Annotated in this window: 109 protein-coding genes, 1 tRNA gene, 1 other RNA gene and 1 pseudogene (2 of these 112 running past the window's edge); 52 read left to right on the top strand and 60 right to left on the bottom strand. The window is 62.9% G+C overall.

The genetic code is table 11. The features are described from left to right. Nucleotides 1-1,105, bottom strand: the 5' portion of a protein-coding gene (locus C5J26_RS13635) for a TIGR03862 family flavoprotein (RefSeq protein ID WP_105402250.1). Its footprint begins 104 nt before the window's first position; 1,105 of the gene's 1,209 nt are visible here — the first part of the coding sequence; its start codon is at nt 1,103-1,105; its stop codon lies off the left edge, out of view. Nucleotides 1,106-1,124: 19 nt separating this feature from the next. Then, nucleotides 1,125-4,751 (bottom strand): hydantoinase B/oxoprolinase family protein, encoded by a 3,627-nt coding sequence (locus C5J26_RS13640; RefSeq protein WP_105402251.1) that lies wholly within the window; start codon nt 4,749-4,751, stop codon nt 1,125-1,127. Between the two features lie 203 nt (nt 4,752-4,954). On the opposite strand from C5J26_RS13640, the gene C5J26_RS13645 reads away from it, so the two are divergent. Genes C5J26_RS13645 through C5J26_RS13660 form a run of 4 tightly spaced genes read left to right on the top strand, consistent with a single transcriptional unit; the run spans nt 4,955 to nt 8,450 of the window. Continuing rightward, a complete protein-coding gene (locus tag C5J26_RS13645; protein ID WP_105402252.1) occupies nt 4,955-5,539 on the top strand; it encodes a TRAP transporter small permease in 585 nt (194 codons plus the stop codon). A gap of 3 nt (nt 5,540-5,542) precedes the next feature. Beyond that, nucleotides 5,543-6,856 carry a TRAP transporter large permease gene (locus C5J26_RS13650; RefSeq protein WP_046637901.1) on the top strand — a complete coding sequence of 438 codons (1,314 nt, stop codon included), beginning with the start codon at nt 5,543-5,545 and terminating at the stop codon, nt 6,854-6,856. A 35-nt stretch (nt 6,857-6,891) separates the two neighbouring features. Next, nucleotides 6,892-7,872: a TRAP transporter substrate-binding protein gene (locus C5J26_RS13655; protein ID WP_105402474.1), complete on the top strand. Its 981-nt coding sequence runs from the start codon at nt 6,892-6,894 to the stop codon at nt 7,870-7,872. Nucleotides 7,873-7,928: 56 nt separating this feature from the next. Continuing rightward, entirely contained in the window at nt 7,929-8,450 is a 522-nt protein-coding gene (locus C5J26_RS13660) for a winged helix DNA-binding protein (RefSeq protein ID WP_046637899.1), read from the top strand. Here C5J26_RS13660 and C5J26_RS13665 read toward each other — a convergent pair. Beyond that, entirely contained in the window at nt 8,447-9,271 is an 825-nt protein-coding gene (locus C5J26_RS13665) for an alpha/beta hydrolase (RefSeq protein WP_105402253.1), read from the bottom strand. The genes C5J26_RS13660 and C5J26_RS13665 overlap by 4 nt on opposite strands. A gap of 204 nt (nt 9,272-9,475) precedes the next feature. Here C5J26_RS13665 and C5J26_RS13670 point away from each other — a divergent pair, with 204 nt between their 5' ends. The 8 genes from C5J26_RS13670 to C5J26_RS13705 all read left to right on the top strand — a co-directional run bounded on the left by C5J26_RS13670 (nt 9,476) and on the right by C5J26_RS13705 (nt 17,215). Next, nucleotides 9,476-11,101 carry an AMP-binding protein gene (locus C5J26_RS13670; protein ID WP_105402254.1) on the top strand — a complete coding sequence of 542 codons (1,626 nt, stop codon included), beginning with the start codon at nt 9,476-9,478 and terminating at the stop codon, nt 11,099-11,101. Nucleotides 11,102-11,243: 142 nt separating this feature from the next. Continuing rightward, on the top strand, nt 11,244-12,380 hold the full coding sequence (locus C5J26_RS13675) for an ABC transporter substrate-binding protein (RefSeq protein WP_105402255.1): 1,137 nt from the start codon (nt 11,244-11,246) through the stop codon (nt 12,378-12,380). 9 nt (nt 12,381-12,389) lie between these two features. Next, nucleotides 12,390-13,313, top strand: a complete 924-nt coding sequence (locus tag C5J26_RS13680) for a branched-chain amino acid ABC transporter permease (protein ID WP_105402256.1) — start codon at nt 12,390-12,392, stop codon at nt 13,311-13,313. A gap of 15 nt (nt 13,314-13,328) precedes the next feature. Further along, nucleotides 13,329-14,306: a branched-chain amino acid ABC transporter permease gene (locus tag C5J26_RS13685; protein WP_046637946.1), complete on the top strand. Its 978-nt coding sequence runs from the start codon at nt 13,329-13,331 to the stop codon at nt 14,304-14,306. After that, on the top strand, nt 14,299-15,048 hold the full coding sequence (locus C5J26_RS13690) for an ABC transporter ATP-binding protein (RefSeq protein WP_105402257.1): 750 nt from the start codon (nt 14,299-14,301) through the stop codon (nt 15,046-15,048). Before C5J26_RS13685 ends, C5J26_RS13690 begins: the two co-directional genes overlap by 8 nt. Next, entirely contained in the window at nt 15,048-15,731 is a 684-nt protein-coding gene (locus C5J26_RS13695) for an ABC transporter ATP-binding protein (RefSeq protein WP_105402258.1), read from the top strand. Before C5J26_RS13690 ends, C5J26_RS13695 begins: the two co-directional genes overlap by 1 nt. A gap of 2 nt (nt 15,732-15,733) precedes the next feature. Then, entirely contained in the window at nt 15,734-16,246 is a 513-nt protein-coding gene (locus tag C5J26_RS13700; RefSeq protein WP_037080105.1) for a MarR family winged helix-turn-helix transcriptional regulator, read from the top strand. Nucleotides 16,247-16,285: 39 nt separating this feature from the next. Further along, complete coding sequence (locus C5J26_RS13705) at nt 16,286-17,215, top strand: glutaminase (RefSeq protein ID WP_046669038.1); 930 nt, start codon at nt 16,286-16,288, stop codon at nt 17,213-17,215. Nucleotides 17,216-17,262: 47 nt separating this feature from the next. Here the strand turns inward: C5J26_RS13705 and C5J26_RS13710 are convergent, their stop codons facing one another. The 4 genes from C5J26_RS13710 to C5J26_RS13725 form a co-directional block, all read right to left on the bottom strand. Beyond that, nucleotides 17,263-18,780, bottom strand: a complete 1,518-nt coding sequence (locus tag C5J26_RS13710; RefSeq protein ID WP_105402259.1) for a tripartite tricarboxylate transporter permease — start codon at nt 18,778-18,780, stop codon at nt 17,263-17,265. 21 nt (nt 18,781-18,801) lie between these two features. After that, complete coding sequence (locus C5J26_RS13715; protein WP_105402260.1) at nt 18,802-19,296, bottom strand: tripartite tricarboxylate transporter TctB family protein; 495 nt, start codon at nt 19,294-19,296, stop codon at nt 18,802-18,804. Beyond that, nucleotides 19,293-20,237, bottom strand: a complete 945-nt coding sequence (locus C5J26_RS13720; RefSeq protein WP_105402261.1) for a tripartite tricarboxylate transporter substrate binding protein — start codon at nt 20,235-20,237, stop codon at nt 19,293-19,295. Before C5J26_RS13720 ends, C5J26_RS13715 begins: the two co-directional genes overlap by 4 nt. Nucleotides 20,238-20,474: 237 nt before the next feature. After that, nucleotides 20,475-21,545 carry an ABC transporter substrate-binding protein gene (locus C5J26_RS13725; RefSeq protein ID WP_105402262.1) on the bottom strand — a complete coding sequence of 357 codons (1,071 nt, stop codon included), beginning with the start codon at nt 21,543-21,545 and terminating at the stop codon, nt 20,475-20,477. Between the two features lie 184 nt (nt 21,546-21,729). Between C5J26_RS13725 and C5J26_RS13730 the strand changes: the two genes are divergently transcribed. From C5J26_RS13730 to C5J26_RS13740, 3 genes are all read left to right on the top strand, one after another. Next, entirely contained in the window at nt 21,730-22,239 is a 510-nt protein-coding gene (locus C5J26_RS13730) for a DUF1993 family protein (RefSeq protein WP_105402263.1), read from the top strand. An 83-nt stretch (nt 22,240-22,322) separates the two neighbouring features. Next, on the top strand, nt 22,323-23,000 hold the full coding sequence (locus C5J26_RS13735) for a response regulator transcription factor (protein WP_105402264.1): 678 nt from the start codon (nt 22,323-22,325) through the stop codon (nt 22,998-23,000). After that, nucleotides 22,997-24,409 carry a sensor histidine kinase gene (locus C5J26_RS13740; protein WP_105402265.1) on the top strand — a complete coding sequence of 471 codons (1,413 nt, stop codon included), beginning with the start codon at nt 22,997-22,999 and terminating at the stop codon, nt 24,407-24,409. The genes C5J26_RS13735 and C5J26_RS13740 overlap by 4 nt, the downstream gene beginning before the upstream one ends. 3 nt (nt 24,410-24,412) lie before the next feature. Here the strand turns inward: C5J26_RS13740 and nagA are convergent, their stop codons facing one another. From nagA to C5J26_RS13760, 4 genes are read right to left on the bottom strand one after another with little or no spacing between them, the layout of a single operon-like run. Continuing rightward, nucleotides 24,413-25,573 (bottom strand): N-acetylglucosamine-6-phosphate deacetylase, encoded by a 1,161-nt coding sequence (gene nagA / locus C5J26_RS13745; RefSeq protein WP_105402266.1) that lies wholly within the window; start codon nt 25,571-25,573, stop codon nt 24,413-24,415. Next, nucleotides 25,570-26,601, bottom strand: a complete 1,032-nt coding sequence (locus C5J26_RS13750; protein ID WP_172723884.1) for an SIS domain-containing protein — start codon at nt 26,599-26,601, stop codon at nt 25,570-25,572. The genes nagA and C5J26_RS13750 overlap by 4 nt, the downstream gene beginning before the upstream one ends. 17 nt (nt 26,602-26,618) lie before the next feature. Then, nucleotides 26,619-27,383 carry a GntR family transcriptional regulator gene (locus C5J26_RS13755; protein WP_105402267.1) on the bottom strand — a complete coding sequence of 255 codons (765 nt, stop codon included), beginning with the start codon at nt 27,381-27,383 and terminating at the stop codon, nt 26,619-26,621. After that, entirely contained in the window at nt 27,380-28,267 is an 888-nt protein-coding gene (locus C5J26_RS13760) for an N-acetylglucosamine kinase (protein WP_105402268.1), read from the bottom strand. The genes C5J26_RS13755 and C5J26_RS13760 overlap by 4 nt, the downstream gene beginning before the upstream one ends. A 209-nt stretch (nt 28,268-28,476) precedes the next feature. Between C5J26_RS13760 and C5J26_RS13765 the strand changes: the two genes are divergently transcribed. The 6 genes from C5J26_RS13765 (at nt 28,477) to C5J26_RS13795 (ending at nt 34,976) form a co-directional block, all read left to right on the top strand. Further along, nucleotides 28,477-29,391, top strand: coding sequence for an N-acetylmuramic acid 6-phosphate etherase (locus C5J26_RS13765; RefSeq protein WP_105402269.1), 915 nt, complete (start codon nt 28,477-28,479; stop codon nt 29,389-29,391). A gap of 25 nt (nt 29,392-29,416) precedes the next feature. Further along, the gene (locus C5J26_RS13770) at nt 29,417-30,685 is read left to right on the top strand and encodes an ABC transporter substrate-binding protein (RefSeq protein ID WP_105402270.1); all 1,269 of its coding nucleotides are present in this window, start codon (nt 29,417-29,419) and stop codon (nt 30,683-30,685) included. Nucleotides 30,686-30,891: 206 nt separating this feature from the next. Then, nucleotides 30,892-31,842: a carbohydrate ABC transporter permease gene (locus C5J26_RS13775; protein ID WP_105402271.1), complete on the top strand. Its 951-nt coding sequence runs from the start codon at nt 30,892-30,894 to the stop codon at nt 31,840-31,842. 14 nt (nt 31,843-31,856) lie between these two features. After that, a complete protein-coding gene (locus tag C5J26_RS13780) occupies nt 31,857-32,696 on the top strand; it encodes a carbohydrate ABC transporter permease (protein ID WP_105402272.1) in 840 nt (279 codons plus the stop codon). A gap of 190 nt (nt 32,697-32,886) precedes the next feature. Continuing rightward, nucleotides 32,887-33,948, top strand: coding sequence for a Gfo/Idh/MocA family protein (locus tag C5J26_RS13790; protein ID WP_105402274.1), 1,062 nt, complete (start codon nt 32,887-32,889; stop codon nt 33,946-33,948). A gap of 26 nt (nt 33,949-33,974) precedes the next feature. Continuing rightward, entirely contained in the window at nt 33,975-34,976 is a 1,002-nt protein-coding gene (locus tag C5J26_RS13795) for an ABC transporter ATP-binding protein (protein WP_105402275.1), read from the top strand. Nucleotides 34,977-35,037: 61 nt separating this feature from the next. Here the strand turns inward: C5J26_RS13795 and C5J26_RS13800 are convergent, their stop codons facing one another. Genes C5J26_RS13800 through C5J26_RS13825 form a run of 6 tightly spaced genes read right to left on the bottom strand, consistent with a single transcriptional unit; the run spans nt 35,038 to nt 41,577 of the window. Then, entirely contained in the window at nt 35,038-35,937 is a 900-nt protein-coding gene (locus C5J26_RS13800; RefSeq protein WP_105402276.1) for a carbohydrate kinase family protein, read from the bottom strand. Further along, on the bottom strand, nt 35,934-36,974 hold the full coding sequence (locus tag C5J26_RS13805) for an ABC transporter ATP-binding protein (RefSeq protein WP_105402277.1): 1,041 nt from the start codon (nt 36,972-36,974) through the stop codon (nt 35,934-35,936). Before C5J26_RS13805 ends, C5J26_RS13800 begins: the two co-directional genes overlap by 4 nt. Continuing rightward, nucleotides 36,974-38,488 carry an argininosuccinate lyase gene (gene argH, locus C5J26_RS13810; protein WP_105402278.1) on the bottom strand — a complete coding sequence of 505 codons (1,515 nt, stop codon included), beginning with the start codon at nt 38,486-38,488 and terminating at the stop codon, nt 36,974-36,976. The genes C5J26_RS13805 and argH overlap by 1 nt, the downstream gene beginning before the upstream one ends. 15 nt (nt 38,489-38,503) lie before the next feature. Next, a complete protein-coding gene (locus tag C5J26_RS13815) occupies nt 38,504-39,346 on the bottom strand; it encodes a carbohydrate ABC transporter permease (protein ID WP_105402279.1) in 843 nt (280 codons plus the stop codon). After that, nucleotides 39,343-40,296 (bottom strand): carbohydrate ABC transporter permease, encoded by a 954-nt coding sequence (locus tag C5J26_RS13820; protein WP_105402280.1) that lies wholly within the window; start codon nt 40,294-40,296, stop codon nt 39,343-39,345. Before C5J26_RS13820 ends, C5J26_RS13815 begins: the two co-directional genes overlap by 4 nt. Nucleotides 40,297-40,311: 15 nt before the next feature. Continuing rightward, nucleotides 40,312-41,577, bottom strand: coding sequence for an extracellular solute-binding protein (locus tag C5J26_RS13825; RefSeq protein WP_105402281.1), 1,266 nt, complete (start codon nt 41,575-41,577; stop codon nt 40,312-40,314). Nucleotides 41,578-41,826: 249 nt separating this feature from the next. On the opposite strand from C5J26_RS13825, the gene C5J26_RS13830 reads away from it, so the two are divergent. Genes C5J26_RS13830 through C5J26_RS13840 form a run of 3 tightly spaced genes read left to right on the top strand, consistent with a single transcriptional unit; the run spans nt 41,827 to nt 46,374 of the window. Further along, nucleotides 41,827-43,053 carry an ROK family protein gene (locus tag C5J26_RS13830; RefSeq protein WP_105402476.1) on the top strand — a complete coding sequence of 409 codons (1,227 nt, stop codon included), beginning with the start codon at nt 41,827-41,829 and terminating at the stop codon, nt 43,051-43,053. A gap of 19 nt (nt 43,054-43,072) precedes the next feature. Continuing rightward, complete coding sequence (locus C5J26_RS13835) at nt 43,073-45,475, top strand: PIG-L family deacetylase (protein ID WP_105402282.1); 2,403 nt, start codon at nt 43,073-43,075, stop codon at nt 45,473-45,475. Continuing rightward, on the top strand, nt 45,472-46,374 hold the full coding sequence (locus tag C5J26_RS13840; RefSeq protein WP_105402283.1) for a DMT family transporter: 903 nt from the start codon (nt 45,472-45,474) through the stop codon (nt 46,372-46,374). Before C5J26_RS13835 ends, C5J26_RS13840 begins: the two co-directional genes overlap by 4 nt. Before the next feature lie 68 nt (nt 46,375-46,442). On the opposite strand, the gene C5J26_RS13845 is transcribed toward C5J26_RS13840, so the two are convergent. Together C5J26_RS13845 and C5J26_RS13850 are read right to left on the bottom strand one after the other, a co-directional pair. Continuing rightward, nucleotides 46,443-46,518 (bottom strand) — tRNA-Ala (locus C5J26_RS13845). Nucleotides 46,519-46,685: 167 nt separating this feature from the next. Continuing rightward, nucleotides 46,686-47,075, bottom strand: a complete 390-nt coding sequence (locus tag C5J26_RS13850) for a TIGR02300 family protein (RefSeq protein WP_037080075.1) — start codon at nt 47,073-47,075, stop codon at nt 46,686-46,688. A 249-nt stretch (nt 47,076-47,324) separates the two neighbouring features. On the opposite strand from C5J26_RS13850, the pseudogene C5J26_RS33090 reads away from it, so the two are divergent. The 3 genes and pseudogenes from C5J26_RS33090 to rpsA all read left to right on the top strand — a co-directional run. Continuing rightward, a pseudogene (locus C5J26_RS33090) lies at nt 47,325-47,420 on the top strand (FMN-binding negative transcriptional regulator); the annotation flags it as partial. An 11-nt stretch (nt 47,421-47,431) separates the two neighbouring features. After that, nucleotides 47,432-48,091, top strand: a complete 660-nt coding sequence (gene cmk, locus C5J26_RS13855) for a (d)CMP kinase (RefSeq protein ID WP_105402477.1) — start codon at nt 47,432-47,434, stop codon at nt 48,089-48,091. A 152-nt stretch (nt 48,092-48,243) separates the two neighbouring features. Continuing rightward, the gene (gene rpsA / locus C5J26_RS13860; RefSeq protein WP_046602871.1) at nt 48,244-49,950 is read left to right on the top strand and encodes a 30S ribosomal protein S1; all 1,707 of its coding nucleotides are present in this window, start codon (nt 48,244-48,246) and stop codon (nt 49,948-49,950) included. Between the two features lie 77 nt (nt 49,951-50,027). Here rpsA and C5J26_RS13865 read toward each other — a convergent pair whose 3' ends face one another. The 14 genes from C5J26_RS13865 to rimP form a co-directional block, all read right to left on the bottom strand. Then, entirely contained in the window at nt 50,028-51,701 is a 1,674-nt protein-coding gene (locus C5J26_RS13865) for a hypothetical protein (protein ID WP_172724219.1), read from the bottom strand. Nucleotides 51,702-51,938: 237 nt separating this feature from the next. After that, nucleotides 51,939-52,970: a hypothetical protein gene (locus C5J26_RS13870; RefSeq protein WP_105402285.1), complete on the bottom strand. Its 1,032-nt coding sequence runs from the start codon at nt 52,968-52,970 to the stop codon at nt 51,939-51,941. A gap of 79 nt (nt 52,971-53,049) precedes the next feature. After that, the gene (locus tag C5J26_RS13875; protein ID WP_105402286.1) at nt 53,050-53,934 is read right to left on the bottom strand and encodes a DUF817 domain-containing protein; all 885 of its coding nucleotides are present in this window, start codon (nt 53,932-53,934) and stop codon (nt 53,050-53,052) included. A gap of 14 nt (nt 53,935-53,948) precedes the next feature. Then, nucleotides 53,949-54,572 (bottom strand): ribonuclease D, encoded by a 624-nt coding sequence (locus tag C5J26_RS13880; protein WP_046669081.1) that lies wholly within the window; start codon nt 54,570-54,572, stop codon nt 53,949-53,951. A 467-nt stretch (nt 54,573-55,039) separates the two neighbouring features. Continuing rightward, nucleotides 55,040-56,029 carry an Ldh family oxidoreductase gene (locus C5J26_RS13885; RefSeq protein WP_105402478.1) on the bottom strand — a complete coding sequence of 330 codons (990 nt, stop codon included), beginning with the start codon at nt 56,027-56,029 and terminating at the stop codon, nt 55,040-55,042. A 51-nt stretch (nt 56,030-56,080) separates the two neighbouring features. Further along, nucleotides 56,081-57,067, bottom strand: a complete 987-nt coding sequence (locus C5J26_RS13890) for an energy transducer TonB (protein WP_105402287.1) — start codon at nt 57,065-57,067, stop codon at nt 56,081-56,083. Beyond that, complete coding sequence (gene exbD, locus C5J26_RS13895) at nt 57,064-57,579, bottom strand: TonB system transport protein ExbD (RefSeq protein ID WP_105402288.1); 516 nt, start codon at nt 57,577-57,579, stop codon at nt 57,064-57,066. Before exbD ends, C5J26_RS13890 begins: the two co-directional genes overlap by 4 nt. Nucleotide 57,580: 1 nt before the next feature. Further along, nucleotides 57,581-58,747, bottom strand: a complete 1,167-nt coding sequence (gene exbB, locus C5J26_RS13900; RefSeq protein ID WP_371681922.1) for a tonB-system energizer ExbB — start codon at nt 58,745-58,747, stop codon at nt 57,581-57,583. A gap of 294 nt (nt 58,748-59,041) precedes the next feature. Next, entirely contained in the window at nt 59,042-59,800 is a 759-nt protein-coding gene (gene kduD / locus C5J26_RS13905) for a 2-dehydro-3-deoxy-D-gluconate 5-dehydrogenase KduD (protein WP_105402289.1), read from the bottom strand. 116 nt (nt 59,801-59,916) lie between these two features. After that, nucleotides 59,917-60,237 (bottom strand): hypothetical protein, encoded by a 321-nt coding sequence (locus C5J26_RS13910; protein ID WP_172745859.1) that lies wholly within the window; start codon nt 60,235-60,237, stop codon nt 59,917-59,919. Between the two features lie 358 nt (nt 60,238-60,595). Then, complete coding sequence (infB, locus tag C5J26_RS13920; RefSeq protein WP_105402292.1) at nt 60,596-63,397, bottom strand: translation initiation factor IF-2; 2,802 nt, start codon at nt 63,395-63,397, stop codon at nt 60,596-60,598. A 100-nt stretch (nt 63,398-63,497) separates the two neighbouring features. Continuing rightward, nucleotides 63,498-64,202 carry an RNA-binding protein gene (locus C5J26_RS13925; protein WP_046667181.1) on the bottom strand — a complete coding sequence of 235 codons (705 nt, stop codon included), beginning with the start codon at nt 64,200-64,202 and terminating at the stop codon, nt 63,498-63,500. Beyond that, nucleotides 64,199-65,815 carry a transcription termination factor NusA gene (gene nusA, locus C5J26_RS13930; RefSeq protein WP_046667182.1) on the bottom strand — a complete coding sequence of 539 codons (1,617 nt, stop codon included), beginning with the start codon at nt 65,813-65,815 and terminating at the stop codon, nt 64,199-64,201. Before nusA ends, C5J26_RS13925 begins: the two co-directional genes overlap by 4 nt. Nucleotides 65,816-65,882: 67 nt before the next feature. Then, nucleotides 65,883-66,473 carry a ribosome maturation factor RimP gene (gene rimP, locus C5J26_RS13935; RefSeq protein WP_038592094.1) on the bottom strand — a complete coding sequence of 197 codons (591 nt, stop codon included), beginning with the start codon at nt 66,471-66,473 and terminating at the stop codon, nt 65,883-65,885. A 241-nt stretch (nt 66,474-66,714) separates the two neighbouring features. On the opposite strand from rimP, the gene C5J26_RS13940 reads away from it, so the two are divergent. Together C5J26_RS13940 and C5J26_RS13945 are read left to right on the top strand one after the other, a co-directional pair. Next, entirely contained in the window at nt 66,715-68,346 is a 1,632-nt protein-coding gene (locus C5J26_RS13940; RefSeq protein WP_105402293.1) for an MFS transporter, read from the top strand. Between the two features lie 5 nt (nt 68,347-68,351). Next, nucleotides 68,352-68,807 (top strand): GNAT family N-acetyltransferase, encoded by a 456-nt coding sequence (locus C5J26_RS13945; RefSeq protein ID WP_105402294.1) that lies wholly within the window; start codon nt 68,352-68,354, stop codon nt 68,805-68,807. Here C5J26_RS13945 and C5J26_RS13950 read toward each other — a convergent pair whose 3' ends face one another. Together C5J26_RS13950 and recR are read right to left on the bottom strand one after the other, a co-directional pair. Then, the gene (locus C5J26_RS13950) at nt 68,808-70,076 is read right to left on the bottom strand and encodes a lytic murein transglycosylase (protein WP_206051185.1); all 1,269 of its coding nucleotides are present in this window, start codon (nt 70,074-70,076) and stop codon (nt 68,808-68,810) included. It abuts the gene before it with no gap. A gap of 162 nt (nt 70,077-70,238) precedes the next feature. Then, the gene (gene recR / locus C5J26_RS13955) at nt 70,239-70,844 is read right to left on the bottom strand and encodes a recombination mediator RecR (protein ID WP_046609406.1); all 606 of its coding nucleotides are present in this window, start codon (nt 70,842-70,844) and stop codon (nt 70,239-70,241) included. Between the two features lie 52 nt (nt 70,845-70,896). Between recR and C5J26_RS13960 the strand changes: the two genes are divergently transcribed. Continuing rightward, on the top strand, nt 70,897-71,508 hold the full coding sequence (locus C5J26_RS13960; RefSeq protein WP_105402296.1) for an MOSC domain-containing protein: 612 nt from the start codon (nt 70,897-70,899) through the stop codon (nt 71,506-71,508). Here C5J26_RS13960 and C5J26_RS13965 read toward each other — a convergent pair. The 4 genes from C5J26_RS13965 to ffs form a co-directional block, all read right to left on the bottom strand. Then, the gene (locus C5J26_RS13965) at nt 71,505-72,116 is read right to left on the bottom strand and encodes a LysE family translocator (RefSeq protein WP_105402297.1); all 612 of its coding nucleotides are present in this window, start codon (nt 72,114-72,116) and stop codon (nt 71,505-71,507) included. The two genes, C5J26_RS13960 and C5J26_RS13965, sit on opposite strands and share 4 nt — an antisense overlap. A gap of 30 nt (nt 72,117-72,146) precedes the next feature. After that, a complete protein-coding gene (locus C5J26_RS13970; RefSeq protein ID WP_038547916.1) occupies nt 72,147-72,470 on the bottom strand; it encodes a YbaB/EbfC family nucleoid-associated protein in 324 nt (107 codons plus the stop codon). Nucleotides 72,471-72,488: 18 nt separating this feature from the next. Further along, on the bottom strand, nt 72,489-74,375 hold the full coding sequence (locus C5J26_RS13975; RefSeq protein WP_105402298.1) for a DNA polymerase III subunit gamma/tau: 1,887 nt from the start codon (nt 74,373-74,375) through the stop codon (nt 72,489-72,491). 86 nt (nt 74,376-74,461) lie between these two features. Continuing rightward, nucleotides 74,462-74,558: signal recognition particle sRNA small type (gene ffs / locus C5J26_RS13980), an RNA gene on the bottom strand. A gap of 86 nt (nt 74,559-74,644) precedes the next feature. Here ffs and C5J26_RS13985 point away from each other — a divergent pair. From C5J26_RS13985 to C5J26_RS14000, 4 genes are all read left to right on the top strand, one after another. Continuing rightward, nucleotides 74,645-75,052: an HIT family protein gene (locus C5J26_RS13985; RefSeq protein WP_105402299.1), complete on the top strand. Its 408-nt coding sequence runs from the start codon at nt 74,645-74,647 to the stop codon at nt 75,050-75,052. Beyond that, nucleotides 75,049-76,008 carry an NAD(+) diphosphatase gene (gene nudC / locus C5J26_RS13990; protein ID WP_105402300.1) on the top strand — a complete coding sequence of 320 codons (960 nt, stop codon included), beginning with the start codon at nt 75,049-75,051 and terminating at the stop codon, nt 76,006-76,008. The genes C5J26_RS13985 and nudC overlap by 4 nt, the downstream gene beginning before the upstream one ends. A gap of 4 nt (nt 76,009-76,012) precedes the next feature. Next, nucleotides 76,013-76,708, top strand: coding sequence for a YafY family protein (locus C5J26_RS13995; RefSeq protein WP_105402301.1), 696 nt, complete (start codon nt 76,013-76,015; stop codon nt 76,706-76,708). Between the two features lie 101 nt (nt 76,709-76,809). Further along, on the top strand, nt 76,810-77,181 hold the full coding sequence (locus C5J26_RS14000; protein ID WP_105402302.1) for a VOC family protein: 372 nt from the start codon (nt 76,810-76,812) through the stop codon (nt 77,179-77,181). Between the two features lie 187 nt (nt 77,182-77,368). Here the strand turns inward: C5J26_RS14000 and C5J26_RS14005 are convergent, their stop codons facing one another. Together C5J26_RS14005 and C5J26_RS14010 are read right to left on the bottom strand one after the other, a co-directional pair. Then, nucleotides 77,369-78,232: a prephenate dehydratase gene (locus tag C5J26_RS14005; protein ID WP_105402303.1), complete on the bottom strand. Its 864-nt coding sequence runs from the start codon at nt 78,230-78,232 to the stop codon at nt 77,369-77,371. A gap of 11 nt (nt 78,233-78,243) precedes the next feature. Next, nucleotides 78,244-79,002 carry a 3-deoxy-manno-octulosonate cytidylyltransferase gene (locus C5J26_RS14010; RefSeq protein ID WP_046667193.1) on the bottom strand — a complete coding sequence of 253 codons (759 nt, stop codon included), beginning with the start codon at nt 79,000-79,002 and terminating at the stop codon, nt 78,244-78,246. Nucleotides 79,003-79,153: 151 nt separating this feature from the next. Between C5J26_RS14010 and C5J26_RS14015 the strand changes: the two genes are divergently transcribed. Continuing rightward, on the top strand, nt 79,154-79,735 hold the full coding sequence (locus C5J26_RS14015) for a cytochrome c family protein (protein ID WP_105402304.1): 582 nt from the start codon (nt 79,154-79,156) through the stop codon (nt 79,733-79,735). Between the two features lie 86 nt (nt 79,736-79,821). Here the strand turns inward: C5J26_RS14015 and C5J26_RS14020 are convergent, their stop codons facing one another. Further along, nucleotides 79,822-80,766: an AEC family transporter gene (locus tag C5J26_RS14020; protein WP_105402305.1), complete on the bottom strand. Its 945-nt coding sequence runs from the start codon at nt 80,764-80,766 to the stop codon at nt 79,822-79,824. Nucleotides 80,767-81,154: 388 nt separating this feature from the next. On the opposite strand from C5J26_RS14020, the gene C5J26_RS14025 reads away from it, so the two are divergent. After that, nucleotides 81,155-82,147, top strand: coding sequence for an adenosine kinase (locus C5J26_RS14025; protein WP_105402306.1), 993 nt, complete (start codon nt 81,155-81,157; stop codon nt 82,145-82,147). A gap of 18 nt (nt 82,148-82,165) precedes the next feature. Here C5J26_RS14025 and C5J26_RS14030 read toward each other — a convergent pair whose 3' ends face one another. Next, nucleotides 82,166-82,708, bottom strand: a complete 543-nt coding sequence (locus C5J26_RS14030) for an SH3 domain-containing protein (RefSeq protein ID WP_046667197.1) — start codon at nt 82,706-82,708, stop codon at nt 82,166-82,168. A 252-nt stretch (nt 82,709-82,960) separates the two neighbouring features. On the opposite strand from C5J26_RS14030, the gene C5J26_RS14035 reads away from it, so the two are divergent. Beyond that, on the top strand, nt 82,961-83,965 hold the full coding sequence (locus C5J26_RS14035) for a D-glycerate dehydrogenase (protein ID WP_105402307.1): 1,005 nt from the start codon (nt 82,961-82,963) through the stop codon (nt 83,963-83,965). Here the strand turns inward: C5J26_RS14035 and C5J26_RS14040 are convergent, their stop codons facing one another. Genes C5J26_RS14040 through recF form a run of 3 tightly spaced genes read right to left on the bottom strand, consistent with a single transcriptional unit; the run spans nt 83,966 to nt 86,404 of the window. Further along, nucleotides 83,966-84,451: a GNAT family N-acetyltransferase gene (locus tag C5J26_RS14040; RefSeq protein ID WP_105402308.1), complete on the bottom strand. Its 486-nt coding sequence runs from the start codon at nt 84,449-84,451 to the stop codon at nt 83,966-83,968. It lies immediately after the preceding gene. Then, complete coding sequence (locus tag C5J26_RS14045; protein WP_105402309.1) at nt 84,451-85,236, bottom strand: molybdopterin-synthase adenylyltransferase MoeB; 786 nt, start codon at nt 85,234-85,236, stop codon at nt 84,451-84,453. Before C5J26_RS14045 ends, C5J26_RS14040 begins: the two co-directional genes overlap by 1 nt. Before the next feature lie 43 nt (nt 85,237-85,279). Next, entirely contained in the window at nt 85,280-86,404 is a 1,125-nt protein-coding gene (recF, locus tag C5J26_RS14050) for a DNA replication/repair protein RecF (RefSeq protein WP_105402310.1), read from the bottom strand. Nucleotides 86,405-86,701: 297 nt separating this feature from the next. Between recF and C5J26_RS14055 the strand changes: the two genes are divergently transcribed. From C5J26_RS14055 to C5J26_RS14065, 3 genes are all read left to right on the top strand, one after another. Continuing rightward, complete coding sequence (locus tag C5J26_RS14055; protein WP_105402311.1) at nt 86,702-88,201, top strand: globin-coupled sensor protein; 1,500 nt, start codon at nt 86,702-86,704, stop codon at nt 88,199-88,201. 97 nt (nt 88,202-88,298) lie between these two features. Next, the gene (locus tag C5J26_RS14060) at nt 88,299-88,844 is read left to right on the top strand and encodes a cupin domain-containing protein (RefSeq protein ID WP_105402312.1); all 546 of its coding nucleotides are present in this window, start codon (nt 88,299-88,301) and stop codon (nt 88,842-88,844) included. Continuing rightward, on the top strand, nt 88,837-89,043 hold the full coding sequence (locus C5J26_RS14065) for a SlyX family protein (protein WP_105402313.1): 207 nt from the start codon (nt 88,837-88,839) through the stop codon (nt 89,041-89,043). The genes C5J26_RS14060 and C5J26_RS14065 overlap by 8 nt, the downstream gene beginning before the upstream one ends. A gap of 101 nt (nt 89,044-89,144) precedes the next feature. On the opposite strand, the gene C5J26_RS14070 is transcribed toward C5J26_RS14065, so the two are convergent. Then, nucleotides 89,145-89,744, bottom strand: a complete 600-nt coding sequence (locus C5J26_RS14070; protein WP_105402314.1) for a TetR/AcrR family transcriptional regulator — start codon at nt 89,742-89,744, stop codon at nt 89,145-89,147. A 172-nt stretch (nt 89,745-89,916) separates the two neighbouring features. On the opposite strand from C5J26_RS14070, the gene C5J26_RS14075 reads away from it, so the two are divergent. The 3 genes from C5J26_RS14075 (at nt 89,917) to C5J26_RS14085 (ending at nt 92,037) form a co-directional block, all read left to right on the top strand. Then, the gene (locus C5J26_RS14075) at nt 89,917-90,165 is read left to right on the top strand and encodes a hypothetical protein (RefSeq protein WP_105402480.1); all 249 of its coding nucleotides are present in this window, start codon (nt 89,917-89,919) and stop codon (nt 90,163-90,165) included. A gap of 89 nt (nt 90,166-90,254) precedes the next feature. Continuing rightward, nucleotides 90,255-90,836, top strand: coding sequence for a LysE family translocator (locus C5J26_RS14080; protein WP_206051186.1), 582 nt, complete (start codon nt 90,255-90,257; stop codon nt 90,834-90,836). A 217-nt stretch (nt 90,837-91,053) separates the two neighbouring features. Further along, a complete protein-coding gene (locus C5J26_RS14085) occupies nt 91,054-92,037 on the top strand; it encodes a carbon-nitrogen hydrolase family protein (RefSeq protein WP_105402316.1) in 984 nt (327 codons plus the stop codon). 67 nt (nt 92,038-92,104) lie between these two features. On the opposite strand, the gene dnaJ is transcribed toward C5J26_RS14085, so the two are convergent. The 3 genes from dnaJ to C5J26_RS14100 form a co-directional block, all read right to left on the bottom strand. Next, on the bottom strand, nt 92,105-93,235 hold the full coding sequence (dnaJ, locus tag C5J26_RS14090) for a molecular chaperone DnaJ (RefSeq protein WP_105402317.1): 1,131 nt from the start codon (nt 93,233-93,235) through the stop codon (nt 92,105-92,107). Nucleotides 93,236-93,332: 97 nt separating this feature from the next. Further along, nucleotides 93,333-95,234, bottom strand: a complete 1,902-nt coding sequence (dnaK, locus tag C5J26_RS14095) for a molecular chaperone DnaK (protein ID WP_105402318.1) — start codon at nt 95,232-95,234, stop codon at nt 93,333-93,335. Between the two features lie 196 nt (nt 95,235-95,430). After that, a complete protein-coding gene (locus tag C5J26_RS14100; protein ID WP_105402319.1) occupies nt 95,431-97,908 on the bottom strand; it encodes a transglycosylase domain-containing protein in 2,478 nt (825 codons plus the stop codon). A gap of 196 nt (nt 97,909-98,104) precedes the next feature. On the opposite strand from C5J26_RS14100, the gene C5J26_RS32710 reads away from it, so the two are divergent. The 7 genes from C5J26_RS32710 to C5J26_RS14130 all read left to right on the top strand — a co-directional run bounded on the left by C5J26_RS32710 (nt 98,105) and on the right by C5J26_RS14130 (nt 100,540). After that, entirely contained in the window at nt 98,105-98,278 is a 174-nt protein-coding gene (locus tag C5J26_RS32710; RefSeq protein ID WP_172745855.1) for a hypothetical protein, read from the top strand. Nucleotides 98,279-98,415: 137 nt separating this feature from the next. Next, nucleotides 98,416-98,598, top strand: a complete 183-nt coding sequence (locus C5J26_RS14105) for a hypothetical protein (protein WP_046638101.1) — start codon at nt 98,416-98,418, stop codon at nt 98,596-98,598. A 119-nt stretch (nt 98,599-98,717) separates the two neighbouring features. Beyond that, complete coding sequence (locus C5J26_RS14110) at nt 98,718-98,921, top strand: hypothetical protein (RefSeq protein ID WP_105402320.1); 204 nt, start codon at nt 98,718-98,720, stop codon at nt 98,919-98,921. A 132-nt stretch (nt 98,922-99,053) separates the two neighbouring features. After that, nucleotides 99,054-99,296, top strand: a complete 243-nt coding sequence (locus tag C5J26_RS14115) for a hypothetical protein (RefSeq protein WP_105402321.1) — start codon at nt 99,054-99,056, stop codon at nt 99,294-99,296. A 92-nt stretch (nt 99,297-99,388) separates the two neighbouring features. Further along, complete coding sequence (locus tag C5J26_RS14120; protein WP_105402322.1) at nt 99,389-99,583, top strand: hypothetical protein; 195 nt, start codon at nt 99,389-99,391, stop codon at nt 99,581-99,583. A 297-nt stretch (nt 99,584-99,880) separates the two neighbouring features. Then, nucleotides 99,881-100,093, top strand: a complete 213-nt coding sequence (locus C5J26_RS14125) for a hypothetical protein (RefSeq protein WP_172716915.1) — start codon at nt 99,881-99,883, stop codon at nt 100,091-100,093. Nucleotides 100,094-100,168: 75 nt separating this feature from the next. After that, on the top strand, nt 100,169-100,540 hold the full coding sequence (locus C5J26_RS14130) for a hypothetical protein (RefSeq protein ID WP_105402323.1): 372 nt from the start codon (nt 100,169-100,171) through the stop codon (nt 100,538-100,540). Here C5J26_RS14130 and C5J26_RS14135 read toward each other — a convergent pair. After that, entirely contained in the window at nt 100,537-101,004 is a 468-nt protein-coding gene (locus C5J26_RS14135; protein ID WP_105402324.1) for a YbaK/EbsC family protein, read from the bottom strand. The genes C5J26_RS14130 and C5J26_RS14135 overlap by 4 nt on opposite strands. 471 nt (nt 101,005-101,475) lie before the next feature. Here C5J26_RS14135 and C5J26_RS14140 point away from each other — a divergent pair, with 471 nt between their 5' ends. Next, entirely contained in the window at nt 101,476-101,685 is a 210-nt protein-coding gene (locus C5J26_RS14140) for a cold-shock protein (protein ID WP_007754264.1), read from the top strand. Between the two features lie 481 nt (nt 101,686-102,166). Here the strand turns inward: C5J26_RS14140 and C5J26_RS14145 are convergent, their stop codons facing one another. Both C5J26_RS14145 and C5J26_RS14150 read right to left on the bottom strand, forming a co-directional pair. Next, nucleotides 102,167-103,555: a M20/M25/M40 family metallo-hydrolase gene (locus tag C5J26_RS14145; protein ID WP_105402325.1), complete on the bottom strand. Its 1,389-nt coding sequence runs from the start codon at nt 103,553-103,555 to the stop codon at nt 102,167-102,169. Between the two features lie 173 nt (nt 103,556-103,728). Continuing rightward, entirely contained in the window at nt 103,729-104,160 is a 432-nt protein-coding gene (locus C5J26_RS14150) for a MarR family winged helix-turn-helix transcriptional regulator (RefSeq protein ID WP_046602923.1), read from the bottom strand. A 414-nt stretch (nt 104,161-104,574) separates the two neighbouring features. Between C5J26_RS14150 and polA the strand changes: the two genes are divergently transcribed. Continuing rightward, on the top strand, nt 104,575-107,565 hold the full coding sequence (gene polA / locus C5J26_RS14155; RefSeq protein WP_105402326.1) for a DNA polymerase I: 2,991 nt from the start codon (nt 104,575-104,577) through the stop codon (nt 107,563-107,565). Between the two features lie 9 nt (nt 107,566-107,574). Here polA and C5J26_RS14160 read toward each other — a convergent pair whose 3' ends face one another. The 7 genes from C5J26_RS14160 to phnD all read right to left on the bottom strand — a co-directional run. Then, nucleotides 107,575-107,871 carry a hypothetical protein gene (locus C5J26_RS14160; RefSeq protein ID WP_046602925.1) on the bottom strand — a complete coding sequence of 99 codons (297 nt, stop codon included), beginning with the start codon at nt 107,869-107,871 and terminating at the stop codon, nt 107,575-107,577. 78 nt (nt 107,872-107,949) lie between these two features. Next, on the bottom strand, nt 107,950-108,549 hold the full coding sequence (gene phnN / locus C5J26_RS14165) for a phosphonate metabolism protein/1,5-bisphosphokinase (PRPP-forming) PhnN (RefSeq protein ID WP_105402327.1): 600 nt from the start codon (nt 108,547-108,549) through the stop codon (nt 107,950-107,952). Continuing rightward, nucleotides 108,549-109,688: an alpha-D-ribose 1-methylphosphonate 5-triphosphate diphosphatase gene (locus C5J26_RS14170; protein WP_105402328.1), complete on the bottom strand. Its 1,140-nt coding sequence runs from the start codon at nt 109,686-109,688 to the stop codon at nt 108,549-108,551. The genes phnN and C5J26_RS14170 overlap by 1 nt, the downstream gene beginning before the upstream one ends. Then, nucleotides 109,685-110,398, bottom strand: a complete 714-nt coding sequence (locus C5J26_RS14175) for a DUF1045 domain-containing protein (protein ID WP_105402329.1) — start codon at nt 110,396-110,398, stop codon at nt 109,685-109,687. The genes C5J26_RS14170 and C5J26_RS14175 overlap by 4 nt, the downstream gene beginning before the upstream one ends. A 112-nt stretch (nt 110,399-110,510) precedes the next feature. Further along, the gene (gene phnE / locus C5J26_RS14180) at nt 110,511-111,854 is read right to left on the bottom strand and encodes a phosphonate ABC transporter, permease protein PhnE (protein WP_105402330.1); all 1,344 of its coding nucleotides are present in this window, start codon (nt 111,852-111,854) and stop codon (nt 110,511-110,513) included. Next, nucleotides 111,854-112,834 (bottom strand): phosphonate ABC transporter, permease protein PhnE, encoded by a 981-nt coding sequence (gene phnE, locus C5J26_RS14185; RefSeq protein WP_105402331.1) that lies wholly within the window; start codon nt 112,832-112,834, stop codon nt 111,854-111,856. The genes phnE (C5J26_RS14180) and phnE (C5J26_RS14185) overlap by 1 nt, the downstream gene beginning before the upstream one ends. 71 nt (nt 112,835-112,905) lie before the next feature. Further along, nucleotides 112,906-113,131, bottom strand: partial view of a phosphonate ABC transporter substrate-binding protein gene (phnD, locus tag C5J26_RS14190; protein WP_105402332.1) — the 3' end only. It continues 686 nt past the right edge of the window; only the last 226 of its 912 coding nucleotides appear in the window; the start codon falls outside the window, past its right edge; the stop codon is at nt 112,906-112,908.

The raw sequence follows: 113,131 nt of genomic DNA on the forward strand, positions 1-113,131 counted from the left end.
TTTCCCCGGCGGCGAACAGGCCGGGAAGCGGCTTCAGCATGTAGTTTTCACCGAGATCGCTCCAGGCGATGCCGCCGGCGGACGAGATCGCTTCTGAAATCGGCCGGGGACGGAGAACCGGGATCTGCAGAGACTTGATCAGGCGCGCCAGTTTCTCAGGGGACACGCGGTTGGCGTCCGGAACAAGTTCCCGAAGTAGCGCAGCCTTCACGCCCTCCAGCGCTGCTCCCTTGCGCAGGCGGTTGGAGAAACTCGCCTTGGCATCCTGCCGGGCAAGGTCGCGGCCAAGTCGCTCCAGCGTGCGGCCGGGCGCGAGATCGACGGTCAATGCCGCTTGGCCTTGCGAGAAAAGTCGGTCCCGAAGCGCTGCGGAATGGGCATAGACCAGGCTGCCCTCGATCCCCTGTTTCGAGACCACGAATTCGCCCTGGAACGTGCCGGCGTCGGAATTGGTCGAAACAGATTTCAGCGGCTCGCCCGCAAACCGCTCGCGAAACGCCTCGCTCCAGGCGACATTGAAACCGCAATTGGCCGGCTGCAGGCCGGCGACTTCAACGCCCTTGGCGCTCAGCCACGGCACCCAGGCGGCATCCGAGCCAAGCCGCGGCCAGCTGGCGCCGCCCAGTGCCACAAGAGCGGCATCTGGCCGGACGGTGACTGGCCCTTCCGGCGTTTCGAACCGGTAACCGTTTTCGGCAAATCCCACCCAGCGATGCCGTGTCCTGAGTGCCACGCTCTGCGCCTCCAGCCGCCGCAGCCATGCGCGCAAGAGCGGCGAGGCCTTCATGGCTTTCGGAAATACGCGTCCGGACGTTCCGACGAAAGTTTCCGTGCCGAGACCCGCTGCCCAAGCCCGAACGTCGTCCGGTGTGAATGCCTCGAGGGCGGGGCGCAGGCGCGGGGAGGCGCTTCCGAAACGCGCCGCAAACTTTGAAAAATCTTCGGAATGGGTGATATTCAGTCCGGATTTGCCGGCGAGCAGGAATTTTCGCCCGAAGGTCGGCATCGCCTCGTAGACGGTCACGGAATGGCCGGCAGCGGAGAGAACCTCCGCCGCCATCAGGCCCGCCGGGCCGCCGCCGATGATCGCGATCTGCTTTGTCATGCCTCCCGGTTACGGCAGATCACTCCGCTTTGCCATAGCCCCCGGCCGTCGGCGTCTGAACGGTCACAGCCTCGCCCGCCTCTATGATCGTCTGGGCGCAGCCGCCAAGCTCTTCTAGCGTGCCGTCGAGGCGCCGCACCGTGGTCTTGCCAAGTTCGCCGGTTTCGCCGCCGTCAAGCCCGTGCGGTCTGATCGTCCGATGCGAGGAAAGGATGGCGCAATCCATCTTTTCGAGGAAGCGGATGGTGCGCTTCGTGCCGTTGCCGGCAGAGAACCTGCCTCTGCCGCCAGAATTTTCGCGGATGTGGAAGTCCTCGAGCAGCACCGGGTAACGGGTTTCCAGGATTTCCGGATCGGTGAGGCGGGAATTGGTCATGTGCACGTGCACCGCATCCGTGCCTTCGAAACCGGTCCCGTCGTTGAACACGCCGGCAGGCGAGCCGGAGCACAGCGTCTCGTAATACTGATAGGTCGCATTGCCGAAGGTGAGGTTGTTCATCGAACCCTGGCTGGCGGCCATGGCGCCGAGCGCACCGAACAGCGCATTGGTCACATGCTGGCTGGTCTCGACATTGCCGGCGACGACCGCTGCCGGATATTGCGGCTTCAGCATCGATCCTTCCGGAACGATGATGCGGATCGGCCGCAGGCACCCCGCGTTCATCGGAATGGAGCTTTCGACCATGACGCGGAAGACATAGAGCACTGCCGCCCGGGTAACCGGTTCCGGCGCGTTGAAATTGTTCTTCTTTTGCGGGCTCGTTCCGGTGAAATCGACGGTCGCCTCGCGCTTGGCCTTGTCGACGGTGATTTTCACATTGATGACGCTGCCCTGGTCGGTCGGATAGGAGAATTCGGAATTTCCGAGCTTCTCGAGGACCCGGCGGACGCTCTCTTCCGCATTGTCCTGCACATGGCCCATATAGGCCTGGACCACGTCCAGCCCGAACTGCGCGATCATCTTGCGCATCTCGTGCACGCCTTTTTCGTTGGCGGCGATCTGGGCGCGCAGGTCGGCGACGTTCTGGGCGACGTTGCGGGCAGGATAGGGGTGGTTGGAGAGGAGATCGGTGATGCCGGCCTCGTCGAACCGGCCGCGATCGACGAGCAGCACGTTGTCGAACAGCACGCCCTCTTCATCGACGGTGGTCGCAAGCGGCGTCATCGAACCCGGCGCGGTGCCGCCGACATCGGCATGATGGCCGCGCGAGGCGACGTAGAACAGGATGTTCCGGCCCTGTGCATCAAAGACCGGCGTGACGACGGTGATATCCGGCAGATGGGTGCCGCCGTTATAGGGGGCGTTCAGCGCAAACACGTCGCCGGGGCGGATCTTGCCCTGGTTCTGAGCGATGACGCTTTCGACCGACCGGTCCATGGAGCCGAGATGCACCGGCATGTGGGGGGCGTTCGCCACCAGTGCGCCGTCCGCATCGAAGACGGCGCAGGAGAAATCCAGCCGTTCCTTGATATTGACCGAAGACGCGGTGTTCTGCAGCGTCACGCCCATCTGTTCGGCGATCGACATGAAAAGGTTGTTGAACACTTCGAGCAGCACCGGATCGGCCTGCGTGCCGATCGGCTTGGCGCGCGAAAGTTCGGCCACGCGCTTCAGCACGACATGGTTCAGCCTGGTGATCTCGAAGGCCCAGCCGTCCTCGATGACGATCGTCTGGTGCGGCTCGACGATCAGGCACGGGCCGTTGGCGCGCGAGCCCGGCATGATGTCGGCGCGGCGGTAGACCGGCGCCTCCCGCCAAGCTCCGCCGGAGAAGAATTTTGTCTGTTCGGCGGCCTTTGGCGCGCTATTGTCCAATTCGAATTCAGGTTCGTCGGAATCGGCACCGCCCCCGATCGCCTCGACCTCATAGGCCTCGAAAATGATCTCGCGGTTTTCGAAGATGAAGCCGAACTGCTTCTTGTGCGCCGTCTCGAAGGCAAGCGTCATCTCCGCCGCATTGGCGAGAGTTACAGGCAGGGTGGTGTCGGTGCCCTGATAGCGCAGATGAGCGCGGTGCAGCACCTCGGTTCCGGATGCGGTCACGCCCTGCGACGTCATTTCTTCCAGTACGCTGGCAGTCAGGTCGTCACGGATAGGCTGAAGAGTTCCCAGCGCGGCCGCAAGCTCTTGCGATACCGTGCGCTGGCGACTGGCGCGAATATCCGCAAGTCCCATGCCATAGGCGGAAAGGATGCCCGAGAACGGATGGATCATCACGGTCGAGATGCCGAGCGCATCGGCCGTCAGGCAGGCATGCTGGCCGCCGGCGCCGCCGAAGCAGGTCAGCACGTAGTGGGTGACGTCGTAGCCGCGCTGGACGCTGATCTTCTTGACCGCATTCGCCATGTTCTCGACGGCGATCGCCAGGAAACCGTCGGCCACTTCTTCCGGCGAACGGCCGTCGCCGATCACCTTGGCCATGTCCTCGAAGGCGGCGCGCACGGCATCCGCATCGAGCGGCTGGTCGCGGTTGGGTCCGAAGATCGCCGGGAAGAGTTTGGGAGACAGCTTGCCGAGCATGACGTTGGCGTCTGTAACGGTCAGCGGCCCGCCGCGGCGATAGGCCTTCGGACCGGGATTGGCGCCGGCCGAATCTGGGCCGACGCGAAAACGGCCATTCTCGAAATGCAGGATCGAACCGCCGCCGGCGGCAACCGTGTGGATCGACATCATCGGGGCGCGCATGCGAACGCCCGCCACCTCGGTTTCGAACGAGCGCTCCAGCTCGCCGTCATAATGCGAAACGTCGGTCGACGTGCCGCCCATGTCGAAGCCGATCATCCGGTTGAAGCCCGCCAACCGCGAAGTCTCGACCGCCCCGACCACGCCGCCGGCAGGCCCCGAGAGGATCGCGTCCTTGCCCTGGAACAGCCGTGCCGCAGTCAATCCGCCCGAGGACTGCATGAACATCAACTGCGCGCCCTGGCTGTCGGCGACGTCGAGCCCGGTCCCGAGCTCGCCGGCAACCTGCTCCACGTAGCGGCGCAGGATCGGTGACAGATAGGCGTCGACCACAGTCGTGTCGCCGCGACCGACCAGCTTGATCAGCGGCGAGACCTCATGGCTGACGGAAACCTGGGTAAAGCCGATGTCGCGTGCGATATGCGAAATCAGCTGCTCATGCGTCGGGAAACGATAGGCATGCATCAGGACGATCGCGACGGCGCGGAAGCCCGCGTCATACTGCTCCTGCAACTGGCCGCAGATTGTCTTTTCGTCCGGTGCGGCCTCGATCGTGCCGTCGGCGCGGACCCGTTCGTCCACCTCGACGACGTGTTTGTAGAGCAGCTCCGGCTTGATGATCTTCTTGGCAAAGATGTCGGCGCGGGCCTGATAGCCGATCGCCAGCGCGTCCCGGAAGCCGCGGGTCGTCACGAGCAGCGTGCGCTCGCCCTTGCGCTCCAGCAGCGCATTGGTGGCGACCGTCGTACCCATCTTCACAGCGCCGATCGCATCGGCGGGGATGGCGGCGCCGGCCGGCACGCCGAGAAGCTCGCGTATCCCCTGCACGGCGGCGTCGCGATAGGCTTCCGGATTTTCGGACAGGACCTTATGGGCGACGAGCGACCCGTCCGGCTTTCGGCCGACGATGTCGGTGAACGTGCCGCCGCGATCGATCCAGAAATCCCACTTAGCCTCGGTCATGTTCCGCCCCTCAAATCAAATTGCGTGCCTTAACGAAAACATTTCGTCGATAAAACGTCAATGATTAGTTGACAGGAAAATGCACATTGAAGCATCATGCTTGCTGAACGGGCAGGAAGCCGCCAAGAGCTCCACCCGGATAACCGGCAACCGAGGGGAGCCGACCATGCCGTTTTCGAGATCCTGTAACGGGAGGGCCATCCATGTCCTCCGTTGATCCCCGCCACAGCATATTCCCGGATTGGCTCCGGAAGGTGCTGGATGGACTGTATCTGTTTTCCGGCTATCTCGCCGGACTTTTTCTCGTCGCCATTTTCCTGATCATGCTGGGACTCTCGGCCGGGCGCCCGCTCGATATCGACGTGCCGTCCGGTGACGACTTCGCCTCCTGGTGCATGGCCGCAAGCGCTTTCCTCGGGCTCGCACACACGTTCCGCTCAGGCGAGATGATCCGTGTCGGATTGCTGATCGAGCGTTTCAAGGGCCGTCTGCGGCAGGCCATCGAAATTGTTGCCCTGGCCACGGGCACTGCCGCCGCGGTTTATTTCGCCTGGTTCGCCTATGACATGACGAAGACCTCCTGGCAGTTCAATGACCTGTCGCAGGGCGTCATCGCGGTCCCCTTGTGGATCCCGCAGCTCGGATTCTGCGGTGGCCTGATCATCCTCGCGATCGCCTTTGTCGATGAACTCCTCCATGTCCTTTTCGGCGGCTCGCCGCGCTATGAGAAACCGGAGCCGCAAACGGCCGAGGAAGTCATCGAGCGCGCCATGCAGAGCGGGGCGTGATCCATGAGCACGATCGAACTCGTTGAAATCGCCGGCGTCGTTCTTGTCGCCCTTCTGGCGCTGCTGGCCGGTGGGGTGTGGATCGGCATTTCGCTGCTGATCTGCGGCTTTATCGCCATGCTCTTCGTTCCGGGCATCCCCATCGGCGCCGTGCTTGCCACCAATTCCTGGAGCGGCGGCGCCTCCTGGTCGCTCGCGGCCTTGCCTCTGTTCGTCTGGATGGGGGAAATCCTGTTCAGGACGCGGCTTTCGGAAGAGATGTTCCGCGGCTTGGCTCCCTGGCTCGGCTGGCTGCCCGGCCGCCTCATGCATGTCAACGTGCTCGGCTGCGGCCTGTTCGGCTCGATCTCGGGTTCGTCGGCGGCCACCACCGCCATGATTGCCAAGATCGCCCTGCCGGAATTGAAGAAGCGCGGTTACGACGAGATGGTCAGCCTCGGCTCTCTCGCCGGCGCCGGCACGCTCGGCATCCTCATTCCGCCGTCGATCACCATGGTCGTTTATGCTGTGGCGGCGAATGTCTCGATCATCCAGATCTTCCTCGCCGGCTTCCTGCCGAGCATCATCGTCATGGTGCTTTATTCCGGCTACATCATCGTCTGGTCGCTTCTGAACCCGGACAAGCAGCCGCCCGCACCGCCGAAGATGAGCTTCATGGAGAAGCTCAAGGAATCGGCCAACCTCATTCCCGTCACGCTGCTCATCGTGCTCGTCTTCGCGACCCTAATCCTCGGCTGGGCGACGGCGACGGAATGCGCGGCCTGGGGCGTGCTTGGTTCGCTTGCCATCGCCGCCTGGTCGCGGACGTTGACGATGAAGGCCTTCTGGGACAGTGTTATGGGGGCGACCCGGCTCACCTGCATGATCATGCTGATCCTGACCGGCGCCGGCTTCATGTCGATTGCCATGGGCTATACCGGTATTCCGAACGCGCTCGCCGCCTGGGTCGACAGCTTCAATCTCAGCCCCTATGCGCTTATCGCTGTGCTGACGGTGATGTATATCCTGCTCGGGGCAGCGCTCGACGGGCTGTCGATGATCGTGCTGACCACCATCGTGGTGTTGCCGATGGTCCAGCAGGCCGGTTTCGACCTCGTCTGGTTCGGCATCTTCCTGGTGCTGATCGTCGAGATGGCGGAAGTCTCGCCGCCGGTGGGCTTCAATCTCTTCGTGCTGCAGACGATGAGCGGTCGCGACAGCCTGACCGTTGCCCGCGCCTCGCTGCCATTCTTCTTCCTGCTTGTGGCGACTGTCGCCATCATCACGGTCTTCCCGGAAATCGTGATGGTTCTGCCGAAAATGGCATTCCCGGGCTAACCACAGTGACAAAAAAGGGGACTGATATGAAAAGCTTGCTTTCCAATCTCGTGCGCACCGGCCTTGCCGGCGCAGCGCTGCTCGCCGCCAGCGGCGCGGCCTTCGCCCAGACCGCCTGGGTCCTTCCGTCGGCCTATCCGCCGGCCAATTATCATGTCCAGAACCTGAGCCAGTTTGCCTCGGACGTGGATGCCGCCAGCAAGGGCGCTCTCAAGATCACCATCCATCCCAACGCTTCGCTCTTCAAGGCGCCGGACATCAAGCGCGCCGTCCAGACCGGACAAGCACAGGCCGGCGAAGTGCTGATCTCGCTGCACGAAAATGAAAACCCGGTCTTCGGCATCGACGTCGTGCCGTTCCTGGCGACCAGCTTCGACGCATCGAAGAAGCTCTATGCCGCCTCCAAGCCGGCGATCGAAAAGGCGCTCGACGCCCAGGGTCTCAAGCTCCTCTATGCGACTCCGTGGCCGCCGCAGGGCATCTTCACCAAGAAGGACGTCAACAGCACGGCGGATCTCAAGGGCCTGAAATGGCGCGCCTACAACGTCGGCACGTCGCGCATCGCCGATCTCGTCGGTGCCCAGCCGGTCACGGTCCAGGCGGCTGAACTGCCGCAGGCGCTGGCAACCGGCGTCATCGATGGCCTGATGACCTCGAGCGCCACCGGCGTCGACAGCAAGATCTGGGAATCGCTGACCCACTATTACGATACCCAGGCCTGGATCCCGAAGAACGTCATCTTCGTCAACAAGGCCGCCTTCGCAGCGCTCGATCCGGCTGTCCAGAAGGCCGTCACCGATGCGGCGGCTGCCGCAGAGGCCCGCGGCTGGGCGCTCGGTGCCGAAAAGACCGCTGCCTACATGGAAACCCTCAAGAAGAACGGCATGAAGGTTCTCGAACCGAGCGCCGATCTCAAGAAGGGCCTGGCCGATGTCGGCGCGAAGCTGACCGAGGATTGGTCGAAGAAGGCCGGCGCTGATGGCGCCGCCATTCTGGACGCCTACAAGAAGATGTGATTTGAGGGGCGCCGCAGGCATCCGCCTGCGGCGCGCTCGTCCCGGGAGGAAAAATCATGGCATCGGAAAAGAGTGAATTCGGCCCGATCGTATCCTCCGGGCACCTGGCGAGCGGCGCATTGCCGGCGCTCTCCGAGATCGAATTTGGCATGATCATGCTGAACCACGCATTCAGCCGCTGGATGGTCCGATGCATGTCGGCTGCCGGCGTGCCGGATCTCTCGCCGATCGATATCCTCGTGCTGCACAATATTAACAGCCGCAACAAGGCAAAGACGCTCGCCGATATCGCGCTGGTCCTCAACATCGAGGACACGCACGTGGTGACCTATGCGCTGAAGAAGCTCGAGCGTCTGAAGCTGATCAAATCCGGCCGCCGCGGCAAGGAAAAGCTGGTCATGGTGACGGAGGCGGGCGCCGAGGCCTGCAGGCGTTATGCGACGGTGCGCGAGGAGTTGCTGGTCAAGTCGGTGCTGGCCACCGAGGTTTCGGGAGAGACCCTGTCGGCCATGGCGGCCCGCCTGCGCGCCCTGTCCGGCCATTACGACCAGGCCGCCCGTGCGGCGGCTTCGCTTTAGGAAAGCAGCGCGTCCATCAACGGGTGGGCGGGATCCTCCATGCCGTCGAGGATAGTGAAGTGATGCTTGTCCGGCTCCTCGACGGCCTCCGTCTCGGCGCCCAGCCCCTTCCAGATGCTGGCAAGCAGGGCGTTCTGGCGGATGAACTCGGCACGTTCGCCGGCCCCCACCCAGCAGGTCACCCGTGCACCCGGCAACGGCTCCAGCAGGGCAGGGCTTTCCTGGGAGGCTTCCTCGGCGTCGATCCCCTGTTTTTCGTTCATCTTCGTCCTCATGATCGGCCGCAGGTCATGCACGCCGGAAAGCGAGACCGTGTTGACGATGCGGCTGCGCACCGCCTCCGGCAGCGGCGAGGTGGCCGAGATCATCCGCGTCACCAGATGGCCGCCCGCCGAATGGCCGATCAGCCGGATCGGTCCCGCCACGTCCTCTGCAGCAGCCTCGATCGCCTTGCCGATTTCCAACGTGATGCCTGAAATGCGGTTTTCCGGCGCCAGCGTGTACATCGGCATGGCGACGGCATATCCGCGCTCTACCGAACCCTTGGCGAACTGCGACCAGTAGCTGTTGTCTAGACCGATCCAGAAGCCGCCGTGGACGAAAACCACGAGGCCGGCCGGGTCGGTTTCAGGCAGGAAAAGGTCGAAGCGGTTGCGCGGCTTCTCACCGTAGGAAAGGCCGAGCCTGGCGCGGCCGGCTGTGGCGAGCGCCTCGCGATAACGTCGTGCCGGCTCCACCCATGCAGCCGGCCAGCGGTCGCCCTGGGGAATGTTGATGCCGTTGGCATAGGCATTGTCCCAGTCGCTGATCTGATGACGCATCTTCACTTCCCCTTCGATCCGCTTGATTTCGAACGTTATACTGTCACCGCATCAGCCGGCATGGAAGCCCGTCGCAGCTTCAAAAAGCGTCGGAAGAAAAATTATTACAAACTTAAACTTTCTCTCTTGCAACCGAGGGAAAGCAGTGCTTTTCTGGGCGAAAGGCAAAAAGCCGCTATATAAAAAACGCTTGGGAACGAAAATATGCTGGGACCGTCAGGCCATCTGGATACGTTTGCCCGCGACAATCTTCCGCCGCCGGATCAGTGGCCGGAAATCAGGCTTGATGGCTTCGATTATCCGGAATGGATGAATGCGGGCGTCGAACTGACCGACCGCATGGTCGAGCGCGGCTTCGGAGACAACACTGCGCTCATCGGCAATGGCCGCCGCCGCACCTACAAGGAATTGTCCGACTGGACGAACCGCATCGCCCAGGCGCTGACCGAGGACTACGGCCTGAAACCCGGCAACCGGGTGCTGATCCGTTCCGCCAACAACCCGGCCATGGTTGCCTGCTGGCTGGCTGCGACGAAGGCCGGCTCGGTGGTCGTCAACACGATGCCGATGCTGCGCTCCGGCGAGCTTGCCAAGATCATCGACAAGGCGGAAATCTCGATCGCGCTCTGCGATACGCGGCTGATGGACGAACTGGTCGCCTGCGCCAAGGAAAGCCGGTTCCTGAAACAGGTGATCGGCTTCGACGGCACCGCCAACCATGACGCCGAGCTCGATCGGGCGGCGCTCAACAAGCCGGTCCGTTTCGAAGCGGTGAAAACCGGCCGCGACGACGTCGCCCTGCTCGGCTTCACGTCCGGTTCCACCGGCGTGCCGAAGGCGACCATGCATTTCCACCGCGATATCCTGATCATCGCCGATGCCTACGCGAAGGAAGTGCTGGACGTGACGCCGGATGACGTGTTCGTCGGTTCCCCGCCGCTCGCCTTCACCTTCGGCCTCGGCGGCCTTGCGGTCTTCCCGCTGCGTTTCGGCGCTGCCGCGACCCTTCTGGAGCAGGCGACGCCGCCCAAGATGATCGAGATCATCGAGACCTACAAGGCGACGGTCAGCTTCACCGCGCCGACCGCCTATCGCGCCATGCTGGCGGCGATGGATGCCGGTGCCGACCTGTCGTCGCTGCGCATCGCGGTTTCCGCCGGCGAGACGCTGCCGGCGCCTGTCTTCGACGAATGGGTAGCGAAGACCGGCAAGCCGATCCTCGACGGCATCGGCGCCACGGAGATGCTGCATATCTTCATCTCGAACCGGCTCGGCGATTCCAAACCCGCCTGCACCGGCAAGCCGCTTGCCGGTTACGAGGCGATCGTCGTCGACGACGACATGAACGAGGTGCCGCGCGGCACGATCGGCAGGCTCGCGGTCAAGGGACCGATCGGTTGCCGTTACCTCGCCGACGACCGCCAGAAGGATTACGTCAGGGACGGCTGGAACCTGACCGGCGACAGTTTCGTCGAGGACGAGGACGGTTATTTCCACTTCGCCGCCCGCTCCGACGACATGATCGTCTCGGCCGGATACAACATCGCCGGCCCCGAGGTGGAAGCCGCCCTCCTCAAGCACGAGGCGGTACTGGAATGCGCCGTCATCGGCGTGGCCGACGATTCACGTGGCACCATCGTCCAGGCGCATGTGGTTTTGGCGAAGGGCGCCGAGCCAGGCGAACCGATGGTCAAGATCCTGCAGGATCACGTGAAGACTGTCATCGCCCCTTACAAATATCCGCGCTCGATCATCTTCACCGATGCGCTGCCGAAGACCGAGTCGGGCAAGATCCAGCGCTTCCGCCTGAAGCAGAAGCCATCGGCTTAACCAAGGTGATTAGCGGTTGAATTTCGCCGTATAACCAGAGTGGAAGTTTCCACGCAAATGTGGAAGACAAAGAAGACCCGGCGGATCTCCAAGTCCGTCGAAGGCATCGGGAACGACACAACAACAAACGGGAGTTCGTCACATGAAGAAAATGCTTGCTGCAGCCACTTTGGCGCTGAGCATGAGCACCGCCGGCACGGCTTTCGCCGAGCCTTTGAAGATCGGCATGATCACCACGCTTTCGGGCGGTGGCGCCGGCCTCGGCATCGATACGCGCGACGGCTTCATGCTGGCGATCAAGAATTCCGGCAACAAGGACATCACCGTCGTCACCGAGGACGATGCGCAGAAGCCGGAACTGGCCGTTCAGATCGCCGACAAGATGATCCAGAGCAACCAGGTCGACATCCTGACCGGCATCGTCTGGTCGAACCTGCTGATGGCGGTTGCCCCGAGCGCGGTGGCCCAGGGCAAGTTCTACGTCTCGACCAATGCGGCGCCTGCAGCCCTGGCCGGCGCCAATTGCAACAAGCTCTATTTCAACGCTGCCTACCAGAACGACAACCTTCATGAAGCCATGGGCGAATATGCCAACAAGGGCTACAAGAAGATGTTCATCCTCGCCCCGAACTATCCGGCCGGCAAGGATTCGCTGACCGGCTTCAAGCGCTATTACAAGGGCCAGCTCGCCGCCGAAGTCTACACCCAGGTTGGTCAGACCGACTACGCTGCCGAAATCGCCCAGATGCGCGCTTCCGGCGCCGATGGCATCTTCACCTTCCTGCCCGGCGGCATGGGCATCGCCTTCATGAAGCAGTTCGCCCAGTCGGGCGTCAAAATCCCGGTCATGGGCCCGGGCTTCTCCTTCAGCCAGGACGTTCTGCCGGCAATCGGCGATGCGGCGGTCGGCGCCAAGGCGTCCGGCCAGTGGGCCCCGGACTTCGACAATGCCGCAAGCAAGAAGTTCCTGGCGGACTTCCAGAAGGAATATAACCGCCTGCCGTCCATTTATGCCGTCCAGGCCTATGACGCAGCCCAGCTCATCCTGTCGGCCGCTTCCAAGGCAAGCGTCAAGGATGCCAAGGCATTCGGTGCCGAACTCAAGAAGGCCGACATCCAGTCCCCGCGTGGAAAGTTCAAGTTCAACACCAACCAGCATCCGATCCAGGACATCTACCTGACGGAAGTGGTGAAGCAGAACGGCGTCATCACCAACAAGACGGTGGAGAAGATCTTTGCCGATCACGGCGATGCCTACGCCAAAGACTGCAAGATCTAAGGTCCGCCCGTGACTTTGGCACTTGCTCTCGAGCAGTTGCTCAATGGCCTCCAGCTCGGCGTCATGTTGTTTCTCATGGCTGCCGGGCTGACGCTGATCTTCGGCGTCATGGGCCTGATCAACCTCGCTCACGGCTCGCTCTACATGGTCGGCGCATTCGCCTGCGCCACCGTGGCGGCGTGGGCCGGCTCGTTCTGGATCGGATTGATCGCCAGCCTCGTCGCGGCCGCCGCCGCCGGGGCGATCGTCGAACTCGTGGTGATCCGCAGGCTCTACGACCGTGATCACCTCGACCAGGTGCTCGCCACCTTCGCGCTGATCCTGATATTTTCGGAAGGCACGCGCTGGCTGTTCGGCTCCTTCCCGCTCTATCTCGACATCCCGCCGCTTCTGCAGGGCGCCGTCGCGCTACCGGGCGGCACGGAATATCCGGTCTACCGCCTGGCGATCATCCTTGCCGGAGCGATCGTCGCTTTCGGCCTCTATCTGCTGATCTCCCGGACCCGCCTCGGCATGCGCATCCGCGCCGGCGAAAGCGACCGCGAGATGATCGGCGCTTTAGGCGTCGATATCCGCACGCTCTACACCGTCGTCTTCGCGCTCGGCGCAGCCCTGGCAGGCCTTGCCGGCGCCATGGTCGGTGCGCTGCAGTCGGTGCAGGTCGGCATGGGCGAACCGGTGCTGATCCTCGCCTTCGTGGTCATCGTCATCGGCGGTATCGGCTCGATCAAGGGTGCGCTGCTTGGTGCCCTGCTGGTCGGAGTTACCGATACGATGGGGCGTTTCCTGTTGCCGAAGATCCTGGCGCTGTTCGTCGCCCCGGCGCAGGCCGGCATGATCGGCGGCGCTGCGGCCTCGATGCTGATCTATATCGTCATGGCGGTCATTCTTGCGGTCAAACCGCGCGGCCTCTTCCCCGCGGCGCATGCGTGAGGCCCCTGGTTTAAGATGATCCTGACCCGCGAAAACCTCATCAACCTCATTCTGGCGGCAATGCTGCTCGCAGTGCCCTTTGCCGCGAACGCGCTCGGCCAGCCGTTCTACATCACGCTGGCGACCCGCATCGCCATCCTCGCGCTGGCCGCGACCGGCCTCAATCTGGCGCTAGGCCTCGGCGGCCTCGTCTCCTTCGGTCATGCCGCCTTCTTCGGCATCGGCGGGTATGTTGCCGGCATTCTGGCGGCCCATGCCTTTTCCGGCGATCCGCTGCTGTTCGGCCTCTCCGGCTCGAAGCAGATGTGGGTTATCTGGATCGTCGCAGTGATCCTGTCGGCCCTTGTCGGCCTGGCGATCGGCGCGATCAGCCTGCGCACCTCGGGCGTCTACTTCATCATGATCACGCTCGCCTTTGCGCAGATGGTCTATTATTTCGCGATCTCCTGGCCGGCTTATGGCGGCGAGGACGGGTTGTCGATCCTCGTCCGCAATCAGTTTCCGGGCGTCAATACCATGCGGCCGCTGACCTTCTTCCTGATCTGCTACGTTGTCTTGCTGCTGGCGCTTGGCCTTTTTGCGCTGATCCGCGCCTCGCGTTTCGGCACGGCGCTGCAGGCAGCACGACAGAACGAGGTGCGCGTCGCGACCGTCGGCATCCAGCCCTATCGCATCCGGCTCACCGCCTTCGCGATCTCGGCGGCGGTCACCGGCCTTGCCGGTGCCCTGTTTGCCGATCTCAACCGCTTCGTCAGCCCGTCCATGCTCTCCTGGCACATGTCGGGCGAACTGATCGTGCTGATCATTCTCGGCGGCACCGGCCGGCTGTTCGGGCCGCTCGCAGGTGCCGCGCTCTACGTGATCTTCGAATTTGCGCTCGGCGGCCTCACGGAGCGCTGGCAGTTCTTCCTCGGCCTCATCCTGCTCGCCGTCGTGCTGTTTGCGCGCGGCGGTCTTCTGGGCCTGCTTGCCGGAAAGGCCAAACATGGTTGAGCCGGTTCTCCAGATCTCCAATCTCGTCAAGAATTTCGGCGCGCTGCGGGCGACGGATGGCGTGACGCTCGACCTGCGTCCGGGCGAAATTCACGCCCTGATCGGCCCGAACGGCGCCGGCAAGTCGACGCTCATCCACCAGATCTGCGGCACGCTCCGGCAGGATAGCGGCGTGATCCGATTTGCCGGGCAGGATATCGGCAGTCTTGGCGTTGCCCAGCGCGCCCAGTTGGGCCTTGGCCGCACCTTCCAGGTCTCGTCGATCGCGCCGGAATTTTCGGGCCTGCGCAATGTCATGCTGGCGGTCCAGGCAAAGCAGGGCTCAAGCTTCCGTTTCTTCAAACCCGTCATGCGCGACAGGTCGCTGATCGACACCGCCATGGCCATGCTGGAACGCGTCGGTTTAACCGCCCGCGCCCGCATTCCTGCCGCCGAGCTTTCTCATGGCGAACGCCGGCAGCTCGAAATCGCCATGGCGCTGGCGCTGGGCTCGAAAGCCTTCCTGCTCGATGAACCGATGGCCGGCATGGGGCCGGAAGGCTCGAAATCGCTGACCCACTTTCTCGATACCCTGCGGCATGAGGCGCCGATCCTGCTGGTCGAGCACGACATGGATGCGGTCTTTGCGCTCGCCGACCGGATTTCGGTGCTCGTCTACGGCCGCATCATTGCGACCGGCACGGTGGAGGAGATCCGCCGCGACCCGACGGTGCGCACCGCCTATCTCGGAGACCATGCCTGATGCTGCTCGATGTAACGAAGATCGAAGCATTTTATGGCGCCAGCCAGGCACTGTTCGGCGTCGACCTTTCGGTCGCCGAGGGCGAGGCCGTCGCCCTGATGGGCCGCAACGGCATGGGCAAGACCACGACGATCCGTGCCATCTGCAACCTCAATCCCCCGCGTGCCGGTGCGGTGAAGATCGGCGGCACGGATACGAAGGGCAAGCGGCCGCATCATGTCGCCAAGCTCGGCATCGGCCTGGTGCCGGAAGGCCGCCGTTGTTTTCCGAACCTCACGGTCCATGAAAACCTTGTCGCTGCCGCCCGGCCCGGCCCGTGGACGCTGGAGCGCGTCAACGAACTGTTCCCCCGGCTTGAGGAGCGGCATGCGCAAATGGCAAGATCGCTGTCGGGTGGCGAGCAGCAGATGCTGGCGATCGGCCGTGCGCTGATGACCAATCCGCGCCTTCTCATTCTCGACGAGGCGACTGAAGGCCTTGCTCCGGTCATCCGCCAGGATATCTGGAAGGCGATCAGGCGGCTGAAAGCCGAAGGTCTGTCGATCCTCGTGGTGGATAAGACGCTTTCGGAGCTTTTGCCGGTTGCGGACCGCTGCGTCATCCTGGAAAACGGAAGAAGCGCCTGGAGCGGCAGGCCCGCGGACCTGACGACGCAATTGCAGGATCGATATCTCGGGGTATAGGCATGGAAGCGGAAGCGGCAAGCGCCGACCTGGAACTGATCGCCCATGGCCCGCATGGGAAGAACAAGCCTGAGACGCGGCTCTGGCTGCGCATGCTTTCCACCACCAAGCTGATCACCACTGAAATCCGCCGCCGGCTCCGCACCGAGTTCGGCGCGACGCTTCCCCAGTTCGATCTGATGGCGCAGCTCTATCGCGAGGCGGACGGCTTGAGGCTCGGCGAACTCTCCAAGCGTACCATGGTCACCAACGGCAATGTCACGGGTCTGGTGGAGCGGCTGGAGACTGACGGCTTCGTGCAGCGCGTCACGCCGGACGGGGACCGCCGCGTCACCGTCGCCAAGCTGACGCCCGCCGGTACCGAGCTTTTTGTCGCCATGGCAGCCGCCCACGAAGGCTGGCTGCGCGATATCATGGCCGATGTCGACCCGGCGATGATCGCCTCGTTGTGGTCGGAGATCGGCGCGGTGAAAGCTTCTGCCAGCAACCATCTTTCCGGCAGCGCCTTCGAATAGTAAGGCTCGTCTCCGGGCGCAACAATTCGGGGTTAAGAGATGGCAGACCTGCAGGCGATCGTCGACGAGATCCATGACAAGCTGACGCCACGCCTCGGCGAAGGCAAGGTGGCCGACTACATCCCGCAACTCGCCCATGTCGATCCGAAGAAGTTCGGAATGGCGATCATCGGTGTCGACGGCCAGGTCTTCAAGGCCGGCGATTGCGACGAACCCTTCTCGATCCAGAGCGTCTCGAAGGTCTTCACGCTGACGCTGGCGCTCGGCAAGCATGGCGAGACCACCTGGAACCGTGTCGGCCGCGAGCCCTCCGGGTCCGCCTTCAATTCCATCGTCCAGCTCGAGCACGAGGAAGGCAAACCGCGTAATCCCTTCATCAATGCGGGCGCAATTGCCGTCAGCGATCTCGTGCTTTCCGGACACACGCCGCGCGAGGCGATCGGCGAGATCGTCCGTTTTGTGCGTTACCTGGCGGATGACGATTCGATCGCCATCGATCCGGAAGTCGCGAAGTCGGAGCAGGCGACCGGTTTCCGCAATTTCGCGCTCGCCAATTTCATGCGTTCCTTCGGCAAGCTCGACCATCCCGTCGAACATGTCCTCGGCGTCTATTTCCACCACTGCGCGCTGGCGATGACCTGTACCCAACTCGCCAAGTCGGCCCTTTTCCTCGCCGCATCGGGTCGCAATCCGCTGACCGGGCACACCGTGGTATCGAAGCAGCGGGCAAGGCGCATCAATGCGCTGATGCTGACCTGCGGCCATTACGACGGGTCGGGCGATTTCGCCTACCGTGTCGGCCTGCCCGGCAAGAGCGGTGTCGGCGGCGGCATCATGGCGGTAGCCCCTGGCAAGGCCTCCGTCGCCGTCTGGTCGCCAGGCCTCAATCACAACGGCAATTCGCTGCTCGGTTCGCTGGCGCTCGAAATGCTGGCTACCCGAACCGGCTGGTCGGTATTCGGCCAATAAAAAAACCCGGCCGAAGCCGGGCTTTCAGTTTGCTGGCAGCGTTATGATCAGTCTTCGCTGGCTGCCATCTGCGAAAGAGCGTCGCCGCGTCCGCGTGCGCGCAGGACGAGCGGCAGGATGAGGGCAAGCGCTGCCACGCTCAGCAGCACGGCGGCGATCGGTGAGGTGAACAGCACCGTCACGTCACCCTGGCTGATCGCCAGCGCCCGGCGAAGCTGCTGTTCGGCAAGCGGCCCGAGGATGAGGCCGACGATGACAGGCGCGATCGGATAATCGAAGACGCGCATGATATAGGCGACCAGCCCGAAGACCAGCAGCATGCCGAGCTCGAACACCGAGGGGTTGGCGCCGATCGTGCCGAGTGTTGCGAACACCAGGATGCCGGCATAGAGCCACGGCTTCGGAATGGTCAGCAGCTTCACCCACAGGCCGACCAGCGGCAGGTTGAGCACGAGCAGCATCAGGTTGGCGATCAGCAGCGAGGCGATCAGGCCCCAGACGAGCTGCGGGTTGGTCGCAAACAGCAGCGGACCGGGCTGCAGGCCGTATTGCTGGAAGCCGGCGAGCATGATCGCGGCAGTCGCCGAGGTCGGCAGGCCGAGGGTCAGGAGCGGCACCAGCGTGCCCGCGGCGGACGCATTGTTGGCCGCTTCCGGCCCGGCGACGCCTTCAATTGCCCCGTTGCCGAATTCTTCCGGGTGTTTGGAAAGCCGTTTCTCAGTTGCGTAGGAGAGGAAGGTGCCGATCTCGGCGCCGCCGGCCGGCATCGCGCCGATCGGGAAGCCGATCACGGTGCCGCGCAGCCACGCCTTCCAGGAGCGCCCCCAATCCTGCGCCGTCATCCACACCGAGCCCCTGATCGCTTCGATCTTGTCCGGTGCGGCTTCGCCCTGGGCGGCGATATAGAGCGTTTCGCCGATCGCGAACATGGCGACCGCCATGGTGGTCACCTCGATGCCGTCGAGCAGGTCCGGAACCCCGAAGGAGAGACGGTTCTGGCCGGTCAGCTGGTCGATGCCGACGAGCGACAGCGCAAGCCCGATGAACAGCGAGGTGAGGCCGCGCAGCGTCGAATTGCCGAAGGCCGAGGAGACGGTGACGAAGGCCAGAACCATCAGCGCGAAATATTCGCGCGGACCGAAGACCAGCGCCAGCTTGACGATGTAGGGCGCGATGAAGGCAAGCGCCAGCGTGGCGATCAGTCCGGCGACGAACGATCCGATCGCTGCCGTCGCCAATGCCGGGCCGCCGCGTCCCGCCCGGGCCATCTTGTTGCCTTCGAGCGCGGTGACGATCGAGGCGCTTTCGCCCGGCGTGTTCAAGAGGATCGACGTGGTCGAGCCGCCATACATGCCGCCGTAATAGATGCCGGCGAACATGATCAGCGATCCGGTCGCATCCAGCTGGTAGGTCACCGGCAGAAGCAGGGCGACGGTGGTCGCCGGACCGATGCCCGGAAGCACGCCGACCATGGTGCCCAGCGTCACGCCGATCAGCGCATAGAAGAGGTTCATCGGCTCCATTGCCGACACGAGCCCCTGGAGAAGGAATTCGAATGTGCTCATGATCTCACTCTCAGGGTCACGTCACTGGATCAGGTGTTCGAGCGGGCCTGCCGGAAGCGAAAGTTGCAGGACGCCGGCAAAAAGCCACCAGATGCCAAGACAGACGACGATGCCGACCGGAATGCTGATCCACAGCCTGCGGGCGCCGAAACCCGCAGCGGCAAGGCCGAACAGCGTGCCCGTGGCGATCGAGAAACCGGCGATCCGAATGAGGATCATCTGCGCCAGAAGGCCGGCGACAACCCAGGCGACAGGCCCGAATTCCTGTTTTTCGCGGACCGGAAAGTCACGACGAAACGCAGCGAATACGGTCCAGATGGCGAGGCCGATCAGTGCGAAGGCAATCCAGTTGGGAACGGTGGCTGGCCCGACCTGGCTATAGCCGCCCATATCCCGCAGCCGGTCGACATCCAGGAAGATGACGGTAGCGACGGCGACGAGGATGGCGGCAATAACAAGCGCCGCCCAATCGGGGCGGCGCTGTTCGGTGCTCGTTTTGTTGTTGTCGAGGCTCATTTAACCAGTCCGATGTCCTTCAGGATGGTTTCAGTCGCGGCAATGTCCTTGGCAAGCTGCGCTTCGAATTCCGGACCGGAGAGATAGGTGTCGATCCAGCCCTTGGTCTTCAGGGTGTCCTGCCAGGTCTTGGACTTGGCGAGCTTTTCGACGTCGGCAGTCACGGCCTTCTTCTGCTCGGGGGTCAGGCCGGGAGCGGCAGCGACCATGCGCCAGTTCTGGATCACGACATCGAGACCGGATTCCTTCAGCGTCGGGGCATTGATGCCTTCGAGCTTCTTTTCGGAGGAGATGGCGAGCAGACGCAGCGCGCCGGCCTTGATCTGCGATTCGAACTCGCCGTAGGACGAGATGCCGGCCGTGACTTGGCCGCCGAGGATGGCGGCGAGCGCTTCACCGCCGCCGGAAAACGCGATGTAGTTGACCTTTGTCGGATCAACGCCGGCAGCCTTTGCGATCAAGCCCGCCGTGATGTGGTCCGTACCGCCGGCCGAACCGCCACCCCAGGAAACAGCGCCCGGGTTTGCCTTCAGCTTGGCGACGAGGTCGGCAACGGTCTTGATCTCGGAGGCTGCAGGTACGACGATCACTTCGTATTCGCCCGTGAGGCGAGCGATCGGGGTGACGTCCTTCAGGGTGACCGGCGACTTGTTGGTCAGGATGGCGCCGACCATGACGTAACCGCCGACCATGAGGGCGTTTGCATTGCCCTTCTGCTGGCTGGCGAACTGGGCGATGCCGATCGTGCCGCCGGCGCCCGGAACGTTCATGACCTGAACCTTGCCGGAGATCTTCTCGGTCTGCAAAGCGGTCTGCATGGTGCGGGCGGTCTGGTCCCAGCCGCCGCCCGGCGCTGCCGGAGCCATGATCGAGTAGTCGGCCGCAGCGGCCGGAAGTGCGATTGCGCCCGCGAGAAGGGAAGCAAGGAAGAAATGTTTCAAGGGTCGATCCTCCGTTGGCGTCGTGATCCGACGCGATATGTTTGTTGGCGGAACGAGGAAGAGGGTTTGGCAAGCGAGAACCGCCTGGCCGATGTCCTCCCATCGTCAATCGGGTCCCCACCTCCAAATGGGGGCCGAATGCCCTAAGCCAGCATATGAAGCTGACATTAACCTGACATCTTCCCTGGACTTGCGATTTGGCAAGGGGTTTCCACCCGCCGCCGCCGAATTTTGTGACTATTGCAGCCTGAGGACCTCGTTCCAACGGGAAATCAGCCGTGCCCGCTTCACCTGGTCGAGATAGACCATCAGCCCGAGGCTGACCGGCACCGGCTTCAATTGTCCGCCGAGCATCTCCCGCAATGTCGTCGCGGTGTTGTTGCCGGCGACTTCCGGGCTGACGGCCGGGATCTGCAGTTCGCGGGCCATGATCGTCTGGCCTTCCTTCGACATGAAGAATTCGAGATAACGCTTGCCGAGATCCGGAGCGGCGGCGGCCTGCGGCACCAGGCCGATGCGCGACATCACCACGGTATAGTCCTTCGGCAGCACGATCCCGACATCCGGATGACGGGAAGCCCAGTCGGCGGCGTAGGAACCGAGAATATTGTACCCGAGCAGGAACCGTCCGTCGGCGACGCGTTCCAGGATCGCCTGGCTGGTCGAGTAGAGCTTCACGCCGGCCGCACCCATCGCCCGGATCACGGACCAGATATCGCCGAACTGCTCCTGGTCGCGCGCCATGAACAGGAAGCCGACCCCGGAACGCTCGATGTCGTAGGTGCCGATCCGGCCGTACACAGCATCGCCACGCTTCTGCAGGAATTCAACCAGTTCCGCCCTGGTCGAGGGCGGGGAAGAATCCTTGAAACTCGGCTTGTGATAGACGAACACGGCCGGTTCGAAAGTCAGTGCATAGGCCGTATTGCGCCAGTTCGCCCAGCCCGGCCATTGCCCGCTCATCGGCAGGTCGCTGCGCTGGGCGTAGCCGTCGTTGGCGAGCTTCACCTGCAGGTCCATGGCGGAGGAAAAGGCAAAGTCGGCGGTCTTTCCGCCCGCGTCCGTTTCCCTGACGATCCGGTCGTATATCTCGCCGGTCAGCATGTCCTCGTAGCGCACCGCCACATCCGGATTGGCCGTCTGGAAGCCAGCGATCATCGGCTTGGCGAGCGGCTCGTCGAGCGAGGAATAGACCGTCAGCATCGGCGCGTCGTCCCGCCCGGAAAGCGCCTGGAAAAGCTTGGTATCCGCCTCGGCGAAGCCTGGCGAAAGGGCGAGACAGAGGAGCGGGAAAAGCAGCCTTTTCATGAGCCCACAATGCCCCACCGCGGCGGCCGCGACAAGCCGATCGGGTGACCCGTAACATTCCCGCCACAGGGAGCTCGATGCAACCGTCTGCCGGCTTGTTTTCCGATGCCGTGCCATTACCTGTGGGCGGTCTTTTCGCGCCGGAAGCCCCGGCGTCCCCGTCTGTCAACGAAGGTTTCGCACCATGTCGCTTACGCTCTACGATATCACGGTACCGATTTTCATCCGCGCTTTCGGCAACCTCACGGAAATCCTCAAGAAGGGCGAAGCCTTCGCCGACGAGAAGGGCATTGCCCATAAGGAACTGCTGGAAACCCGTCTGGTCCATGACATGTACCCGCTGACCGCCCAGATCCAGCGCGCCAGCGACACGGCGAAATTCGTGCCGGTCCGCGTCGGGCAGATCGAGAGCATCGCGATGGCCGACGACGAAGTCACCCTCGCCGATCTGCATGCCCGCATTGAAAAGACCGTGGCCTTCCTGAACAGCGTCGATCCGGCCAGCATGGCGGACCGTGAGGACGCCGAGGTGATCCTGAAGACCCGCAGCGGCGAGACCAAGTTCACCGGCAAGAGCTACGTCCTCGGCTTCGCGCTGCCGAACTTCTATTTCCACGTCACGACGGCCTACGCCATCCTGCGCCACAAGGGCGTTCCGATCGGCAAGATGGACTACATCGGCCGTTCCCAATAACGGTCGCGGTAACCACCGTATCAGCGCCTCAGTGACATCGCCGCTTCCGCGTTTATAATCGTCTGCGGAAGCGGGGAGATTTCGTGCGTATTCTACTGGTCGAGGACAATCAGACGCTGGCCGACGGGCTGTCGACGATCCTGCGCGGCAGCGGTTATGCGGTCGATGCGGTCACCGACGGCGCTTCGGCGGAAGCTGTCGCCGCCGCCGAAGCCTATGATCTGGTTATCCTCGACCTGAACCTGCCGGAAATGGACGGACTTGACGTGCTGCGCGCGATGCGGGCGCGGGCGAACAAGGCGGCCGTGATGATCCTGACCGCCCGAGGTACGCCTGAGGAGCGGGTGAAGGGGCTCGATCTCGGCGCCGACGACTACATGATCAAGCCGTTCGACATCCCGGAATTTGAGGCGCGCATCCGCGTGCTGCTGCGCCGTCAGGCGGGTCTTCGCAGCTCGATCGTCAACTATGGCGGCATCACCTTCGACCTGAATTCGCGGACCTTTTCGAGCCAGGGCGTGCCCCTGGACCTGCCCGCACGCGAGGTGGCGCTTCTGGAACTGCTCTTTCTGCGCGCCGGCAAGGTGGTCTCCAAGGATGCGATCATGGCGTCGCTGACCGGCTTCGACGACGATCTTTCCGCCAATGCCATCGAGCAATATGTGAGCCGCCTGCGCCGGCGCCTCGCCCCGCACGGGCTCACGGTGAAGACCGCCCGCGGCATCGGCTATTATCTCGAAACCACGGCACCGACGGCATGACATCGGTCTCTCACGGCGCCCAACCCGTCCCGCCGATCGCCGCCTATTCTCTGCGCCGCCGGCTGCTTGCCTGGCTTCTCGTCTCGACGGCGGTGATCGGCACGATCGCAATGGTCGACACCTGGGACGAGGCGGTCGATACCGCAAACGACGTGTCCGACCGCGTGCTGGCCGGCTCCGCGCTGGCGATCGCCGAGCGGGTGATCGTTGCCGAAGACGGTTCTCTCGAAGTGGACATCCCCTACGTGGCCCTGGAGATGCTGACCTCGGCGGCGCAGGACCGGGTCTTCTACCGCGTCGATGGGCCGCCCGGAAAATTCATCACCGGCTATCAGACGCTGCCGTCGATCCCGCGCCGGGAAGGCCAGGCGGCCGCGTTCGAGAACGCCACGTTCCGCGGCGAACCGATCCGCGTCGCCGCCCTTGCCCGCTCTGCATCTACGGGCATCAATTCCGTGCCGTTCACGGTGACCGTGGCGGAAACCACCATCGCCCGTCAGCAGTTGACGCAGACGATCCTGATCCGCTCGGCGCTGCGCCTGCTTTTCATGATCGTCGGCGCCGCGATCATCGTCTGGGTGGCGGTGACGCTGTCGCTCCGCCCGCTCTACCGTTTCAGCGAAGCGATCGCCGAACGCAGCCCGGACGATCTTCACCCGATCAGCGAGCGGGTGCCGAACGAGGTGCAGGGCCTCGTCGACACGGTCAATTCCTTCATGGTTCGGCTCGAAAGCGCGCTTGAGGCGCTACGGCATTTCACCGGCAATGCCAGCCACCAGCTGCGCACGCCGCTCACCATCATCCGCACACAGCTTGCCCTTGCCGACCGCGCGACCGAACTTGCCGAGGTCAAGGAGGCAGCCCGAAAGGCGGACGAGGCGGTGGCGGATGCCGAGCATATCCTCGCCCAGCTTCTGCTGATGGCGAAGATCGATGCGGCCACCCGGTCGGCCTCGATGCAGCGGGTCGACCTGACCGCGTTGGCGCGCGGTGCGACGGCCGACAACGTGCCGCTTGGTGCCGATGCCGGTATCGACCTCGGTTTCGAAGGGGAGGGGGAAATCATGGTTTCCGCCGAACCGCTGCTGATCGGCGAACTGATGAAGAACCTGATCGGCAATGCGCTGCTTTATGCCGGAAACGGCGCCGAGGTAACAGTTCGGGTCAAGTCGGAAGACGGTGCCGCCATGCTGGAGGTCGAGGATGATGGTCCCGGCATTCCGCCGGAAAAACGGGTTTCGGTGCTCAAGCGCTTCGATCGCGGCGATCGTTTGGATAAGCTCGGCACCGGCCTCGGCCTGCCGATCGTCGAGGAGATCGCCCGCCTGCACGGAGCGACGATGATCCTCGCGGACGGCCACGAGGGCAAGGGCATGAAGGTCGAGATACGGTTTCCCGTAGCCGGCTAAGTCTTATTGCTGATGAACCTTCGTGCCGCCGATCCAGGTGCTCTTCATGCCGAGGTCATCAGTCAACAATACAAAATCCGCGTCGAAATGGGGTTTCAGCGCGCCCTTGCGGTCGGCAAGATAAGCGGCTTCCGCCGGATAGGTGGATGCCATGCGCAATGCCTCCTCGACCGGCAGGTCGAGCGCCTCATGCGCAAACCGGACCGATGAGATCATGTCGATGTCGGCGCCGGCGAGTGTGCCGTCGGCGAGCGTCAGGCGCCCGTCCTGGCGCAGGATCTCTCGGCCATTCAGCGTAAAGCTCTTCATGTCGGTGCCGATGGTCGACATCGCGTCGGTGACGATGAAGATCTTGCCGGGTCCGTTCTTGGCCCTGAGCGCGACGTCCATTGCGGCCGGATGCACATGGATGCCGTCGGCAATGATCCCGACATAGAGCGAACCGATATCGAGTGCGGCGCCGACGACGCCCGGCTGGCGGTGGCCGAGCGGGCTCATGGCATTGAAAAGATGGGTAACGGTGCGAACGCCAGCCTCGGCATAGGCCTTGGCGGTCTCGTAGGTCGTGTCGGTATGGCCGAGGCTCACCATGAAGCCGGCCTGCGCCAGCCTCTCGGCCTGTTGCGTCGTGACATTCTCCGGCGCGACGGTGATCATCATCGCATCGAACACGCCGCGGCAGGAGAGCATCAGCTCGACGTCCTTCTCCCCCATCGGCCGGATCAGTTTCGGGTCATGCGCACCCTTGCGCGCGATCGAAAGATGCGGACCTTCGAGATGCAGGCCGAGGAAACCCGGCATGCCTTCGGCCTTCGCCTGCTTGCCGGCCTCGACCGTCCTGGACGTGATGTCGTAGGTGTCGGTGATCAACGTCGGCAGCAGCGCCGTCGTGCCGAACTTGGCATGCGCGGCGCAGATCTGCCTGAGACCCGCGACCGTCGGCTCCTCGTTCAGCAGCACTCCACCGCCGCCATTCACCTGCAGGTCGATGAAGCCCGGCACGATCAGCCCGCCTCCGGCATCGATCCTCTCGATGCCTTCCGGCAGCTTGGATGTCGATTGGATCGCTTCGACTTTGCCGTCCGCAAAAACGAGCGCGGCATCCTCGTGCCAGAAGGTGCCGTCGAAGATGCGGGCGCCGGTAATGGCTTTCGACGTGCTCATAGCGTCTCGGTCACCTTCTTGAGTGCGACAGGCGCATCGGGATTAAAGCCCTTGGCGCGCGACCAGGCTTCGACGAAACCGTAGAAGGGCAGGATGAGCGTCAGCGCATCGGTGATCGGGTGGCCGGTCGCGACGAAGGGCAGCCTGCGGGCGTCTTTGACCTTGTCGGAGGTCGCAAACGCGAGGGCGCCCTTGGCCGCCAGGTTGTCGGCAATCTCGATGGCCGAGGCTTCGGCCGCATCGCGCGCCGCGAAGGTGACGACCGGAAAACGCTTTTCGACCAGCGCCACCGGCCCGTGCAGCACTTCGGCCGCCGAATAGGCTTCCGCATGCATGTTGGAGGTTTCCTTGAATTTCAGCGCCGCCTCGCTGGCGATCGCCAGTGCCGGGCCGCGGCCGAGCATGTAGAGCGATTCCGCATCGCCGAGCTCGTTGGCAAGCGCGCTCCAGTCGAGCTTGACCGCCTTTTCGAAATGCTCCGGCAGGTTGCGAATGGCTGCTTTCAGCGCCTCGTCGCCGACCCACTCCGACAACAGCGCAAGGCCGGCAACGATCGAGTTGACGAAGGACTTCGTCGCCGCAACGGCGAGTTCCGGCCCGGCATTGATATTGATCGCGTGAGCCGAAGCGCTTGCGATCGGCGAGGGGAGCGTATTGGTGAGCGCAATGGTGACGGCGCCGGCCTTGGCCGCGGCTTCAGTCATCGCGACGATATCCGGGCTCTTGCCGGACTGGGAAATGGCAATCGCCGCACCGCCGTCGAGCTTCAGCTTGGCGCCGTAGATCGAAGCAAGCGAAGGTCCGAGCGAGGCGACCGGCCGGCCGGCGGTGAGTTCGACCGCATATTTGATGAAGGTCGCTGCATGGTCAGAGGAGCCGCGTGCAATGGTAATCAGAAAGGCCGGGTCCTTTTCGCGCAGCGCCCGGCCGGCAGCGGCAAGCTCGGCCGCCGAGCCGTCGAGCAGGCGTGCGGCCGCTTCCGGTATCTCGTCGATCTCTTTGCGCATGTTGGTCATATTGGTCAGCATAATATCGTCCTCGAAGATCAGTTTTCGCCGAGCGAAAGCTCGGCCACGAAATCATAGGCATCGCCGCGATAGAGCGAGCGGGTGAGTTCCACCACACGGCCGGATGCCAGGTATGAAACCCGCTCAATCGAAAGCCCGGCGGAACCGATCGGCACGGCCAGCAGCCCGGCATCCGGGTTCTTCATATTGCAGGCCGATATCCGCTGTATGGCGCGTACCGGCCTCGCATCCTTTTTCCCGAGCTCCGCATAGAGCGAATTGGTTACAGCCGAAGGATCCGGCAGGAAATCGGCGGAAATGCTGGCGCGCTCGATCGCAAGCGGCATGTCGTTGCCAAGGCGAAGGCGTCCTAGACGGGCGACCCTGGTGCCGGGCGCAAGGCCGAGCATCATCATTTCCTCGGGCGAGGGGTGGAAAAGCCCGCGTTCCAGCCATTCGGATCGCGTCACCAGCCCACGCCGTGCCATATCCTCGGTAAACGACGTGAGGCGGGTGAGCGGCTGCTCGACGCGCGACATCGGCTTGACCACGAACGTGCCCGAGCCGTGCTTGCGGGTGAGTAGCCCGTCCTTGACGAGATCGTCGACGGCCTTGCGCACCGTGACGCGGCTGACATTGGCGTAGTCGGCGAGATCGCGTTCCGCCGGCAGGGCGTCGCCATGCCCGAGCTTGCCGGTGCGGATCGCCTCTTCGAGGCTCTGGCGCAGCTTTCGGTAAAGCGGCCCGGTGCCGGCCGATTGCAGGCCGTCGAGCGGCAGGATGGCGGCTAGCATCTGGTTCATGCGCGAAGCTCCGCCCGCGCCCCATAGGTCTTGACCGCAAGCGCCACAGCGCCGGTCAGCGCGTCGGCCAGCGGTTCGGACAACCGGGCGCGATGCCGTTCGGCCAGATATTCGGGATAAAGCGGCGCAAGCCCGCCGAGCAGGCAGAGCCGGCCTTTCCCCCTGGTGATACGGTTCACGGCGTCAAGCGCCTCGTCAATGCCCGTTGCCCCAGTCTTGAGAATGCGGATAGCCGCCTCGTCGCCCTGCCGCGCGAAGTCGAACACCTTGGGCGTATGACGCCCGAAATCGCCGGGCTTCGCCAGCCGGGCGAAATCGACCACCTTTTCCGGATTGCCGTCGAATTCGGCGAGTACGGCCTTCGACAGGCCGGACATCGGATGGATGTTGTCATAGGCAAGCAGGCTTTCCTGCAGCGCGAGCTGGCCGAGCCGAGCGCCGCTGCCGAGATCGCTCACCTGAAAGCCCCAGCCGGCGACCGAATGAAGTCTGCCTTCATGCCGGGCGATATAGACCGTGCCGGTGCCGACGATCCCGATCGCCCCATCCTCGTTGCCGATTGCTCCCTGCAGCGCGATCACGCCGTCCGACACGATATCCGACTGCTTGAAAGGCAGCCGTGCCTGCACATAACTCACTGCATCGCCGACATTGTTGCCCGCAAGGCCGAGCACGGCGGATGTGGCGGAAAGGTCCGGCTCAAGCCCGGCTTCGGCAAAAGCGAGTCGGGACGCCTCGGCGATATGCCTGAGGGCCGTGTCGGGGTCGGTCAGGATATTGGAAGCGCCGCTTTTGCCGCGGCCGAGGATCATGCCGTTTCCGTCAGCAAGTGCCGCGCGGCAGCTTGTTCCGCCGCCATCGATTCCGATAAAATAGGCCGCCATGGGTACCTCCGGGCCGAATAATACCAAAAACGTACCAATAACCAAGCATGATTTCGAAAATCTCAGGGTCGCAGGTTTCATCCTATTGATTACATGGGTATATTTTGCCGGACTTTTGTCGAAGTTATCGATCCGTTCATAAAAGTTAATTTTCCTTCTGGACAATTGGTATTTTTTTGGCATCATTTTGGATGAGAGGGAGAAACCGGATGAGCAGAACTGCCACCGAGGCAAGACATGGGAAAGCGGAAGGGCTCGATACGCTCGCGCCCGCCGAAATCCTCGTGCTTCTCGCCTCCGGCCAGCAGGCGGCAGCCAAGGCTGTCGACCATGCCGTCCCGGCGATCGCCAAAGCCGCCGATCTCATGGCCGCCGCTTTGAAATCCGGCGGCAAGGTGGTTTACGCGGGTGCCGGCAGCGCCGGCCTCGTGGCGATGGCCGATGCCATGGAACTGCCTGGCACATACGGCATACCGCCCGAACGGATCGCCATCCTGTTTGCCGGCGGTGTTCCCACCATTGCCGATCTGCCCGGTGGTCCCGAAGACGATGCCTCGCTCGGCGAACGGGATGCCGATATCGTCGATGCGGCCGATTGCATCATCTGCGTGTCCGCGAGCGGTTCGACCCCTTACACGGTTGCCGTCGCCGAAACCGCGAAACGCCGCGGCGCGAAACTCGTGGCGATGGCCAACAATGCCGGCGCAAAGCTGTTCGAGGGCGCCGATGCGGCGATCCTGCTCGAAACGCCGCCGGAAGTCGTCGCGGGCTCCACCCGCATGGGTGCCGCCACGGCCCAGAAGATCGCCTTCAACATGCTGTCGACGCTCACCGCCGTCAAACTCGGCCACGTGCATGACGGCCACATGGTCAATCTGCGTGCCGACAACGGTAAGCTGCGCGTCCGCGCCGCCCGCATCGTGGCCGATATCGCCGGCATCGGGTTTGACGCGGCCCGGATCTGGGTCGAGGCCGCCGAAGGGTCGGTGAAGGTCGCGGTTCTGCTTGCTGCGGGCGCGATCGATGTCGAGGCCGCCAAGAGCTTGCTTGCCCGTTCGGACGATATGCTGCGCGTAGCGCTTGCCGAATTGCAGGCGTCCAAGAGTTCCATGAAACGCGCCTGAAGGCGCATATAAAAGGGAGAACATCATGACACGCATATTGAAAAGCATACTTTTTGCCACGACCGTACTTGCGCCGGCGGGTCTTGTCGCGACCGGCGCGTCCGCGCAGACCGCAACGCTCACCATCGAGAGCTGGCGCAATGACGACCTGCCGATCTGGCAGCAGAAGATCATCCCGGCCTTCGAGGCCAAGAATCCCGGCATCAAGGTGAGCTTCGCGCCGATGGCGCCGACGGAATACAATTCCGCCGTCAACGCCAAGCTCGAAGCCGGCACCGCGGGTGACCTCATCACCTGCCGTCCGTTCGACCTGTCGCTCGCCATGTTCCAGAAGGGCCAGCTTGCCTCGCTGAACGACCTGCCGGGCATTTCCAATTTCTCCGACGTCGGCAAGTCCGCCTGGAGCACTGACGACGGCAAGACCACCTTCTGCGTGCCGATGGCCTCCGTCATCCACGGCTTCATCTACAACAAGAAGGCCTTCACGGATGTGGGCGTCCAGATCCCGAAGACCGAGGACGAATTCTTCGCGGCTCTCGAAAAATTCAAGAAGGACGGCAAATACATCCCGCTCGCCATGGGCACCAAGGACCAGTGGGAAGCGGCGACCATGGGCTATTACAATATCGGCCCGAACTACTGGAAGGGCGAGGACGGCCGCAAGGCACTGATCGCAGGCAAGGAAAAGCTGACCGACGCGGCCTGGGTCGAGCCTTACAAGACGCTCGCCAAGTGGAAGCCCTATCTCGGCGACGGTTTCGAAGCCCAGACCTATCCGGACAGCCAGAACCTCTTCACGCTCGGCCGCGCCGCCATCTATCCGGCCGGTTCCTGGGAAATCGCTCCGTTCAAGGCGCAGGCCGATTTCGAAATGGGCGCCTTCCCGCCGCCGGTGAAGAAGGCAGGCGATACCTGCTACATTTCCGACCATAACGACATCGGCATCGGCCTCAACGCCAAGGGCAAGAACCTCGAAGCCGCCAAGAAATTCCTGTCCTGGGTCGCTTCGCCGGAATTTGCCGATCTTTATGCCAACGCAGCACCGGGCTTCTTCAGCCTGAACTCGACGCCGGTGAAGATGCAGGACGCGCTTGCTCAGGAATTCGTCTCCTGGCGCCAGAACTGCAAGCAGACGATCCGCCCGAGCGCTGCCGTCGTCGGCCGCGGCCAGCCGAATCTCGACCTCGAAATGTGGCGTGTCTCGGCCAACGTCATCAACGGCACCCAGACCCCGGAACAGGCCGCTGCCGAAACCCAGAAGGGCCTCGACAGCTGGTACAAGCCGGCGAAGTGAGCATCTCAAAGACCCTCTCTGGCCTGCCGGCCATCTCCCCCACAAGGGGGGAGAAAACTCGCGGAACCGGCTCGTCCTTGCCGAAACGGCGAGGCAGGTTAGTCCCTCCCCGTTGTGGGGAGGGGGTTGGGGAGGGGTCTTTTTGTCTAAGCAAGACCTCCCGTAAGGGAGCATAATTCCTATACAACCCACCGGAACCCAAACCCATGAGCGATACCGAAATTGCCGATATCGAAACGGTTCCGGTGAAACGCGCCACCCGCTGGCATATCGCCGTTTTCCTGGCGCCGGCTTTCCTCGTCTATACGGCGGTGATGATCCTGCCGCTGATCGAGACGCTGCGTCTGTCGCTCTTCAACATCGTCGAGGGCCAGCTTGCCTTCGTCGGCCTCAACAATTTCAAGACCCTGTTCGGCGATCCGCGCCTTTCCGCCGATTTCTGGAACGCGCTCCGCAACAACGTGATCTTCTTCATCATCCACATGCTGGTGCAGAACCCGGTCGGCATCGCGATTGCCGCCATGCTGTCGCTGCCCGGCCTGCGGTTCGCGGCCTTCTACCGTTCGGCGATCTTCGTGCCGACGCTGCTTTCCTTCGTCATCGTCGGTTTCATCTGGAAGCTGATCCTGTCGCCGATCTGGGGCATCGCCCCGAGCCTGATGGATCTGGTCGGGTTGAAGTGGGCCTTCGCGCCCTGGCTCGGCAAGGCCGAAACCGCGCTCATCGCCGTCTCGCTGATCTCCGTCTGGCAATATGTCGGCATTCCGATGATGCTGATCTATGCGGCGCTGCTCAACATCCCCGACGAGGTGCTGGAAGCGGCCGAATGCGACGGCATTACCGGCTGGAGCCAGTTCTGGAAGATCAAGCTGCCGCTGATCCTGCCTTCGATCGGTATCGTCTCGGTCCTGACCTTCGTCGGCAATTTCAACGCCTTCGACCTGGTCTACACGGTGCAGGGTGCGCTTGCCGGCCCCAACGGCTCGACCGACATTCTCGGCACGCTGCTTTACCGCACCTTCTTCGGCTTCCAGAACCAGATGGGAGACCGTTCCATGGGCGCCACCATCGCTGCCGTGATGTTCCTGATCATCCTCGCCGGCGTCGCGCTTTATCTTTTCGTCATCCAGCGGCGCATGCGCCGCTACCAGTTCTGAAGGGAGCGCCAGATATGTCGAAAGCCCGCTCCGCCCCCGTCCGTGCCGCCTTCATCCACTTGGCGCTGATCGCCTATACGCTGGTGGCGCTGTTTCCGGTGTTCCTGACGCTGGTCAATTCGTTCAAGAGCCGCAGCGCGATCTTCAGCGCGCCGATGGCCCTGCCGACACCCTCGACCTTCAGCCTGATCGGTTACCAGACCGTGCTGAGCCAGGGCAATTTCGTCGGTTATTTCCAGAACAGCCTGATCGTCACCGTCGTCTCGATCGCGCTCGTCCTGCTGTTCGGCGCCATGGCCGCCTTCGCGCTGTCCGAATACCGTTTTCGTGGCAACACGCTGATGGGGCTCTATCTCGCGCTCGGCATCATGATCCCGATAAGGTTGGGCACGGTGGCGATCCTGCAGGGCATGGTCGCGGCCGGTCTCGTCAACACGCTGACCTCGCTGATCCTGGTCTACACGGCGCAGGGCCTGCCGCTGGCGATCTTCATCCTGTCGGAATTCATGCGCACCGTCTCCGACGACCTGAAGAGCGCCGGGCGTATCGACGGCCTGTCCGAATATGCGATCTTCTTCCGCCTCGTTCTTCCCCTCGTCAGGCCGGCCATGGCGACGGTCGCGGTCTTCACCATGATCCCGATCTGGAACGACCTCTGGTTCCCGCTGATCCTTGCCCCCGGCGAGGCCACCAAGACGGTGACCTTGGGCGCCCAGATGTTCATCGGCCAGTTCGTCACCAACTGGAATGCGGTGCTCTCGGCCCTGTCGCTGGCCATCCTGCCGGTCATGGTTCTTTACGTCATCTTCTCGCGGCAGTTGATCCGGGGGATTACATCGGGGGCGGTGAAGTGATGGTGTCCGCATGTGAGGATAGGGCGCGCGCCCTCACCCGGCCTCCGCTCCGCTCGGCCACCCTCTCCCCGAGGGGAGAGGAGGGAATAGCCACGTCGCGGCATATCCTCTTCTCCCCAGCGGGGAGAAGGTGCCGGCAGGCGGATGAGGGGGCGACCCGGCACGCTGTCTCAAACAAGGAGACAAACACATGAATTCCACCCGCCCCGTCCGCGTCCTCGTCGCCGGCCTCGGCAACATGGGCAGGAGCCACGCGCTCGCCTATCACGACAATCCGGGCTTCGAGATCGTCGGCCTCGTCAACCGCTCGCGGCGCGACCTGCCGGCCGGGCTCGAAGCCTATCCGATGTTCTCCGATTTCGAGCAGGCGCTGAGCGAGACCAAGCCGGATCTCTGCTCGATCAACACCTATTCCGATACCCATGCCGACTATGCGGTCATGGCCTTCGAGGCCGGCTGCGACGTGTTCGTGGAAAAGCCGCTGGCGACCACGGTCGCCGATGCCGAGCGGGTCGTCGCGGCAGCGAAGAAGCACGGCCGTAAACTCGTGGTCGGTTATATCCTCCGCCACCATCCCTCCTGGATGCGGCTGATCGCCGAAGCACGAAAGCTTGGGCCGCCCTACGTCTTCCGCATGAACCTCAACCAGCAGTCTTCGGGGCCTAAGTGGGACGTCCACAAGGCCCTGATGCAGACCACACCGCCGATCGTCGATTGCGGCGTGCATTATGTCGATGTCTGGTGCCAGATCACCGACGCGAAAGCCGTCGAAGTCCGTGGCATGGGCCTGCGCATGACAGACGAGGTCGCGCCGGACATGTACAATTACGGCCACATGCAGGTTCTGTTTGAGGACGGCTCGGTCGGCTGGTACGAGGCCGGCTGGGGGCCGATGATGTCGGAAATGGCCTTCTTCGTGAAGGACGTGATGTCGCCGAAGGGGTCGGTGTCTATTCTCGTCGATGCCAAGGCGAAGTCCGACGACATCGATACCCACACCAAGACCTCGGTCATCCGGGTCCATTCGGCAGAGACCGGCCCGGACGGCCAGTTCGTCCGCCGCGACGAGGACCTCGCCATGACCGGCGAGCCGGATCATCAAAAACTCTGCGATCTCGAACAGGCCTATGTGCTGAAAGCGATCCGCGAAGATATCGATCTAACCCGGCACATGGACGATGCCGTCCAGTCGCTGCGCATCTGCCTTGCGGCGGACGAAAGCGTGCGCACCGGCGCACCCGTCCGCCTCTAAAAGTCCGGTTTGTAAGGAAAACGCCCTTGGGTTCGCTTCAACTGAAATCCATCCGCAAGGCCTTCGGTCCTCACGAGGTACTGAAGGGCATCGATCTCGAGGTCCAGGACGGCGAGTTCGTGATCTTCGTCGGTCCCTCCGGCTGCGGCAAGTCCACGCTGCTCAGGGTCATCGCCGGCCTTGAAGATGCGACCAGCGGCAGCGTCAGGATCGATGGTGCGGAAGTCATCAATACACCGCCCGCCAAGCGCGGCATCGCCATGGTGTTCCAGTCCTACGCGCTTTATCCGCACCTGACGGTCAAGGACAATATGGGCCTTGGCCTCAAGCAGGCCGGCACCGAAAAGGCAGAGATCGACACCCGCGTCGCCAAGGCGTCCGGCATGCTGTCGCTCGACCCCTATCTCGCCCGCCGCCCGGCGGAGCTTTCCGGCGGCCAGCGCCAGCGCGTCGCGATCGGCCGCGCCATCGTGCGTGAGCCGAAACTCTTCCTGTTCGACGAACCGCTCTCGAACCTCGATGCCGCCTTGCGCGTCCAGACCCGCCTGGAGATCGCCGGCCTGCACCGGCGGCTCAAGGCGACGATGATCTACGTCACCCATGATCAGGTCGAGGCGATGACGCTCGCCGACAAGATCGTCGTGCTGAATGCCGGCGCGATCGAGCAGGTCGGCTCACCGATGGAGCTTTACAACAAGCCGGCTAACGTCTTCGTCGCAGGTTTCATCGGCTCGCCGCAGATGAATTTCATCGCTGCCGAAAAGCTCGGCCAAACGGGCGCCAAGACGATCGGCGTCCGCCCCGAACACATTGCCCTTTCCCGCGAAAGCGGCGACTGGAAGGGCAAGGTCATCCATGTCGAACATCTCGGTGCCGACACGATCGTCTACCTGGAAACAGAAGCGACCGGCCTTCTGACCGTCCGCCTGTTCGGCGAACATGCCTATGCGCCCGACGACGTGGTGTTCGCGACGCCGGACAGGGCGAGCCTGCACCGGTTCGACGCCAACGACCGCGCCATCGTCTGAAGGGCTTCATTCATTCCGCAATTTCGGACGGAAAGCCGCTGCGCACTTTTCCTGGAATTGCTTAATCGCCGCTCGCGAGCAGCTTGGCGCCGCCGGCGGCCTGGACGGCGCGGCTGCCGAACCGGATGCCTGCCTTGAGGCAGGCTTCATCCGACGCCTCGTTCAGCCAGGCATCGATAAAGCCGGCATTGAAGGCGTCGCCGGCCCCGGTCGTGTCGATCACCGGCACGGTCTCCGCCGGCGCATGCAGCATCCGGCCGTTCGACATCGCCCAGGCGCCCTTCGCGCCTCCCTTCAGGAGGACCAGCGGAAAGGCCGGCGACAGTTTTGCAAGCGCGGCTTCCGGATCGGCCGAACCGGTGATTGCTTCCGCCTCTTCCAGGTTGGGAAGGAAGAGATCGACGCCCTCGCAGGCCCGCAGCAGGCCGCGGTCATAGATCAGCGTTGCGTCCCAGCTCGGATCGAGCGACACGGTCAGGCCCTTTTCCTTGGCGCGGGAAACGAGGTCGGGGATCTCGTGCAGCGTCGCATATTCGGCGATATGCAGGTGGCGGGCTTCCTCCCAGTCGAGCGCCGCGTCGAGCGTGGCGGGCAGGGCAGGCCCTGCGCGGCGGGTGAGGAAGGCACGGTCCTGGCCGACGACGGCCGCGACCGTCACCTGCGGTCCGGCATCTTGCGCGTGTTCGATGAAGCGCAGGTCGACGCCGCTGTCGCGGATCTGCTCTTCGACCCCGGCCGACAGCGAATCCGTGCCGAGCCGCGCGGCAAGCGCTACCTTGCGGCCGGCATGGGCAAGGTGGGCGGCCGCGATGAAGGCGCCGCCGCCAGCCGCGATCTCCATGCCGCTGGCATAAATCTCGCGCCCGAGCACCGGCAGGTGGCCGAGGCCCGTGAAAATCAGGTCGCAATAGATCCGCCCGATGCTGAGCACCGCGGATCTTTTCTCTGCATGCGTCATCATGAACGGCCCAGAAATCTCTCTGTGCTGGCATCGAAGAGGTAGAGGTCGCCGAGAGCGGCTTCGCAGGTGAGCGTGCTTCCGACGGTCGGCACGAATTTTTCGCGCACGGTGGCGATGATCGATGTGTCGGCCACGTCCAGATGCACCAGCGTTTCCGGGCCCAACGGCTCGACGGCCGAGACCGTTCCGGTCACCGTGAAGCCGCTGCCGCCGGTAACTGTCGCATGGGCAATCAGGTCATGCGGGCGCACGCCGATCAGGATATCGCCGACAGGCGCCATTACCGCACCCGAAGCGGTGCGACGGCCACGCACGAGGTTCATCGACGGGCTGCCGATGAAGCGGGCGGTGAACACGTCGACCGGGCTGTCATAAAGTTCCGAAGGCGTGCCGACCTGCAGGATCACGCCGTCCTTCATCACCACGATCCGGTCGGCCATGGTCATGGCCTCGATCTGATCGTGGGTAACGTAGACAGTCGTGGTCTTCAGCTTTTGATGCAGCCGCTTGATCTCGATGCGCATTTGCGCACGAAGCTGGGCGTCGAGGTTGGAAAGGGGCTCGTCGAACAGGAAGGCGGAGGGGTCGCGCACCATGGCGCGGCCGATCGCGACACGCTGGCGCTGGCCGCCGGAAAGTGCTGCCGGCCGGCGGTCGAGCAGGGCTTCGAGGCCGAGGATCTTGCCGGCTTCCTCGATCCGCTTGTCCTTCTCGGCCTTGTCGAGCTTTGAAGTATATAGCCCGAAACCGATGTTCTGGCGCACGGTCATATGCGGATAGATCGCATAGTTCTGGAAGACCATGGCGATATTGCGCTGCTTCGGCTCGCGCTCGTTGACGACTTCCGAGCCGATCTTCAGCGTGCCGTCGGAAATTTCCTCGAGGCCTGCGATCATCCTGAGCGTCGTCGACTTGCCGCAGCCCGAGGGGCCGACGAAGACGACGAATTCGCCATCGGCGATCTGTAGATCAATGCCCTTGACGACCTCGACCTTGCCGTAGCGCTTCACCAGTTTTTCAAGTTCGATCGTCGCCATCAGCGGGCTCCCGTCAGGGCGGTGAATTTCTGGTTCAGCTCAGTGGCTGCCTTCGCCTCATGGTCCGCAGCCTTTTTGGCTTCGGCTTCGAAGGCGGCCAGCTTGTCGCGATAGGCAGCGATTGCGGCCTGCATCGGCCCAGGGGCGGGGCCGCCGAAACGGGCGCGCACGGCGACGAAATGTTCGGGCGAAACGATCTCCTTGAACTTCTGGAGGTCGACGGAAGGCTTGCGGCCAGCGGAATGCTCGAAGGCCTTGAGGAAGGGCTCATAGCCGTCATTGGGCAGATCGCCCTTGGACGCCACGACGCTCTTTGCCGTCGCTGCGGCAATCTCGTGCGCCTCGCGGAACGACAGGCCTTCGATGCGAACGAGCGAGTCGGCAAGTTCGGTAATGGTGATGCAGGACCGGCGGATATTCTGGTCGACGCGCTCCGGATCGATGCTGATCTGGCTGATCAGGGCGGCCAGCAGGTCGAGCACGCGGGAGGCGGAGGCGAAGGCCTCGTAGCCCATGCCCTGCGTTTCGCCCTCGCTGTCGTTCATGTCGGTGAAGGGCGTGTTGTGCATCACGTCGAGCACGGTGCGGGCGCGGCCCATCGTCTGGCTGGCGAGATGGCGTAGATGTTCGATCGGCACCGGATTGCGCTTCTGCGGCATGATCGAGGAGATCTGCACCAGCGCGTTCGGCACGTAGATCTGCCCGACTTCGAAGCTCGTCCAGAACTGGAAGTCCTGGATCAGGCGGCCGAGATGCAGGAACATCAGCTCGATCGCCGAATAGGTGGAGGTCGTGTAGTCGACCGCGGCGATGCAGGAATAGGAATTGCGCAGTGGCGCGGAAAAACCGAGCAGCTCGGCGACCCTGGCGCGGTCGATCGGGAAACCGGACGTGGTGATCGCGGCAGCCCCCATCGGCGACAGGTCGACGATTTTCCGAGCCTCGGCGAAACGCTCGATGTCGCGGACAAGCACTTCGATCGCAGCCGAGAGATAGTGCCCGAACGTGGTCGGCTGGGCCGGCTGGCCGTGTGTGTAGGCAACGATCAGCGTCGCCTTCTCGCGCTCGGCGGCATCGACCATCGCGGCGAGCAATTTGCGGGCCTTACCCATCAGCGCGTCGATCTTGTCCTTCAGGCCGAGCTTGAAGAGCGTGTGGTCGATGTCGTTACGCGACCGGGCGGTATGCAGGCGTCCGGCAATATCGACGCCGATGCGGGCCTTCAGCTCCTTCTCGATCAGGAAGAAGAAGTCCTCGACCTCGCCGGTATAAACGAGCGTCGACGGATCGATTTCCGTGTCGATCGCCTCCAACGCGCCAGCGATCTTGGACGCGATTTCCCTGTCGAGAATGCCGGTCTCGACGAGCATGACGAGATGCGCGCGGTCGATCCTGCGGAAACCGTCGACGTGGTGGCTCTTGGCGCCGTCGAAGAGCGGCCGGAGCACGGTTTCCTTGTAGACTGGATCGGGGAACGTGCTGGTGTCGGAAAGGCGCGGGTTGATGTCCGCCATGGTTTTATCCTTGCATTATCCCTTTAGGCCCGCCAGCATCACACCGCGGACGATGTAGCGCTGCAGGACGAGGAAGACGAGAAGGGTGGGAAGGGTGGCGATCGCAGCCCCCGTCATGATCATTTCCCACTGGATGGACTGCTCGACCGCGAAGCTCGAAAGCCCGACCGGCAGCGTATAGAGTTCCTTGCTGGTGGTGACGATCAGCGGCCAGAAGAACGCCGTCCAATTGCCGAGGAAGGTGAAGATCGCAAGTGCCGAAAGCGCCGGCGTCACCAGCGGCAGGGCCACTTTCCACCAGATCTGGAATTCGTTGAGCCCGTCGACGCGCGCCGCTTCGATGAAGTCGTTCGGCACGGTTTCGAAGAACTGCTTCATCAGAAAGGTTCCGAAGGCCGTCATCATGCCGGGGAACATGATGCCCCAGTAGCTGTCCAGCCAGCCGAGCTGGCTCGACATCAGGTACCACGGGATGACCAGCATCTCGGTCGGGATCATCAGCGTTGAGAGGATTGCGAGGAAGATGAAATAACGGCCGCGGAACTCGAACTTGGCAAGCGTATAGCCGACAAGACTGTCGAAGAAGCAGTTCGACACGGTGACGATGACCGCGATCAGCGTCGAGTTGAAAAACCAGCGCATGAACCGCCCGTCGGCGAGCACCGCGATATAGTTCGCAAGCGTCGGCGCCGCGGGAATGAGGCGCAGGTCGTAGATCTGGTCGGCCGTCTTCAGCGATGTCGAGAACATGAAGGCGAGCGGCGAGACCATGATCAGGCCGCCGATGAACAGCACCGTCCAGGTGACGATCAGGCCGGGGCGAACCTTGCCGTGGCTGAGGCGAGTGGCTTCGCTCATTTCTTTTCCCTCAGGATCCAGAGCTGCAGCAATGAGACGAACAGCAGGATGGTGAACAGCACCACCGTCTGCGCCGCGGCGTAACCCATCGCATAGGAGTTGAAGGCGGTCTGGTAGATCATCAGAACCAGCGGCTTGGTCGATCCGAGCGGTCCGCCGGGATCGTTGGTGGTCATGTTGTAGACCTGGTCGAAGATGCGCAGGAAGCCGATCGAGGAGAACACCACGAGGAAGACGGTGGTGGGTTTGAGGAGCGGCAGCGTGATCTTGCGTAGGATCGCCCATTCGCCCAGCCCGTCGATGCGCGCGGCTTCGTAGAACGTGCCCGGAATGGCGCGCAGGCCGGCCATGAAGATGATGATCTGGAAGCCGAGGCCCGCCCAGATCGCCGTCACCATGATCGAGAACAGCGCCTGGTCGGTCGAGCGGATGAAGGGCTGCTGCGGAATGCCGAGCATGCCGAACACGTCGTTGATGATGCCGATCGGCGGCGGCTGGTAGAACCAGCGCCAGACCCAGGCCATGGCCGCGGCGGTGGTCAGGAACGGCAGGAAATACAGCGCCCGGATGAAACTGTGCATGAAGCGGACGCGATCGAGAAAGAAGGCGATCGTGAAGGCGACAATAAGGCTGATCGGCGTGCCGACGATCAGGTAAGTGAACGTGTTCTTGAACACCTTCCAGAACTGCGGGTCCTTGAAGAGCTTGATATAGTTGGCGAACCCGATGAACTTCGCCGGCCGCAGCAGGTCCCAGTTGGTGAACGACAGGTAGAAGGCCTGGAACGTCGGATAAAAGCGGATGATCGCGTAGAAGAGGATCGGCAGGGCAAGGAAACTCCAGACCCAGACGAGGCGTCGCGTCCGCATGGAAAAGCGGTCGCCAAAGGATGTCCCTTGGGATCCGCCGGGGCGGCCGGACGCCGCCCCCTGCTGTTCAATCGCTGCCATGACCGGCTCCGGACCTTACGGCTTGGCCGCGTCGATGATTTCCTGCTCGGCTGCGGCCGCCTGCTTGATCGAGTCCTCGACGGACTGACCCTGCAGCAGCACGCGGTTTGCCATGTCGATGGCGTTCTGGCGCTGGGCCTGCTCATCCATGAACAGGGTGGTGTGCGCGTATTCCAGGCCCTTCAGGAACGGTGCGTAGATCGGGTCCTTCAGGTTGGCCTCGGTCAGCGCCGCAGAGCGGAGCGCCGGCAATTCGCCGACGGTCTTCAGCCAGATCTCCATGGCGGCCGGAGAGGTGATGTAGGCCAGGAACTTCTTGGACGCTTCGAGCTCCTCGCCCTTCGCCTTGGCGCTGATGCCGTTGGCGAAATAGCTGGCATAGTTGGAGCGAACGCCTTGTGCATTGGCCGGCAGTTCGGTCACGCCCCATTCGAAGTCCTTGATGCTCTTGAAGGCGCCGAGGCGGAAGGTGCCGTCGATGGTCATGCCGGCCTTGCCGCCGCGGAAGGCCGCCTGGCCTTCGTCCATGAAGCCGGCTGCGCCGATCTTCTTTTCGAGCTGCAGGCTGGTGTAGAACTTCAGGGCCTTGACGCCCGCTTCGCTGTTATAGGCGACCTTCTGGTCGTTGTCGGTATAGGGAACGCCGCCGAACTGGCGGATCAGCACTTCACGCCACCACTGGTGGTCCTGGCCGCCCATGTCGAGCGTCGAACCTTCGACGAGGAGGTTACCCGAAGCGTCGCGCTTGGCGATCTTCTGGGCGGCGGCGACATATTCGTCGAGCGTCTTCGGCGGGCTGTTCGGGTCGAGGCCGGCCTCGGTGAAGAGCTTCTTGTTGTAGAACAGGGCGAGCGAGCGCACGGCGGTCGGCAGGCCGTAATAATCGTCGCCACGCTTCATCGCCTTGACGATCGGGAAGAACTCGCTTTCGATCTTGGCATGCGGGAAGGCATCCTTCGGCAGCGGGGCGAGAAGGCCGCCGGCGACGAACTTGTCGAGCCAGCCGTAGAACAGCTGCATCACGTCGGGACCGTTGCCGGCCATGTTGGCGGCGATCACGCGCGTCTGGTAGTCGGCATAGGGGAAGGTGACCTGCTTGACCGTGATGCCCGGATTGGCCTTCTGGAACTCGGTGATGAGCTGGTCCATCGCCTTCACACGCGTCTCGAAGACATACTGCCAGTATTCGATTTCGACCGCCTGCGCGGCATTGAATGCGAATGTGCTGAAACCGGCGACGAGACCGGCGAACAAAGTTGCCTTGCGCATGTGAGCCTCCATTTGCCCCGCCGGGTGCTCCGGTCTTGGGGACTGATTGTTCCCTGCATTCGGATGCGACCGCAGCCCGACGCGTTTATTGGTTTCCGGGGAGGCGAACCTCCCTTTGACGTGCTGCGGCGCTTTGCCCCAGCCCTCCCCTTACGGTTTCCTGAGTGAGGTCTTTTGTCAATAAGATAATTTACTTGAATTATTCTATTGCCGGATGCAGTTTCCCGGCGTTATGAATTCTGCCAACCGAAGGTGGGCGAAATGACCATACACACGATCGGCACACACCCGGTGGCTATCGGCAAGAACCCTGAACGTAGCCGCGAACACAACCGCCGCGTCGTGCTGGATGTGGTGCGCCGCCACGGTTCGCTCGGCCGCGCCCATATCGCCAAGCTCACCCATCTGACGCCCCAGGCCGTCGCCAACATCGTCGATGACCTGGCGGGCGAGGGGCTGCTGATGGAAATGGGCCGGCTGAAATCCGGCCGCGGTCAGCCGCCCATCCAGTTTGCGGTCAATCCCGAGGGCGGCGCCACCATCGGCGTCGAGATCGCTGCCGACCATATGGTGACGGTGGCGCTCGATCTGTCCGGCGGGCTCAGGGCAAAGCGCATCACGCCGCTCAAGGATACGACTCCCGGGCACATTCTCCCCGCTTTCGCAGCCGAGCTTGCCGCGGTCACGGAACTGGTCGGCGCAAAGCTGCTCGGCACCGGCGTCGTCATGCCCGGTCCGTTCGAGATCGACGGCATGACCTCGGTCGGCCCGACGACGCTGCCGGGCTGGGCAGGCCTTGACGCCGCCCAGGCGCTCAGTGAAGCCTGCGGCCATGCGGTGATCGTCGAAAACGACGCGACGGCGGCGGCCGTCGGCGAGCGGCTGTTCGGCGCGGGCCTGGCGATCTCCAATTTCTGCATGATCTATTTCGGCGTCGGTATCGGCCTCGGCATCATCCAGGACGGCGCGCCCTATCGCGGCGCCTTCGGCAATGCCGGCGAAATCGGCCATGTCACCGTCGTGCCGAAGGGCAGGCCCTGTCCCTCCTGCGGCCAGCTCGGCTGCCTGGAAGGTTATGTGTCCGCCTATGTGCTGAAGGAAAAGCTGAGCTGCGTCGGTATTTCCGACACCGAGTTTTCCGATCTCGAGATGCTGCACGCCGATCGCCACCCGGTCGTCGAGGAGTGGATCGACGAGGCCGCCACCTATCTCGGCCCGATGGTCGCCATGCTCGAAAACATCCTCGATCCGCAAACCGTCATTCTCGGCGGTGCGTTGCCGGATGCGATCATCGAGGACATCGTCACCCGCATGGGCAACCTGCCGACCTCGGTCGCAAGCCGCAGGCAGCGCGATCTGCCGCGCGTCCTGCGCGGCCAGACGGGACAACTGACGGCGGCGCTCGGCGCAGCCGCCCTTCCGCTTTTCGACATGGTGACGCCCAAGCTTGAAACCTCGCTTGCCGCGCTTGCCGATATTCCCGCATGACATATTGAGGAGAGTTTTCATGCTGACCGCCCGCGAACGCATCGAACGGCAGATGGCCGATCCCTCGCTCGTCCGGCTCCACCGCAAGCTTTCGCGGCTGAAGTCGACGGTCACGATGATGAACACCGGGGCCCACCCCGACGACGAGCAGAACGGTATGCTCGCCTGGTTCCGCCTCGGCCTCGGCATGCGCGTCATCATCGCCTGCTCGACACGCGGCGAGGGGGGACAGAACGCGCTCGGCCCCGAACGTCTCGGCCCGCTCGGCGTGATCCGCTCCCGCGAGCTGGAAGAGGCCGCCCGCGCGATCGACGGCGATGTCTCCTGGCTCGGCCACGGTCCGACCGATCCGGTCCATGATTTCGGTTTTTCAAAAGATGGCGACGCCACCTTCACCCGCTGGGGTGAGGCCCGCACGGTGGAAAGGCTGGTGCGCGCCTATCGCATGGAACGGCCCGATATCGTCATTCCGACCTTCCTCGACGTGCCCGGCCAGCATGGCCATCACCGGGCCATGACCCGTGCCGCCGAGACCGCGATCACACTCGCCGCCGATCCCAATGCATACCCCGAACATTTCACCGAGGGCCTGAAGCCCTGGAAGGTCGCCAAGTATTACCTGCCGGCCTGGTCCGGCGGCGGCGATACCTATGACGACGAAGTGCCGCCGCCGGACACCACGGTGACGGTTGTGGCCGAGGGCCGCGATCCGGCCACCGGCGCGGACTATGATCGGATCGGCGAATGGTCGCGTTATTATCATGCCTCCCAGGGCATGGGTCACTGGCCGAAGCGTCCGGAGAAGGACTGGCAGCTGCACCTGAAGCTCTCCGCCGCCGGCCCGAAGGCCGAGCAGTCGGTGCTCGAGGACCTGCCGGCATCGCTGACCGAACTTGCCGCATTCGCCGGCCTGCCCGCCAATGCGGCGGAAGCCCTGCGCTCTGCGGATGCCGCCATTGCAGTGGCATCAGCGGCGTTCCCCGACCGCGACGCAATCATCAGGGCGCTGACCGAGGCCGCCGGCTGGCTGAACATTGCCGCCTCCTCCGCATCGGAAGAGTTCGCGACTTTGCACGGCCACCGCATCGCCCGCAAACGGACGGAAGTCGATGCCGCGATCCTGGATGCGGCCGCGATCTTCGAGCGCGCCTATGCCGATCCCTCCGCCATCTCTCCCGGCGGTGCTGCGACACTCACCGTCGAGCTCGGCGAAGGCGCTTCGAGCCACAAGGTCGATATTCTCCCGATTCTGCCGGCCGGCGTCTCGTCATCTGTTCAGTCGCTCGCCCATGACCGCGTATTCGCGCTGACCGCGACGTCGGACGCAGCGCTTTCCGGCCTCTATCTGCCCGGCTGGTCGGCGCTCGGCGGCAACGGCCATGCGCATGTAAAAATCTCGGCCGAGATCGCCGGACGCACCGTCTCCGGCACGTTTGATCTCGAAGAGCCGTTTGCGGTGACGCTCGCCCAGTCGTTGATCCTGTTGCCGGATGCGCTGCTCGTACCTCTCGGCACCAAGCAGACGGAATGGCCGATCAAGGCCAATGTCTCCGGTACCAATGCGCCGGTTTCCTTCAAGACACCCGCTGGCTGGGTGATGAAAAAGACCGACGGCGGCTGGATCGCCTCTCCGACCGATGCGGCCAAACCCGGTCTCGTCGAACTCGAACCGCAGATCGACGGCCACCCGGCCTTCCAGGTCACGCCAATCGCCTACCGGCATATCGGCCGCACCAGTTTCCGCGCCCCCGCCGCGCTAAAGATCCTGTCGGTCGACGTGAAACTGCCGGAAGGCGCGCGTGTCGGTTATGTCGGCGGCGGCGGCGATCGTGTCGGCATGTGGCTTGCCCGCATGGGCCTCGATGTCACCGAACTGGACGCTCAGGCGTTGTCCGGCGATCTGTCGCGCTTCACCACCATCGTCGTCGGCATCTTCGCCTTCGGTATCCGCAAGGATCTTGCCGTCGCAACCGAGCGCCTGCATCGCTTCGTGGAGGAGGGCGGCCATCTCGTGACCCTGTATCACCGGCCGACGGATGGCTGGGATCCGAACGAGACCCCGGTCCGCCGCATCGAGATAGGCTCGCCGTCGCTGCGCTGGCGGGTTACCGATCCGAGGGCCGAAGTCACCGTGCTTGCGCCGGACCATGTTCTGCTCAAGGGACCGAACACAATCGGCCCGGAAGACTGGCAGGGATGGGACAAGGAACGCGGCCTCTATTTCGTCTCCCGCTGGGATGACGCCTATGAGCCGCTTCTGGCCATGCACGATGCCAACGAACAGCCGCTCAAGGGCGCGCTGATCTCCGGAGCGATTGGCAAGGGCCGCCATACCCATACCAGCCTCGTGCTGCATCACCAGCTCGACAAGCTCGTTCCCGGTGCCTTCCGGCTGATGGCGAACCTCGTGCAGCCGGCGTGAGCACGGAGGCAGTCCCCGAAACGGACCGGGAGCGGGCTTCGAACGCCCGCACCGGCATCGGCTGGCTGCTTCTCGACATGACGCTGGTCTCCGGCGGCATGACGGCGCTGGTGAAGGCGCAAGGGGCGACTTATCCGGCCTTCCAGCTCGTCTTCATCCGGGCGATGATCGGGCTCCTGTTCATCCTGCCGCTGATCTGGCGGCATCGCGCCGAGATGCGTCGGGTCAAACATCCGTGGCGCAACATTTTTCGCATTTCCTGCAATGCGGTGGCGCTGACCAGTAATTTTCTCGCCATCACCATGCTGCCGCTCGCCACGGTCAACGCGGTTGGCTTTTCCCGGCCGCTGATCACCATGGCCATGGCGGTCGCGATGCTCGGCGAGACGGTGAGCCGCATTCGCTGGCTCGGCGCCGGCCTCGCCTTCATCGGCGTGCTGATCGTCATGGCGCCCGGCACCTCGAGCTTCGATATCGAGGTTCTGGTCGTCCTGGTTTCGGTGGTCTTCGGATCGCTGGCGATTATCCAGACGCGGGCGCTGAAGGACGAAAACACCACCGTGATGATGGTCTTCTACACGGTCGGCCTCGCGGTCATCACCGCCGTGCCGGCCGTCTTCACCTGGAAACCGGTCATGCCCTTCGACTGGATCCCGCTTCTCGGCATCGGCTTCCTCGCCCAGCTCGGCCAATATTGCTTCCTGCGCGCCTACCGGATCGCCGATGCCAGCGTGCTCGCGCCCGTCGGCTATCTCTCGATCGTCTTCGTGACGGTCACCGGCTACGTCTTCTTCGACGAGGTGCCCGAAGTGAGGGTGGTGATCGGCGTGTTGATCATCCTGGCAGCGCTCCAGGGCACCGCCTGGCTCGATCGGCGTCGCAGCCGTGCCCGACTTTGATGGCGATATCGCGCAAACGCCGAGCAGGCATCCCGGCCGATCGATCTTTATATGTCTCGAAGGAAATTTGGTGGAGCTAAGCGGGATCGAACCGCTGACCTCTTGCATGCCATGCAAGCGCTCTCCCAGCTGAGCTATAGCCCCATCAGGGTGGTCCGGTATTTGCCGGTCCTGGGAAACTCCGCCGGGCGCCTGTAAGGCTGCTCCGTTGGAGTGGCGGCTTATTACTTCCGGTTTACGGAGAGTGCAAGCCGTATTTTGTGTGCCCGGCAATTTTTATTGAATTGCCGGGCCTTAACTTGGATATCGGATCAGACTTCGTCGTCGTCGCCGGTCACGCCGATGATGCCCGACATGTCGTCATCGTCTTCATCTTCGTCTGCTTCCAGGAAGGTATCGTCGTCGTCATCGCCGATATCGACATCGTCGTCATCGCCGATATCCGGGATGTCGTCGCCGCTGGCCGCTTCGTCGCCCTCTTCGAGCGAGACGAGTTCGACTTCCGGATTTTCGGTATCGACTTCCTGGACGTCTTCTTCCTCGGCCTGTTCCATCTTCTTGGCGGCGCTGTGCTCCTCGAAGAAGGACAGCGGCCAGGATTTGCCGGAATAGGGGGAAACGACCGGATCTCGGTTCAGGTCGTAGAATTTTTTGCCGGTATCGGGGTCGGTTCGCTTGGTTCCGAGTTCCGCTTTTGCCACAGTCAGAGCCTCATGGGATGGCCGAATAGTTCGGCGCGCCGCTTGTATCGCGGCTTTATAGGGTGAAAATCTAAGCCGGTCCCCATAAAGCCTGCGCTCTTTGATGTCAAAGACAAACTTTTCATGGACCGCATAAGAGCGAAAGCGGTGACCGGTCGAAGGCTTTATGTTAGTCACGACGAGAAATTTCCGCCGCAAGGGGCCGGCCTCGCCGTCTCCCCGCTCGGGACTGATAAGAGGTTGAAAAACATGTACCAGCCGACGCATTTTCGCGAAGAGGATCTCGGAACTCAGCATGCGCTGATCCGAGCCCATCTGCTCGGTCTGATGGTCACATCCGGGGCGATGCGGGAAGCATGAGTTTGACGTCCAACCCTGCAATCGTCATCGCCATCGACGGTCCCGCAGCCGCCGGCAAGGGCACACTGTCGCGGCTGATCGCCGACGCCTATGGTTTTCATCATCTCGATACCGGGCTGACCTATCGCGCCACCGCCAAGGCGCTGCTCGATGCAGGCCTGCCGCTCGATGACGAGGAGGTCGCCGGGAAGATGGCGCGTGAGGTCGAACTCGCCGGGCTCGATCGTGAAATATTGTCCGCCCATGCGATCGGCGAGGCGGCCTCGAAAATCGCGGTCATGCCGTCGGTCCGCCGGGCTCTGGTGGAGGCGCAGCGTGCCTTTTCCCTGAGGCGGCCGGGAACGGTGCTCGACGGGCGCGATATCGGCACGGTCGTCTGTCCCGATGCGCCGGTGAAGCTTTATGTCACCGCGTCGGCTGATGTGAGGGCCAGGCGCCGTTACGACGAGATCGTCGGCAAGGGCGGCGAGGCGGATTACGGTGCGATCTTCTCAGACGTGAAGAAACGCGACGAACGCGACATGGGCCGGTCCGACAGCCCTCTGAAACCCGCCGACGATGCGCACTTGCTTGATACCTCGGAAATGAGTATAGAGGCCGCGTTTCTGGCAGCGAAGACCATCATCGACGCCGCCCTGAAGAGACAATCGAGTTAGAATAGCGAATTAGAATAGCCCGAGGTTCGGTCCCCGCGCCGGATTGCCTCCCCCGGATAATTCCGATGAGGGAGGCGGACCTGACCCTTGGGCATGTGCAACACGAACCACCGGCGCTGTATGGGCCCGTATAGGGCACCTCAGGAGATTTCATGGCAGTATCTAACCCCACGCGGGAGGACTTCGCAGCCCTCCTCGAAGAATCCTTCGCCACCAACGATCTGGCTGAAGGCTACGTCACCAAGGGTCGCGTCACCGCGATCGAAAAGGACATGGCAGTCGTTGACGTCGGCCTCAAGGTCGAAGGCCGCATCGCGCTCAAGGAATTCGGCGCCAAGGGCAAGGACGGTTCGCTGAAGGTCGGCGACGAAGTCGAAGTTTACGTCGAGCGCATCGAAAACGCGCTGGGCGAAGCAGTTCTGTCGCGCGAGAAGGCCCGCCGCGAAGAGAGCTGGGTCAAGCTCGAACTCAAGTTCGAAGCTGGCGAGCGCGTTGAAGGCGTTATCTTCAACCAGGTCAAGGGTGGCTTCACCGTCGATCTCGACGGCGCCGTTGCCTTCCTGCCGCGTTCGCAGGTCGACATCCGTCCGATCCGCGACGTCACACCGCTCATGCACAACCCGCAGCCCTTCGAAATCCTCAAGATGGACAAGCGTCGCGGCAACATCGTGGTTTCGCGCCGCACGGTTCTCGAAGAGTCCCGCGCCGAGCAGCGTTCTGAAATCGTTCAGAACCTCGAAGAAGGCCAGGTTGTTGACGGCGTCGTCAAGAACATCACCGATTACGGTGCGTTCGTTGACCTCGGCGGCATCGACGGCCTGCTGCACGTCACCGACATGGCATGGCGCCGTGTGAACCATCCGTCGGAAATCCTGTCCATCGGCCAGCAGGTCAAGGTACAGATCATCCGCATCAACCAGGAAACCCACCGCATCTCGCTCGGCATGAAGCAGCTCGAGTCGGATCCGTGGGATGGCATTGCCGCCAAGTATCCGGTCGGCAAGAAGATTTCCGGTACCGTCACGAACATCACCGACTACGGTGCGTTCGTCGAGCTGGAGCCGGGCATCGAAGGCCTCATCCACATTTCCGAAATGTCCTGGACCAAGAAGAACGTTCATCCCGGCAAGATCCTGTCCACGACGCAGGACGTTGACGTGGTCGTTCTCGAAGTCGATCCGTCCAAGCGCCGTATCTCGCTTGGCCTGAAGCAGACGCTCGAAAATCCGTGGCAGGCATTTGCCTACTCGCATCCGGCCGGCACTGAAGTCGAAGGCGAAGTCAAGAACAAGACCGAATTCGGCCTGTTCATCGGCCTCGAAGGCGATGTTGACGGCATGGTCCACCTCTCCGACCTCGACTGGAACCGTCCGGGCGAACAGGTCATCGAGGAGTTCAACAAGGGCGACGTCGTCAAGGCTGTCGTTCTCGATGTGGACGTCGACAAGGAGCGCATCTCGCTCGGCATCAAGCAGCTCGGCAAGGACTCGGTCGGTGAAGCCGCCGCTTCCGGCGAACTGCGCAAGAATGCCGTCGTCTCGTGCGAAGTCATCGCCGTCAACGACGGTGGTGTAGAGGTTCGTCTCGTCAACCACGAAGACATCACCTCGTTCATCCGCCGCAACGACCTGGCACGCGATCGTGACGATCAGCGTCCGGAGCGTTTCTCGGTTGGTCAGGTCTTCGATGCCCGCGTCGTCAACTTCTCCAAGAAGGACCGCAAGGTCATGCTGTCGATCAAGGCTCTCGAGATCGCAGAAGAGAAGGAAGCAGTTGCTCAGTTCGGTTCGTCCGACAGCGGCGCTTCGCTCGGCGACATCCTCGGTGCGGCTCTGAAGAACCGCGGCAGCAACGAGTAATCGAAGCTTCTCTGAGAATCAAAAACCGCCGGATGCAAGTCCGGCGGTTTTTTCATGCGCAGTTTTTGGGATCGAATTTACGTCCAGCCGGCCATGCGCCAGTAGAGGTCGTTGGCCCGGTCGGCATCTTCGACCGCTTCCTTCGAAGCGTCGTCGCCCTCGTCGTCCTGGGCGGGGTCGTCGTCCGGGTGTTCTTCGCCGAACGCCTGCTCGCCGGCCGAATGCTGCTGTTCGCCGTCTTCGTCGGTCTCCGAAATCGCCTTGGTCTTGCGCTCCTCGGGGTCCCGCTCGCGCTCTTCCGGCGGATAGGCGACGTAGGGCAGGGCAACGCCTTCGCGAAAGGCATGCGGCATGGCGATCGGGAGAGCGAGCTGTTCGGCGAGTTCCGTCGCGGCCGTGGCCTGGCTGCTTGCGTTTGCGGAGGGACCGGTCGTGCTGCCCGTTGAACCGGTGCTTGCCGGTTCGTCGGTGGTCGGCGGCACGGATTTCGCCGCGGCGGCACTCGCTGTCTCGTTCGTCTGGATGGCGGATTTTCCGAAAAGCTCCTTGTCGGTCAGTTGCTGCAGCGCCTGCTGTTCCGGCAATTGCCTTGCCGCGACCGGCAGGCCGTCGAGAAGTTCGCTGGTGGCCTCGGCAAGCACTTCCGCGAGCCATACGGTCGTCGCCCCGTTCGCCATCTTCTCTGCGCTCGGTGCGCGAGCGCCGTTTTGCTGTTCGAGGCCGCGTTGGGAAAGCCGGGCCAGGGCCGGACCGTCGTAAAAGACGGGTTGAGACATGCGTCGATCGCCGGCGGCGGCGCTTGCGGTTTGCCGGCCGTCTTCCGGGCGCGCCGGGGATGGGGTCTCCGCTGTCTCATCGGCCCGGGTGGCTGCAATTTCCGGCGTCCCGCTCTCCGGGAACTCGGCCGCTTCCTGCGCGGATACCGACACGGATGCCGTCTCGAGATCGTTCTCGGCGCTCATCTGAGATGTGTTGTTGTCGGTTAGCGTCGGCAGGGCCTCGGCTTCCGCCGAAAGCATGGTCGGATCTGGCGTGGGGCCGGAAGTCGCCGTCGAAACATGTGGTGAATCCGGATCCAGGGTAGCTGTATCTGCGGCCATAGCCTCGGGCGACGCTCCGTCGGTCGCAGGTTCCTCGCCGGGCTGCGCGGCTTGGCCCTCGGCCTCTGGTGTGGGCACGGGCGCGGGCACCGAAGCCTGGCTGGGTGCTGACGGCACAGCATTCGCCGGCTGCGGCAAAGTCGGCACCTGTTCCGCCCCGGCATTCTGGCGATAGGAGCTGACGACGGCCTTTGCCACGAGGTCGCGCTCGAGCAGCTGCGCGGTCTCCAGCTGTATGGCGACGCGGGCAGCTTCGGGACCTGCCGGATTGTTGAGGATTTCGGTGAGCAGGCGCAGCGAAATGCCCTTGACGAGCTGGTTGAGCGTGCGCTCGAGGGCAGCCTTTTCGGCCGGGTTCATCGCCTTGACCGCCTCGGAAAGGCGTTGGGCATAATCCGCCAATGCCTCGCCTTCTCGGCGTGGGACCTTGATCAGCCTGCCGATGGTTTCGGCGAAGATGGAAAAACCCTGGGCAAGCTGGAGCTGCGCCGAAAGCGAAAGGATATCCAGCCGGCCTGCCGACATCGGCGAGGAACCGATCAACCCGCTGTTCGCCACGGTATTGGCCATGTCGATCCGCTGGCGCAGCATCGGTTGTTGCGACGGTGTCTGATAGTCGACGAATGAACTGGTACGAACCGGGGGCAGCATCGTCCGCTCCAATGTCTGATAGAGACGATAGGACAGCTCGGCTGAACGGGTTCTTGTCTTTTCGCAACGAGCGGCGTTGCGACCGGAACGCCTCATGGCGTCGCCAGTGCCGATACACAGATATGACTGTGGGGCAAAAAGGTTAACAACTCGCTAACGGATTCCACCTTTCGCTGACAGCTCAGCGAAAATGATCCATTCCGATGCAGATGAGGGGGACTGGAGGTTATTGCAATGTCACGCAGCCAACTTCTTCTTCAACAATTCATAGATGCCGATCTCATCCACATGCACCGGCACGATGTCGGCATAGGGCTTTTCGGCGTTCTCGGCTGCGAGCTCCTCGATCGCTTTCGCCGCCATTTCATTGGTCGGCGCTTCGTTTTCCGCCAGCACGGCGTCGGAGGCTTCGTCCTTGCTGGAGCTATCGTCGGAAACGAGGCTGTCGGCAGCGTCGCCGGTATCGGAACCGGCGACCTGTTCGGCGGCTGCGGCAAACAGGGCCAGTAGCGCTGTATCGTCCACGGATGCCGTGTCGGCAGCCGGTTCGGCATTCGCCTTGTCGTTCTTCTTTTCGATGACGTCCTGGATTTTCTGGACGTCTTCGAGTTTCCTGCCGGCTTCGGCCGCCTCGATGTCGGCCTGGCGCTCGGCGCGCGTTTCGGCATCTTCGACACGGGTGGGATCGTAGCCCTGCGGGCCGAGCTTCAGCTCTTCGAGCGTCTTCGGATCGGCGACATCCTCGAGCCGTTGCACGACGCGCTGGACTTCCGTGTCGAGCTTGCCGCCATTGGCCTTCCGGTTGAGGCCGTCCATCAGTCGCTGGTTGTCGTCGCCGTAAGGGTTCTTGATCGCCGAGAGCAGCGTGTCCATCGAGATGCCGATGTCTTCGAGGCCGAGATCTTCGACGAGTTCGCCGATCTTGTCCGGCATCATCTCTTTCAGCGCGTCCTCCAGCGCTCTTCCGAGCTTGTAGGACGAGCGCGCTTCGTCGGTATCGATGCCGAGCTTGGCAGCCAGGCGGTCGACGAGTTCGATCTTCAGCTCATTGGGGTCTGTCTTGGTGACGCCGAAAAGGGCGGTGGTAATCTTGTCGCGCGCCCGCCGGGCGTCTTCGCTGGCGCTGATACGAGCTTCGGTAACCGGGTCGCTCTTCTTGCCGGTCCGCTGTTCTTCGTCCTTCTTGCGCTGCTCCTCGATGCTGTCGAGCATCGACTGCATCATGTTGGTCGCGGCAAGCCCATAAGTCTGCTGGGTAGGAAGCAACATGGCCCGAAATCCGGTCTCGTCGAGAGGTATACCGCGGGCAAAATTAGATTCGAACAATTAACGGAGCGTTACCGGACAACTAGAGGTTATACCGCTCTTTCTCAGATTCGGGTGGTCGCGGCTTCACCACCAGCGTCACCAGCACAAAGCTCACATAGAGAAGCAGATACCAGGACCCGAGCTTGCCGAACGATACGACGTGCCAAGTCTTCTGTGTCGGATAGATCCAAGTGCCCGTCAGCGTTCCGATATTCTCGGCAAGCCACAGGAAGGTCGAGGAGAGAAACGCTGCAAGCACCAGCGGCATCCGCAAAGTTGTCTTGTCGGTGGTGAAATGGATGTTCACCCGCCAGAACACGATCACGGTCGCCGCAAACAGAAGATACCGGATGTCCGGCAGAAAATGATGGCTGAAGAAATTGGCGTAAATGGCGATTGCCAGAAAGCCGGTCTGCCACATTGGCGGATAGTGGCTGAAGCGCATGTCGAAGATGCGGATCGTGCGGGCCATGAAGGAGCCGACCGCGGCATACATAAAGCCGGAAAACAATGGCACGCCACCGATCTGAAGAAGTGATGTTTCCGGATAGGCCCATGACCCCATACGGACCTTGAATATTTCCATCACGGTTCCTGTGACGTGGTAGACGAGAATAACTCTGGCTTCGTCCCAGCTTTCCATCCTGAAGCGCAGGAATAAGATCTGGATTGTCAGGGCAGCGAGGAAGAGGAAATCGTAGCGATGGACCGGCCAGCCCGGTTGCCAGATGACTTTGGTGACGAGCAGCAGCGCCAGCATGGTCGCTGCGAACAGGCAGGCCCAGGCCTGTTTCAGCCCGAACAGGAGGAATTCTGAAAGCCACCATGGAAGCGGCGCCAGTGCCCCACGAATAAGAAGTCGCAGCGGCTCGAGATAAGGCCCCGTCTCGTGGGCCGCCGGACGTTCGCGATAGCCTTGATCCATCCGCCGTCAGCCCGTCAGCTATGGGCGAAGATATCGGCCTCTTCCCAGCCCAGCAGGTCCAACTTCGCCCGCGTCGGCAGGAATTCGAAACAGGCCTGGGCGAGTTCGGCACGCCTGTCGCGCACCAGGCGGTAGGTCAGCTTGTCGCGGAGCGCATGCAGGTGCAGCACGTCGGAGGCCGCGTACTCCAGCTGCGCCGGCGAAAGGACCTCGGCTGCCCAGTCGGATTGCTGCTGCGCCTTGGAAACGTCGACATCCAGCATTTCCTTTAGATTGTCCTTCAGTCCGTGCCGGTCCGTGTAGGTGCGGGTCAGCCGCGAGGCGATCTTGGTGCAGAACACCGGCGTCGTGGTCACGCCGAACGTATGGAAGAGAACGGCGATATCGAAGCGGCCGTAGTGGAAGATCTTCTGGCGGGTCGGATCGGCAAGCATGGCGACGAGGTTTGGAGCCTCGTTCTGCCCGGCAGCGATGCGGATCACGTCGGCGGAACCGTCCCCGGGCGAAAGCTGCACGACGCAAAGCCGGTCGCGGCGGGGCACGAGGCCGAGGGTTTCCGTATCGATGGCGATCGCCCCCGTATAACGCGCCGCATCCGCTGCCGGAATATCGCCCTCGTGATACCTAATCTCTGCCATGTCCGTCTCCGTCCGTCTGTCTGTCGCGAATTCGCTATAAACCACGTTTTTCCCGAGCGATATGGTGATCTTAAGGGCGCGGCGCAGCAGGGGTCGAAAAAGCGTACTGAGCGATCTGGCCGGCCTCGGGCATTTGCTCAGCTCTGCATTCAGCGCATTGCTGCATTGCGGCAGGGTGGGTTGGCGTGATTAAACGATTAGCCTATATCTTTGGTCATCGAGCGACGCACTCCTCCTCCCAGTGTTGCTCGATACGGATCGACGACATCCTCCTCCTCCCAGTTGTCGATCAAGTTTAAAGCCTGGCGCACCCTCCTCCCGCGCCAGGCTTTTTCCGTTTCTGGAGCAGGCTTTCTCCTTCAAAACATTGTCTTTTGCGCAGCCGCCGCCGAGCTCTTCCTGCTGGTGGTGCTCGGCATCGGTCTCGGTTCCTGACCGGCCTTGCCGCCGGCAGCAGCGCTCCGGGCCTAGACCAGCGCCTCGATTGCCGAAATTACCTCGTCCTCGACATCAAGCCCCTGCTCGATCGTCCTCCGGCGCGCGTTCTGGCCGCGCCGTCCGGGCAGGCGCACACCTTCTTCGGAAACCATCTCGTGGGCGAGTTCGGCGATCCGCTCGGCAGCCGAAGCCGTGCTTGCGGAAGGATCGATGACAACAAGCGTCTGACCGACCGAGGGCGGCGGGCCTTTCTCGTCCATGAACGAGCTTGCCTCGTAGGAGAAGTTCGAGCCGGTGAGGCCCGCCGAGAGGATTTCCACCATCAACGCCAGCGCCGCACCCTTTGCACCGCCGGAGGGCGCCATCAGGCCCTTGTGGGCCGCGTGCGGATCGGTGGTCGGCTTGCCGTCGGCGTCGAAGGCCCAGCCTTCCGGAATGCTTTCGCCCTTCTGGCGCGCCGCCATGATCTTGCCGGCGGCGACGGTCGAAAGCGCGAGATCGATGACCAACGGCTCCTCGCCGGAGACCGGTGTCGCAAAGGCGATCGGATTGGTGCCGAACAGCCGCTTCCTGCCGCCCCAGGCGGCCATGGAGGCCGGCGCATTGGCAAACATCAGCGCCACGAGCCCCTGCTCGGCAAACCGCTCCACGGTCAGCGCCATGACGCCCGCATGGTGGGAGCGATGGATGGCGCCAAGCGCGATACCCTGTTCACGGGCGATTTTCGGAAGCTCGGCGACTGCGATATCGAAGGCCGGGTAGGCGTAACCGAGCGCCGCATCGACGACAAGCACGGCCGGGCGCGGCCGGATAGCAATGGGTCTCGCCTGGCCATCGACCTTGCCGGTGCGTGCCTGGCCGATATAGGCGGGAACGCGGCGCAGGCCATGACCGTACTGCCCGGCAGCTTCCGCATGCACGAGCGCATGGGCGACGGATCGGGCGGTCTCGGCAAGAACGCCATTGGCTTCGAAAACGCTCTGTACCAGCGTTTCGGCTTCATTCAGACTAATATGCATGCAGGAGATCCAGGTGAGTTCAGTGGCGAACACCGCGAGGAAATCAAGCGGTTATTCGCACTTTACCGGCTGGCTGAGTGAACTTGCAACACCCGAAGGCGGCGCAGGGATGGGCGAAGCACGCCGGACTGCCGATGCGACATAGTCATCGATAGACGAGTTGCCCGACGATCCCGCGACCGCCACGTTGCTGATGTTGCCACCGCCGTCGAAGCTGAAACGGACCGTCACGACGCCAGTTCCGTTGCCGGGGCATTTGCGGGCGTATCGAGCAATCTTTGTCCGCACACGCGTCATCCACTGCTGCGGGGAGACCGACGAAGAGAAGAGGCTCGTGGAATTCTGGCTGGCGGCGGTGCGGTCCGATTGCCTGGCCTGGATCTTCGCCTCGGCCATGTCCGGACGGGCCTGCTGCTGCTGCTTCGGCTTCTGGACCTTCTTCACCAGTTCCTTTATGGGCTCCGGCTTTTTCGGCTGTTCAGGCGGGTTTTCCGCGACCGGCGGCGGCAGAGGCCGCATCGCCGGCAACGGCACTTCGACATTTTCCAGCGCCGCCGTCATCTGCTCGTCGATCGGCTCGATCTCCTCGATCGGTTCCGGCGGCGGTTCGGGGATGGTTTCTGTCACCTGGGGCTCCGGTTCCGGCGGCGGTTCCACCACGGGCGGCTGCACCGGTTCAGGCTCGACCGACTCGGCGACTTCCTGCGGCGGCGGTTCGACAGGCTGCTCGACGGGTTCGGCAACGGGCTCCGGCTGCGGTTCGTCGACCGGCTGGGTCTGCTCGCTCACCACCTGTTCCTGCTCCTGCATGTCAGGAGAAATCTGCTCTTCGTCGGTATTGGCCGCTTCCGGCTCCGGCGCGAGCTCGATCATGATCGCAGCCGGTGGTGCGTTTTCGGCGAGCACCTCCGGTTGTTCGCGCATCAGATAGGCCGCGGCGCCGAAATGCACCGTCAGCATCAGCAGTCCGGCAACGCCCCACAGCGCCAGCTCGCCGACGCGTCCGCCCGGACCTGCCTGCGAGACGACGAGGCTCATGGATTGCCTCCGGTCGCCGGTACGGCGGGTGCGGCTGCAGGAGCATTTCCAGCGGGCGTCATCGCGGCTGGGGCGCCTGGGGCGGCCGGAGCCGGCAGCGTTTCAAGCCCGACGAGCGCGATCTTGAGGTAGCCGGAATCGCGCAGCAGGTTCATGACCTCCATGAACTGCCCGTAGCCGACCGCCTTGTCGGCGCGCAGGAACACGCGAGTGTCCTTCTTGCCCTCCGTGACGCGGTCGAGGGTCGCCGCGAGCTGCTCGCGCCCCACCGCGTCATTGCCGATATTGAGGCTCAGGTCTTCCTTGACCGTCAGGTAGAGCGGCTCGTCCGGCCGTTCGGCGGGCTTTGCGGTCGAGGCGGGAAGATCGACATTGATGTCCACGGTCGCCAGCGGCGCCGCCACCATGAAGATGATCAGCAGCACCAGCATGACGTCGATGAACGGCGTCACGTTGATCTCGTGGTTTTCGGAAAGCTCGTCGCCGTGCTGTTCGCGGATGCCGCCGGCCATGTCAGCCTCCTGCCACCAGCGAGACCGGCGCCTTGCGGCTGCCCGGAGGAACCTTGCGGAAATCGAGGTCGCGGCTCACCAGCCGTTCCACCCCCGCCGCGGCATCCGCCAGCAGCTGCCGGTAGCCGGTGATCGAACGGGCGAAGACGTTGTAGATGACAACCGCCGGAATGGCCGCAACGAGACCGATCGCGGTCGCCAGCAGCGCTTCGGCGATGCCGGGCGCGACGACGGCGAGGTTGGTTGTCTGTGATTCCGAAATGCCGATGAAGGCGTTCATGATGCCCCAGACGGTGCCGAACAGGCCGACGAACGGAGCCGTCGAACCGATCGTCGCAAGCACGCCGGTGCCGCGCGACATACGCCGGCCGGCATAGGCCTCGATGCGGGAAAGCGCCGATCCGACCCGTTCCTTCACCCCATCGCCATGGGCATGGTCGAGTGCCGCTTCTGAAAGCTGCATTTCTTCTGCCGCGGACCGCAGCATCAGCGCGGCAGGACCGCCGCGGCCACCGGCGGCGCCGACGGCGTCCGAAAGCGTGCGCGAGGTGCGGATGACCTTCAGCGTGCGTGCGGCGCGGGTGCGGGCGCCTGCAAGCTCCAGCGTCTTCGCGAGCCAGACCGTCCAGGTCACCAGCGAGGCGAACGCGAGCCCGATCATCACCCCTTTGACGACCCAGTCGGCCGCCATGAACATGCCCCAGGGCGAAAGGTTGTGCGGTAGGTCCGAACGCTGCTCAGGCTCCAGGAACTGCGTGAACATGTCGATCGGCTGGCGTGCTGCCGGCGGTTGGGCCGGGGTCTGTGGCGGGCTGGCAGGCGTTGGCTGGGCAGTATTGCTCGTCGGCGCTCCCGTCGGGACGGCGGGCTGCGAAGCGGAAGCTTCCGGCTGAGGGGAAGCGGGATTGGTCGGCTGTGCGGCGGGCGGTACCGCAGTCGGCGAGGCTGCCGGCTCGTTCTGCGCCGTGCGGGAGGTTGTCGGCGCGGCCTGCGCGGCAGGAGCGGGGGCCGCCTGGATCGGCTGTGCACCGGAAGGCGAGGTCGCCTGTGGCGAGGGCGGTGTTTGCGTCGACGCATCCGGTGCAGGCGTCTGCGCCATCACCGCCGAAGCCGTCAGCACCACGGCCGCGAGAACGATCGGGAACCGGCTCCTGATTGGCTGGCGCATGGAAAAGGCGGGCTTCAGGGCAGCAGGCATGGCAGGCGATACTCCGGACTGTTCGGCATCGCAGACGGCGCCCTGGGGGCGCTGGTCGACAATGACGGAAACGGGACACCGGAACGCCGCCGGCGACTGCCGCCGGGTTCGCGATGTTGCAGCTACCGGATAATAAACATGAGTAGAAATGGCAACTAATAAATCTGCGGGATGCCGATCAAATTTATGCGTGTTGGGGCAATTGCCCCGTTCGCGCATGGAAGGAGCGTTCCGTTACCCGGAGAACCAAGCGGTCGGACGCCCTCAGCGCGCCAGCCAGCCTCCATCGACCGGCAGCACGACACCATGCACATAATCGGATGCCGGCGAGGCAAGGAATACGGCGGCTCCGCCGAGTTCTTCCGGCTGGCCCCAGTGTCCAGCTGGAATACGGCTGAGGATCGCCGCGTTGCGGTCCGGATCGTCGCGCAGCGCCTCGGTGTTGTTGGTCGAGAAATAGCCGGGCGCAATGGCATTGACGTTGATGCCCTTGCCTGCCCACTCGCAGGCGAGCAGCCTAGTCAGGCCGGCAAGACCGCTCTTCGAGGCCGTATAGGAAGGGATGCGGATGCCGCCCTGGAAGGAGAGCAGCGAAGCGATATTGACGATCTTGCCGCCCTTGCCCTCGGTAATCAGCCGGCGTGCAAACGCCTGGGAGAGAAAGAACACGGTCTTCAGGTTCACGTCCATCACCGCATCCCAGTCGGCCTCGCTGAAATCGATAGCGTCGGCCCGGCGGATGATCCCGGCATTGTTGACGAGGATGTCGGCACGCCCGGTCCATGCGACCGTTTCGCTGATGATCCGATCGACCGGTTCGAGTGTCGAAAGGTCTGCCTGGATCGACAGGCTGCGGCCGCCGGCCGCGCTGACCGCGGCTTCCGTCTCGGCCATCGAGGAGCGTCCGACCAGCGCCACATCCGCGCCGGCCTGCGCCAGCGCCACGGATATTGCCTGGCCGAGGCCCGTATTGGCGCCGGTGACGATCGCCGTCTTACCCGTCAGGTCGAATGAAATCGGCATGTTGTCCTCCTCGGAAACTGAAAATGCGGATATGGGTAGATGCTTACCGTCGGGAACCCTCCGATAGAAGCTGAAAATTTTTGCCATGTTCTCCCGGCACTGGTGGGGACGCAGGTTCAACGATCAGAGCCATCCTTTGTGCGTCCATCCGGACGCGTTGGGCACCAACGGATCCGCCACGGGCGGCGGATCAAGCCGCGAACAAAGAATATGAATTTGTTTGCAGTCTCATCGTCGGGAAAGATGCGTCGCGGCAGCAGGACCGCTCCGTCGGTGTGGAGAAGCAAAAGCCGGCCATCAAGCTCGACGATTTCCTCAAGACCCCTGGCATCGAGTTCCACGGTCATGCCATCGGCATGCGAACGAAGTGCCGTGGCGTCAGTCGTGGCGCTGACATGATAGACGTCACGCTCCTCTTGCCGGATGGTCGGCGCCAAAAGCGCCGCACCGCGGGGTTTCGTCATCAGCAAGATCAGAAAGAGGAGCCCGGCGATGGCAGAAAGCGAAGGCATGCTGCCATTGATCAGGCTCCCTCCCACTCTCTCGAGAGCCATCTGAGAAAGTCATCGATGTATGTCATGCCAATGAAGATGACGAACGGCGCGAAAAGAAGGGTTGACGTCAGGAGCGTCCTGACGAGGCGCGGTCGGCCGGGCCGTTTGCTCTCCTGGTACCGGACGAGAGATTCAGTCCCCGCGGCCAGTTCCTCACGAGAAACCGAATACTCAAAATGCCAGGAGCCGCCCGTGAATGCCACGGACGGCTCCTGTAATTGTTCGGGCTGTTCGCCGGAGGTCACAGCGTGCGCGTGATATGCTCCACGCGGAAGCATTCGATGACGTCGCCTGCGCGCATGTCTTCGTAATTCTCGAACGCCATGCCGCATTCCTGACCCATCGGCACTTCGCTGACTTCGTCCTTGAAGCGCTTGAGCGTCTTGAGCTTGCCTTCGTGGACGACGACGTTGTCGCGGATAAGGCGGACGCCCGCTCCACGCTCGACCTTGCCCTCGACGACACGGCAACCGGCGACCTTGCCGACCTTGGTGATGTTGAACACTTCCAGGATCTCGGCATTGCCGATGAAGGTTTCGCGGCGTTCCGGAGACAGGAGGCCCGACATCGCCTGCTTCACGTCATCCACCAGATCGTAGATAATGTTGTAGTAGCGGATCTCGAGGCCTTCGCGTTCCGCAGAAGCACGTGCCTGCGGGTTGGCGCGGACGTTGAAGCCGATGATCGCCGCGTTAGATGCCTCGGCGAGCGAGATATCCGATTCGGTGATGCCGCCGGCACCCGAATGAACGATGCGGGCACGGACTTCGTCGGTGCCGAGCTTGTCCAGTGCGCCGATGATCGCTTCGATCGAGCCCTGCACGTCACCCTTGATGACCAGCGGGAATTCCTTGAAGCCGGTATTCTGGAGCTGCGACATCATCTGTTCGAGCGAACCGCGCTGTCCGGACTGGCGGGCAGCCGCCTTGTCGCGGGCAAGCCGCTGGCGATATTCGGAAATCTCGCGAGCGCGGCTTTCGTTTTCGACCACGGCGAACCGATCGCCGGCAGCCGGCGTTGCGGACAGGCCGAGCACTTCGACCGGCATGGCCGGGCCGGCTTCCTTCACATGGTCGCCCTTGTCGGTGACGAGCGCGCGCACACGGCCCCACTGGTCGCCGGCAACGATGATCTGGCCGGGTTTCAGGGTGCCCTTCTGGACAAGAACGGTGGCCACGGAACCACGGCCACGGTCGAGCTGGGCTTCGATGACGATGCCTTCGGCCGTCCGGCTCGGATCAGCCTTGAGGTCGAGGATTTCGGCTTGCAGCAGGATGGCTTCGAGCAGCTTGTCGAGATTGACCTTGTTCTTGGCCGACACTTCGACGTCGAGCACTTCGCCGCCGAGCGATTCCACGAACACTTCGTGCTGCAGAAGCTGCTGGCGAACCTTGTCCGGATTGGCTTCGTGCTTGTCGATCTTGTTGATCGCCACGATGATCGGAACACCCGCTGCCTTGGCATGGGCGATCGATTCGATCGTCTGCGGCATCACGCTGTCGTCGGCTGCGACCACCAGGATGGCGATATCGGTCGCCTGGGCACCGCGAGCACGCATGGCCGTGAATGCGGCGTGGCCGGGGGTGTCGATGAAGGTGATCTTCTGGCCGTTATGCTCCACCTGATAGGCGCCGATATGCTGGGTGATGCCGCCGGCTTCGCCGGAGACCACGTTCGCATGGCGGATGGCGTCGAGCAGCGAGGTCTTGCCGTGGTCGACGTGACCCATGATGGTGACGACCGGCGGGCGCGAAACCATTTCGCCTACGTCGTCGGCAACGTTGAAGATGCCTTCTTCGACGTCGGATTCCGAGACGCGCTTGACGGTATGGCCGAATTCGCCGGCGATGATTTCGGCGAGGTCGGCGTCGATGACGTCGCCCGGCTTCATCATCTGGCCTTCCTTCATCAGGTACTTGATGACGTCGACGGCGCGTTCGGACATGCGCTGCGACAGTTCCTGAATGGTGATGGTTTCAGGCAGGATGACTTCGCGCATGACTTTTTCGCGCGTTTCCTGCATCTGGCTGCGGCGGAACTTCTCCTGCCGTCGGCGGGTCGCGGCCATCGAACGGCCACGGGCATTGCCCTCGTCGTCCGTGCTGACCGTGGTCACCGTCAGCTTGCCGCGGCGGCGTTCGTCTTCGGTCTTCGGGCGGGCCGGAACCTTGGCGGGAGCAGCGACGGGGACTCGGCCACGGCCGGGTGCGCCACGCGGCGGGCCGCGATCTTCGTCTTCTTCGTCAGCGCCCTTGCGGCGGCCGGCAACCGGCAGTGCCGCAGGTGCGGCGCCGGGAGCTGCAGGCCGGGGAGCCTGGGGACGTGTTTCGCCCGGACGGCCGGCAGGGGCGCCAGCGGCGCGCTCGGCCGGCTTTTCGGCAGCCACGGGTGCAGGTGTCTCAGCCGGGGCCTCGACCGGTTCGACCTTGGGTTCGGCAGCGCGGCGGGCAGCCTCGGCGGCTTCCTCGATCTTGCGGCGTTCTTCCTCGACCTGGCGACGTACCTCGTCTTCGGCGCGCTGCTTGGCCTCGATGACTTCGCGCGCCTGCGCTTCCATCAAAGCGCGGCGACGGGCTTCCATCTCGCCAGCGGAAAGGTCGTGCAGGACGGCGCCGCCCTGACGCTGCTGTGGACGCTGCGGCTGGCTGGATTGCTGCGGACGCTGCGGCTGGTTGGGCTGCTGCGGGCGCTGCGGCTGATTGGATTGCGGCGGGCGCTGGTTCTGCTGCGGCCGTGCGTTCTGCGAGCCCGGCTGGTGGACGCGCGCTGTCGGAGCGGCAGGCTGCTGCGGTGCCGGGCGCTGGGGAGCGGCCGGCTGTGCGACAGCCTCTACCACCCGCGGCGCGGGCGCCGGGGCTGCGGGCGTGATTGCCGGCTTTTCGTCCAGCGGCCGGGTCGGCCGCCGCTTGACTGTTTCGACGACGACGGCCTTGGTGCGGCCGCGACCCATGTCCTGGCGGACGGTACCCTGGCTCATCCCAGATGGCTTCAGTGTAAGGGTCTTCTTTACGCCGAGTGTCTTATCGTCTTTGTTGTCGGTCATTCCGTTCCTGTTCCTTCGGACAGGAACGGATGGAAGCCATCAGAACCCGTCGTTTAATCCGTACATATCGATGTGCGTCCGGCTAAAGCCGGTGACCGCGTCATTGTTTCGGCATGTCAGCGACACCTTTTGTCTGGGACAGACCGCCCATGCGGTACTGTTCAAGTAGGTTTGCGCGCTTCACTACACCCTCACCCGCCTGCCCCGCAAGCGCGCAGGCATGGATAAAAGCATTCTGGCCCATCACTTCGTCCAATTCAGCGCTCGTGAAGAGCGAAAAGGACGGAATGTCTTCCCCGGTATTCGAACCGAGCTTCCAGGCCTTGCGGGCCTGGTCTATTTTTCTCACTCCGTCGGCGGCCGCATCGGCCGCATGGAACACTGCAAGTGCCGCACCCGAGCGCACGGCGGCATCCACCTTCGTGGCGCCGGTGACGAATTGGCTCGCCTTGCGCGCCATGTTCATCATGCCGACGAGATCGGCGGCGAGCAGGCGATCCACCAGCGCGCCCAAATCCGCATCCGCCTTCGCCTCGGCCTTGAGAGCCCGGGCGAAAAGCTTTTTCTGGACCGCTCGGTCGACGAGCGACCGTTCGGCCTTGATCCAGCAGCCACGGCCTGGAAGCTGGCGCTTCAGGTCGGGCACGACCTGGCCGTTCGGGCCGGCCACGAAGCGGATCAGCGTTTCCGGTGATCCCGCCTCGCGGGTGACGATGCAGGTACGGTCGTTCACGACGATCTCGCCCAGGTCATCATCGACATGTCCGTCTTCGTTCTCGTCCGGCTCATTCGCGAGCGGGATCATTCCTGCTCAACGGCGTCCGCCTCCTCCGCTTCAGCTTCCGGCTCGGGGGCACCCTTTGCGAGATCTTCCTCGGTGATCCAGCCTGCGGACAGGCGGGCCTGGACGATCATGTTTTCAGCTTCGACGCGGGAAACATCGAACTTCGAGAACAGGCCTTCGAACTTCTTCGTCACGCCGTCCTTGCGTTCGCTCCAGCCGACGAGGTCGTCGGCCGCGCAGCCGGCAAAGTCCTCGATCGTCTTGATGCCGTCTTCGCCGAGCGCGACGAGCATCTGGCCGTTCAGGCCGTTGATCTGGCGCAGTTCGTCTTCGACGCCGAGCTCCTTGCGCTTGGCGTCCATCTCGCCTTCGATCCGCTCCAGGTATTCGCGGGCGCGGGTCTGGATTTCGGTGGCGGTGTCTTCGTCGAAACCGTCGATCGAGGAGATTTCGTCGAGGTCGACGTAAGCCAGTTCCTCGACCTGGGCAAAACCTTCCGAAGCCAGCACCTGGCCGACCATTTCGTCGACGTCGAGGGCGTCCATGAAGAGGTTGGTGCGCTCGTTGAATTCCTTCTGGCGGCGCTCCGACTCCTCGGCTTCCGTCATGATATCGATGTCCCAGCCAGTCAGCTGCGAGGCGAGGCGGACGTTCTGGCCGCGGCGGCCGATGGCAAGCGACAGCTGCTCGTCCGGAACCACGACTTCGATCCGCTCGGCATCCTCGTCGAGAACCACCTTGGCGACTTCAGCCGGCTGCAGCGCGTTGACGATGAACGACGCCGGATCCTGAGACCACGGGATGATGTCGATCTTCTCGCCCTGCAATTCGCCGACGACCGCCTGGACGCGCGAACCGCGCATACCGACGCAGGCGCCGACCGGATCGATCGACGAGTCGTTCGAGATCACGGCGATCTTGGCGCGCGAACCCGGATCGCGGGCGACCGACTTGATCTGGATGATGCCGTCGTAGATTTCCGGCACTTCCATGGTGAACAGCTTCACCATGAACTGCGGATGGGTACGCGACAGGAAGATCTGCGGGCCGCGCTGTTCGCGACGGACATCATATACGTATGCGCGGACACGATCGCCATAACGCATGTTTTCGCGCGGGATCATCTCGTCGCGGCGGATGATGCCTTCGCCGCGGCCGAGATCGACGATGACGTTGCCGTATTCGACGCGCTTGACGGTACCGTTGATGATTTCGCCGACGCGATCCTTGAATTCGTCGAACTGGCGGTCGCGCTCGGCTTCACGCACTTTCTGGACGATGACCTGCTTGGCCGACTGGGCGGCGATGCGGCCGAAATCCATCGGCGGCAGCGGATCGGCGATGAAGTCGCCGATCTTGGCATCGACGTTGCGGTCGAGCGCCAGTGCCAGCGGGATCTGCGTGCCGTAGTCCTCGGCGTGATCGACGACTTCCAGCAGGCGCTGGAGCCGGATTTCGCCGGTCTTGGAATTGATGTCGGCGCGGATATTGGTTTCCGAGCCGTAGCGGGAGCGGGCAGCCTTCTGGATGGCGTCGGCCATCGCAGCCAGCACGATCTCGCGGTCGATGACCTTTTCGCGCGCCACTGCATCCGCGATCTGCAGAAGTTCAAGCCGGTTCGCACTCACTGCCATTGTCGTTGGTCTCCGTAGGTCAAACGATGAGGCCTTTCCTGGGGAAAGGCACAAGTCTCTGTTCGGTTTATTCGTCTTCTGCTTCTTCGTTCTGGTTCGCGGCCTGCGCCTTTGCGAGCTTGTCGGCCCGAAGCGCGTCGCGGATCAGATCGTCGGTCAGAATGAGCTTTGCCTCGGCCAGTGCCGAAAACGGGATCGTTACCCGTGGTTCCTCGCCATAGGCGACCTGGTCCCGCTCGATCGTGAAACCGTCCGCATCGCTTTCGGTGATCCTGCCGCGGAACCGCTTGCGGTTGTCGATCATGATCGACGTTTCGCATTTGACCAGATGGTTCAGCCAGCGGGTAAAATCCGACTTGCGGACCATCGGGCGGTCGATGCCCGGCGAGGACACTTCCAGATGATACTCCCGATCGATCGGATCTTCTACATCCAGGACCGGCGAAATCGCCACAGATACGGCTTCGCAGCCTTCGACATCCATGGTTCCGTCGTTGCGCTCGGCCATGATCTGCAGCGTCGCGCCGTTCTGGTTCAGCATCCTCACACGCACCAGGCGATAGTCCATGGCGGTCAGGACGGGCTCGATGATTTCGGCGACCCTCAGGTCAAGCCCGGTCTCGATGATGAGCCGCGGCTCGTATTCGGTTTGCGGCATAAGCTCTCCGGCAATCATTGCCCCATAGCTGGGCCCAATGTCTGGGTTACAGTGATCGCCTAACAAAAAAGAGCGGGTCCGGTGGGGCCCACTCTTCATCGGACGATCAAGAATATGGGGTGCATATACGCTTTCAGGCCCCCGAATGCAAGAGTCGCATATTCCGGGGCTCCGGCGACTGGAATTTGCTTCTGCCGGGTCTATAACCGTTTGGTACGACGCACGAAAGAACGAGGACAAAGTGCCCGATCGGATATCGACCCTGGCTCCCTTCAGGCACCAAACTTTCAGAACGATCTGGATCGCCAGCCTCGCCTCCAATTTCGGCAGTCTGATCCAGGCGGTCGGCGCGGCGTGGATGATGACCTCGATCACCGATTCCGAGGACATGGTCGCGCTTGTCCAGGCTTCGACGGCGTTGCCGATCATGCTCTTTTCGCTGATCGCCGGCGCGCTTGCCGATAACGTCAACCGCCGCACCCTGATGCTGACGGCGCAGTTCTTCATGCTGGTCGTGTCGTTGACGCTGACGCTGTTTGCTTATCTCGACCTCCTGACGCCCTGGCTGCTTTTGGCATTCACCTTTCTGCTCGGCTGCGGCGTGGCGCTCAACAACCCCGCCTGGCAGGCCTCGGTCGGCGACATGGTGCCCCGCGAAGTCCTGCCGGCGGCGGTGACGATCAACAGCGTCGGTTTCAACATCACCCGCAGCGTCGGTCCCGCGATCGGCGGGGCGATCGTTGCGGCCGCGGGCGCCGCCGCTGCGTTCGCGGCCAATTCCATGAGCTATTTCGCTCTGATCTATGCATTGATCCGCTGGAAGCCGGAAGGCCGTGACAATGCGCTGCCGCGCGAGACGCTTCTGCGGGCGCTTTCGGCCGGCCTCGGCTACGTCGTCATGTCGCCGAATATTCTCAATGTGCTGTTCCGCGGTCTTGTTTTCGGCCTTTCGGCAAGCGCCGTGCTGGCGCTTCTGCCGATCGTCGCGCGCGATCTGGTCTCTGGCGGCCCGTTGACCTACGGCATCATGCTCGGAGCCTTCGGGGTCGGCGCGATCGCCGGCGCAATGGGCAATTCGCGGCTGCGCGAAAAGCTGTCGAGCGAGTCGATCGTCCGCCTGTCGTTTCTGGGTTTTGCCGCGAGTGCCGCGATCATCGCCATGAGTTCAAGCACGCTGCTGACCGCGATCGTCCTGCTCGTGCCCGGCGCTTGCTGGGTGCTGGCCTTGTCGCTGTTCAATACGACGGTGCAGCTTTCGACGCCGCGATGGGTGGTAGCCCGCGCGCTTTCCTTCTACCAGACGGCGACGTTCGGGGGCATTGCCGGCGGAAGCTGGGTGTGGGGTATCCTGTCCGATACGTTCGGGGTCTCGATCGCGCTGACACTGTCGAGCCTGGTCATGTTGCTTGGTGCCGTGGTCGGCATGCGCCTGCCGCTGCCGCAGTTCAGCGATGCCAATCTCGATCCGCTCAACCGCTTCAACGTGCCGATGCTGAGCCTCGACCTGCAGCCGCGCAGCGGACCGATCGTCTCCTTGGTGGACTATACTATTGCCGACGAGGACGTGCCGGAGTTCCTGGCGCTGATGTCGCAGCGACGCCGTATTCGCATCCGCGATGGTGCGCGGCAGTGGGCGCTGATGCGCGATCTGGAACATCCGGAAATCTGGACGGAGACCTATCACACCGCCACCTGGGCCGATTACGTGCGCCACAACCAGCGCCGCACCCAGGCGGATGCCGAGGTCTGGGACGCGATCCGCACTCTTCATCGCGGCGAAGAAGGCCCGCGCGTCCACCGGCTGATCGAGCGTCAGACGATCCCTCCGAGCGACGACATTTTCCATAAATCGCCGCCCGACCTGCACCACTAGATCCCATGGTTTCTTTCCGAAAAGCCCGCCGCTCCGATCTCCTCGCCATTGTCGAACTGCTCGCGGACGATGCGCTTGGCCAGGCTCGCGAAGTCGTGTCCGATCCGATCGATCCGCGTTACGAGCAGGCCTTTGCAGCGATCGAGGCTGACGGAAACCAGCTTTTGGCAGTCGCGGTGAACCGGGAAGACAAGGTGGTGGGCTGCCTACAGCTTTCCTTCATTCCCGGCCTGTCGCGCGCCGGCATGTGGCGTGGCCAGATTGAAAGCGTGCGGATCGCTGCAAGCGAGCGCGGTAGTGGACTGGGATCGCAGTTCATCGAATGGGCGGTGGGAAAGTGTGTCGAGCGCGGCTGCAAGCTGGTGCAACTCACCTCCGATAAGGCGCGGCCGGATGCAATCCGCTTCTATGAGAAGCTCGATTTCACCTCGAGCCACGAGGGCCTGAAGCGCAGCCTCTGACTAGCGGATCTTTCCCTTGAGCGACGGATCGGGAAAACACGTTGGAGCAAGGCCGTTCTTTGCCTGCCAGTCGCCGAGCGAACGGCGGGTCTTGTAGCCTGGCAGGCCGTCGACATTGCCCACGTCATAACCCTTGGCGACCAGCGCCTTCTGCATGGCGAGCACGTCGGAGCGCAGCATCTTGCCGACATCGCCCCAGGGTGCTTGGAACGGTCCTGCGCCCGAGGCGATCCGGTCGGCGAGATTGCCGATGAACAGCGCGTAGAGGTCGGAATTGTTGTATTCCTTGATCACGTAGAAATTCGGCGTCACGACGAATTCCGGTCCGCTGCGCCCGGCTGGCACCAGCATCATGCCGTCCGCCTTGAGATCTGCCGCGGGAAACGCCTTGCCGGAAATGCGGGTGATGCCGGTTGCCGCCCAGGCCGAGATCGGCTTGGCGAGATCCGGCCCTTCCTGCGCGCAGGAAACTTTTGCGGGGATCGTCACTTCGAACCCCCAGTCGCGGCCGCGTTGCCAGCCTTCCTTCTGCAGGTAGTGGGCGATCGAGGCAAGCGCATCCGGCACCGAGTTCCAGATATCCGGGCGACCGTCGCCGTCGAAGTCGACCGCATATTTCAGGTAGCTCGACGGCATGAACTGTGGCTGACCGAGCGCACCCGCCCAGGAACCCTTCATCGTCGCCGCATCCACATCGCCCCGCTCGATCATCTTCAGCGCCGCGATCAGCTCCTCGCGGAACATGTCCTTGCGGGTCGACATGAAGGCCTTGGTCGCCAGAACCTGCACGGCCGAATAGGGCATCCGCGCCTTGCCGAACCCGGATTCACGGCCCCAGATGGCGACGACGATCTCGCCCGGCACGCCATAGGCCGCCTCGATCTTCTTCAGCGTGCTCGAATAGGTGGAGGCAAGCCCGCGGCCGGTGGCGGCCAGCCCCTGCAGCCGCTTTTCGGAAAAATAGGCGCCAGGAGAGGAAAACTCCGCCTGGCTCTGGTCCTGCTGCTTCGGCGGCTCCGAACCCGGCGGCACCAGATCCGGCAGATCCCAGTTGAGCGTCACGCCCTGGAAGGCAGCCTCCAGCGTCCTCTCGGAAATACCGGCCTTTTTGGCCACCGGAGCCAGATCGCTGCCGATCCACCGCTGGAACTGCTTTTCGACGTCGGGACGGTTTTGGGCGAGCGCGGGGAGGGGGAGGAGGACTGTCGCCGCGATCGCCACCGCCACAAACCAGCGGCGGAGAACACCCCCCTCTGCCTTGCCAGGCATCTCCCCCTCAAGGGGGGAGATCGAATCGTTGCGAGGTCCCGGCCACCCTGAACGACGCGATTGGAGCGACGTCGGCGCGTCTTGCCGATCTCCCTCCTTGAGGGGGAGATGGCCGGCAGGCCGGAGGGGGGCGGGCTTGCTCATCGTTATCCTCTTTAAACGCTAAATCACCGTCCGCGCCCGAAGCGCCGCCGTCAGTGTGCCCTCGTCGAGATAATCGAGTTCCCCGCCGACCGGCACGCCATGCGCCAGCCTCGTGATCTTCACATCGATTCCGGAGAGCTGGTCGGTAATATAGTGGGCCGTGGTCTGCCCCTCGACGGTCGCGTTGACGGCGATGATGATCTCGCGGATGACGCCCTCGTTCACCCGGTCGATCAGCCCGCGGATGTTGAGGTCGTCGGGGCCGATGCCGTCGAGCGGCGAGAGCGTGCCGCCGAGCACGTGATAGGCGGTGTTCATCGCGCCCGTCCGCTCCAGCGCCCAGAGGTCGGATACGTCTTCGACGACGATCAGCATCGTCTGGTCGCGGCGGATGTCGGTGCAGACCGTGCAGGGATCGACGGTATCGACATTGCCGCAGCGCGAGCAGACCTTCACCTTGTCATAGGCCTCGCCCATGGCGCTCGAAAGCGGCCCGAGCAGCTGTTCCTTCTTCTTGATCAGATGCAGCGCGGCCCGGCGCGCCGAGCGCGGCCCGAGGCCCGGGACCTTTGCCAGAAGCTGGATGAGTTTTTCGATTTCGGGGCCGGTGACTCGCTTTGCCATTTTCTCCCTTTAGCCCATATGCTCAAAAAACGGAATCGCGGAAGGGCCGCTCATGAAACTTCTCGCCGTCTGCCTCGGGCGTCCGGAAAGGCTGCCGGGCAAGAGCTTCAAGACCGGCATCTACAAGTCGGCCGTCAAGGCCGCCGTCATGGTCGACAGCCTCGGCCTCGTTGGCGATGCGGTCTGCAATACGAAGCACCACGGCGGCGAGGATCAGGCGATCCTGCTCGAGGGCTCGCTGACGCTGGACTGGTGGGCGGCCGCGCTCGGCCGCGATTTTTCGCCCGGCACATTCGGCGAAAACTTGACTATCGAAGGTCTCGACAACCGCGATGTCGCCGTTGGCGACCGTTTTCACATAGGCGAAGTCGTGCTTGAGGCGACTTGCGCCCGCTCTCCTTGCAACACGCTTGCGGTGAAGATGGGAGATCCGAAATTCCTGAAGACCTATACCAAAGCCGGCCGCCCAGGCATCTATTGCCGCGTCATCACGCCCGGCATGGTCTCGCCCGGCGATCTCGTCCGCCACGAACCCTATACCGGCGAGCGCGTCATGGTCGCGGAGATGCTGGCGGCCGTCGGCAAGAACCTGTCGGTCGCCGAACGAGCCCGCTTCCTGGCCGCACCCATCGGCCGCCGTTGGCGGCCGATGTTCGAGACCTAGCGGGTCGCGATCGCCGCTGCCGCACTCGCCATGGCGCTGGCCGAAACCCGGTTGGCGATCTTCACGGCCCGAGGGCTCTTCAGGAACTGGCGGGCCTTTGCGGCAAGCAGCACCCAGGCAAGATCGACGACCACCAGCACCACGAACATCGCGGCGACCAGTTCCAGCCAGCCGGTCAGCGTCACGCCCCCGAGATCGATGATCGAAGGCAGCAGCGCCACATAGAACATCATGATCTTCGGGTTGCCGAGCGTCACGGTGAGGCCGGCGAAAAACATCTTCAGCGCTGAACGATTTTCCGGAAGGTCTTCGCCGGAGCCGGCGGGTTCGGTGAACCACATCTTCCATGCGAGATAGAGGAGGTAGGCGACGCCGATCCACTTGATGGCCACGAAGACGGCATGGAAGCTCTCGGCGATGGCGGCAAGACCTGCGACCGCAAACGAAAGCCATATGGCCTCGCCGACCCACATCGCTGCGAGGAACGGCAATACGTCGCGATACCCCTTGGACAGAACGCGCGCCACGAGCGCGGCTATGCTGGGACCAGGCGAACCTGCAGCGACAAAAAGTGCCGCCGCGAAAACCAGAAGTGATGTCAACGTCATCGGAACCTCCCTATTCCACCGGACCCAGGATCAGAACGGCATCTTGAAGCCGGGCGGGATCGGCAGGCCGGCGGTCAGTTCCTTGGTCTTTTCGGCGGCGATCGCCTCGGCGCGCTCCTTGGCGGCCTTGTGGGCGGCGACGATCAGGTCCTCGAGGATCTCGACATCGTCTTCCTTGAACAGCGACGGATCGATCTTGAGGCCGAGCATGTCGCCCTTGCCGTTGAGACGCACGGTGACCAGCCCGCCACCGGATGTGCCTTCGACGTCGAGAGCGGCGATTTCCGCCTGCATCTGCTCCATCTTGGCCTGCATTTCCTTGACCTTGCCCATCATGCCCATGATGTCGCGCATCTGTCTCGTCCTCTTCTCTTATAGCTCGATGTCGTCGCCGGGCAGGATGTCGCCCTCTTCGGATTCCGCGGTCGCCGCTGCCGGCATGTCCTCGGCCTCGTTCTCATCCTCTTCCGCCACGCGGATGCGCACGTCGGTGATCCTGGCGCCGGGGAACTGGGCGAGGATCGCCGCCACGTCCGGATCGGCGCGGGCGTCGGTGAACTGCGCCTCCCGCACGCTCTTTTCGGATTCGACCAGCGTCGGCTCGCCGGCCTCGTTGCTGAGCGTCACCCACCAGGTAATCCCGGTCCATTCCTCCAGCCGCGCCTTCAGGTCGCCGGCAATGGTTTTCGGCGCGTCGCCGGACAGATTGATCTCCAGCCGGCCCGGCTCGATCTTCACCAGCCGCACGAAATTGCGCAGCAGCGCCTTCAGCCGAGGATCGCGGTTCTTGGAGCAGAGATCGGCAATATCCTGGATCGAATTGACGGGTACCTTGGGAACGGGTTTTTCAGCAGGCTGTTCTTCCGCGCGACCGACGGGTATTTCCCGCGGCGCGGTATTCGGCACGGCCTGCAGCATCGCGGTCGGCCCGCCAGCCGGAATCCGCGGGCTCGACATTTCGGTGCCGCGGGCATTGACCGGCGACTGCGGCGGCGAAACTGGGCGTCCGCCGCCATTGCCGCTCGAAACCGGCGCACGCTGGCCGTCGCCATTGGAAAATTCGGCAAGGCGGCGCGCGGCATCTTCCGGCGAGGGAAGATGGGCCGCATGCGTCAGCCGGATCAGCACCATTTCGGCGGCACCCGCCGGGCGCGAGGAATTTTCCACTTCCGGAATGCCCTTCAGCAGCATCTGCCAGATGCGCGACAGCGTACTCACCGCGACGCTCTCGGCAAATTCGCGGCCGCGCACGCGCTCCACTTCGCTGATCGAAGGATCGCTGGCGGCGTCAGGGATATATTTGAAACGGGTGGTCAGATGGGTGAAATCGGCAAGGTCGGTCAAAACCACGACCGGATTAGCGCCAGCCTCGTATTGCTCCGTAAATTCCGAAAGCGCCGCCGTCACGTCACCGCGCACGATATGTTCGAAAAGGTCGACGATGCGGGCGCGGTCGGCAAGCCCCAGCATGCCGCGCACGGTCTCCGTGATCACTTGGCCGCCGCCATGGGCGATCGCCTGGTCGAGCAGCGACAGGCCGTCGCGCGCCGAGCCTTCCGCAGCTCGTGCGACCATGGCGAGCGCTTCCGGTTCGGCCGGAATGCCTTCCTTTTCCAGGATCGAGGTGAACAGGTGAACCAGGTCCGCGGCGCTGATGCGGCGCAGGTCGAACCGCTGGCAGCGCGACAGCACGGTGATCGGAACCTTGCGGATTTCGGTCGTCGCGAAGATGAACTTCACGTGCTCCGGCGGCTCTTCGAGCGTCTTCAACAGGCCGTTGAAGGCCTGCGTCGAGAGCATGTGCACTTCGTCGATGATGTAGACTTTGTAGCGCGCTGAGACCGGACGGTAGCGCACCTGCTCGATGATCTCACGGATATCGTCGATGCCGGTATGGGAGGCGGCGTCCATCTCGATCACGTCGACATGCCGGCCTTCCATGATCGCCTGGCAGTGTTCGCCGGGAATCCTGAGGTCGATCGTCGGTTTGTCGATATCGGATGTCTTGTAATTCAGCGCGCGGGCGAGAATGCGGGCGGTCGTCGTCTTGCCGACCCCGCGAACGCCGGTCAGCATATAGGCCTGGGCGATGCGGCCGGTCTCGAACGCGTTGGTCAACGTGCGGACCATCGGCTCCTGGCCGACCATCAGGTCCGAGAAATCCTTGGGACGGTATTTGCGGGCGAGCACCCGGTATCCGCTGCCTGCGGCGGGGTTGGCGGCGGAGGTGCTTGAAGATGTGGGCCCGGTATCGCTCATTCAGTCCTGCCAGCCTGCGCGGGCCAATCCTGAGCACGGTCTTGACCGGGCCGGAAGCTGACCAAGATGGTAGTACAAGTAAAAGGGTGGGAGGCTGGCACGGCGACCCGTGCCTGGCTCGTTAGGGCTGCTTCCTTCCGGACCTGACCCGGTTGGCGAGTGGCTCGTCCACCACCAACCTCCCGCTTCCCATATCGTCAATAACGCTTCCAAATGCAAGCCAACCCTGTAAAAAACTGCTATCGAACAGAAAAACAAGGGAGGAAAGTTTGAGCGAATTCGAACTGGATGGCAGGATTGCCCGCGATTCCGATCTTGTGACGGTGCTGGGCCTCTGCCAGTTGCGTATCCAGAACGACAGCCGCTGGCCGTGGCTGGTCATGGTGCCGCAACGCCCTGGCATGATCGAGATCTTCGATCTTTCGCCAGCCGAACAGGCGCTGCTCTCGGTCGAGGTCAACAGGGTGGCCGCTGCCCTGAAGACGATGACCGGCGCCACCAAGATCAATGTCGGCGCACTCGGCAACATCGTCCGCCAGCTGCATGTCCATGTCATCGCCCGGTTCGAGGGCGACCCGAATTGGCCCGGCCCGATATGGGGTTTCGGCCAGCCGGTGCCTTATGGCGGGCAGCAGAAACAAGATTTTCTCAACAAACTGGTTGAAGCCCTTTCATGACAGCGAACCTTTTCGACACCGACGCACCCCATCCCGAACCGAGCAAGCTGACGGCTTTTTCCGGCAACAAGCTGGATCGCCGCGCCGAATACCGTGAGGACGATTGCGTCGAGAAGGCGCTTGCCGTGGAGGGCGCCCACATCCTCGCCTTCACCGGCAGCCGGCTGATCCTGAAGCACGACAGCCAGATCCTCGACCCGCTGTTTTCGCCCTACGAGCTCGCGGAACTCACGCCGGATTTCGACAACGCCGTGCTGCTCGGCTATCGCGAGACCGGCGAACCGCGCATCGCCGTGCCGACGCTGATCCCGGCGGAGGAACTGGCAAGCCACTACAAGCCGACCGAGGCGAGGGCGCTTTTTCGCGACCAGCTCATCGAAGGCGAGCTGCAGGGCGAGGTGGCGCAAGCCGTCGCGCTGCTCAACTGGAATGCGGCCAACAAATTCTGCGGCAAATGCGGCTCGCCGACCGAAACCAGGATCGGCGGCTACAAGCGGGTCTGCACCCAGTGCCAGCACATGACCTTCCCCCGCACCGACCCGGTGGTGATCATGCTGACCGTCGATATCGAGCGCGACCGCTGCCTGCTCGGCCGCAGCCACCACTTTCAGGAAGGCATGTATTCGTGCCTCGCCGGTTTCGTGGAGCCCGGTGAAACGATCGAGGATGCGGTCCGCCGCGAAACCTTCGAGGAATCCGGCATCGAAACCGGCCGGGTTCGTTATCACGCCTCGCAGCCCTGGCCGATGCCGCATTCGCTGATGATCGGCTGTTACGCCGAGGCGAAATCCACCGAGATAAGGATCGATCCGCAGGAAATGGCCGATGTCCGCTGGTTCGAGCGGGCCGAAGCCGCCGCCATGCTCGATGCCGGCCCGGACGCTCCGGTTTTCGCGCCGGTCAAGGGGGCGATCGCCCATCGCCTGCTACGCGACTGGATCGAATGGGAGCGCTGAGCCGGTGACGGTCGCGCGGTCGGAGCGCCTGCTGGCTCTCCTCCAGACGCTCCGGCGCTACCGCCAGCCTGTCAGCGGCGCCAAGCTCGCCGCCGAAACCGGCGTCAGCCTGCGCACGCTCTATCGCGATATTGCCAGCCTCCAGGCTCAAGGTGCCTTCATCGAAGGCGAGGCGGGTCTCGGCTACGTGCTGCGGCCCGGTTTCATGCTGCCGCCGATGATGTTTTCGGAAGAAGAGATCGAGGCGCTGGTGCTCGGCTCCCGCTGGGTCGCAAAGACTGCCGATCCGCGGCTGGCCGCCGGCGCGGTTGATGCGCTCGCCAAGATCGCCGCCGTCCTGCCGCCGGATCTCAGGCAGGAACTGGACAGTTCGACGCTGCTTGTCGGAGCGCCGCGGCGAGGTGAGGATAGGGCCGATCTCGGCCTGATCCGAAAGGCAATCCGCGCCGAGCATATCCTTGAGCTCGCATATGAGGACGAAAAAGGGGCGCTGACCCATCGAAAAGTCTGGCCCTTCGCCCTCGGCTTCTTCGACAGCGTCAGGGTGATGGTTGCCTGGTGCGAACTCAGGCAGGACTTCCGGCATTTTCGCACCGACCGCATTTCCTCTGCGGCTTGGACGGAAACGCGTTATCCGCGCCGCCGTCCGGTCTTGCTCAAGGAGTGGCGAGAGGCTGAAGGAATTCCGGCCCAGCCATGAACGCTACTGCCATTATCTGACAGTAGGATGCGATAATCCCCGGTCAGTCCCAACCAGGAGCAATTCTCGGCAGAGGGAATTGCGTCACAAGGAGAACTGACATGGTCCACCCCGATTTCACCATCCTCTTCGTCGACAATCCGCTCGCCAGCGCGGATTTCTACCAGTCCCTCTTCGGCGTCGAACCCGTGGAAAAGTCCCCGACCTTTGCGCTCTTCGTGCTGAACACCGGCATGAAGCTCGGCCTGTGGTCGCGCCACACGGCTGAACCGTCGGTGACGGCCGGCAGCGGCGGCTCGGAAATATGCTTCAGGCACGGCGATGCCGCCGGCGTCGACAAGACCTATGCCGACTGGACGAACCGCGGCCTGCGCGTGCTGCAGACGCCTGTGGAGATGGATTTCGGCTACACGTTCGTGGTGGCCGATCCGGACGGGCATCGGCTGCGGGTCTACGCGATGAGCGCGGAGTAAGCGCAAGCAGCCGTCGGGGTTGGGCGGGTGTGGCACCCGCTTTGCCCTGCCGGGCATCTCCCCTCGAGGAGCGATCGCAGCTGAACGTGTCGAGGCTGATCCCCGGTTCAACTCGAGAACGAAAAACGCGGACAGCCCCAAGAAATTAGCGTGTCCCGTTTTCTACGGCCGTTCTCAGGCTCGCCTCTCACCCCTTCTGCAGCGCTCCGCGCATCGGGTGGCCCTTATACGTGCCGAGAACCCGCACCTTTTCCGAGAAGAATCGCAGTTCTTCCAGCGCCCGGCGCACCGGGGCGTCGTCCGGATGGCCTTCGATATCCGCGTAGAACTGGGTCGCCACGAACTTGCCGCCGAGCTGGTAGCTCTCGAGCTTGGTCATGTTGATGCCGTTAGTCGCAAAACCGCCCATCGCCTTGTAGAGCGCGGCGGGAATGTTGCGGACGTTGAACACGAAGGTGGTGACCAGCACCTCGTCCGGATCGTTCCGCTGCACCCATTTTTCGTCGCGGGAGAGCACGACGAAACGGGTGACGTTGTCGTCCCGGTCCTCGACATTCTCCGCCAGGATCTCGAGACCATAGAGATCGGCCGCAAGCCGCGGCGCGAGGGCCGCCATCGTCCGGTCGCCCTTTTCGGCCACCATCTTGGCGGAACCCGCCGTGTCGCCGGCGACGACGGCCTTCCAGCCGTTCGAGCGGATGATCTTGCGGCACTGGCCGAGCGCATGGATATGGCTGTGGACGGTGCGGATTTCCTCGCGGGTCACGCCCGGCAGCACCATCAGCTGGAAGCGGATCGGCATGAAATATTCGCCGATGATATGCAGCCGCGATTCCGGCAGGAGATGATGGATATCGGCGACGCGTCCGGCGATCGTGTTCTCGATCGGGATCATCGCCAGGTCCGCATCGCCGTTTTCGAGCGCCTGGAAGGCGTCCTCGAACGTCGGGCACGGAAGCGGTTCCATGGTCGGGAACATGTCGCGGCAGGCCATGTCGGAATTGGCGCCGAAATCGCCCTGGAAGGCGATGCGATTGGTGACTGCGTTCATGGGGTTATCCGTTACGAGGAGGCACGGGCAAACAGGATCGCACGGGCCTTTTCAAGGTCGGCGGGAGTATCGACGCCTAATGGAACCGAGTCAACGATCTCGGCATCGATGCGCATGCCGGCTTCGAGCGCCCTCAGCTGTTCGAGCGATTCGCGCTTTTCGAGCACGGACGGCCCGAGCGACACGAACTTTTCGAGCGCGGCGCGGCGATAGGCGTAGAGCCCGATATGGTGGTAGAGCGGCCCGTTGCCGTAGGGCGCGGTGGCGCGGGTAAAATAGAGCGCCTTCAGCCGGGTGGCGGAAATCGGCGAGCCGACGATTTTCACCACGTTCGGATTGGTCTTTTCGTGTTCGTCGGTGATCTCGACGGTGAGGGTGGCGATGTCGGTCGACGGATTGTCGAGCGGGCGCAGCGAGGCGCGCACCGCTTCCGGCTCGATCGTCGGCAGGTCGCCCTGAACGTTGATCACGAAGTCCATCTGCGCGTCCGGATCGGCCTTCTGGACGGCCTCGAAAATCCGGTCAGAACCGCTCTGATGGTCCTGCCGGGTCATCACCACGTCGAAGCCCGCGGCGGCCACGGCGTCGTAGACGTCCTGGTGGTCGACGGCGACGATGATTCGCCCGACTTGCGCTTCCTCGGCCCGTTTTGCTACCTGCACGATCATCGGCAGGCCGGCAATATCAGCCAGAGGTTTCCCCGGCAGGCGGGTCGATGCCATTCGCGCCGGGATCAACACCAGCGTCCGGTCAAAAGCCGAATTCTTCATGAGAGACCCTTCTATTCCCGCGTAAACAGTGTCAAAAAGTCTCACGCGCGGGACGATAATCGTGTTGCAACAACCATGCAAAAGACATAGGTTCCGCGCGATTTCAAGATGGTCCGCTTTCCCAAAGGCGGTTGCGAAGGAGCTTTTGCGGATGAACCCCAATGTCAACATGGCGGCAGGCGCCCTGCTTGCTACTGTTTTCGTCTTGATGTCGGTGTCCATTGCCTCGGAAGGCATTTTCCACTCGGAGGTACCCGAGAAGGCAGGTTTTGCCATCGTCGCCGCCGAAGAGCCCGCAGCCGGTGAAGCCGCGGCACCCGCTGCCGCCGCCGTTCCGATCGCGCAGCTGCTGGCGAAGGCCGACGCCAAGGCTGGGGAAGCCGCATTCAAGAAGTGTCAGAGCTGTCATTCCGGGGAGAAGGGCGGACCGAACAAGGTCGGCCCCGATCTCTGGAGCATTGTCGATCGTCCGATCGCCGGACATGAAGGCTTCTCCTATTCGGCCGGCATGAAGGAGTTCTCCAAGGGCGGTGCCGAGCACTGGACCTTCGACAACCTCAACCATTTCCTCGCCGCTCCGAAGGCTTTCGTGAAGGGTACGGCGATGGGCTTCGCCGGTCTGAAGAACGATGCCGAGCGCGCCAACCTGATTGCCTACCTGCGCACGCTGGCTGATTCGCCGGTCCCGCTTCCGGACCCGAATGCAGCCGCTCCGGCGCCCGCCACCAACTGATCGGCAATTCCAGCAATTCCAATTGAAATGCCCGGCTTCGGCTGGGCATTTTTGTTTTGGGTCTTCGTGATCGAGATGCGGCCGGTTTAGCCGAGCAGCCATGCCCAGAAGCCGACGGTGAAGACACCGAATGCGGTGGTCATGCTGATCACCGAGGCCGCAAGGCTATGGCCGGAGCGGAAACGCTGGGCGATCAGCCAGGCATTGATGCCGGTCGGCACCGAGGCGGTCAGCACCAGCGCCGCGGTCCAGTCCTTCGGCAGGCCAAACAGATAACTCATCAGGAAGACGAGTGCCGGCAGCACCAGCAGCTTCAGCACCGCAGCAGCCCCCGAAAGGCCGATATCGCCCCGGATCGGATATCTGGTCAGCGCCATGCCGATCGATATCAGGGCGACCGGGCTCGCCGCGGCGGAAATCTGGTCGACGACGATGGCGGCCGCCGACGGGAGATGCAGGCCGAGGAAATTGAAGCCGACGCCGACGATAAGCGCGATCACCAGGGGGTTGCGGGCAAGGTTGGAGCCCACCTGCCCGAGGACCGCTGCGATGCCGCGCTTTTCGCCGCCGTCGACCTTGGCGGCCGCGCCCTCCATCAGGATCGTGCCGGCCACCATCATCAGCGGCAGGTGGATCGCAAGCAGGATGGAGATCGCCACCAGCCCATCCTTGCCGACGACTTGGGCGACCAGCGGCAGTCCGATGAAGACGTTGTTGGCGAACGAGCCGGACATGCCGGCGATCACGCCGATCTTCGCATCCCGGCCAAAAACGCGGGTGGTGAGGATATGGCCGATCCCCCAGGTCATGGCGACCCCGAGAAAATAGACGGTCCACAGCCGGAACGGCGAGGCTCCTTCGAAATGCGCATCCGCCAGCGTCCGGAAGATCAGCATCGGTACGGCGATCTTGAACACGAATTCGCCGAGCGCGTCGCCTGTCTCCTCCTTCAATATCCCGGTTTTAGCTGTCATCCAGCCGATCAGGATCAGGATGAAGAGGGGCACGACATTCAGGAAGACGGAGGACAAGGGGCAGGCTTTCTGTGGAGACGTTTTTATGCGTCTAACGCATGTCGCGGCTTGCGACAAATGCGTTTGGTGCAGAGAAGCTATTTGGCAGGAAGTCGCGGCGACGGGCGCGCAACAAAAAAGCGGGGCAATCCCCGCTTTCCCTCCTGGTCTCGTCCAGGACATCCGGTGGTCGGCCGCCAGTTCATCCGTGGTCGGCAACACAACCGGATCGTCGGATGTATAACCTGTGATCGTGACAGCAGAGTGACGGCCCAGGGTCGGCCTTGTGAGAGTTGGGGCAAAACACCCCGGATTGCGGGCATTGCGGTTATTTTCCCTTCCAATCGGTCCAAAACCCGAATACCGGTTTTCGCGACAAACTGCTTCCCAAGAGGATCAAGACCGGATGCCCAAGTTCGACGTGCTCACCATCGGCAATGCCATCGTGGATATTCTCGCCCGCTGCGACGACAATTTCCTGAGCGACAATGCGATCACCAAGGGCGCGATGAACCTGATCGATGCCGAGCGCGCCGAACTCCTCTATTCCAAGATGGGTCCTGCAGTGGAAGCGTCTGGCGGTTCGGCCGGCAACACGGCAGCCGGCATTGCCGGTTTCGGCGGCAAGGCCGCCTATTTCGGCAAGGTTGCGGAAGACCAGCTCGGCAACATCTTCCAGCACGACATCCGTGCCCAGGGCGTGCACTATCAGACCAGGCCGGAAGGCACCCACCCGCCGACCGCCCGTTCGATGATCTTCGTGACGCCGGATGGCGAGCGTTCGATGAACACCTATCTTGGCGCCTGCGTCGATCTCGGCCCGGAACATGTCGAAGAGGATGTCGTTGCCGAGGCCAAGGTCACCTATTTCGAAGGGTACCTCTGGGATCCGCCGCGCGCCAAGGAAGCGATCCGCGAATCAGCCCGCATCGCCCACGAGCATGGCCGCGAAGTGTCGATGACGCTGTCTGACCCCTTCTGCGTCGGCCGCTACCGTGCCGAATTCCTCGACCTGATGCGTTCCGGCACGGTCGACATCGTGTTCGCCAACAAACAGGAAGCGCTGTCGCTCTACGAGACAGAGGATTTCGAACTGGCGCTGAAGAAGATTTCTGAAGACTGCAAGCTGGCGGCGGTGACGCTCAGCGAGGAAGGCGCGATCATCATTCGCGGCGATGAACGCGTGAAGATCGACGCCTATCCGATCAGGGAACTGGTCGATACGACTGGCGCCGGCGATCTGTTCGCGGCCGGCTTCCTGTTCGGTTATACCCAGGATCGCTCGCTCGAGGATTGCGGCAAGCTCGGCTGCCTTGCGGCCGCCATCTGCATCCAGCAGATAGGCCCGCGCCCGATGGCGTCGCTCACCGATGCTGCGAAGAAGCAGGGCCTCATCTGAGGCCTCGCAGGAGAGAGCTTACTTAAAGGCCTCGCCGGGATAGGCGCCCCAGATTTCGGCCTGGGCGATCCAGCCCTCGGCGCCGTTGGTTTCGGCGCGGCACCAATCGCCGTTGCATTCCTTGATCTGCAGTACGACGCCCGGCTCCAGCTTGGCGAGGATGGCGGCCGTCGCCTGCGGGTCGCGGCGCATGTTGACGTAGATATCCTTGCCCTTGCCGCGCATCCACGGGGCGGCGACTGCGGTCCGGTCGCCCGAGAGCAGGGCCTGGTTCACCCAGCCCTCGGTGCCCTCGGCGTCGCGAACCCGCCGCCAGTTTTCGTATTCCTGGATGATTTCCATCGGCGTGCCGGACTTCATATACATCCAGGAAACCGCATAGTCGGTGCTCGGGCCGATGCGGATATTGACCTTCCTCGACTTGAGGCTGACGAAACGCGGCAGCGGCAGGCCGCTCGGACCCTTGGCGGCGCCCTGAGCATAGCTCGGGGCGGTTGCGGAAAGGGAGGCGACAAGCCCGAAGGAAAGAGCGATGAAGGAGGAAAGAATGGCGCGACGCATGTGTTTGGTTCCGGCTGAGCGATCTCGGGCTTTCGGGAACCTCGCGAGGTTTTGTTTGTCTTCGCTGACGGGTCTGGTAGAAAACGCCCTGGATGAATTGAATATCGCGCGACTTGGTTAAGGACCTCCTAAAGCAGGTCGCCCGAAAGCGGGTGCCGGTTTCGGGATAATGACGTATGTCGAACAAAGCTTGAAGCACGAACCCCGGATACGTTCAGGTTTCGTGCTTCAAGGCGTCAGGCAGAGAGTTTCATGACGGCGAAGAAGAAACCCAAGGTCTACATTACCCGTAAGCTGCCGGATGCGGTGGAAACCCGCATGCGCGAGCTGTTCGAGGCCGAGCTCAATATCGACGACACGCCACGTTCGCGCGACGAGCTGGCGGCCGCCATGAAGTCTGCCGACGTGCTGGTGCCGACGGTGACCGACCGTATCGACGAGGCGCTGATCGAGGAGGCCGGGCCGCAACTCAAGTTGATCGCCAGCTTCTCCAACGGCTTCGACCATATCGATGTCGACGCCGCCGCGAGGAAGGGCATCACCGTCACCAACACGCCGAACGTGCTGACCGAGGATACGGCAGACATGACCGTGGCGCTGATCCTCGCCGTCAACCGGCGGCTCGCGGAGGGCTCGCGCATCCTCACCGACAAGCCGGGCGAGTGGACGGGCTGGAGCCCCACCTGGATGCTCGGCCGGCGGATCTGGGGCAAACGTATAGGCATCGTCGGCATGGGCCGCATCGGCACCGCGGTCGCGCGCCGCGCCAAGGCTTTCGGCCTGTCGATCCACTACCACAACCGCAAGACCGTCAGCCCTGCGACGGAAGAGGAGCTGGAGGCGACCTATTGGGACAGCCTCGACCAGATGCTCGCCCGCGTCGATATCGTTTCGGTCAATTGTCCCTCGACACCGGCGACGTTCCATCTTCTGTCGGCGCGGCGCCTGGCGCTGATGCAGCCGGGCTCGATCATCGTCAACACCGCCCGCGGCGACATCATCGACGAGGCGGCGATGATTCAGCTTCTGCGCGACAACAAGATCGCCGGCGCCGGCCTCGACGTCTACCAGAACGAGCCGGCGATAAACCCGAAACTCGTCAAGCTCGCCCATCAGGGCCGGGTCGTGCTGCTGCCGCATATGGGCTCGGCGACGATCGAGGGCCGGATCGACATGGGCGACAAGGTGATCATCAACATCCGGACCTTCTTCGACGGCCACCGCCCGCCGAACCGGGTGCTTCCGGGCCGCAACTGATCAGTCGAGACGCTTCTGCATCTCGATCGAGGTTGTGCGGGTGAAGCCGGGATGAGAGTTTTCCGCCGTCTTGGCGAAACCCCATCTTGCGAAGGCCGCGTGATTGGCGGTCAGTTCGATGCGGGTTTCGAGCCGCAGCGCCGGCAGGCCTCTTTCCCGGGCAATCGCTTCCGCCACAGACAGCAGCCGGCGGCCGATGCCTTTGCCCTGGCTGGCCGGGGCGACGGCGAGCTTGCCGATATAGAGGAAGCCCGGCTCCGGCTTGCAGAAGACGCAGCCGGCGAGCCTGCCGCCTTCGATCGCCGCAAACGCGATCTCGTCGCGGGCCTTCCGGGCGAGCGAGGCGAGCGTCAGCCGATGCGCCGAGGAGGGCGGGTCGATGACGCCGTCCATATAGGCGAAGGAGGAGAGGATGAGCGCCAGAAGTTCGTCCCAGCGCCCGAAATCCTCGTCGATGCGAACAATCTTAACCGCGGCGGGCTCCATCACTCGGCGGCAGCCTTGGCCGTGCGGCGCTTGTATTTGATCATGTCGAAGCGGGCCGACAGCGAATCGTAGAGCATCAGTCGCCCGACCAGCGGTTCGCCGACGCCGGTCACGAGCTTGATCGCCTCCATCGCCATCAGCGTGCCGACCACCCCCGTCAGTGCACCCAGGACGCCGGTCTCGGCGCAGGACGGGATCAGTCCCGCCGGCGGCTTTTCCGGAAAGAGATCGCGATAGCCGGGATTGAGAACGCCGTCCGGTCCTGTCTCGTAGGGCTTCATCACCGTCACCGAACCGTCGAACCGGCCGACTGCGCCGGTCACCAGCGGGATCCGGGTGGTTTCCGCGGCATCGGCGGCCGCATAACGGGTGTCGAAATTGTCGGAACCGTCGATCAGCAGGTCGAACAGGGCGAGTTTGCGGGCCGCCCATTCTGCCGAAAAACGCTCCTCGAAATCGACGACCCGGACATGCGGGTTGAGCCGGGCGATCGCCTCGCGGGCGCTCCGGGTCTTCATCTCGCCGATCGTGCCGGTATCATGGATAACCTGCCGCTGCAGGTTGGAAAGGGAAACGCGGTCGTCGTCGATGATCCCGAGCGTGCCGATGCCGGCGGCCGCCAGATATTCGAGGATCGGCGCGCCGAGCCCGCCGGCGCCGATCACCAGCACGCGGGCATTCTTCATCTTCTGCTGCCCCGCGCCGCCGATTTCCGGCAGCAGGATATGACGGCGGTAACGCTCAATCTCGTCTTGGTTCAATTTTTCCGGGGTCAGGCTTTCCATGGCGCAATCATATCACCGGCCGCCGGGCCGCGTAAGGTGGATTTCAAACGCTGATGCCGCCGTGCGCGACGGTAAAGAACTGTGCCCGGTCGGCCAGCGCGGAAAACATCGCCTGGTCCGTGCCGGTCATGAAGGACTGGCCGCCGAGACCGTGAACCAGATCGAAGAGAGCCGCCCGCCGGCCTTCGTCGAGATGGGCGGCGATCTCGTCGAGCAGCAGGATCGGCGCGTAACCGGTCATGTCGGCGGTGAGACGCGCATGGGCGAGCACGAGGCCGATCAGCAGCGCCTTCTGCTCGCCGGTCGAGCAGCGCTCGGCCTCCATGTCCTTCTCGCGATGGCGCACCAGCAGGTCGGAACGGTGCGGTCCGTCGAGCGTGCGGCCGGCGGCGGCATCGCGGCCGCGGCCGTTGCGCAGCATGTCGAGATAGTCTTCCTCGAGATCGGCTGACGGGCGGTCCATCGCGCCATCCATGAAGCCTTCGAGCGCCAGCACCGGCGTCGGGAACGGCGTTTCGCCGGAATTGCCAGATAGGGTCCTCAGAAGACCAAGCATCTCCTGCCGGGCCGCGGCCATGGCGATGCCGAGGCCGGCCATCTGCGCCTCGATGGCCGACAGCCAGGAGGGGTCGAAACGGCCTTCCGACAATAGCTTGTTGCGGCTGCGCATGGCGCGCTCGAAGTCGCTCGCCCGCCGGCCATGCGCCGGATCGAGCGACAGGACGAGGCGGTCGAGGAAACGGCGGCGGTCCGACGAGGCACCGGTGAACAGCCCGTCCATTGCCGGCGTCAGCCACAGGACGCTCAGGTGGTCGGTAAGCTCCTCGGTCGATTTGGCCGGGGTGCCGTTGATCCTGAGCTTGCGGGTAACGCTTTCGCCTTCGCCCGGCTCGATGCCGGTGCCGATCGAAACCTCGCCGTCCATGCCGTCGACATCGGCAAAGATGGTGAACCCGCCGGCGGCGCCAACACGCGTCACGTCGGACAGCACGGCGCGGCGCAGTCCGCGGCCGGGCGACAGGAAGGAGACGGCTTCCAAGAGATTGGTCTTGCCCGCGCCGTTCTCGCCGGTCAGCACCACATGCCGCCCGTCGAGCGGCAGCGTCGCTTCCGCATAATTGCGGAAATCGGTGAGCTTCAGCCGGGAAAGGGAGGTCTTCTGCGCCATCGGGAATCTTAAGGTTTCGTGAAACAGGAGCTAAGGGCTCGAAGCCCGGATGGCAAGCTCTTGCTTGGGGAGACTGATGCCCCTCAGCCTGAACAGAGCTTCGGCGCCCAATTGCCAACGTCTGGTGAACCTTCCCGCCCGAATATCGTTTTCAATGCACTCCAATTTATAATTATTCAAAAACTAGGAGGCATGGCTAACAGCGCGTTAAAGCTTCACTCCTAGAAGTGCCGATGCACGCATACGCATCTCATGTCCGGATGGCCGTGTGGACCCCTTCAATCTCCGGAGACCTCCATGAAAGACCAGAACCACAAAGCCGATCTCGCCGAACGCCTTGAATTCATCGGCCTTGGCCAAGAGCAGCGCCGGTCTCTGGCCGAGGTCCGGCCCGTCATCAAGGAAACCGTCGGCGGCGCGCTCGATGCGTTTTACCGGAAGGTCAAAAGCAACCCGCACACGGCTAAATTTTTCTCCAACGATGCCCATATCGCCCACGCCAAGAGCCGCCAGGCTGCCCATTGGGAAGGCATCGCATCCGGCAAATACGATGACAATTATGTGGAGGCGGTTTCCGTGATCGGCCGTACCCATGCCCGGCTCGGTCTCGAGCCGCGCTGGTATATCGGCGGTTATGCGCTGGTTCTCGATGGCATCATCCGCGCCGTAGTGGCCCGTGAGATGAGCGGCTTCTTTCAGGAGAAGAAGGCGAAGGTGCTTTCCGAACATCTTTCTTCCGTCGTCAAGGCCGCCCTGCTGGACATGGACTACGCCATTTCGGTCTATCTCGAGGCGCTGGGCGACGAGCGCAGAGAGGTCGAAGCCAAACAGGAAAAGGCCAAGGCCGAGCAGGACGCAGCGCTTGCGGCGCTCGATGGCGCCCTGAAGAGCCTTTCCGATGGCGATCTGACATCCGAACTCTGGCAGGAACTGGCACCGAATTTCGCCAAGCTGCGGCAGAACTACAATTCCTCCGTTGCCGAGCTCGACGCGGCGATGCGCGAGATCAGCACCTCCGTCGAACAGGTGCGCGCCGAGGCGGGCGGCATTTCGTCGGCTGCAGAAAACATGGCCCGGCGCACGGAACAGCAGGCTTCCGCGCTCGAACAGACGGCGGCGGCATTGGAAGAGATTACCACGATTTCCGGCCAGGCCGCGCAACGCACCCGCGAAGTGCAGGTGATTGCGCGTGAATCCGCTTCGGAGACTGTCCGCTCCGGCAAGGTGGTCGAGGAAGCGATTGCAGCGATGGGCGATATCGAGCAGTCCTCGCAGAAGATGACCCAGATCATCGGGGCGATCGACGAGATCGCCTTCCAGACCAATCTTCTGGCGCTCAATGCAGGCGTGGAGGCGGCCCGCGCGGGCGAACAGGGCAAGGGTTTCGCCGTCGTCGCGCAGGAGGTCCGCGAGCTGGCACAGCGATCAGCGGCGGCCGCCAAGGAGATCAAAGAGTTGATCGACCAGTCTTCGAACGACGTCCACCGCGGCGTCGAACTCGTCAACAGGACGGGACAGGCGCTGGTCGGCATCGGCGATCGCGTCAAGTCGATCGACGACCATATATCGTCGATCGCCCGCTCGGCCCAGGAACAGGCTTCCGGCATCGAGGAGATCAATTCCGCGATCCGCAGCATGGACCAGATCACCCAGCAGAACGCCGCGCTGATGGAGGAGACCAACGCCTCGACCCGGAGCCTCGTCGGCATCAGCGGCCGGCTGGCGGCGCTGCTCGGCCACTTCAAGACAAGGGCGGTGCGTGAGACCCGCAACGAGCGTCCGCGCCTGCGTGCCTGATCTTCGGCCCGGAATCCGGTCCAGAATTCGGCCAGAAACATGGACCGGGCGGCGCCGGTCGGCTAGTGTCCTGTGGTTTTCCGAAGGAGGCCGCGACATGACCGACAGAGACCGCCCGTCCTGCATCGCCCATTGGGCCGAAGTGGAAAAGCCCGAGGAAGGGCATTACCGCGGCGACGACGAGCTGATGGGGTTCGGCGCGCCGCTGGCCCGCCATTTTGGCCTGACGCGGCTCGGCATCCATCATGAGCGGTTGCCGCCGGGGCGACGCACCTCCTTTCCGCATGCCGAAAGCGCCGAGGAGGAGTTCGTCTACGTGATCGAGGGAACGCCGGAAGCCTGGCTGGATGGCGAGGTCTATCCGCTGAAGCCGGGCGACTCGGTGGGCTTTCCGGCCGGCACCGGCTTGGCGCACACCTTCATCAACAATACCGATGCGGAAGTACGGCTGCTGGTGGTAGGCGAGGCTTCCACGCATGCGAACCGTATAGTTTATCCCAAGCATCTCGACATGAAGCCGATCCGCTCCGACTGGTGGGACGATGCGCCGGTGCGGCCGCTCGGACCCCATGACGGCATGCCGGACGCGGTTCGTGCCGAAAAAGCGGCCAGGAAGGCCGCGAAGGAAGATTCAGGTGAGTGACGAACAAAGACTGGTCAAGCTCGAGGAGCTGGCCGCCTACCAAACCAAGGTGATCGAGGAATTGTCCGATCAGCTCGCCGAGCAATGGAAGGTGATGGAACAGACACGTGCCAAGCTCGACCGGCTGACCGAGCGGTTCCTGTCGCTGGAGGAGACCTCGCTGGAAGCGCCGGCCGTCACCAGGCCGCCGCATTATTGACCGCCCGGTTGCCGCTCAGGCGGCGCGGGGCATGCGCCGCTTGAGCGCGACATATTTCTTCGGCCGATTGGACACGGGCGGGCGGATGTTCCGGAGACCTACTATGCCTTTAAGCCGTGCACGAGGTGGCGAACCACCAGGCGCAATTGTTCCGGCGCAATCTCCAGCCGGTCGGTGAGCAGCCGTTTCCACACGAAGCTCGTTATGATCTCCATGGCAAGCTCGGGTACGACCCAATCGGCCACTTCGTCTCGGGCCTTTGCCCGGCGAAATATCTCGCCGCCCTGCTGGTATCGCTCGGCCATGTAGGCCGCGAGCGCCTTGCTGGCCGCCGGGTCGGTCTGGGCCTCGGCGATGACGGAGCGGAAGACCGCGCCTCCATGGCCGGTATTCCAAAACTCGAGCAAGTCGCTCAGGAGCTGGAAGATATCGGTCTCGATCGCGCCGGTATCGGGTGCGATATCGACGAATTTCTGGCGATGGTAGACGTCCAGAAGCAGGATCGTACGCGTCGGCCACCACCGATAAATAGTCGGTTTGCCCGCATGGGCTCGCCGGGCCACGGCCTCGATCGAAAACGATCCCAGCCCACCCTCGACAAGAATTTCCTCCGCAGCCTGGAGAATGGCGTCCTGGCTGGCGGGATTGCGCTGGGCGCCGATCGACGTGCGGCGCGCCTCCGCAGCCTTTTTCGCAGTCATGCGGATACCCCAAGCAAAATTTTATTCGACATCACAAGAGTCCTACTTGAACGAAACGGCTCGTTTCGTTATATGGGCTCTATGGAAACGGACCGTTTCTATAGAGCCCATAGTGACCACAGCAACTTTAACCCTCAGTTCCGATAGCAGAAATCAAGCCATGGAGGCGCAATTGCAGACCGTACCCGCTCGCGTCAACCCTTCGAAGGCGCGTCTCGCCCTCGTAATGATCCTCGCCGTCTATCCGTTGATCACGGTACTTCTCTATATCCTCGCGCCGCTCACCGAAGGTTGGGCCGTGTGGCATCGAACGATCCTGATCGCGCCGATCATGGTGCTGTCGATCGTATTTGTCGTCTCGCCAGCAATCCAGAGATATTTCGGCTGGTTCGTGGCCCGCATGCCTTCGCCGACAAAATAAGCTGGTTTGACGGGTGTCAATCGGCATGCTGAAAAAACCGATAGAGAGGAGGGGGCCGGACCATGCCGGCCACTTCTACAGGCAGTTGCATGACCCTTCCGGAATTCACCCTCGCCATCCTCCTGCTTCTCTGCACGCCGGGGCCGACCAATACGCTGATGGCGCTTGGCGGATATGCGCGCGGCTGGCTGAGGGGCCTGCCCCTGATCGCTGGCGAACTCGGCGGTTATCTGCTGGTGATCGTGCCGGTGGCAACGCTCGCGGCGCCTTTCTTCGATGCCTATCCGCAGGCGCTGGTCTGGGCGAAGCTCGCGGCGGGTATTTGGGTTCTTTATCTCGGCTATAGCCTGTGGATGTCCGAAAAGCGGGCGAAGGAAGCGGCGGAAATTTCCATCCGCCAGGTCTTCGTCACGACGGTGCTGAACCCCAAGGCGCTGATCATCGCGCTCGTCATCATGCCGCATGGCAGCCTGCCGGAACTCGCGCCCTGGCTCGCGCTGTTTGCGGGACTGGTAATCTGTGTCGCCAATGGCTGGATCGCCTTCGGCAGCCTGATGCGGCGGACGGAACGTTTCGAGGTGAAGCCGATCGTCGTGCGACGCGCCGCCGCTGCCTGCCTCGTCCTCTTCGCAATGATCCTCGCCAGCGCGTCGATCCAGTCGCTGGCCTGAAATAGACGGCCTGAAATCGGGGCCTGGTCCCAGTTGACGAATCAAGGCGGGACCGGCATTTTTTTGTTTGGCGTGGCCTGCGCCGAACCTCCCCGGACCTTCTCCAGCATGGTCCTGAAACGGAGGCAAAGGGACTTCAGTCTCGGGTCGTTATCTTGGTCCGACCGTTTCGGATGTGGTTGCTGGGGAACTCCGTCCGGGACGTGAAAGGCTCAAGATGACGCAAAACGGAAATTTCAAACGCCGTGTCCGTGCCCGTGCCGCTAAGACAGGCGAATCCTATACCGCAGCCCTCAGCCATATCCGCGAGAAGGCCCCGAACGATCCCCGGCCGCAGGCCAGATCGGTGCGTCTGGCGGTGGCACAGACCATGCCCTATGTCGACCCACGTAACGCAGCCGAGCTTCGTGCCAGCGGCGAAGAGATGCGGCGCCTGATGCGCGAAGCGCGACAGGCGGGCGCGAGGGTGATCCACTTCCCCGAAGGTGCGACCTGCTCTCCCGACAAGCACATCATGTCTTCGACCGGCCGCGATCCGGTCGGTCCGTCCGACTGGAGCCGGTTCGAATGGGCCGTGCTGCGCGAGGAACTGGAAGCCACGCGGGCGCTGGCCCGCGAGCTCGGGCTCTTTGCGGTCATCGGTTCCGTGCACCAGCTGACAGAGCCGCACTGGCCGCATAACAGTCTCTATGTCGTCTCCGACCGGGGAGAGCTGGTGACGCGCTATGACGAGCGCCTGCTGTCGAACACCAAGATCTCGTTCATGTACACGCCCGGTTCGACCCCGGTGACCGTCGAGGTCGATGGCGTCCGCTTCGGCTGCTCGCTTGGCATGGAGACACACTTTCCCGAAATCTTTCGGGAATACGAGCAGCTCGACGTCGATTGCGTCCTGTTCTCGACCACCGGCGCAACGCCGGCCTTTGCCGCGGAGGTTCTGGGACACGCGGCGGCCAACCGCTACTGGGTGAGTTTCTCGGTTCTCGCCTATCCCGGCTTCATGCCTCCGTCCGGGATCGCCGGCCCGAGCGGCGAATGGGCGGTACAATGCTCGGCGGATGCCACCCCCTCGTTTGCGGTCGTCGATGTCGCTCACAATCCGGGAGAGATCGCCCGCCCCTGGAGGCGAACCGCGCGGGCCGGCATCTATGAGCCGCATATGGTGAGCGATCCGCGCAGCGGTGTCCACGACACCTTCTAGCCGCCCAACGAAAAAGCCGCCCGCAATGGCCTGTTGCGGGCGGCTTCAAAATTTAGGATCGAGAAGCTCAGCTCTCGAAGAATTCCTTCATCCGGGCAAAGAAGCCCGTCGATTCCGGATTGTTGTCCTTCGAGGACAGTTCCTCGAATTCCTGCAGCAGCTCGCGCTGCCGTTTGGTGAGCTTCTGCGGCGTCTCGATCTGGATCTGGATGTAGAGATCGCCCGTCTGGCTGGACCGCAGCACCGGCATGCCCTTGCCCTTCAGGCGGAACTGCTTGCCCGGCTGGGTGCCTTCCGGCACCGTCACGCGGGATTTGGTTCCATCGAGAGTGGCCACGTCGAACGTGCCGCCAAGGGCGGCCGTCGTCATCGAGATCGGCACGGCGCAATAAAGGTCTGCGCCGTCGCGCTGGAAGAACTGGTGCGGTTTCACCGACAGGAAGATGTAGAGATCGCCCGCAGGCCCGCCGCGCGTACCGGCTTCGCCTTCACCCTGAAGGCGGATGCGGGTGCCGTCTTCGATGCCGGCCGGGATGTTGACCGACAGCGAACGCTCTTCGGTGACGCGGCCCTGGCCGTGGCACTTGCCGCAGGGATCGGTGATCGTCTGGCCGCGGCCGTGGCAGGTCGGGCAGGTGCGCTCGACCGAGAAGAAGCCCTGGGATGCGCGCACGCGGCCGGAGCCCTGGCAGGTGCCGCAGGTCTTCGGCTGGGTGCCGGGCTTGGCGCCCGAACCCGAACAGACGTCGCAGGTGATCGAGGTCGGAACCCGGATCTGCGCCGTTTTGCCGGAAAAGGCTTCTTCCAGCGTGATTTCCATATTGTAGCGAAGATCGGCGCCGCGTTCGCGACCGCCGGTCGAGCGCCGGGCACGACCGCCGCCCATCATTTCGCCAAAGATATCTTCGAAGATGTCGGAGAAACCGCCGGCGCCCGCGCCCGAGAAGCCGCCGCCACCGCCCATTCCGCCCTGTTCGAAGGCGGCATGGCCGAAGCGGTCGTAGGCCGCGCGCTTTTGAGGATCCTTCAAGGTCTCGTAGGCTTCGCCGAGCTCCTTGAACTTCTTTTCGGCTTCTGCGTCGCCCGGATTCTTGTCGGGATGATATTTCATCGCGAGCTTGCGGAAGGCGCTTTTCAGCTCCTTCTCGTCGGCGGTCTTGCCGACACCCAGCGTTTCGTAAAAGTCTGCTTTTGCCATGGAGGTAACCGGCTCCGGAAAGGATTCCGGCTGCACGAAGGCAGCCGGATACTCTAGTCTACTATGGTCGAGGTCTGGCCATCAGGCAACCGGCGGATCAGGCGGACTTCTTGTCGTCCTTGACTTCCTCGTAGTCGGCATCGACGATATCGTCCTTGCCGCCCTCGGAGCCTTCGCCGCCTTCGGCCTGCTGGGCCTCGTAGATGGCCTGACCAAGCTTCATCGACACTTCCATCAGGACCTGCGTCTTCGCCTGGATGTCATCGGCGTCCGGCTCTGAGGCTTCGATGGCGGTCTTCAGCGAAGCGATCGCATCCTCGATCGCCTTGCGGTCGGTCTCGGAAACCTTGTCGCCATATTCCTTCAGCGACTTCTCGCTGGAGTGAACGAGGCTTTCGGCCTGGTTCTTGGCTTCGACGCCGGCGCGGCGCTTCTTGTCGGCTTCGGCATTGGCCTCGGCGTCCTTGACCATCTTTTCGATCTCGGCGTCGGAGAGACCGCCGGAAGCCTGGATGCGAATCTGTTGTTCCTTGCCGGTGCCCTTGTCCTTGGCCGAAACCTGGACGATGCCGTTGGCGTCGATGTCGAACGTAACTTCGATCTGCGGCATGCCGCGCGGCGACGGCGGCAGGCCGACGAGGTCGAACTGGCCGAGCAGCTTGTTGTCCTGGGCCATTTCGCGCTCGCCCTGCGATACGCGGATGGTCACGGCCTGCTGGTTGTCCTCGGCGGTCGAGAAGGTCTGGCTCTTCTTGGTCGGGATCGTCGTGTTGCGGTCGATCAGGCGGGTGAAGACGCCACCGAGCGTTTCGATGCCGAGCGACAGCGGGGTCACGTCGAGCAGCAGAACGTCCTTGACGTCGCCCTGCAGAACGCCTGCCTGGATGGCGGCGCCGAGAGCGACCACTTCATCCGGGTTGACGCCCTTGTGCGGCTCCTTGCCGAACAGCTGCTTGACGACTTCCTGGACCTTCGGCATGCGGCTCATGCCGCCGACGAGAACCACTTCATCGATTTCGGCGGCGGTGACGCCGGCATCCTTGAGGGCTGCCTTGCACGGTGCGATGGTGCGCTGGACGAGATCGTCGACCAGGCTTTCGAACTTGGCGCGGGTCAGCTTCAGGGTCAGGTGCTTCGGACCGGAAGCGTCGGCCGTAATGAACGGCAGGTTGATTTCGGTCTGCTGCGAGGAGGAGAGTTCGATCTTGGCCTTTTCGGCAGCTTCCTTGAGGCGCTGCAGGGCGAGCTTGTCGTTCTTCAGGTCGATGCCCTGGTCCTTCTTGAACTCGTTGGCAAGATATTCGACGAGACGCATGTCGAAGTCTTCACCGCCGAGGAAGGTGTCGCCGTTGGTCGACTTCACTTCGAAGACGCCATCGCCGATTTCGAGGACCGAGATGTCGAACGTGCCGCCGCCAAGGTCGTAGACGGCGATCGTCTTGCCGTCCTTCTTGTCGAGGCCATAGGCGAGAGCGGCTGCCGTCGGTTCGTTGATGATGCGGAGAACTTCGAGACCTGCAATGCGGCCGGCATCCTTGGTTGCCTGGCGCTGCGCGTCGTTGAAGTAGGCAGGAACAGTGATGACGGCCTTTTCGACCTTTTCACCGAGGTAGGATTCAGCGGTTTCCTTCATCTTCTGAAGGATCATCGCGGAAACCTGTGCGGGGGAATAGTTCTTGCCCTGGGCCTTGACCCATGCATCGCCATTGTCGCCCTTGACGATATCGAAAGGAACGAGGCCCTTGTCTTTTTCAACCGTCGGATCTTCGTAGCGGCGGCCGATCAGGCGCTTCACGGCGAAGAGGGTATTGGTGGGGTTGGTGACCGCCTGGCGCTTGGCCGGCTGGCCGACGAGGCGTTCGCCGTCATCGGAAAATGCGACCATGGAGGGCGTGGTACGCGCGCCTTCGGCGTTCTCGATCACCTTCGCATCTTTGCCGTCCATGATGGCGACGCAGGAGTTGGTGGTACCGAGGTCGATGCCAATTACTTTTGCCATTTTCTTCTCTCTCCTTTAAGCGAACCATCGGAACCCCTCAAAGGCATTCCACTGACAGTTCCTCGACTGGGATGGTACGCAGCATCGGCTGCGGTCATGCGGCGTATATAAGGACGGGTTTTTAGGACTGCAAGGCGAGAAATCGCCCGGATCCTAGCAAAAAGAACAGTTTGCCGAGCAATACTGTCAATACGCTTCACTGCCCCATGATCAGGTCGAAAAGCGTTGTCTGCCGCGGCTGGTCTCCGGAGCCCGCAACGCCGACGTCGCCGGGCGGAACGGGGCCGCCGCCGATCGCTCCCGGCGGCACCGGAGCGGACGAATCATAGGGGCCGCGATACTGGCGATAATCACGGACCGGAACGTCGCCCGGCGGTATTACATCGCTACGGCGGCCGCGGTCGCCATAGACTGGCCTGTTGTCGTATATCTGTCGGTTGTCCCCGTTGTCGTATCCCTGGTTGTCGCCATAGACCGGCCGCACGCGGGCGGGTTCCCGTTCGATCGAGGCGGAATCCTGGGCGGGAGGGCGCGGCGCCGGCGGATAGTCGGCGGGGAGTTCGTCCTGGGTTCGGCGGCCACCGGGCAGGATGCCGGAAATGATATCGCCGATCGTCGTCGACGGAGAGTCCGGCTGGACTGCGGCCGGCGGCGGCAGATCGAGGCCGCGGCCGGTGCCGAACAGCGGCGTCGGCGTATAACCCTTCATCGCTGACGTCATGTATTCCTTCCAGGCCTTTGCCGGCAGCCCGCCGCCGGTCACCTTCTTCATGAAGGCGCCGTCGTCGTTGCCGAACCAGATGCCGGTCGTCATGATGCTGGTATAACCGACGAACAGCGCGTCGCGGAACGACTGGGTGGTGCCCGACTTGCCGGCTGCCTGCCAGCCGTCGATCCTGGCGGCCTTGCCGGTACCCTCGTTGATGACGCGGTTCATCATGCCGTTCATCGTCGCCGCCACCGGTTCGCTGAGCACGCGCGGCGGGTTGGCGTAATCGGCCTCGTAAAGCACCTTGCCATCCGGATCGATGATACGCTTGACGATATGCGGCGTCGCCTTGTAGCCGCCGTTCATGAAGGATGCGTAGGCAGACGTCAGCTCGACCAGCGAGACTTCCGAGGTGCCGAGCGCGATCGAGGCATTTGCCTGGATGTCGGAATCGATGCCGAGCCGGTGGGCAAGGCTCACCACCTTGTCGGGACCGACCTGCATGGCCAGCTGCGCGGCAACCGTATTCAGCGATTGCGCGAAGGCCGAGGCGAGCGTCACCGGACCGCGGTATTTCTCGTCGAAATTCTCCGGCGACCAGTTGCCGATCTTGACCGGCGTATCGTTGACCATCGAGTCCGGCCGGGCGCCGGCTTCGAGTGCTGCGGCATAGACCAAGGGTTTGAAAGCCGAACCCGGCTGGCGCTTCGCCTTGACGGCGCGGTTGAATTGGCTCGTCGCATAATCGCGGCCGCCCACCAGCGCCCGGATTGCGCCTGTCGCATCGACCGAGACGAGGGCTGCCTGCGAGGCGTTGAGCTTGCCGCCCTCCTTCTTGAGGACATCGTTCAGCGACTTTTCGGCGGCGGCTTCGAGGCGCATGTCGAGCGTCGTTTCGACGGTCACGTCGACCTTCGGTTCGCCGATCAGGCTCTTCACCTCGTCGACGACCATGTCGGCGGCATAATGCTGGGCGCCGGTCCAGTAGCGCTTCGCCTTGGCCGGCGGCTGCGACATGGCACTCTTCAGGTCGCTGTCGGTGATGTAACCTTCCTCGCGCATCGTGCCGAGCACGACCTGGGCGCGCGCTTCCGCTGCCTTCGGATCGCGGGCCGGCGACAGGCGGGAAGGTGCCTTGAGGAGACCGGCAAGCGTCGCCGCTTCGCCGAGATTAGCGTCGCGGGCGGACTTGTTGAAATACCGCCGCGAGGCGGCCTCCACGCCATAGGCGTTCGAACCGAAGAATACCCGGTTCAGGTACATGGCAAGGATCTGGTCCTTGGTGAACTTGTGCTCCAGCCAGAAGGACAGGAGCACCTCCTGGATCTTGCGTTCGAACGTGCGGTCCGGCGACAGGAACAGGTTCTTGGCGAGCTGCTGGGTGATCGTCGAGCCGCCCTGGATCGGCTGGCCCGTCAGGTTGTTGACGAGGGCGCGCGCCAGGCCCAGCGGATCGACGCCGAAATGCGAATAGAAACGCCGGTCCTCGATGGCGATCACCGCCTGCGGCAGGTAGGGCGACATCTCCTCGAGCGCCAGGGCCTCGCCGCCGGTCGAGCCGCGATTGGCGACGACCGAGCCATCGACCGCGGTGATCTTCATGTTCGCAGGGCGGTCCGGGATCGACCAGGTACTGGCGGCCGGCATTTTAGCGCCGTAATAGAGCACCAGCCCGCCGACTGCGATGCCGGCCCAGATGCCGAGCACGAAACACCAGTAGACCAAGCGCTTGAGCGGTGAGAAGAACCCGCCGCCCTGGCGACGGGTGGAGGCTTTCCTGTCGCGCGAGGGACGGGCGCGTTCCGAGCGCTCGGAACGCTCGCCGCTTTCAGCTTTCGATGGACGTTTGCCAGGCCGGCCGTTACCCACGACCCGTTCGTCCGCGTCGAGGCGAAAATCGTCGCTCGGTCGCGAACCCTCGAAGGACGGTTCAACGCGTTTGTCTGATTTGCCTCTGGCTGCCATGGTGAGCCGGCATACCCCCGTTACGCGCCTGTCAAAACAGGCTGTTACTGAATGTCTGATCGCCCAAATCTTGGCTGGACTCTAAATGCGGCGATTTAAGGAGGCGTAAAGGAATGGTTTATCGGACGGGACTTATTGAACCGCTTGACTTCCATCTCCATTTATGAGAACAAATAGAGAACATCTGGAGGTGCTGATGAGCAGAACCGAACATGTGATCGAACGTGCAATGGCCGCAGTCGCCGCATCGAAGGCTCTGCGCGAGGCTGAAGCGCAGCGTCGGCGCGAGACGTTCCAGAAGATACAGATCGCCAACCAGCGACGCCCGAATATTCCCAAAGGAATTCAGCTGCCGCTGGATTTCCATTGAGAAGCCAAAAAGTCCGCTCGCTGGATCGTGAGAAAAGCTGCGGCCCTGACATATCCGACCTAAAAAATCCGAATCCTGGTGGAACAAGGAGGCGCGCTCCGCGTTATGGCGGATTCCACCTTGGAGGAGGGGAGGATATGCAGAAAATCGTCGAGGCAGTCGTCCGAAATGGCGACCAGCGCGTCCCGGTCGGGCTGGTCAGCGTCAAGCAGGCACTTGAAATGCCTGAAAGGGGAATGCTGGAGTTCAGCCACCCCGCTTATGAAGCCGGGAAGACTGATATTTTCGTCAATCGCGAAACCCTTTCAAAACTGATGTAATCGCCGCGAAGCGATGAAACAGGCCGTATGAGGCACCCTGAAAACGCGAATTCGTGATTTCGGGTTCATCGCACTACGGGTTACCTTTGCACCCGCAACCACAGCGAAAGGAGAATGGCATGAAGACAGTTCTCGTAATCGCCGCCGTGCTCGGCCTGTCATCCACCGCCGCCCTTGCGGAATGCGCCGGCCACGACGTCACGGCTTCCGCCAAGGTGGACAAGGAAGTCACCACGGCAAGCATCGCGCCTCCGAAAGTGGACCCGCGCGAGGAAGCCGTCGTGCTGAAGCAGTCCGAAGGACAGGCTAAAGTCACCGAATAATGGTTTTGCCCGCGCCGGCCCTGTCGGCGCGGGTTTCCATTCCCTTCAGACAAAGGCCTGCCCTTTCAGATGGGAAGCTGGAGACGGAACCTCGCGTTCCGTTTGGGTGTTGTTTCCGAAAAGGAGACTTCAATGGCCAAAAAACCTCTCGCTGCCGGCTTTACCGGTGATGTCGCCGAAGAGACAGGCGTTGGTGCCCGTACGAAATCTGCCGTTCATCACGTCAAGGACGAGGCGGGCATGGTCGCCGCCCACGCCGTCGACCATCCGGTCGCTACCGGCTCGGCAATTGCTACCGTCGGTCTGCTCGGCCTGGCGATAGGCTACATGCTCGGCATGTCGTCCGCCTCCCGCGACCGGCGCCGGTATCGCTGAAGGCGAGTGAGGTTTTCTTCGGGAATACCGGCCGCCCGCGGAACCGTGGCTGGCCTCAGTCGTTGGTTTCCTGACAGGAAAAGGAGGCCATCATGCCCAATCGAGACCCTATCCCCGCTCCGAGCCCTCAGCCGCGCGGGCCGACACCGGCGGGCGGCGTACCCGATCGAACCCAGGAAAAGCCGCCATTGACGCCTGCGCAGGATCCCGGCGACAGCAAGAACCCGCAGGATCCGACGCTCAATCCCGCTCTGATGCCGACCGGCGATCCAGCGGGCATGGCATAAGCCGTCATTGGACCTTCATGCCTCATCCTTAGACACCTAAAGGACCCGTATAGGTAGTAACCCGTGCGGGTCCACCCTTATATTACACCCGTCTATTATTGTTATTGTCAATTTATTAGCCAAGGCTCAAAATCCTCTCTCCTGTGGCTTGTAGACCTTTTTGTTCCTCGGGCGCCGACAAGGCCGGCGCAAGTCTGTCGCAATAGAAGGCCGCTGGTAAGTTTCTCCAGCCGCCATTGTAGAGCAGGGCGAGGAGAATGGTCCGCCGGTCGGGCACCGTATGATCGGGAGGGTTATATGCCTACACAGATGGTTAGAAATCCTGTCAATCCGGACCAGCTCAGCTTGCTGCAGCAGGTCTTTGACCAGGCTTGCGCGGAACACCAGATCGACAAGGCGAGCCCCGATGCCGAGGCACTCGCGCTGATCCTCGTGAACTCCCTTCAAAAAGGCTCGGACGACAAGCAAAAGCTCTCGGCGCTCGCCGAGGCGCTGGCGAAAAGCCGATAGGTTCTTGCTTTAAACGAGGAACCTATCAGTCCTTCGGCAGTTGAACGGTCTCTTGAAAAACGCAAGGAGGCCGTAATGGCAGAGCCCGTCAGAAACCTGAACACCCCCGCGAAATCGAATACGCCCTCTTTCGATCACGAACCCGGCGAAAACGTTAAGACCGAGATCGCGACGCTGCGTTCCGAGATTGCCAACCTGCGCGAAATGCTCTCCGAAAAGACCGGCGCCGCTTATGGCAAGGTCACTGAGCGCGCCGGCAACGCTGCGCATTACGTACAGAACGAAGCAAGCTCGGTTGCCGGCACCATCCGCGAACATCCCGCCGCGACCACGACGCTGTTCACCCTGATCGGCGCGATCGGTTTTGCCATCGGCTATGTGGTTGCAACCGCTTCGGCGGAAAGCAAGCACGCCTGGTACGACCGTTACTTGAGCGGCCGCCTCTAAACCGGATCCTGACCGACATCGATCCACGTCGCTGCGGTCAGGTCAGCCATTCGGTCGGGGATGATGCGCACAGCGGCATTGGTGGCGCCGGCCGCAGGCACGACTTCAGGGAATTTCCGCAGCGACACGTCGCAATAGATCGGGATCGGGGAAGGCAACCCGAACGGACACACGCCGCCGATGGGATGGCCGGTGATCTCGGCCGTCTCGTCACCGCCGAGCATGCGCGGCTTGGCACCGAAATGATCCCGGAATTTGCGGTTGTCCAGGCGGATGGTTCCCGACATCACCACAAGCATGGTGGTCTCGCCGGCGCGTACGCAGATCGTCTTGGCAATCTGCTCGGGCGCCACCCCGTGAGCGAGGGCGGCAAGCGGCACGGTGGCCGAGCTTTGCTCGGTAATGATGACGTGGACATCGGGGGCGTTGGCGGCGAAGAAGGCGCGGACGGATTCGAGGCTCATGCACTCAAATTGGCCCAGGACGGTGTGGGCTGCAAGAGGACAAAGGAGCTATGCGAAAATTGCAATGCTGCACTGCGATATCGTGACTGTTTTTTAAGCTTCGCTCCTGTATGTTCAATCCATCGAAGGGCGCACTCCTCCTCCCAGCGCCCCAGATGGGACCGACAACACCTCCTCCTCCCAGTTGTTGGTCAGTTTCGGAAACCCGGCGCACCTCCTCCCGCGCCGGGTTTTCTGTTTTGTGCGCCTTGAAATCGTTGGCTATTTCGCCTTTGAAAGCGCGGCTTAATTTTCCCGATCTTGACCTTTTTGACCGGAGCCATTATCTGGTTCGCCATCGATATTTGTTTGATAGCCAGCACTATGCGCCTCGCGGCGTTTGCGACGATCTCTCTTCAAATACGAAACTTCAACGTTCCAAGCGCTCGAGCGTGGAATAGTCGGTCATATTTGCAAGGGAAAGGCATCGTTATGGCTACCGGTACTGTAAAGTGGTTCAACGCAACCAAGGGCTACGGCTTCATTCAGCCTGACGACGGTTCGCAGGACGTTTTCGTTCACATCTCCGCCGTTGAGCGCGCTGGCCTCGGCCAGCTCAAGGACGGTCAGAAGATCTCCTACGAACTCGTCAGCGACAAGCGTTCTGGCAAGGTTTCCGCAGACCGCCTCCAGGGCGCATGATCTGCTGAAGACCTCAGAGTCGAACTCGCGAAAGGCCGGCTTGTCCGGCCTTTCTGCTTTTCTGGAGCAGACTCCTCCAGTGTTTAGAGCGATTCTAAACTTAACCCCTTGTAAACGGAAACCTTAGCTCCCATTTAGGGTTCAATAGCGTTTCCGACGCACCGCATGGTCGGGGCTCCAAAAGCCTGAGCGAGCATGTGTGTTACGGCAAATACGGGCGACCGTGCCGTCTTGAGGCAGTTTTCATATCCGCGTTAACGGGATGTTTACTTAACCGAGGGACGATGACCGCTAGAGCCGCAGTGATCTGAAAAGGTCGAAGAGCGGCCGCGTCGGAAATGCTTGTCCCATTTCGAGTGACCACGGATGTACTGGCACCAGTGAATGGGAGTGGAAAGGTCGGGCTTGCCCCGGCCTTTTTGTTTTTAAGGGCCTGACGCGGAGACGCGTCGGGCCCTTCTCCGTTTCAGGCCTTCAGAGGTCAGTCAGCCAGCGCCGCGATAATGCGCGCCCACGAGCGGATACCCTTGTGGAAGGAGCGCAGGTCGTATTTTTCATTCGGCGAGTGGATGCGGTCGTCGCTGAGGCCGAAGCCGACGAGCAGCGATTCCATGCCGAGCGTCTTCTGGAAATCGCCGACGATCGGGATCGATCCTCCGACGCCGACAACCAAGGCCGGCTTCGGCCACTCCTCGGAAAGCGCCGTCTTCGCCTTGGTGAGCACCGGCGAATCGTAACCGAGCTGGATCGCCGGCGAGCCGCCATGCGTCAGGAACTCGACCGAGCAGTCAGCCGGGATCTTCGAGCGCACATAGGCGCGAAAACTCTCGCGGATCTTTTCCGGATCCTGGCCTCCGACGAGACGGCAGGACACCTTGGCCGAGGCCTTCGACGCGATGACGGTCTTGAAGCCCTGGCCTTCGTAACCGCCGCTGATGCCGTTGAATTCGCAGGTCGGCCGCGCCCAGAGCAGTTCGAGCAGCGAACGGCCTTTTTCGCCGGCCAGCTCCGACAAGCCTACCTCCCCAAGGAAGTCGTCGCGACCGCTGACCAGGTTTTCCCAGGCCGCCTTGATGTTGGACGGTGTCTCCTCAATGCCGTCGTAAAAGCCTTCGAGCGTCACGCGGCCGGTATCGTCATGCAGCCCGGCGAGGATTTTCGACAGGATCTGGATCGGGTTTGCCGCAGCGCCGCCGTACATCCCGGAATGAAGGTCGCGGTTGGCGGCGGTGACGATGATTTCTTCGCCGACCAGACCGCGCAGCGACGCGGTGATCGCCGGCGTATCCGCATCCCACATGCCGGTATCGCAGACGAGTGCGTAATCGGCCTTCAACTCGGCGGCATTGGCGTCGAGGAAGGGTTTGAGCGATGGCGAGCCGGATTCTTCCTCGCCTTCGAAGAGGATGGTGACGCGCACCGGCAGCGAACCATGGACATCCTTGTAGGCCCGGCAGGCTTCGACGAAGGTCATCAGCTGTCCCTTGTCGTCGGCAACGCCGCGGCCCGTCACCACCTTGCGGCCGGCACCGAGTTCCTTGACCTTGGGGTCGAAGGGATCGTCCTCCCAGAGATCGATCGGATCGACCGGCTGGACGTCGTAGTGACCGTAGAACAGCACGTGCGGCGCATCGGTGCTGACGCCCGGATGGTGGCCGACGACCATCGGATGACCGGTCGTATCGCGAACCGACGCCTCGAAGCCGAGATCCTTCAGTTCGGCCACCAGCCACTCGGCCGCCTTGCGGCAATCGGATTTGAAGACGGGGTCGGTGGAGATCGACTTGATGCGGACGAGGCCGAACAGGCGCTCGAGGCTTGCGGGAAGGTTCTGGTCGGCGCGGTCGAGGACGGCGGAAAGATCGGTCATGGGAAATCCTGTCTTTGAAATGCGAGACCTCGAGCCCGGGAGGCAAGAAGCGGTCCATCGTTTCGAATGCCCGACCTTGTTAGCAAGTCAGGGGCAGCGGAGACAATGGCAAAGACGCCTTGGGTGGTTGGACGGGCAGAGATGATGCGAAACGCCGCTGGGAGGCCGTTGGCTTAGATTTTGCGTGCGTTCTCGACGATCATCCGCATGTATTCGATCATCAGTTCGCGCTCGAAGCGGCGAAAGCCCGAGAACAGGGCCGCATCCGCTTCGGAGGCCGCTTCCACGGCCTGGACTTCCAGCTCGCGGCCGAGCGAGGTCAGCGTGATGATCTGTGCCCGGCGGTCGTTCGGATGGGGGGTGCGCTGGATGAGGCCGTCCCGCTCCATGCGGGCAAGCGTGTTGGCAAGCGTCGCCTGCTCGACCTCCAGCTTGTCGAGGAGCTGCTTCTGTGTCAGCCCGTCTTCCTGCCAGAGTTCGAGCAGGACGGGAAACTGGCCGGGAGAAAAGCCAAGCACCATCGCCCGCTTCTGCAAGGAGCGCGCAAAGCCTTTGGCGAGTTGGCCCGCCAGGTATGTCGCAGAATGCGAGCGGTCGAATCCCATGGCTGGTCTTCATCCCTCCCTGAACGAGCCCGTTTGCGAGCAATATCTGCCAGATATATCGCACGCCATGCTTTCGCCAAGCCTGTGCGAAGATGGGGTAAATGACAAGTCTTTCCTGCGGAAGAGCAATAAAAAACCGCCACGGCAGGGAGGGGACAGCCGTGGCGGTTTCTGATGGAAGGACAAAGGCCCGGAGAGGGGGATAGGCCTTTGTCCGGTCTGGTTCGGCGGGGGACAGGCCGGCTGCCAGACTGCGGCGTGATCAATCGCCGGTGAGTAGGAAATGTGGGGCCGGCCCGGGCTTTTCAAGAGAAAGCATATTACAAATCGGTAACGTTCCGGTGAGGGGCGGGAGGCTTCGCGGCAGCGAAGTTTTCATGGACGGATCAAATGCCCCACGCTATTCCTTGCGCCATGAAAAAAGGCGATCATCTTTTCCTTATCGACGGTTCCGGCTTCATTTTCCGCGCCTTCCACGCGCTGCCGCCGCTCACCCGCAAATCCGATGGCCTGCCCGTCGGCGCCGTCTCCGGCTTCTGCAACATGTTGTGGAAGCTGCTGACCGATGCGCGCGACACCTCGGTCGGCGTGACGCCCAGCCATTTCGCCGTCATTTTTGACTATTCCGCCAAGACCTTCCGCAAGGACCTGTACGACGCCTACAAGGCGAACCGTTCGGCGCCGCCGGAAGAACTGATCCCGCAATTCGGCCTGATCCGCCAGGCGACCCGCGCATTCAACCTGCCCTGCATCGAGACCGAAGGTTTCGAGGCGGACGACATCATCGCGACCTATGCCCGCCAGGCCGAGGCGACCGGCGCCGATGTGACCATCGTCTCGTCGGACAAGGACCTGATGCAGCTCGTGACGCCGAACGTCCATATGTACGACAGCATGAAGGACAAGCAGATCGGCGTTCCCGACGTCATCGAGAAATGGGGCGTGCCGCCGGAGAAGATGATCGACCTGCAGGCGATGGTCGGCGATTCGGTCGACAACGTGCCGGGCATTCCGGGCATCGGCCCGAAGACGGCAGCCCAGCTTCTCGAAGAATTCGGCGATCTCGACACGCTGCTTGCCCGCGCCGGCGAAATCAAGCAGGTGAAGCGCCGCGAGAACATCGTCGCCAATGCCGACCTCGCCCGCCTTTCGCGCCGGCTCGTCTCGCTTCGGCTCGACGTGCCCCTGGACCTCGATCTCGACGCGCTGGTGCTGGAGCCGCAGGACGGCCCGAAACTGGTCGGCTTCCTGAAGACCATGGAATTCGGGACGCTGACGCGTCGCGTCGCCGCCGCCTGCAACTGCGATGCCGATGCCATCGAACCCGCCGTCGTCAACGTCGAATGGGGCCAGGCCGCCCGCGGCCCGGACCTCGATGCCGGCGGCGTGGCAGCGGTCGACACCGGCGAGGCAGCGGCGGAAGCGCCGGCTCATCCCGCCAAGGCGCCGGTCGCCAAGGGCACGGAGGCGGCAACGCCGACCGCATTCGCACAGACCCGCATCGAAGCCTTTGCCAAGGCCAAACTCGATCCGAGCTGCTATGTGACCATCCGGGACCTGACGGTGCTCGACGACTGGATCCGCGCGGCGCAGGAAACCGGTCTCGTCGCCTTTGACACGGAAACCACATCGCTCGATCCGATGCAGGCGGAGCTGGTCGGGTTTTCTCTCGCACTTGCCGACAATATCGCCAATCCGTCCGGCCTTGAGGTCCGCGCGGCCTATGTGCCGCTGATCCACAAGACCGGCGTCGGCGATCTGCTCGGCGGCGGGCTTGCCGAAAACCAGATCCCGATCAGGGAAGCGCTGGCGCGCCTGAAGCCGCTTTTGGAGGACCCGTCGGTCCTGAAAGTGGCGCAGAACCTGAAGTTCGATTACCTGCTGATGAGACGTCATGGCATCACCGTCGAGGGTTACGACGATACGATGCTGATGTCCTATGTACTGGAGGCTGGCAAGGCGAACCACGGCATGGACGCATTGTCGGAGCGCTGGCTGAACCACAAGCCGATCACCTTCAAGGAAGTTGCCGGCAGCGGCAAGGCGGGCGTCACCTTCGATTTCGTCGATATCGACAAGGCAACCGCCTATGCGGCGGAAGACGCCGACGTGACGCTGCGCCTGTGGTTGGTGCTGAAACCGCAGCTGGCGGCCGCGGGGCTGACGCGCATCTATGAGCGGCTCGAGCGGCCGCTGGTTTCGGTGCTCGCCCGCATGGAAGAGCGCGGCATCACCATCGACCGGCAGATCCTGTCCAGGCTTTCCGGCGAGCTCGCCCAGCGAGCCGCCGCCTTCGAAGACGAGATCTACCAACTGGCGGGAGAAAAGTTCACCATCGGCTCGCCGAAACAGCTCGGCGACATCCTGTTCGGCAAGATGGGCCTACCGGGCGGCGCCAAGACCAAGACCGGCCAGTGGTCGACCTCGGCCAGCGTGCTGGAAGACTTGGCTGCCGAAGGTCATCCCCTGCCGCGCAAGATCGTCGACTGGCGCCAGCTGACAAAGCTGAAATCCACCTACACGGACGCGCTGCCGGGTTACGTTCACCCGGAGACCAAACGGGTCCACACCTGCTACTCGCTTGCCTCCACCACCACAGGCCGCCTTTCCTCTTCGGAACCGAACCTGCAGAACATCCCGGTGCGTACGGCGGAAGGCCGCAAGATCCGCACCGCCTTCATCTCGACGCCCGGCCACAAGCTGGTTTCCGCCGACTACAGCCAGATCGAGCTGCGCGTGCTGGCCCATGTGGCGGACATTCCGCAGTTGCGCCAGGCCTTTGCCGATGGGATCGACATTCACGCGATGACGGCCTCGGAAATGTTCGGCGTGCCGGTCGAAGGCATGCCGAGCGAAGTGCGCCGCCGCGCCAAGGCGATCAACTTCGGCATCATCTACGGCATCTCGGCTTTCGGGTTGGCCAACCAGCTATCGATCGAACGCTCTGAAGCGGGCGACTACATCAAGAAGTATTTCGAGCGTTTCCCGGGCATCCGCGATTATATGGAAAGCACCAAGACCTTCGCGCGCGAGAACGGTTACGTCGAGACGATCTTCGGCCGCCGGGCGCATTATCCGGAGATCAAGTCTTCCAACCCTTCGGTGCGTGCCTTCAACGAACGTGCGTCGATCAATGCGCCAATCCAGGGTTCGGCCGCCGATATCATCCGCCGCGCGATGGCGAAGATGGAGCCGGCGCTCGAAACGGCCGGACTGAACGGAAGAGCCCGCATGCTGCTGCAGGTGCACGACGAACTGATCTTCGAGGTCGAGGATGAGGAGATCGACAAGACCTTGCCGGTGATCATCTCGACCATGGAGCAGGCGGCCATGCCGGCGATCTCGATGCGGGTGCCGCTGAAGGTCGATGCTCGCGCCGCCAGCAATTGGGACGAAGCGCACTGAGCCTAAGGCTCAGTGTTCCTGCGGATAGAGAGACAGAAGCGCGGTCGAAAGCAGTTCGTCGGCGTAGGTGCAGGCGGTGAGCCGCGCATCCTCCGGCATGTTCATCTCGTGACAGCGCTGGTGCACGGCTTCGAGAACGAGATTGCTGATCCCGCGGGCGTGTTCGATGTCTGCGTTCTCGGACGTGTCCATGGCAAGCGCCAACGCCGTCATGGAGACGATTTCCAGAACAACGACGCGCGCTTCCAGATCGATGGCAGTTGCCCCATCGGGACGTTGCCCTTCGCGCGGCTTGCTCTGGCCCATGATTTTTCCCTTTCTTAATATAAGAAAAGGCACATAGAGCCGGATCAGGGACTTTAAAGAACGATCGAACGTTTTTCGCTAGCCAATCGGGTGGCTCGCAAAGCAACCGTTGAGAGCCTCGACCAAGGCCCTGCCGGCATCTTCGAGCGATCCGCTATTGTCGATCGTTACCACCTGGTAGTCGCCGGTCACGGTAAGCGAGCTGCGTTCGAGACGCCGAAGTATCTCCTCGCGCGTTTCCCGTCCGCGCGCTTCGAGCCGGGCCGCGAGCACGTCCAGGCTGGCGGTGATGTTGATGACCACCAGCGACGGATAGGTATCCTTGAACCGGGCAAGCGCCGAACGCGAGCCGTTGGCGACGACCAGCTGGCCTCTTGCCATGGCCTCTTTCGTCTCGACGGGAATGCCGTATCTCAGGCCGTGGGCACCCCAGGAGACCGCAAAACGGCCAGCCTGTTCCAGCGCCTCGAATTCCGCTTCGGAAACGCCGTCATGGTCTTCACCGCCGGCGGCGGCGTTGCGGGTGATGACGCGTCGTACGAAGACGACGTCATCGCGGCCCTCGAAGAACCGGGCGGCATAGGCCATCAGCGTATCCTTGCCGGCCCCGCTCGGGCCGACGACCGCGACCATGCAGCCGCTTCGCTCCGGTTCCGTTGCTGTCGGCCTGGCGTCCATCAGGCGACCCGCCGGCCTTCCCGCCAGACGGCGCGGGAGACGGGAACCCCCTCCTCGTGATGGACGCGGACGATATCGGCACGCAGGCCGGTCGCGATCCGGCCCCGGTCGTCGAGGCTGACGGTGCGGGCAGGGGTCGAGGTGACCATGGCGAGCGCCTTCGGCAGCGAGATGCTTTCAACCTCCGAGGCAAGCACGAAGGGCGCATGCAGCAGACTGAGCGGCACATAATCGGAGGAGAGCACGTCGAGCACGCCACGCTCGGCAAGGTCGCGAGCGGCGATATTGCCGGAATGCGACTTGCCGCGAACGATGTTCGGGGCACCCATCAGCACGCTCATGCCCGCTTCGTGCGAAGCCTTTGCCGCATCGAAACTGGTCGGGAATTCCGCCAGCCGAACGCCGTTGTCGATCGCTTCGCCCACATGGGAAAGCGTCGCGTCGTCATGGCTTGCGACTGTAATGCCATGCTCGGCGCAGATCTTGGAGATCGCAACGCGGTGCGGCGTCGCATTGCGTGCCGATTCTTCCTGGCGTTTGGCCACGAAAGCGGCGAATGCCTCGTCGCTGAGGCCGCGCTTCTTCTGGTAGTAGAGCGTGTATTGATCCATCGTCTGGAACTGCCGCTGGCCCGGCGCGTGATCCATCAGCGAGACGAGCCGGACATGCGGATCGTTCTCGAAGTCGACGAAATGCTCCATGCAATTGTCGGCGGAGACTTCGCAGCGCAGATGCAGGAAGTGTTCGGAACGCAGGCGACCATAGGCGGCGGCGGCGGCAATCGCGTCCGCCATGTCCCGCATTTCGCCATGGGCAAAGCCGCCGTCCTCGTCGGCGCCCATGCGCAGGCAGTCGAAGACGGTGGTGATGCCGGAGGTGGCGATCTGCGCGTCATGGGCCTGGATCGCCGCCGTGGTGTTCCAGCGCACGCCCGGACGCGGCGAATAATGCTGTTCCAGATGGTCGGTATGAAGTTCGACCAGGCCCGGGATCAGATAATCGCCCTCGAAATCCTCGCCAGTATGGACATTGCCTTCCGAGATATCGGTGATCTTGCCGTTCCGGATCTGGACTGAACCGGAGATCACGCTGTCCTCGAGCACGATGCGGGCATTGGTGAGCACGAGTTCGGTGGTCATGATGCGGTCTTTCTGTTTTCGAAGGCGGACGCCAGCGGAAGCCAGCGATGGGCGATGAAGGGTGCGCCGCGCTCCGGCTCTACGAAGATGGCGAGCCCATCGACGGTCAGCGGCGCGTTGGCGAAATCGGCAAAGCGGCGGTCGAGCTCGCGGCGCATGATGGGCGCCTCTTCGGGCGGGACCTGCCCGGTCAACGTCATGTGGAAGCGGAACTCGTCCATGACATAGGGATAACCCCAGCGGTCGAGATTGGCGCGCTGGGCCGAGCTTAACATATCAGGTTTGCGCCGTGCGATATCGATCTCCGACAGCGGCGCGCGAAAATGTTCGAACTCTTCGACGACGCGTCCGGCAAAATGCTGGAGCTCCGGGTAAATGGTATCGGGAACCAGCGCGAAGAACCGCCCGAGCTGGCCGACAATGACGTTCGGGATGTCGAAGACCGTGGTCTCGGCCGCGAACCGTTCGGCGGCCCTGATCAGCTCGGCTTCCGTCCGGTCCGGATGCAGCTCGAACGGCGCCTTGAGTGTCGCATGAAAGGCGTAGCGGCGCGGATCGGCGGTCAGTTCATGGACGGTGTCGCGGGACAGGCCGTCGACATCGGGCGTCGGAAACGTATCGGCGGTAAAGGCGTCACGGCCGAGCCAACGCGCTGCCGCCTTCGTCAGCGGATGGTTTTCGGCGGGCGAAAAATAGAGAGCGTAGCGCAAAACGGGATTCCGGAATCAGGAGAAGGCCGGCCGACTTTACCTGTGCGCCGGCCCGCGAAACAGGACCCCCGGCTAAAAGATTTCCATGACAGAATGATGATAATCCGGCCTGTCAGGAGCCCTTTTTGCCCATGACGCGCGAACGCAGCGCATTAGAGAGATTGTCGAAGACGAAGACCACGAGAAGGATCAGCAGGACCATGTAGGCAACCTTGTCCCAATCCGCATTGGTCTTCATGGATTCGAGCAGCTTGAGGCCGATACCGCCCGCACCGACAGCGCCGATCGCGGTTGCCGAACGGGTGTTGGACTCCCAGAAATACAGCGATTGCGAGATGAAGATCGGCAGGACCTGCGGCACGACGCCGTAACGCTGCACGATGACCGGCGCGGCCCCCACCGACTTCACGCCCTCGCGCTGCTTGTCGTCGACATTCTCCAGCGCTTCCGAATAGACCTTGCCGAGCGCACCGGTATCCGTGAAGAAGATGGCGGCGATCCCCGGGAGCGGCCCCGGCCCGAAGGCGCGGGTAAAGAACAGGGCCCAGATCAGCATGTCGATGGAGCGCAGGAAGTCGAAAAAGCGCTTCATCCCCCAGTTCATCGGCCGGCTCGTGGTGATGTTGCGCGCCGCGACGAAGGCAAGCGGGAAGGCGATGAGGGTGGCAAACAGCGTGCCGACGAAGGCCATGACCAGCGTCTGCATCAGCTTGGAGAGAATATCGCCATGCTGCCAGCTGCTATTATTCAAGAAGTTGTCGAGCGCCAGCGAGGCATTGGACTGGCTCGGGTCGAGCCGCTCGCCGAAGAGCATCAGCCCGGCCACGCCGGTGACGCTGCGACCCCAGAACGGCGATTGCGTGTCGAAGAAGAAATTCGCCCAGCCGAGGAAACGCCGCTGCACATAGACCTGGCTGTTGCGGATTTCCGCCTGGCCGGCAAAGCCGAAACGGACATTGACCTTGTTGCCGTCCTGCACCATGCGCGCCGGCGCACCGGCCGGCAGTATCGCCCGCTCCCCTTTGATCGCGACGGGATAGAGCTTGCCGTCGAGATAGACGTCGACTTGGTTCGGGGTCACGTCGAGCCGGTCGTCGCTACCGAAGATCACCGTGTAGCCGCCGTTGGAGGTCGGCTTCAGCCAGTCGATCGCCGCACCCTCCGGATATTGCCCGCGGCTCGTCCATTGTGGGACGACCTGGCCGTTCTGGAAGCGCAGGCGGGGCTGCGCGCGCCATGAATACCAGTCCTGGAGGTAGATCGCCGCGCGATCCCAGTTGCCGTTGACGAAGGTCGGGATGACGTTGAAGAAGGAGAAGCAGAAGGCGAGGTAGACGAAGACGGCGACGGCCGCGATCGCCAGGCCCCAGCGCTGCAAGACGCTGCGGTGAAAGACTTTCGGATAGGCGGCGAGGAGGCGTTCGCGATCGGCGGCATTGACGGCGAGATTGGACATCAGGCAGCTCCCCGGCCGAATTCGAACGATTGCTTGCCGATCAGCCGGCGGCGCAGCCAGGCCGAGAACTGGTCGACGCAGATGACCGTAATCAGAAGTAGAATGATGATCGCATAGGTCTTGGCGGCGTGGTCGCGGCCGATCGACAGGCTGAACACTTCCCCGATGCCACCGCCGCCGACGGCGCCGATAATGGTCGAGGCGCGCACGTTGATCTCGGTACGCAGCAGCGTGTAGGAGACGAAATTCGGCAGGACCTGCGGCAGGATCGCGAAGCGGACGCGCTCCAGCCAGCTGGCACCAGACGCGCGCAGGCCTTCGTCCGGCTTCATGTCGGCATTCTCGACCACTTCGAAGAACAGCTTTCCGAGCGCGCCGATGGTGTGGATCGACACGGCAATGATCGCCGCGATCGGACCGATCGACAGGATCGCGGCCAGCAGGCCTGCGACGACGATTTCCGGAAAGGCGCGCAGGATTTCCATGATGCGCCGCACCACCCAGCGCGTGAGACCGGCGCCGACGAGATTGGTGGAGGCGAAGAAGCAGAGAAGGAAGGCGCCGGTGGCGCCGAGGATGGTCGAAACGATGGCGATGTTGATGGTGATCGCCAACTGGTAGAAGAAGTTCGGAATATAGAAACTGTCGGTGATCCAGACGCGATCGCTCGTATAGTCGAACTTGATCGATCCGTCCGCATAGGGCGACGGCAGGTCGAACATGGCGCGGAAGATTTCCAGCGGGCTGTTCGGCACGAAGCTCTTCAGGAAATCGAAGAAATAGGGAAGGCGTTCGAAGAACTTGCCGGAATTGGCTTCGTTGGCGAAATCCAGCGACGCGCCGAGCACGATCAGGAAAACGACGATGGAGACGACGGTATAGATCCGCCGGGTCCGCACCTGTTGCTGATAATGGTCGAGGATGGTGCGGGAGCTTTCCTGCAGCCCGCTGTACTGAGCGGGTTCGGCCACGTGCGCCATTCTGGGTATCCTTGCTGAACGAGCGGCGGCATCGTCATGATGCCGCCGCAGGATGTTGATCAGACGTTGGATCAGCCGCCGATGACAGCCTTACGAGCGTCGATGATGGTCTGGTAGAACTTCTGGTCGACTGGCGACCAATCGACGTAACCGCCGCCCGTGAAGCTCTCGAAGCAAGACTTGTCCTTCTTCGGCAGTTCGGCGAAGAAGGCCGTCACCTTCTTCTTCATGTCGTCCGAAAGCTTGTTGGAAACCATCAGCGGGCCGTTCGGGATGAGCGGCGACTTCCAGACCTGG

The organism is Neorhizobium sp. T7_12, from assembly GCF_002968535.1.
Classification (GTDB): Bacteria; Pseudomonadota; Alphaproteobacteria; order Rhizobiales; family Rhizobiaceae; genus Neorhizobium; species Neorhizobium tomejilense.

Coding starts and splice junctions, on each gene's coding strand:
- rpsA (WP_046602871.1), top strand. CDS start 48,244: ATGGCAGTATCTAACCCCACGCGGGAGGACTTCGCAGCCCTCCTCGAA.
- C5J26_RS14160 (WP_046602925.1), bottom strand. CDS start 107,871: ATGGGCCAGAGCAAGCCGCGCGAAGGGCAACGTCCCGATGGGGCAACT.
- C5J26_RS13730 (WP_105402263.1), top strand. CDS start 21,730: ATGTCGCTTACGCTCTACGATATCACGGTACCGATTTTCATCCGCGCT.
- C5J26_RS13650 (WP_046637901.1), top strand. CDS start 5,543: ATGAGCACGATCGAACTCGTTGAAATCGCCGGCGTCGTTCTTGTCGCC.
- C5J26_RS13640 (WP_105402251.1), bottom strand. CDS start 4,751: ATGACCGAGGCTAAGTGGGATTTCTGGATCGATCGCGGCGGCACGTTC.
- C5J26_RS13700 (WP_037080105.1), top strand. CDS start 15,734: ATGGAAGCGGAAGCGGCAAGCGCCGACCTGGAACTGATCGCCCATGGC.
- C5J26_RS13835 (WP_105402282.1), top strand. CDS start 43,073: ATGCTGACCGCCCGCGAACGCATCGAACGGCAGATGGCCGATCCCTCG.
- nusA (WP_046667182.1), bottom strand. CDS start 65,815: ATGGCAGTGAGTGCGAACCGGCTTGAACTTCTGCAGATCGCGGATGCA.
- C5J26_RS13645 (WP_105402252.1), top strand. CDS start 4,955: ATGTCCTCCGTTGATCCCCGCCACAGCATATTCCCGGATTGGCTCCGG.
- nudC (WP_105402300.1), top strand. CDS start 75,049: ATGACAGCGAACCTTTTCGACACCGACGCACCCCATCCCGAACCGAGC.
- rimP (WP_038592094.1), bottom strand. CDS start 66,473: ATGCCGCAAACCGAATACGAGCCGCGGCTCATCATCGAGACCGGGCTT.
- C5J26_RS14085 (WP_105402316.1), top strand. CDS start 91,054: ATGACGCAAAACGGAAATTTCAAACGCCGTGTCCGTGCCCGTGCCGCT.
- C5J26_RS13755 (WP_105402267.1), bottom strand. CDS start 27,383: ATGAACCAGATGCTAGCCGCCATCCTGCCGCTCGACGGCCTGCAATCG.
- C5J26_RS14080 (WP_206051186.1), top strand. CDS start 90,255: ATGACCCTTCCGGAATTCACCCTCGCCATCCTCCTGCTTCTCTGCACG.
- polA (WP_105402326.1), top strand. CDS start 104,575: ATGAAAAAAGGCGATCATCTTTTCCTTATCGACGGTTCCGGCTTCATT.
- C5J26_RS14145 (WP_105402325.1), bottom strand. CDS start 103,555: ATGACCGATCTTTCCGCCGTCCTCGACCGCGCCGACCAGAACCTTCCC.
- C5J26_RS13780 (WP_105402272.1), top strand. CDS start 31,857: ATGTCGAAAGCCCGCTCCGCCCCCGTCCGTGCCGCCTTCATCCACTTG.
- C5J26_RS13705 (WP_046669038.1), top strand. CDS start 16,286: ATGGCAGACCTGCAGGCGATCGTCGACGAGATCCATGACAAGCTGACG.
- C5J26_RS14125 (WP_172716915.1), top strand. CDS start 99,881: ATGCCTACACAGATGGTTAGAAATCCTGTCAATCCGGACCAGCTCAGC.
- C5J26_RS14115 (WP_105402321.1), top strand. CDS start 99,054: ATGGCCAAAAAACCTCTCGCTGCCGGCTTTACCGGTGATGTCGCCGAA.
- infB (WP_105402292.1), bottom strand. CDS start 63,397: ATGACCGACAACAAAGACGATAAGACACTCGGCGTAAAGAAGACCCTT.
- C5J26_RS14170 (WP_105402328.1), bottom strand. CDS start 109,688: ATGACCACCGAACTCGTGCTCACCAATGCCCGCATCGTGCTCGAGGAC.
- argH (WP_105402278.1), bottom strand. CDS start 38,488: ATGGCGGACATCAACCCGCGCCTTTCCGACACCAGCACGTTCCCCGAT.
- C5J26_RS13890 (WP_105402287.1), bottom strand. CDS start 57,067: ATGAGCCTCGTCGTCTCGCAGGCAGGTCCGGGCGGACGCGTCGGCGAG.
- recR (WP_046609406.1), bottom strand. CDS start 70,844: ATGGCAAAGCGAGTCACCGGCCCCGAAATCGAAAAACTCATCCAGCTT.
- C5J26_RS13710 (WP_105402259.1), bottom strand. CDS start 18,780: ATGAGCACATTCGAATTCCTTCTCCAGGGGCTCGTGTCGGCAATGGAG.
- C5J26_RS14135 (WP_105402324.1), bottom strand. CDS start 101,004: ATGAGCCTCGAATCCGTCCGCGCCTTCTTCGCCGCCAACGCCCCCGAT.
- C5J26_RS13770 (WP_105402270.1), top strand. CDS start 29,417: ATGACACGCATATTGAAAAGCATACTTTTTGCCACGACCGTACTTGCG.
- C5J26_RS13870 (WP_105402285.1), bottom strand. CDS start 52,970: ATGTTGCTTCCTACCCAGCAGACTTATGGGCTTGCCGCGACCAACATG.
- C5J26_RS14110 (WP_105402320.1), top strand. CDS start 98,718: ATGAAGACAGTTCTCGTAATCGCCGCCGTGCTCGGCCTGTCATCCACC.
- C5J26_RS13660 (WP_046637899.1), top strand. CDS start 7,929: ATGGCATCGGAAAAGAGTGAATTCGGCCCGATCGTATCCTCCGGGCAC.
- C5J26_RS14100 (WP_105402319.1), bottom strand. CDS start 97,908: ATGGCAGCCAGAGGCAAATCAGACAAACGCGTTGAACCGTCCTTCGAG.
- C5J26_RS14060 (WP_105402312.1), top strand. CDS start 88,299: ATGACCGACAGAGACCGCCCGTCCTGCATCGCCCATTGGGCCGAAGTG.
- C5J26_RS13715 (WP_105402260.1), bottom strand. CDS start 19,296: ATGAGCCTCGACAACAACAAAACGAGCACCGAACAGCGCCGCCCCGAT.
- C5J26_RS13740 (WP_105402265.1), top strand. CDS start 22,997: ATGACATCGGTCTCTCACGGCGCCCAACCCGTCCCGCCGATCGCCGCC.
- C5J26_RS13865 (WP_172724219.1), bottom strand. CDS start 51,701: ATGCTGCCCCCGGTTCGTACCAGTTCATTCGTCGACTATCAGACACCG.
- C5J26_RS32710 (WP_172745855.1), top strand. CDS start 98,105: ATGAGCAGAACCGAACATGTGATCGAACGTGCAATGGCCGCAGTCGCC.
- C5J26_RS13950 (WP_206051185.1), bottom strand. CDS start 70,076: ATGCCTGGCAAGGCAGAGGGGGGTGTTCTCCGCCGCTGGTTTGTGGCG.
- exbB (WP_371681922.1), bottom strand. CDS start 58,747: ATGCGCCAGCCAATCAGGAGCCGGTTCCCGATCGTTCTCGCGGCCGTG.
- C5J26_RS14040 (WP_105402308.1), bottom strand. CDS start 84,451: ATGGAGCCCGCCGCGGTTAAGATTGTTCGCATCGACGAGGATTTCGGG.
- C5J26_RS13965 (WP_105402297.1), bottom strand. CDS start 72,116: ATGACGTTGACATCACTTCTGGTTTTCGCGGCGGCACTTTTTGTCGCT.
- C5J26_RS13765 (WP_105402269.1), top strand. CDS start 28,477: ATGAGCAGAACTGCCACCGAGGCAAGACATGGGAAAGCGGAAGGGCTC.
- C5J26_RS13975 (WP_105402298.1), bottom strand. CDS start 74,375: ATGAGCGATACCGGGCCCACATCTTCAAGCACCTCCGCCGCCAACCCC.
- C5J26_RS14105 (WP_046638101.1), top strand. CDS start 98,416: ATGCAGAAAATCGTCGAGGCAGTCGTCCGAAATGGCGACCAGCGCGTC.
- C5J26_RS13775 (WP_105402271.1), top strand. CDS start 30,892: ATGAGCGATACCGAAATTGCCGATATCGAAACGGTTCCGGTGAAACGC.
- C5J26_RS13725 (WP_105402262.1), bottom strand. CDS start 21,545: ATGAAAAGGCTGCTTTTCCCGCTCCTCTGTCTCGCCCTTTCGCCAGGC.
- phnE (WP_105402331.1), bottom strand. CDS start 112,834: ATGGCGCACGTGGCCGAACCCGCTCAGTACAGCGGGCTGCAGGAAAGC.
- C5J26_RS14130 (WP_105402323.1), top strand. CDS start 100,169: ATGGCAGAGCCCGTCAGAAACCTGAACACCCCCGCGAAATCGAATACG.
- C5J26_RS14015 (WP_105402304.1), top strand. CDS start 79,154: ATGAACCCCAATGTCAACATGGCGGCAGGCGCCCTGCTTGCTACTGTT.
- C5J26_RS14030 (WP_046667197.1), bottom strand. CDS start 82,708: ATGCGTCGCGCCATTCTTTCCTCCTTCATCGCTCTTTCCTTCGGGCTT.
- C5J26_RS14010 (WP_046667193.1), bottom strand. CDS start 79,002: ATGAAGAATTCGGCTTTTGACCGGACGCTGGTGTTGATCCCGGCGCGA.
- C5J26_RS13830 (WP_105402476.1), top strand. CDS start 41,827: ATGACCATACACACGATCGGCACACACCCGGTGGCTATCGGCAAGAAC.
- C5J26_RS14150 (WP_046602923.1), bottom strand. CDS start 104,160: ATGGGATTCGACCGCTCGCATTCTGCGACATACCTGGCGGGCCAACTC.
- dnaK (WP_105402318.1), bottom strand. CDS start 95,234: ATGGCAAAAGTAATTGGCATCGACCTCGGTACCACCAACTCCTGCGTC.
- C5J26_RS14035 (WP_105402307.1), top strand. CDS start 82,961: ATGACGGCGAAGAAGAAACCCAAGGTCTACATTACCCGTAAGCTGCCG.
- C5J26_RS13750 (WP_172723884.1), bottom strand. CDS start 26,601: ATGCTGACCAATATGACCAACATGCGCAAAGAGATCGACGAGATACCG.
- C5J26_RS13670 (WP_105402254.1), top strand. CDS start 9,476: ATGCTGGGACCGTCAGGCCATCTGGATACGTTTGCCCGCGACAATCTT.
- C5J26_RS13805 (WP_105402277.1), bottom strand. CDS start 36,974: ATGGCGACGATCGAACTTGAAAAACTGGTGAAGCGCTACGGCAAGGTC.
- C5J26_RS14120 (WP_105402322.1), top strand. CDS start 99,389: ATGCCCAATCGAGACCCTATCCCCGCTCCGAGCCCTCAGCCGCGCGGG.
- phnN (WP_105402327.1), bottom strand. CDS start 108,549: ATGGACGCCAGGCCGACAGCAACGGAACCGGAGCGAAGCGGCTGCATG.
- phnE (WP_105402330.1), bottom strand. CDS start 111,854: ATGTCCAATCTCGCCGTCAATGCCGCCGATCGCGAACGCCTCCTCGCC.
- C5J26_RS13945 (WP_105402294.1), top strand. CDS start 68,352: ATGGTTTCTTTCCGAAAAGCCCGCCGCTCCGATCTCCTCGCCATTGTC.
- cmk (WP_105402477.1), top strand. CDS start 47,432: ATGAGTTTGACGTCCAACCCTGCAATCGTCATCGCCATCGACGGTCCC.
- C5J26_RS14025 (WP_105402306.1), top strand. CDS start 81,155: ATGCCCAAGTTCGACGTGCTCACCATCGGCAATGCCATCGTGGATATT.
- C5J26_RS13690 (WP_105402257.1), top strand. CDS start 14,299: ATGGTTGAGCCGGTTCTCCAGATCTCCAATCTCGTCAAGAATTTCGGC.
- C5J26_RS13815 (WP_105402279.1), bottom strand. CDS start 39,346: ATGAGCGAAGCCACTCGCCTCAGCCACGGCAAGGTTCGCCCCGGCCTG.
- C5J26_RS13820 (WP_105402280.1), bottom strand. CDS start 40,296: ATGGCAGCGATTGAACAGCAGGGGGCGGCGTCCGGCCGCCCCGGCGGA.
- nagA (WP_105402266.1), bottom strand. CDS start 25,573: ATGAGCACGTCGAAAGCCATTACCGGCGCCCGCATCTTCGACGGCACC.
- C5J26_RS13685 (WP_046637946.1), top strand. CDS start 13,329: ATGATCCTGACCCGCGAAAACCTCATCAACCTCATTCTGGCGGCAATG.
- C5J26_RS14055 (WP_105402311.1), top strand. CDS start 86,702: ATGAAAGACCAGAACCACAAAGCCGATCTCGCCGAACGCCTTGAATTC.
- recF (WP_105402310.1), bottom strand. CDS start 86,404: ATGGCGCAGAAGACCTCCCTTTCCCGGCTGAAGCTCACCGATTTCCGC.
- C5J26_RS13760 (WP_105402268.1), bottom strand. CDS start 28,267: ATGGCGGCCTATTTTATCGGAATCGATGGCGGCGGAACAAGCTGCCGC.
- C5J26_RS13880 (WP_046669081.1), bottom strand. CDS start 54,572: ATGGCAGAGATTAGGTATCACGAGGGCGATATTCCGGCAGCGGATGCG.
- C5J26_RS14140 (WP_007754264.1), top strand. CDS start 101,476: ATGGCTACCGGTACTGTAAAGTGGTTCAACGCAACCAAGGGCTACGGC.
- kduD (WP_105402289.1), bottom strand. CDS start 59,800: ATGCCGATTTCATTCGACCTGACGGGTAAGACGGCGATCGTCACCGGC.
- C5J26_RS14045 (WP_105402309.1), bottom strand. CDS start 85,236: ATGGAAAGCCTGACCCCGGAAAAATTGAACCAAGACGAGATTGAGCGT.
- exbD (WP_105402288.1), bottom strand. CDS start 57,579: ATGGCCGGCGGCATCCGCGAACAGCACGGCGACGAGCTTTCCGAAAAC.
- C5J26_RS13970 (WP_038547916.1), bottom strand. CDS start 72,470: ATGCGCGACATCATGGGCATGATGGGCAAGGTCAAGGAAATGCAGGCC.
- C5J26_RS13695 (WP_105402258.1), top strand. CDS start 15,048: ATGCTGCTCGATGTAACGAAGATCGAAGCATTTTATGGCGCCAGCCAG.
- C5J26_RS13790 (WP_105402274.1), top strand. CDS start 32,887: ATGAATTCCACCCGCCCCGTCCGCGTCCTCGTCGCCGGCCTCGGCAAC.
- C5J26_RS13675 (WP_105402255.1), top strand. CDS start 11,244: ATGAAGAAAATGCTTGCTGCAGCCACTTTGGCGCTGAGCATGAGCACC.
- C5J26_RS13925 (WP_046667181.1), bottom strand. CDS start 64,202: ATGATCCCGCTCGCGAATGAGCCGGACGAGAACGAAGACGGACATGTC.
- C5J26_RS13885 (WP_105402478.1), bottom strand. CDS start 56,029: ATGCATATTAGTCTGAATGAAGCCGAAACGCTGGTACAGAGCGTTTTC.
- C5J26_RS13665 (WP_105402253.1), bottom strand. CDS start 9,271: ATGCGTCATCAGATCAGCGACTGGGACAATGCCTATGCCAACGGCATC.
- C5J26_RS13825 (WP_105402281.1), bottom strand. CDS start 41,577: ATGGAGGCTCACATGCGCAAGGCAACTTTGTTCGCCGGTCTCGTCGCC.
- C5J26_RS13960 (WP_105402296.1), top strand. CDS start 70,897: ATGAAACTTCTCGCCGTCTGCCTCGGGCGTCCGGAAAGGCTGCCGGGC.
- C5J26_RS14005 (WP_105402303.1), bottom strand. CDS start 78,232: ATGAACGCAGTCACCAATCGCATCGCCTTCCAGGGCGATTTCGGCGCC.
- C5J26_RS14000 (WP_105402302.1), top strand. CDS start 76,810: ATGGTCCACCCCGATTTCACCATCCTCTTCGTCGACAATCCGCTCGCC.
- C5J26_RS14070 (WP_105402314.1), bottom strand. CDS start 89,744: ATGACTGCGAAAAAGGCTGCGGAGGCGCGCCGCACGTCGATCGGCGCC.
- C5J26_RS13875 (WP_105402286.1), bottom strand. CDS start 53,934: ATGGATCAAGGCTATCGCGAACGTCCGGCGGCCCACGAGACGGGGCCT.
- C5J26_RS13800 (WP_105402276.1), bottom strand. CDS start 35,937: ATGATGACGCATGCAGAGAAAAGATCCGCGGTGCTCAGCATCGGGCGG.
- dnaJ (WP_105402317.1), bottom strand. CDS start 93,235: ATGGCAAAAGCAGACTTTTACGAAACGCTGGGTGTCGGCAAGACCGCC.